Source organism: Cloacibacterium sp. DMC96, from assembly GCF_056313765.1.
Map to the genome: position 1 here is coordinate 1,688,231 of NZ_JBQUZQ010000001.1, position 115,343 is coordinate 1,803,573.

117 protein-coding genes, 1 tRNA gene and 1 pseudogene (2 of these 119 running past the window's edge) are annotated in these 115,343 nt (G+C 33.3%); 76 read left to right on the top strand and 43 right to left on the bottom strand.

The annotated features are described in order from the left end of the window. The 3 genes from ACT53I_RS07540 to ACT53I_RS07550 all read left to right on the top strand — a co-directional run. A protein-coding gene (locus ACT53I_RS07540) for a YceI family protein (protein WP_476079157.1) crosses the window boundary here: on the top strand, nt 1-95 show its final stretch. It extends 442 nt beyond the left edge of the window; the window shows 95 of its 537 coding nt (coding positions 443-537); its start codon lies off the left edge, out of view; the stop codon is at nt 93-95. Between the two features lie 34 nt (nt 96-129). Beyond that, nucleotides 130-1,431, top strand: coding sequence for a hypothetical protein (locus ACT53I_RS07545; RefSeq protein ID WP_476079160.1), 1,302 nt, complete (start codon nt 130-132; stop codon nt 1,429-1,431). A 130-nt stretch (nt 1,432-1,561) separates the two neighbouring features. Further along, nucleotides 1,562-2,095, top strand: coding sequence for a hypothetical protein (locus tag ACT53I_RS07550; RefSeq protein WP_476079162.1), 534 nt, complete (start codon nt 1,562-1,564; stop codon nt 2,093-2,095). 231 nt (nt 2,096-2,326) lie between these two features. Here ACT53I_RS07550 and ACT53I_RS07555 read toward each other — a convergent pair whose 3' ends face one another. Beyond that, entirely contained in the window at nt 2,327-3,007 is a 681-nt protein-coding gene (locus tag ACT53I_RS07555; protein WP_476079164.1) for a TIGR02117 family protein, read from the bottom strand. Nucleotides 3,008-3,102: 95 nt separating this feature from the next. Further along, complete coding sequence (queG, locus tag ACT53I_RS07560) at nt 3,103-4,026, bottom strand: tRNA epoxyqueuosine(34) reductase QueG (protein WP_476079167.1); 924 nt, start codon at nt 4,024-4,026, stop codon at nt 3,103-3,105. A gap of 277 nt (nt 4,027-4,303) precedes the next feature. Here queG and ACT53I_RS07565 point away from each other — a divergent pair, with 277 nt between their 5' ends. Next, nucleotides 4,304-4,597 carry a rhodanese-like domain-containing protein gene (locus tag ACT53I_RS07565; RefSeq protein WP_104793309.1) on the top strand — a complete coding sequence of 98 codons (294 nt, stop codon included), beginning with the start codon at nt 4,304-4,306 and terminating at the stop codon, nt 4,595-4,597. A gap of 127 nt (nt 4,598-4,724) precedes the next feature. Here ACT53I_RS07565 and ACT53I_RS07570 read toward each other — a convergent pair whose 3' ends face one another. From ACT53I_RS07570 to mutY, 6 genes are all read right to left on the bottom strand, one after another. Next, nucleotides 4,725-5,657, bottom strand: coding sequence for an NAD(P)H-dependent flavin oxidoreductase (locus ACT53I_RS07570; protein WP_476079170.1), 933 nt, complete (start codon nt 5,655-5,657; stop codon nt 4,725-4,727). A gap of 131 nt (nt 5,658-5,788) precedes the next feature. Then, nucleotides 5,789-7,141 (bottom strand): peptidylprolyl isomerase, encoded by a 1,353-nt coding sequence (locus ACT53I_RS07575; protein ID WP_476079173.1) that lies wholly within the window; start codon nt 7,139-7,141, stop codon nt 5,789-5,791. 79 nt (nt 7,142-7,220) lie between these two features. Then, nucleotides 7,221-9,047, bottom strand: a complete 1,827-nt coding sequence (locus ACT53I_RS07580) for a peptidylprolyl isomerase (RefSeq protein ID WP_476079176.1) — start codon at nt 9,045-9,047, stop codon at nt 7,221-7,223. 342 nt (nt 9,048-9,389) lie between these two features. Further along, on the bottom strand, nt 9,390-10,310 hold the full coding sequence (locus tag ACT53I_RS07585; RefSeq protein WP_476079180.1) for a PfkB family carbohydrate kinase: 921 nt from the start codon (nt 10,308-10,310) through the stop codon (nt 9,390-9,392). 61 nt (nt 10,311-10,371) lie between these two features. Continuing rightward, complete coding sequence (gene gldD, locus ACT53I_RS07590) at nt 10,372-10,926, bottom strand: gliding motility lipoprotein GldD (RefSeq protein WP_476079184.1); 555 nt, start codon at nt 10,924-10,926, stop codon at nt 10,372-10,374. Nucleotides 10,927-10,983: 57 nt separating this feature from the next. Next, nucleotides 10,984-12,021 carry an A/G-specific adenine glycosylase gene (gene mutY / locus ACT53I_RS07595; protein WP_476079187.1) on the bottom strand — a complete coding sequence of 346 codons (1,038 nt, stop codon included), beginning with the start codon at nt 12,019-12,021 and terminating at the stop codon, nt 10,984-10,986. A 47-nt stretch (nt 12,022-12,068) separates the two neighbouring features. Here mutY and ACT53I_RS07600 point away from each other — a divergent pair, with 47 nt between their 5' ends. The 17 genes from ACT53I_RS07600 (at nt 12,069) to ACT53I_RS07680 (ending at nt 28,301) form a co-directional block, all read left to right on the top strand. Continuing rightward, on the top strand, nt 12,069-12,359 hold the full coding sequence (locus ACT53I_RS07600; RefSeq protein ID WP_069797137.1) for an HU family DNA-binding protein: 291 nt from the start codon (nt 12,069-12,071) through the stop codon (nt 12,357-12,359). Between the two features lie 252 nt (nt 12,360-12,611). Continuing rightward, on the top strand, nt 12,612-14,168 hold the full coding sequence (locus ACT53I_RS07605) for an Rne/Rng family ribonuclease (protein ID WP_476079192.1): 1,557 nt from the start codon (nt 12,612-12,614) through the stop codon (nt 14,166-14,168). Between the two features lie 250 nt (nt 14,169-14,418). After that, a complete protein-coding gene (locus ACT53I_RS07610) occupies nt 14,419-15,498 on the top strand; it encodes a hypothetical protein (protein ID WP_374451265.1) in 1,080 nt (359 codons plus the stop codon). Nucleotides 15,499-15,608: 110 nt separating this feature from the next. Next, on the top strand, nt 15,609-16,154 hold the full coding sequence (locus tag ACT53I_RS07615) for a hypothetical protein (RefSeq protein ID WP_476079195.1): 546 nt from the start codon (nt 15,609-15,611) through the stop codon (nt 16,152-16,154). 225 nt (nt 16,155-16,379) lie between these two features. Beyond that, on the top strand, nt 16,380-16,802 hold the full coding sequence (locus ACT53I_RS07620; protein ID WP_374451264.1) for a hypothetical protein: 423 nt from the start codon (nt 16,380-16,382) through the stop codon (nt 16,800-16,802). Nucleotides 16,803-17,125: 323 nt separating this feature from the next. Then, nucleotides 17,126-17,755: an NUDIX hydrolase gene (locus ACT53I_RS07625; RefSeq protein WP_476079196.1), complete on the top strand. Its 630-nt coding sequence runs from the start codon at nt 17,126-17,128 to the stop codon at nt 17,753-17,755. Nucleotides 17,756-17,847: 92 nt separating this feature from the next. Continuing rightward, nucleotides 17,848-18,660, top strand: coding sequence for a lysophospholipid acyltransferase family protein (locus ACT53I_RS07630; RefSeq protein WP_476079197.1), 813 nt, complete (start codon nt 17,848-17,850; stop codon nt 18,658-18,660). A gap of 74 nt (nt 18,661-18,734) precedes the next feature. Next, complete coding sequence (locus tag ACT53I_RS07635; RefSeq protein WP_476079198.1) at nt 18,735-20,075, top strand: UDP-N-acetylmuramate--L-alanine ligase; 1,341 nt, start codon at nt 18,735-18,737, stop codon at nt 20,073-20,075. A gap of 93 nt (nt 20,076-20,168) precedes the next feature. After that, nucleotides 20,169-20,597, top strand: a complete 429-nt coding sequence (locus ACT53I_RS07640) for a CBS domain-containing protein (protein ID WP_476079199.1) — start codon at nt 20,169-20,171, stop codon at nt 20,595-20,597. A gap of 111 nt (nt 20,598-20,708) precedes the next feature. Then, nucleotides 20,709-21,896: a homogentisate 1,2-dioxygenase gene (locus ACT53I_RS07645; protein WP_476079200.1), complete on the top strand. Its 1,188-nt coding sequence runs from the start codon at nt 20,709-20,711 to the stop codon at nt 21,894-21,896. Between the two features lie 195 nt (nt 21,897-22,091). Further along, nucleotides 22,092-23,375, top strand: a complete 1,284-nt coding sequence (locus ACT53I_RS07650; RefSeq protein WP_104793296.1) for an acetyl-CoA hydrolase/transferase family protein — start codon at nt 22,092-22,094, stop codon at nt 23,373-23,375. Between the two features lie 104 nt (nt 23,376-23,479). Then, a complete protein-coding gene (hppD, locus tag ACT53I_RS07655) occupies nt 23,480-24,610 on the top strand; it encodes a 4-hydroxyphenylpyruvate dioxygenase (protein ID WP_476079201.1) in 1,131 nt (376 codons plus the stop codon). A gap of 3 nt (nt 24,611-24,613) precedes the next feature. Then, nucleotides 24,614-25,084, top strand: a complete 471-nt coding sequence (locus ACT53I_RS07660) for a hypothetical protein (protein ID WP_476079202.1) — start codon at nt 24,614-24,616, stop codon at nt 25,082-25,084. Between the two features lie 73 nt (nt 25,085-25,157). Beyond that, a complete protein-coding gene (gene fahA / locus ACT53I_RS07665; RefSeq protein WP_476079203.1) occupies nt 25,158-26,405 on the top strand; it encodes a fumarylacetoacetase in 1,248 nt (415 codons plus the stop codon). 55 nt (nt 26,406-26,460) lie between these two features. After that, nucleotides 26,461-26,823 (top strand): four helix bundle protein, encoded by a 363-nt coding sequence (locus tag ACT53I_RS07670; RefSeq protein WP_476079204.1) that lies wholly within the window; start codon nt 26,461-26,463, stop codon nt 26,821-26,823. A gap of 51 nt (nt 26,824-26,874) precedes the next feature. After that, nucleotides 26,875-27,696 (top strand): flavin reductase family protein, encoded by an 822-nt coding sequence (locus ACT53I_RS07675; RefSeq protein WP_476079205.1) that lies wholly within the window; start codon nt 26,875-26,877, stop codon nt 27,694-27,696. A 5-nt stretch (nt 27,697-27,701) separates the two neighbouring features. Then, nucleotides 27,702-28,301 (top strand): hypothetical protein, encoded by a 600-nt coding sequence (locus ACT53I_RS07680; RefSeq protein ID WP_476079206.1) that lies wholly within the window; start codon nt 27,702-27,704, stop codon nt 28,299-28,301. Between the two features lie 43 nt (nt 28,302-28,344). Here the strand turns inward: ACT53I_RS07680 and ACT53I_RS07685 are convergent, their stop codons facing one another. The 9 genes from ACT53I_RS07685 to ACT53I_RS07725 form a co-directional block, all read right to left on the bottom strand. Beyond that, the gene (locus ACT53I_RS07685) at nt 28,345-29,175 is read right to left on the bottom strand and encodes an alpha/beta hydrolase family protein (protein ID WP_476079207.1); all 831 of its coding nucleotides are present in this window, start codon (nt 29,173-29,175) and stop codon (nt 28,345-28,347) included. 111 nt (nt 29,176-29,286) lie between these two features. After that, a complete protein-coding gene (locus tag ACT53I_RS07690) occupies nt 29,287-29,880 on the bottom strand; it encodes a hypothetical protein (protein WP_104793289.1) in 594 nt (197 codons plus the stop codon). A gap of 191 nt (nt 29,881-30,071) precedes the next feature. Continuing rightward, entirely contained in the window at nt 30,072-32,072 is a 2,001-nt protein-coding gene (locus tag ACT53I_RS07695) for a M13 family metallopeptidase (RefSeq protein WP_476079386.1), read from the bottom strand. A 270-nt stretch (nt 32,073-32,342) separates the two neighbouring features. After that, the gene (locus tag ACT53I_RS07700; protein ID WP_476079208.1) at nt 32,343-34,430 is read right to left on the bottom strand and encodes a M13 family metallopeptidase; all 2,088 of its coding nucleotides are present in this window, start codon (nt 34,428-34,430) and stop codon (nt 32,343-32,345) included. Nucleotides 34,431-34,531: 101 nt separating this feature from the next. After that, nucleotides 34,532-35,194, bottom strand: coding sequence for a head GIN domain-containing protein (locus tag ACT53I_RS07705; protein WP_476079209.1), 663 nt, complete (start codon nt 35,192-35,194; stop codon nt 34,532-34,534). Between the two features lie 150 nt (nt 35,195-35,344). Further along, nucleotides 35,345-36,601 (bottom strand): CinA family nicotinamide mononucleotide deamidase-related protein, encoded by a 1,257-nt coding sequence (locus ACT53I_RS07710; protein WP_476079210.1) that lies wholly within the window; start codon nt 36,599-36,601, stop codon nt 35,345-35,347. Nucleotides 36,602-36,667: 66 nt separating this feature from the next. Further along, nucleotides 36,668-37,453 (bottom strand): dienelactone hydrolase family protein, encoded by a 786-nt coding sequence (locus ACT53I_RS07715; protein WP_476079211.1) that lies wholly within the window; start codon nt 37,451-37,453, stop codon nt 36,668-36,670. Nucleotides 37,454-37,555: 102 nt separating this feature from the next. Beyond that, entirely contained in the window at nt 37,556-38,407 is an 852-nt protein-coding gene (lipA, locus tag ACT53I_RS07720; protein ID WP_476079212.1) for a lipoyl synthase, read from the bottom strand. A 47-nt stretch (nt 38,408-38,454) separates the two neighbouring features. Further along, nucleotides 38,455-39,003 (bottom strand): RNA polymerase sigma factor, encoded by a 549-nt coding sequence (locus ACT53I_RS07725; protein WP_069797158.1) that lies wholly within the window; start codon nt 39,001-39,003, stop codon nt 38,455-38,457. 226 nt (nt 39,004-39,229) lie between these two features. Here ACT53I_RS07725 and ACT53I_RS07730 point away from each other — a divergent pair, with 226 nt between their 5' ends. The 4 genes from ACT53I_RS07730 to ACT53I_RS07745 all read left to right on the top strand — a co-directional run bounded on the left by ACT53I_RS07730 (nt 39,230) and on the right by ACT53I_RS07745 (nt 42,589). Next, on the top strand, nt 39,230-39,703 hold the full coding sequence (locus tag ACT53I_RS07730) for a hypothetical protein (RefSeq protein ID WP_476079213.1): 474 nt from the start codon (nt 39,230-39,232) through the stop codon (nt 39,701-39,703). Between the two features lie 217 nt (nt 39,704-39,920). Beyond that, nucleotides 39,921-41,216 (top strand): tyrosine--tRNA ligase, encoded by a 1,296-nt coding sequence (gene tyrS, locus ACT53I_RS07735; protein ID WP_476079214.1) that lies wholly within the window; start codon nt 39,921-39,923, stop codon nt 41,214-41,216. Between the two features lie 119 nt (nt 41,217-41,335). Next, nucleotides 41,336-42,091: an acyl-CoA desaturase gene (locus ACT53I_RS07740; protein WP_476079215.1), complete on the top strand. Its 756-nt coding sequence runs from the start codon at nt 41,336-41,338 to the stop codon at nt 42,089-42,091. 66 nt (nt 42,092-42,157) lie between these two features. Beyond that, nucleotides 42,158-42,589, top strand: coding sequence for a hypothetical protein (locus tag ACT53I_RS07745; RefSeq protein WP_476079216.1), 432 nt, complete (start codon nt 42,158-42,160; stop codon nt 42,587-42,589). Here the strand turns inward: ACT53I_RS07745 and ACT53I_RS07750 are convergent. Then, nucleotides 42,573-43,031 (bottom strand): Lrp/AsnC family transcriptional regulator, encoded by a 459-nt coding sequence (locus ACT53I_RS07750; RefSeq protein WP_104793278.1) that lies wholly within the window; start codon nt 43,029-43,031, stop codon nt 42,573-42,575. The two genes, ACT53I_RS07745 and ACT53I_RS07750, sit on opposite strands and share 17 nt — an antisense overlap. A gap of 247 nt (nt 43,032-43,278) precedes the next feature. Here ACT53I_RS07750 and ACT53I_RS07755 point away from each other — a divergent pair, with 247 nt between their 5' ends. From ACT53I_RS07755 to ACT53I_RS07775, 5 genes are all read left to right on the top strand, one after another. Beyond that, nucleotides 43,279-44,481 (top strand): aminotransferase class I/II-fold pyridoxal phosphate-dependent enzyme, encoded by a 1,203-nt coding sequence (locus tag ACT53I_RS07755; RefSeq protein ID WP_476079217.1) that lies wholly within the window; start codon nt 43,279-43,281, stop codon nt 44,479-44,481. Between the two features lie 242 nt (nt 44,482-44,723). Continuing rightward, nucleotides 44,724-45,359, top strand: a complete 636-nt coding sequence (locus tag ACT53I_RS07760) for an alpha/beta hydrolase (RefSeq protein ID WP_476079218.1) — start codon at nt 44,724-44,726, stop codon at nt 45,357-45,359. A 97-nt stretch (nt 45,360-45,456) separates the two neighbouring features. Next, nucleotides 45,457-46,209, top strand: coding sequence for a hypothetical protein (locus ACT53I_RS07765; protein WP_476079219.1), 753 nt, complete (start codon nt 45,457-45,459; stop codon nt 46,207-46,209). 5 nt (nt 46,210-46,214) lie between these two features. Beyond that, nucleotides 46,215-46,964 carry a hypothetical protein gene (locus ACT53I_RS07770; protein WP_476079220.1) on the top strand — a complete coding sequence of 250 codons (750 nt, stop codon included), beginning with the start codon at nt 46,215-46,217 and terminating at the stop codon, nt 46,962-46,964. Nucleotides 46,965-46,966: 2 nt separating this feature from the next. Beyond that, the gene (locus ACT53I_RS07775) at nt 46,967-47,710 is read left to right on the top strand and encodes a hypothetical protein (protein ID WP_476079221.1); all 744 of its coding nucleotides are present in this window, start codon (nt 46,967-46,969) and stop codon (nt 47,708-47,710) included. Nucleotides 47,711-47,905: 195 nt separating this feature from the next. On the opposite strand, the gene ACT53I_RS07780 is transcribed toward ACT53I_RS07775, so the two are convergent. Then, nucleotides 47,906-49,204 carry an aminopeptidase P N-terminal domain-containing protein gene (locus tag ACT53I_RS07780; RefSeq protein ID WP_476079222.1) on the bottom strand — a complete coding sequence of 433 codons (1,299 nt, stop codon included), beginning with the start codon at nt 49,202-49,204 and terminating at the stop codon, nt 47,906-47,908. A gap of 73 nt (nt 49,205-49,277) precedes the next feature. Next, a complete protein-coding gene (locus ACT53I_RS07785; protein ID WP_476079223.1) occupies nt 49,278-50,288 on the bottom strand; it encodes an NAD(P)H-dependent glycerol-3-phosphate dehydrogenase in 1,011 nt (336 codons plus the stop codon). A 288-nt stretch (nt 50,289-50,576) separates the two neighbouring features. On the opposite strand from ACT53I_RS07785, the gene ACT53I_RS07790 reads away from it, so the two are divergent. Both ACT53I_RS07790 and ACT53I_RS07795 read left to right on the top strand, forming a co-directional pair. After that, nucleotides 50,577-51,467 carry a M23 family metallopeptidase gene (locus tag ACT53I_RS07790; protein ID WP_104793273.1) on the top strand — a complete coding sequence of 297 codons (891 nt, stop codon included), beginning with the start codon at nt 50,577-50,579 and terminating at the stop codon, nt 51,465-51,467. 80 nt (nt 51,468-51,547) lie between these two features. Then, a complete protein-coding gene (locus tag ACT53I_RS07795; RefSeq protein WP_158005944.1) occupies nt 51,548-51,691 on the top strand; it encodes a hypothetical protein in 144 nt (47 codons plus the stop codon). 39 nt (nt 51,692-51,730) lie between these two features. Here the strand turns inward: ACT53I_RS07795 and ACT53I_RS07800 are convergent, their stop codons facing one another. From ACT53I_RS07800 to ACT53I_RS07815, 4 genes are all read right to left on the bottom strand, one after another. Further along, entirely contained in the window at nt 51,731-52,384 is a 654-nt protein-coding gene (locus tag ACT53I_RS07800) for an NAD(P)-dependent oxidoreductase (RefSeq protein WP_476079224.1), read from the bottom strand. A 53-nt stretch (nt 52,385-52,437) separates the two neighbouring features. Next, a complete protein-coding gene (locus tag ACT53I_RS07805) occupies nt 52,438-52,848 on the bottom strand; it encodes an Rrf2 family transcriptional regulator (RefSeq protein ID WP_476079225.1) in 411 nt (136 codons plus the stop codon). Between the two features lie 119 nt (nt 52,849-52,967). Beyond that, nucleotides 52,968-55,388: a beta-glucosidase gene (locus ACT53I_RS07810; protein WP_476079226.1), complete on the bottom strand. Its 2,421-nt coding sequence runs from the start codon at nt 55,386-55,388 to the stop codon at nt 52,968-52,970. Between the two features lie 18 nt (nt 55,389-55,406). Next, on the bottom strand, nt 55,407-56,579 hold the full coding sequence (locus ACT53I_RS07815; protein WP_476079227.1) for an esterase: 1,173 nt from the start codon (nt 56,577-56,579) through the stop codon (nt 55,407-55,409). A gap of 145 nt (nt 56,580-56,724) precedes the next feature. Here ACT53I_RS07815 and ACT53I_RS07820 point away from each other — a divergent pair, with 145 nt between their 5' ends. Next, nucleotides 56,725-57,474 carry an NUDIX hydrolase gene (locus ACT53I_RS07820; RefSeq protein WP_476079228.1) on the top strand — a complete coding sequence of 250 codons (750 nt, stop codon included), beginning with the start codon at nt 56,725-56,727 and terminating at the stop codon, nt 57,472-57,474. 54 nt (nt 57,475-57,528) lie between these two features. Here the strand turns inward: ACT53I_RS07820 and ACT53I_RS07825 are convergent. Continuing rightward, a tRNA-Ile gene (locus ACT53I_RS07825) sits at nt 57,529-57,602 on the bottom strand. A gap of 76 nt (nt 57,603-57,678) precedes the next feature. Then, nucleotides 57,679-58,077 carry a methylmalonyl-CoA epimerase gene (mce, locus tag ACT53I_RS07830; protein ID WP_213189717.1) on the bottom strand — a complete coding sequence of 133 codons (399 nt, stop codon included), beginning with the start codon at nt 58,075-58,077 and terminating at the stop codon, nt 57,679-57,681. 229 nt (nt 58,078-58,306) lie between these two features. On the opposite strand from mce, the gene rbfA reads away from it, so the two are divergent. From rbfA to ACT53I_RS07890, 12 genes are all read left to right on the top strand, one after another. After that, nucleotides 58,307-58,669 (top strand): 30S ribosome-binding factor RbfA, encoded by a 363-nt coding sequence (gene rbfA / locus ACT53I_RS07835; RefSeq protein ID WP_069797170.1) that lies wholly within the window; start codon nt 58,307-58,309, stop codon nt 58,667-58,669. Between the two features lie 3 nt (nt 58,670-58,672). Further along, entirely contained in the window at nt 58,673-59,887 is a 1,215-nt protein-coding gene (locus tag ACT53I_RS07840) for an ABC transporter permease (protein ID WP_374451190.1), read from the top strand. Nucleotides 59,888-59,941: 54 nt separating this feature from the next. Continuing rightward, nucleotides 59,942-61,747: an endonuclease gene (locus tag ACT53I_RS07845; protein WP_476079229.1), complete on the top strand. Its 1,806-nt coding sequence runs from the start codon at nt 59,942-59,944 to the stop codon at nt 61,745-61,747. A 127-nt stretch (nt 61,748-61,874) separates the two neighbouring features. Further along, entirely contained in the window at nt 61,875-63,734 is a 1,860-nt protein-coding gene (locus tag ACT53I_RS07850) for an endonuclease (RefSeq protein WP_476079230.1), read from the top strand. A 197-nt stretch (nt 63,735-63,931) separates the two neighbouring features. Continuing rightward, nucleotides 63,932-66,037 (top strand): endonuclease, encoded by a 2,106-nt coding sequence (locus ACT53I_RS07855; RefSeq protein ID WP_476079231.1) that lies wholly within the window; start codon nt 63,932-63,934, stop codon nt 66,035-66,037. Between the two features lie 61 nt (nt 66,038-66,098). Continuing rightward, nucleotides 66,099-66,833: a shikimate dehydrogenase family protein gene (locus tag ACT53I_RS07860; RefSeq protein WP_476079232.1), complete on the top strand. Its 735-nt coding sequence runs from the start codon at nt 66,099-66,101 to the stop codon at nt 66,831-66,833. A gap of 173 nt (nt 66,834-67,006) precedes the next feature. Continuing rightward, nucleotides 67,007-68,791 (top strand): DUF349 domain-containing protein, encoded by a 1,785-nt coding sequence (locus ACT53I_RS07865; protein WP_213196649.1) that lies wholly within the window; start codon nt 67,007-67,009, stop codon nt 68,789-68,791. Nucleotide 68,792: 1 nt separating this feature from the next. Further along, nucleotides 68,793-69,395 carry a hypothetical protein gene (locus tag ACT53I_RS07870; protein WP_476079233.1) on the top strand — a complete coding sequence of 201 codons (603 nt, stop codon included), beginning with the start codon at nt 68,793-68,795 and terminating at the stop codon, nt 69,393-69,395. 37 nt (nt 69,396-69,432) lie between these two features. Continuing rightward, nucleotides 69,433-70,455: a bifunctional diaminohydroxyphosphoribosylaminopyrimidine deaminase/5-amino-6-(5-phosphoribosylamino)uracil reductase RibD gene (gene ribD, locus ACT53I_RS07875; protein WP_476079234.1), complete on the top strand. Its 1,023-nt coding sequence runs from the start codon at nt 69,433-69,435 to the stop codon at nt 70,453-70,455. A 188-nt stretch (nt 70,456-70,643) separates the two neighbouring features. Next, nucleotides 70,644-71,228, top strand: a complete 585-nt coding sequence (locus tag ACT53I_RS07880; RefSeq protein ID WP_476079235.1) for a phage tail protein — start codon at nt 70,644-70,646, stop codon at nt 71,226-71,228. An 11-nt stretch (nt 71,229-71,239) separates the two neighbouring features. After that, nucleotides 71,240-71,908, top strand: coding sequence for a T9SS type A sorting domain-containing protein (locus ACT53I_RS07885; protein ID WP_476079236.1), 669 nt, complete (start codon nt 71,240-71,242; stop codon nt 71,906-71,908). 51 nt (nt 71,909-71,959) lie between these two features. Beyond that, nucleotides 71,960-72,565 carry an IMPACT family protein gene (locus ACT53I_RS07890; RefSeq protein ID WP_476079237.1) on the top strand — a complete coding sequence of 202 codons (606 nt, stop codon included), beginning with the start codon at nt 71,960-71,962 and terminating at the stop codon, nt 72,563-72,565. A 2-nt stretch (nt 72,566-72,567) separates the two neighbouring features. Here ACT53I_RS07890 and ACT53I_RS07895 read toward each other — a convergent pair whose 3' ends face one another. Further along, a complete protein-coding gene (locus tag ACT53I_RS07895) occupies nt 72,568-73,278 on the bottom strand; it encodes a zinc metallopeptidase (protein WP_476079238.1) in 711 nt (236 codons plus the stop codon). Between the two features lie 110 nt (nt 73,279-73,388). On the opposite strand from ACT53I_RS07895, the gene ACT53I_RS07900 reads away from it, so the two are divergent. From ACT53I_RS07900 to ACT53I_RS08025, 26 genes are all read left to right on the top strand, one after another. Beyond that, nucleotides 73,389-74,513: a GNAT family N-acetyltransferase gene (locus tag ACT53I_RS07900; RefSeq protein ID WP_476079239.1), complete on the top strand. Its 1,125-nt coding sequence runs from the start codon at nt 73,389-73,391 to the stop codon at nt 74,511-74,513. A 10-nt stretch (nt 74,514-74,523) separates the two neighbouring features. After that, a complete protein-coding gene (locus ACT53I_RS07905; protein WP_069797182.1) occupies nt 74,524-74,703 on the top strand; it encodes a hypothetical protein in 180 nt (59 codons plus the stop codon). A 117-nt stretch (nt 74,704-74,820) separates the two neighbouring features. Then, nucleotides 74,821-75,192, top strand: coding sequence for an NADH-quinone oxidoreductase subunit A (locus ACT53I_RS07910; RefSeq protein WP_069797183.1), 372 nt, complete (start codon nt 74,821-74,823; stop codon nt 75,190-75,192). Between the two features lie 68 nt (nt 75,193-75,260). After that, nucleotides 75,261-75,818 (top strand): NADH-quinone oxidoreductase subunit B, encoded by a 558-nt coding sequence (locus tag ACT53I_RS07915; RefSeq protein WP_069797184.1) that lies wholly within the window; start codon nt 75,261-75,263, stop codon nt 75,816-75,818. 125 nt (nt 75,819-75,943) lie between these two features. After that, nucleotides 75,944-76,438 carry an NADH-quinone oxidoreductase subunit C gene (locus tag ACT53I_RS07920; RefSeq protein ID WP_069797185.1) on the top strand — a complete coding sequence of 165 codons (495 nt, stop codon included), beginning with the start codon at nt 75,944-75,946 and terminating at the stop codon, nt 76,436-76,438. A 22-nt stretch (nt 76,439-76,460) separates the two neighbouring features. Beyond that, complete coding sequence (locus tag ACT53I_RS07925) at nt 76,461-77,684, top strand: NADH-quinone oxidoreductase subunit D (RefSeq protein WP_476079240.1); 1,224 nt, start codon at nt 76,461-76,463, stop codon at nt 77,682-77,684. A gap of 123 nt (nt 77,685-77,807) precedes the next feature. Next, nucleotides 77,808-78,317 (top strand): NADH-quinone oxidoreductase subunit NuoE family protein, encoded by a 510-nt coding sequence (locus tag ACT53I_RS07930; RefSeq protein WP_476079241.1) that lies wholly within the window; start codon nt 77,808-77,810, stop codon nt 78,315-78,317. A 12-nt stretch (nt 78,318-78,329) separates the two neighbouring features. Then, on the top strand, nt 78,330-79,682 hold the full coding sequence (nuoF, locus tag ACT53I_RS07935) for an NADH-quinone oxidoreductase subunit NuoF (RefSeq protein WP_476079242.1): 1,353 nt from the start codon (nt 78,330-78,332) through the stop codon (nt 79,680-79,682). 45 nt (nt 79,683-79,727) lie between these two features. Beyond that, complete coding sequence (locus ACT53I_RS07940) at nt 79,728-80,732, top strand: NADH-quinone oxidoreductase subunit G (RefSeq protein ID WP_213189730.1); 1,005 nt, start codon at nt 79,728-79,730, stop codon at nt 80,730-80,732. Between the two features lie 75 nt (nt 80,733-80,807). Then, complete coding sequence (gene nuoH / locus ACT53I_RS07945; RefSeq protein WP_213196658.1) at nt 80,808-81,857, top strand: NADH-quinone oxidoreductase subunit NuoH; 1,050 nt, start codon at nt 80,808-80,810, stop codon at nt 81,855-81,857. Nucleotides 81,858-81,970: 113 nt separating this feature from the next. Then, nucleotides 81,971-82,525 carry a NuoI/complex I 23 kDa subunit family protein gene (locus ACT53I_RS07950; RefSeq protein ID WP_069797219.1) on the top strand — a complete coding sequence of 185 codons (555 nt, stop codon included), beginning with the start codon at nt 81,971-81,973 and terminating at the stop codon, nt 82,523-82,525. Next, nucleotides 82,526-83,020, top strand: coding sequence for an NADH-quinone oxidoreductase subunit J family protein (locus tag ACT53I_RS07955; protein ID WP_476079243.1), 495 nt, complete (start codon nt 82,526-82,528; stop codon nt 83,018-83,020). A gap of 4 nt (nt 83,021-83,024) precedes the next feature. Continuing rightward, nucleotides 83,025-83,351, top strand: coding sequence for an NADH-quinone oxidoreductase subunit NuoK (nuoK, locus tag ACT53I_RS07960; protein WP_069797220.1), 327 nt, complete (start codon nt 83,025-83,027; stop codon nt 83,349-83,351). Between the two features lie 5 nt (nt 83,352-83,356). Then, nucleotides 83,357-85,249, top strand: coding sequence for an NADH-quinone oxidoreductase subunit L (nuoL, locus tag ACT53I_RS07965; protein WP_476079244.1), 1,893 nt, complete (start codon nt 83,357-83,359; stop codon nt 85,247-85,249). Nucleotides 85,250-85,252: 3 nt separating this feature from the next. Next, nucleotides 85,253-86,737 carry a complex I subunit 4 family protein gene (locus tag ACT53I_RS07970; RefSeq protein ID WP_476079245.1) on the top strand — a complete coding sequence of 495 codons (1,485 nt, stop codon included), beginning with the start codon at nt 85,253-85,255 and terminating at the stop codon, nt 86,735-86,737. Nucleotides 86,738-86,810: 73 nt separating this feature from the next. Next, nucleotides 86,811-88,190: an NADH-quinone oxidoreductase subunit N gene (locus tag ACT53I_RS07975; RefSeq protein ID WP_476079246.1), complete on the top strand. Its 1,380-nt coding sequence runs from the start codon at nt 86,811-86,813 to the stop codon at nt 88,188-88,190. A 127-nt stretch (nt 88,191-88,317) separates the two neighbouring features. Continuing rightward, complete coding sequence (locus tag ACT53I_RS07980; protein WP_476079247.1) at nt 88,318-89,415, top strand: MBL fold metallo-hydrolase; 1,098 nt, start codon at nt 88,318-88,320, stop codon at nt 89,413-89,415. A 142-nt stretch (nt 89,416-89,557) separates the two neighbouring features. Then, on the top strand, nt 89,558-90,187 hold the full coding sequence (locus ACT53I_RS07985) for a TetR/AcrR family transcriptional regulator (RefSeq protein ID WP_476079248.1): 630 nt from the start codon (nt 89,558-89,560) through the stop codon (nt 90,185-90,187). Nucleotides 90,188-90,191: 4 nt separating this feature from the next. Next, complete coding sequence (locus tag ACT53I_RS07990; RefSeq protein ID WP_476079249.1) at nt 90,192-91,442, top strand: TolC family protein; 1,251 nt, start codon at nt 90,192-90,194, stop codon at nt 91,440-91,442. 66 nt (nt 91,443-91,508) lie between these two features. Then, complete coding sequence (locus ACT53I_RS07995; RefSeq protein ID WP_476079250.1) at nt 91,509-92,480, top strand: HlyD family secretion protein; 972 nt, start codon at nt 91,509-91,511, stop codon at nt 92,478-92,480. 123 nt (nt 92,481-92,603) lie between these two features. Further along, nucleotides 92,604-93,527, top strand: a complete 924-nt coding sequence (locus ACT53I_RS08000; RefSeq protein ID WP_476079251.1) for an ABC transporter ATP-binding protein — start codon at nt 92,604-92,606, stop codon at nt 93,525-93,527. Next, on the top strand, nt 93,520-94,266 hold the full coding sequence (locus ACT53I_RS08005; RefSeq protein ID WP_476079252.1) for an ABC transporter ATP-binding protein: 747 nt from the start codon (nt 93,520-93,522) through the stop codon (nt 94,264-94,266). Before ACT53I_RS08000 ends, ACT53I_RS08005 begins: the two co-directional genes overlap by 8 nt. 1 nt (nt 94,267) lies before the next feature. Next, entirely contained in the window at nt 94,268-95,374 is a 1,107-nt protein-coding gene (locus tag ACT53I_RS08010) for an ABC transporter permease (RefSeq protein WP_476079253.1), read from the top strand. Nucleotides 95,375-95,405: 31 nt separating this feature from the next. Then, on the top strand, nt 95,406-96,527 hold the full coding sequence (locus ACT53I_RS08015; RefSeq protein WP_476079254.1) for an ABC transporter permease: 1,122 nt from the start codon (nt 95,406-95,408) through the stop codon (nt 96,525-96,527). A 134-nt stretch (nt 96,528-96,661) separates the two neighbouring features. After that, entirely contained in the window at nt 96,662-98,521 is a 1,860-nt protein-coding gene (locus ACT53I_RS08020; RefSeq protein WP_476079255.1) for a CocE/NonD family hydrolase, read from the top strand. 83 nt (nt 98,522-98,604) lie between these two features. Then, nucleotides 98,605-98,997, top strand: coding sequence for a YidH family protein (locus ACT53I_RS08025; protein WP_476079256.1), 393 nt, complete (start codon nt 98,605-98,607; stop codon nt 98,995-98,997). On the opposite strand, the gene mazG is transcribed toward ACT53I_RS08025, so the two are convergent. The 4 genes from mazG to ruvX form a co-directional block, all read right to left on the bottom strand. Continuing rightward, nucleotides 98,998-99,765: a nucleoside triphosphate pyrophosphohydrolase gene (mazG, locus tag ACT53I_RS08030; protein WP_476079257.1), complete on the bottom strand. Its 768-nt coding sequence runs from the start codon at nt 99,763-99,765 to the stop codon at nt 98,998-99,000. Between the two features lie 118 nt (nt 99,766-99,883). Next, nucleotides 99,884-100,450 carry a DUF5606 family protein gene (locus ACT53I_RS08035; RefSeq protein WP_476079258.1) on the bottom strand — a complete coding sequence of 189 codons (567 nt, stop codon included), beginning with the start codon at nt 100,448-100,450 and terminating at the stop codon, nt 99,884-99,886. A gap of 82 nt (nt 100,451-100,532) precedes the next feature. Then, entirely contained in the window at nt 100,533-101,105 is a 573-nt protein-coding gene (gene def / locus ACT53I_RS08040) for a peptide deformylase (protein WP_213189746.1), read from the bottom strand. Further along, nucleotides 101,102-101,518, bottom strand: a complete 417-nt coding sequence (gene ruvX, locus ACT53I_RS08045) for a Holliday junction resolvase RuvX (protein WP_213196672.1) — start codon at nt 101,516-101,518, stop codon at nt 101,102-101,104. Before ruvX ends, def begins: the two co-directional genes overlap by 4 nt. Nucleotides 101,519-101,599: 81 nt before the next feature. Between ruvX and ACT53I_RS08050 the strand changes: the two genes are divergently transcribed. The 4 genes from ACT53I_RS08050 (at nt 101,600) to ACT53I_RS08065 (ending at nt 105,470) form a co-directional block, all read left to right on the top strand. After that, nucleotides 101,600-102,082, top strand: coding sequence for a SixA phosphatase family protein (locus ACT53I_RS08050; RefSeq protein ID WP_476079259.1), 483 nt, complete (start codon nt 101,600-101,602; stop codon nt 102,080-102,082). A 3-nt stretch (nt 102,083-102,085) separates the two neighbouring features. Then, entirely contained in the window at nt 102,086-102,967 is an 882-nt protein-coding gene (locus tag ACT53I_RS08055; RefSeq protein WP_476079260.1) for a Ppx/GppA phosphatase family protein, read from the top strand. A 23-nt stretch (nt 102,968-102,990) separates the two neighbouring features. Next, nucleotides 102,991-103,731, top strand: a complete 741-nt coding sequence (locus ACT53I_RS08060; RefSeq protein WP_476079261.1) for a hypothetical protein — start codon at nt 102,991-102,993, stop codon at nt 103,729-103,731. A 113-nt stretch (nt 103,732-103,844) separates the two neighbouring features. Continuing rightward, complete coding sequence (locus ACT53I_RS08065) at nt 103,845-105,470, top strand: AMP-binding protein (protein WP_476079262.1); 1,626 nt, start codon at nt 103,845-103,847, stop codon at nt 105,468-105,470. A gap of 65 nt (nt 105,471-105,535) precedes the next feature. On the opposite strand, the gene ACT53I_RS08070 is transcribed toward ACT53I_RS08065, so the two are convergent. The 11 genes and pseudogenes from ACT53I_RS08070 to hemB form a co-directional block, all read right to left on the bottom strand. Then, nucleotides 105,536-105,787, bottom strand: coding sequence for a NifU family protein (locus ACT53I_RS08070; protein WP_069797210.1), 252 nt, complete (start codon nt 105,785-105,787; stop codon nt 105,536-105,538). A gap of 41 nt (nt 105,788-105,828) precedes the next feature. Further along, nucleotides 105,829-106,932, bottom strand: a complete 1,104-nt coding sequence (locus ACT53I_RS08075; protein ID WP_476079263.1) for an Mrp/NBP35 family ATP-binding protein — start codon at nt 106,930-106,932, stop codon at nt 105,829-105,831. 152 nt (nt 106,933-107,084) lie between these two features. Beyond that, nucleotides 107,085-108,335 carry a dicarboxylate/amino acid:cation symporter gene (locus tag ACT53I_RS08080; RefSeq protein WP_476079264.1) on the bottom strand — a complete coding sequence of 417 codons (1,251 nt, stop codon included), beginning with the start codon at nt 108,333-108,335 and terminating at the stop codon, nt 107,085-107,087. Nucleotides 108,336-108,601: 266 nt separating this feature from the next. After that, entirely contained in the window at nt 108,602-109,018 is a 417-nt protein-coding gene (locus ACT53I_RS08085) for an SH3 domain-containing protein (protein WP_476079265.1), read from the bottom strand. A gap of 5 nt (nt 109,019-109,023) precedes the next feature. Further along, nucleotides 109,024-109,509 (bottom strand): BON domain-containing protein, encoded by a 486-nt coding sequence (locus tag ACT53I_RS08090; protein ID WP_476079266.1) that lies wholly within the window; start codon nt 109,507-109,509, stop codon nt 109,024-109,026. Between the two features lie 171 nt (nt 109,510-109,680). Continuing rightward, nucleotides 109,681-109,788 (bottom strand): annotated as a pseudogene (locus tag ACT53I_RS08095) (agmatinase); the annotation flags it as partial. Between the two features lie 14 nt (nt 109,789-109,802). Then, nucleotides 109,803-111,197, bottom strand: a complete 1,395-nt coding sequence (locus tag ACT53I_RS08100; RefSeq protein ID WP_371461917.1) for a type III PLP-dependent enzyme domain-containing protein — start codon at nt 111,195-111,197, stop codon at nt 109,803-109,805. A 70-nt stretch (nt 111,198-111,267) separates the two neighbouring features. Further along, a complete protein-coding gene (locus ACT53I_RS08105; RefSeq protein ID WP_476079267.1) occupies nt 111,268-111,882 on the bottom strand; it encodes a thiamine diphosphokinase in 615 nt (204 codons plus the stop codon). Between the two features lie 70 nt (nt 111,883-111,952). Then, a complete protein-coding gene (locus ACT53I_RS08110) occupies nt 111,953-112,522 on the bottom strand; it encodes a cob(I)yrinic acid a,c-diamide adenosyltransferase (protein WP_476079268.1) in 570 nt (189 codons plus the stop codon). A gap of 36 nt (nt 112,523-112,558) precedes the next feature. Further along, the gene (gene lptB, locus ACT53I_RS08115; RefSeq protein ID WP_213196680.1) at nt 112,559-113,287 is read right to left on the bottom strand and encodes an LPS export ABC transporter ATP-binding protein; all 729 of its coding nucleotides are present in this window, start codon (nt 113,285-113,287) and stop codon (nt 112,559-112,561) included. A gap of 302 nt (nt 113,288-113,589) precedes the next feature. After that, a complete protein-coding gene (hemB, locus tag ACT53I_RS08120) occupies nt 113,590-114,582 on the bottom strand; it encodes a porphobilinogen synthase (RefSeq protein WP_476079269.1) in 993 nt (330 codons plus the stop codon). Between the two features lie 115 nt (nt 114,583-114,697). On the opposite strand from hemB, the gene ACT53I_RS08125 reads away from it, so the two are divergent. Next, on the top strand, nt 114,698-115,057 hold the full coding sequence (locus ACT53I_RS08125; protein ID WP_104794345.1) for a T9SS type A sorting domain-containing protein: 360 nt from the start codon (nt 114,698-114,700) through the stop codon (nt 115,055-115,057). A 69-nt stretch (nt 115,058-115,126) separates the two neighbouring features. On the opposite strand, the gene deoC is transcribed toward ACT53I_RS08125, so the two are convergent. Further along, nucleotides 115,127-115,343, bottom strand: the final stretch of a protein-coding gene (gene deoC / locus ACT53I_RS08130) for a deoxyribose-phosphate aldolase (RefSeq protein WP_476079270.1). 527 nt of this gene lie beyond the right edge of the window; 217 of the gene's 744 nt are visible here — the last part of the coding sequence; the start codon falls outside the window, past its right edge; the stop codon is at nt 115,127-115,129.

A 115,343-nucleotide genomic window follows, 5' to 3' on the forward strand; every position in this document is an offset into this window, starting at 1 on the left:
TAAAAATGTCTGAATACGGTATGGAAACTCCAGGTTTCTTAGGTGTAACTACAGGTGACGCTGTTACAGTAAATGTAAATATCGTAGCGAACTAATAATAAATATGAATAACAATTAAATAAAAAAAGTATGAAAACTTTATGGATTAAAGCCGCTGTTCTTTCAACTGTATTAACAAGCACAGCTTTCTATGCGCAAGAATCTGATATGAGAGATTATCTTGCACCTGAAAAAACTACAAGAAACGTATTCGAAGACCCTAAAGTAGAAGCTCCTGAATACAATGGAGTAAAAGTAAGCATTGGTGGTGATTTCGCATTACAATTCCAATCTCTAGACCACAGCACAAAAGGAACTACTGCTGCTCCTCTTGTAACTATGGGATCTGACTTCAACTTACCAACTGCTAACTTAGACATTAATGCTTATTTAGCTAAGGGGGTTAAAATGCACTTAAGAACTTATCTTTCTGCAAGACACCATAACGAAGCATGGGTAAAAGGTGGTTACATTCAAATTGATAACTTAGATTTCATTTCTCAAGGATTCTTAAGTGGTCTTATGAAAAATACAAGAATCAAAGTAGGTATGGATGAATTAAACTACGGTGATTCTCACTTCAGAAGAACTGATAACGCTGAAGCTATCAACAACCCATTCGTAGAAAATAACATTATGGACTCTTTCACCACTCAAGCTTTCGGTGAAGTTTACTACTACTCTAATGGATTCATGGGTATGGTAGGTTTATCTAACGGTAAATTAAACCAATCTGCAGTAAAAGGAACAAGTGATAACGCTCCTTCTATCTATGCAAAACTTGCTTATGACAAACAACTTAGCGAAGATTTAAGATTCAGACTTTCTGGTTCAGTAATCAAAACTAACGGTTTAAATACTAACGGTAAATTATTTGGTGATGACAGAGCTGGTTCTAGATACTATTATGTATTATTAACTACAACTGATGCAATGGGAACTTCTAACCCTTCAACTGGTAGATTTAACCCTGGTTTCCAAGAATTAACTGCTTTCCAAATTAACCCATTCGTTAAATATCAAGGTTTAGAATTCTTCGGTACTTACGAACATGTTTCTGGTAACAAAATTTTAAACGCTACTACTAAGAGAGATTCTGATGGTTCTTACAACCAAATTGCAGCTGAATTACTTTACAGATTCGGTGGAAAAGAACAATTCTATGTAGGTACTAAATATAACACTGTAAGTGGTAAAGATTATGACGGTGCTGCTGAAAGAAAAATCGATCGTTTCAACTTAGCTGGTGGTTGGTTCATGACTAAAAACATTATGGCTAAATTAGAATACGTAAACCAAACTTACGATAAGAGTGCAGCTTGGGGTACAACTTCAGCACTTTACGGAGGTAAATTCAACGGTGTAGTTTTCGAAGCTACAATTGGATTCTAATAATCTAAAATCGAAATATTGAAGAAAGAAAGGGGCATCTATTGCCCCTTTTTTAATGATAAAAATCAAAAATTTTCAACTGTATTTTTTCGTAATTTTATAGTATAAAAACAACTTAAAAATTATAAAAATGAAAACGCTATCTACAGTGCTTAAAACAGCGGTTTTGTTATTATCTCTCAACGTATCAGCACAAGAAAAAACTTCTTACGTAAGCATTAATGGCACTACCAATATCAATACTTTTAAATGTGTAAATAACAGTTTCCATCAGCTTGTTCCACTATCACTTAACCATTCTAGTGATAACAAATTTGCAGAAACTTCTATCAATCTAATCGTAAAAGATTTCGATTGTAGAAACAGAATCATGACGAATGATTTTAGAGATATTATTCACGCAGAAAAATATCCTTTTCTAAACATCACTTTTTTATCTTTAGACAAAAAAGATCACAACACTTACAAAGCTTTTGTACAAGTAAAAATGATGAATAAAATCAAAAAATATTCTTTAGACCTCATTTTAAAGGATTCTGCTTTAGTAGGAAATAAAACCCTTCGTTTTAGCGAGTTTGACATTGTTCCTCCTAAGAAATTTGGCGGAATGGTAAGTGTAAAAGACGACTTAAACTTAGCGGTAAGTCTGAAAGTGAAACCCTAAATATTAATTTTTCTTAACATAAATGCATGAAAATGATTTATTTGCTAATTTTAGAATATACAAATCATTTTCATTATGCACAAAAAACAAACACCACAGAAAAAATTTAAAGTAAGAATTAAATTTCCACCGAAAAGAATTCAGAAAAATTATAAAAATTGATTTTTTGATTGAGATACGCTCTCTTCATAAAATCAATTTTCTTTTATAGACGATTCTAAAATATTGGATTTAATGCTGATAATGCTGAAATATTCCTTTATCAGAAGCCGTCCAAAATGCAGCTTTTTGCCCCGAAATTTTCAGAGCTTCATTTGTCCAAGTATTGCAGGTAAATAAGAAACTATAACTGCCTTTTGCTTCATAAAAGGAATCATTTTTACCGTAAACCGCTTTCGTTTTGATATTGATGTAATTTCCTTCGGCATTTTTATCCATAGCATCATCAATGAACTTAATCAACCTTTGATATTGTGCCGAAGTCATCTCTAATTTCTTACAATCCTCTCCTAGTTTCATTTCTTTATAAAAAGTAGTATGAATTGCACTATTCCCCAACCAAAAAGCTGCTTTGAAAGCCGTAGAAAATTTTAAATCTGCCCAAGTTGGCGTATCCAGATAAAATCCTTTATCTCCCCAACCAATCGCGATGTATCTCAAAGTAGAATCTTTGGCAACCGTATCTTCGTAAGGAAATTTCTGACTCCAGTCTATTTCTTTTGATTTCACTGGGAAAACCAAATCCGTATGAACTCCATTGGTCAAAATATATACTTCTACATTTTTGGGTTCATTGGTTTTTTCCGCTGGAACTTCTATAAAAGGTAATAAATAAGCACACAGTAAATACAAAGCCACCAATCCAACAATAGAAACAACGGTTTTCAATAAAATTTTAAAGAATTTCTTCATGATATTTTTTTCTCGAAGATAAAGGTAAGCGAAAAATTAAAATTGTAAATGCTCCGAAAAAGCTTTGTAAAATATCAATTCTAATTTTACAAAACTTACAAAGAATGATCATTCAATAAGTTAATATTACGCATCAATCCAGAAAACTTAGTTCTTTTGACCGCAGATTTTTTAAAAATTTCAGAAAAGAGTTCTTGAGTAAGTTCCTTCCATTCGTTTTTTCTAAAATTCAATTTCTGGAAATTAGGTGCAAATTTCTCTTGTAAAGTAGGCGCTGAAAATCGGTTCCACGGACAAACATCTTGGCAAACATCGCAACCAAAAATCCAATCATCCATTTTTCCGTTAAAATAATCTGGAATTTCGTTTTTCAATTCAATCGTAGCATAAGAAATACACTTGCTGCCATCTACAATTCTATCTGAAACAATGGCTTGAGTAGGACAAGCATCTATACATGCTCTACAACTTCCGCAATGATCTGTAACCGCCAAATCATACACTAGCTCTAAATCACAAATAATTTCGGCTAAAAAATAGAAAGAACCATGCTTTTTGGTAATCAGATTCGCATTTTTTCCTACCCAACCTAAACCAGATTTTCTAGCCCATGCTTTTTCTAGAACAGGAGCTGAATCTACAAAAACCCTGAAACCAAACTCACCAATTTCTTCCTGAAGTTCCGCCACCATATTTTTTAAAATATCTTTAATGACTTCATGATAATCTTCTCCATAAGCATATTTTGAAATTTTGAAATTATTGATTTCATCTATTTTTACTTTAGGAAAATAATTATAAGAAAGCGAAATGACAGATTTTGCGCCATCTACCAAAAGTGTAGGATTCAACCTTTTGTCGAAATGATTTTCCATATATTTCATTTCGCCGTGATAGCCTTTATTAAGCCATGCTTCAAGACGCGGCGCTTCTTCTTCTAGAAATTCTGCTTTAGAAATTCCACAAGATTGAAACCCGAATTTTTCGGCTTTTTGCTTAATCAGTTGAGAATAATTCATTAATTTTTAACGCAAAGGCGCAAATATATTTTTTTTTATTTTTACGTTTTTAAGACGCAAAGTTTTAACAAACTTCGTTTGTTTTATTTGGGAAAATCAATGATTTTCTAGTGACTTAAAAAGATTTTATTTTTATAAATTCTTCTATCGACTTTGCGATTTTATTCAATGATTTTGGTATAATTTTTAGTCTGTAACATAAATTACAGTGCGAAGTTAAGTTTTTTTCTATTTTTGCCCTGTAAAAATGAATGAATAATAATTAAAAAAATAAAAAATGACTTTTGAAGAAATTTTAAATTCAGGTGAATATCACTTAATCGACGTAAGACAACCAGAAGAATTACAGATGGACGGCGCAATAGAAGGCGCTGTAAATATACCTTTAGCAACTGTTCCTTTAAGACTAGACGAAATCAAGGAAATGAAAGGCCCTAAAATCATTTTCTGTAGAAGTGGAGGTAGAAGCGGACAAGCTTGCCAATTTCTAGCTCAAAATGGCTTAGAGAATATCTATAACGGCGGTGGTTTTATGCAATTACATGCTGCATTAGAGCATTATAAAAAATAATAAATCAGAGTTTTCATATTTTTTTGTACAAACAGCGCTCCCAAATTGGGAGCGCTGTTTTTGTTTTGACGAACGCTTTTAGGGTTTAAAACCCTGAAAGCGTTTTTTTTTATTTCTATCAAAATTTTTAAAATTTAGAAAAATCCGCCTCCTCAAACTCTTTCAATAATTTTTGAAAAACTTGTTCTACCTTTAGAATTTCATCGATTAAAGCAGAAGATTGCCCAATTTCTAACTCGCCTTCTTCTAAATCTCCTTCGAACATTCCACGTTTTGCTCTTCGCTTCCCGAGTTTTTCCTGTAAAGCTTCAATATCTTTTCCTTCTTTGTAAATTTCTTCCAGTTCATAGAAAAATTTATTCTTTACGAGACGAACTGGCGCCAATTCTTTTAAAGTCAATTGCGTATCTCCTTCCTGAGTTTCTACAATTTTTTGCTTCCAATTTTCATTAGCGCTTGCTTCTACGGTTGCGGCAAATCTAGAACCAATTTGAACTCCATCAGCTCCCAAAATCATCGCTGCTTTCATTTGGCTTCCTACCGCAATTCCACCAGCTGCAATCAGTGGAATTTCTATATTTCTTCGAACATTAGGAATCAGAGAAAGTGTAGTAGTTTCTTCTCTTCCGTTATGTCCACCCGCTTCAAAACCTTCAGCTACAACTACATCTACTCCTGCTTCTTGGCATTTTTTTGCAAATTTCACAGAAGATACTACATGCGCAACTTTTCTGCCTTCTTTTTTTAGAATTTCAGTATACGTTTTCGGATTTCCAGCCGATGTAAAAACAATAGGAACTTTTTCTTCTAAAATTATCTGAATAATCTCTTCAATATTAGGATACAACATCGGAACATTTACCCCAAAAGGTTTATCCGTAGCGAGTTTACATTTCTGAATATGCTCTCTCAAAACATCTGGATACATGCTTCCTGCGCCAATTAAACCCAATCCACCAGCATTAGAAACCGCAGCAGCCAATTTATAGCCAGAATGCCAAATCATTCCTCCTTGAATGATGGGATATTTAATATTAAAAAGTTGAGTAACTCTGTTCATGAATTTTTTTGTTTAAAGATAATCATTTTAAAACACCCCGTCAAAATCAAAGATTTTGACACCCCTCTAAAAGAGGGGAATAAAAAAATCCCGAAAAGTTTCGGGATTTGTTTAGTGGTAAATTTTTAAAATTATTTTACGATTGCTGCTTTGTTCCAGTCGGTTTTAAACTGGCAATCTTTGTAACGGTTGTCTAATGAGATAAAAGTATCTGCTAGATTTTCTTTTACCCATTTTTCTAAATTTTCTCTTTTCTTTTTATCAAGAGCAAAACTTTTAATTCTTTCAAAATCTGTAGCAATGTCTAGAGAATGTTCTGGAATAATGTCATTTACTTTCATTAATACTACCGCTTTTTTCTGATTGAGTTCATCCATGAAAACTTCTGTTAAATCTCCTTTATTCACCCCTGCAATTTGATAAGCAACAGTTGCTGGAAGATTAATTTTTTCTTGTCTGTCTGAACCATCTTCCGCTGGAATTACCCCTGCATTAAACTTGGTGTTTTTATCATCAGAATGTTTGTAAGCAGCATCTTTAAAAGTAGTTTTTCCTTCAAGGATATCTTTTCTAATTTGTTCCATTTCTGCTTTTGCAGTGGCAATTTCTTCAGCATTTGGTTCTGCTTTTAAAAGAATATGTCTTGCATCGTACAATTTACCAGACTTTTTCACCAATTGAATGATATGGAAACCAAATTCAGATTCTACAGGATCAGAAATTTCTCCTTCTTGAAGATTAAGCGCAGTAGCTTCGAAAATCTTCACCATTTTTCCTCTTCCAATGTTGGTATACAAACCACCATTTGCAGCTGAACCTGGATCATCAGAATAGATTCTTGCTTTATTTTCGAAAGTTTCTCCGTTTAAGATATCTTGTTTGATTTTTTTAAGTTTATCAATGATTTCTTGTTTGTGCGCATCTGTAAGTTTAGGAAACATTACAATTTTAGAAAGCACTACCTCATCTTTTACTTGCGGCAATTGGTATTTGAAAGCATTGTAAAAATCGGTTACTTCGTTTGGAGTGATGTTTACTTTATCGGTAATTAGCGCATATTTAGATTGAGCATAGTAGTTATCAATATCCATTTTCTCAATAATGTTTTTCATTTCGTAAGAAGAACGGAATTTATAAGAATCTAGCATCGCTCTTTCTGACGGAAACTGAGATAAAATCTGATTGTATTTATCCCCAGCTTGTGCTCTAATTGCAGCTGTTCTGTCTTGAATAAGAGTATCTTTTTTCGCTTTGTAAATTAAAAGTTTATTGCTCAAAATCTGCTCCATAAATTCGCACTTATTGGTTTGTGCAGCACCTTGTTGAATAGCGTAGTTTTGTTGTTCTAAAATATCAGATTCTAATACGATTTCGTCTCCTACCACTGCAGAAATTCCATCTACTAAATCTCCTTTTTTCACTTGTGCATTTGCATTAAAAGAAATGAGGGTTACCAAAAAACTCAATGCAAATAAATATTTCATGTTTTTAATCATTGTTAAATTTTTAACTGATTTGCAAAATTATGATTCTCTGCGAGATTTCCTATAATTTTTATTATAATTATTTCTTAAAATTCTTCTCAAGTTCAGCATTAAAACTTGGTTCTATTACAATTTTTGTTTTCTGGCGTTGTTCTGCAATCGTTTTTGCTAAAATATCTTCTCTTACATCTGCTCTTAATTCTTCCATGGCTTCTTCTTTGGTCATCGGTGAACTCGGTAAAATTCCATCAATAGCGATGATGAGTAATCTCTCTCCCAATTTCACTTTTTGAATTCCTTTTTCGAAAGGAACTTTATTCACTTGGAAAACTTCTGCATTTTCAGACATTTCACCTTTTTCGAAATGCACCATCAATTGCTGCTTATCATTCAGTTTTCCGTAATATTTTTTATTGAGAGCGTCCCAATTTTTAGCGTCTTTAATTTCTTTGGTAATATCTTTTTCTATGCTTGAATCGGTTAAAATAGCCACTCTTGCATCAGCTCTTTTTTCCCAAATATATTTTTGTTGATTTTTTTGAAAATAATCATCCAATAATTCTGGCTTGTTGGTGAGTTCCTTTTCAATCCACTCGCTAAAAAGAAAATCTGCCAATAAGTTTTGTTGAGTTTTTAACAATTGTTCTTTAATTTCTGGCTTTTTGACAAAATCTCTAGAATAAACGGCAAAAACATCATTTCCCCTTTTAGAATCTAGGAAAGCAGACCATTGTTCTTTCGTTAATTTATCTGCATTTTTAAAATTTTCTGACAACAGCGTTTTCAAATCACCAAAAGTGAAAACATCTTTATTGAATTGATACAGAACTGCTTTATCATTTTTAAAAGCCAAATAATCCTGATATGATTTCTTAATTTTTTTGAAATCTGGGAATTCTTTGTAATCTGTAGATTTAACCAAAGATTCTATCAATTTATTATACGCTACATCTGCAAAAGGCGAGTCCATCATGTCTCTAATGAACATAGGATTGTATTTTTCTGAACTTTGATAAGGAACCACCGAATACAAATTGAACACAAAATATTTTTCGCCAATTAAAATAGGTTCGGTGTATTCTCCTTGTTTTTTATTTTTGAAGGCTTCATAAACTACGTCTGGCAAAACCGGAGAACCCATAACTACACCTGCATTTTTCTTCTCAGCTTCTGTAGAACCGTATAATTGTGCTACTTCCTCGAATTTTTTTCCAGATTTCAGCGCTTCAAAAATTTGAGATTTTATTTTTTCTGATTCCTCATTTTTAGGATAAGAAATCATTCCAAAAATAATATAACCTAATGATGGTCTTCTGTCTACCAACTTCGCAAAAGCCGCAACTGTAGCGCTATTCACCAATTGTGTAAACTGACCAGGCTGCAAAAGTTCTAGTTGCCTATTCAGTTCTACATCTACATTGCCAGATTTTACAAAAAATGGCTCTGGTTTCTGTTTGGTGTAATCTATAATCGCTTTTTCTAAGGTAATTTTACCAGATTTTACGTCATTGTAAATTTGGTTGTAATCATTTTTATCGTCAGCTGTTTTTTCTACATAGAAAACCTGAATTTTCTTCTCAATCAAGTTGGATGAAAAATACTGCTGAAGCGAAGACTGCATGATTTCTTTAGGATAAAAGCTCTCTTCTCTAAGTTGTTGCTCTTTTTCAGCCATTGTTTTTTTGAAATAGCCTAAAGTGTCTGCTCTTTTTTCTAGAGCAAAATTCTGGAGCAACTTAAAATCTACATACGTTTTCACGGTATTTTCTATGCCAGAATTTTCTAAACCATATTTATTTTCGGTTTTGAATTTATCTACAGAAATACTGTCTTTTCCTATAATAAGATACTGTGATTGATAGCTTACAAAAGCTAAAAAGAGGACTAAACTTAACGTTTTTTTCATGTTTTCTTCAATTTTCATTTGCTTTTGGAAATCCTAACGTTCATCTTTCCAAAAATTTACAGCCTCAAAGCTAAAAAAAATCCCTTTCAAATAAAATTTAAAAGGGAGTTAATTATTTCTTAAAATTATTTTGCAATCTAAATTTTATGCAACGCAAAGATTTTATTAATCCTATGAACAATTTTAGTGAGCAAAGAATACGAATAAATTCGTTTTAAGCGTTCGCTTTATCAATTCGCTAGCGAATCTAACTTTGCTCTCTTGATATTTTATTTCAATTTTATAAACTTTGCGTTTAATAAAAGTTGAAAATTCATGGTAATCTGCGTTTTCAAAACGTTTTTAAAGTTTCACTTCGAAAGTGGTAAGTTCTTTAAATTGTTTTATTCTGCCAATCATTTCGGCTTCGGTAACTTCTTCTAAACGTTGCGTTCCGAATTTTTCTACCGTGAAACTTGCCATTGCAGAACCTACAATTAATGCAGATTTCATTTCTTCGAAAGCAAATTCTTGTTTTTTAGTCAAATACGCTGCAAAACCACCTGCGAATGTATCTCCAGCTCCAGTTGGATCAAAAACTTCTTCTAATGGCAATGCTGGAATTGCGAAGATTTTACCATCATTAAATAACAATGCTCCGTGTTCTCCTTTTTTGATAATCACGAATTCTGGTCCCATATCGTGGATTTTTTGCGCTGCTTTTACCAGAGAATATTCTCCTGAAAGCTGACGTGCTTCTTCATCATTAATGGTAATAACGTCTGTTTTAGCAATTACTTCCAATAATAAATCCCAAGTAAGATCCATCCAGAAATTCATGGTATCTAAAATTACCAATTGTGGACGTTTTTCCATTCTATCTAACACGGCTAATTGCACAGCAGGATGCAGATTTCCTAAAAGTAAAACTTCGGCATCTTTTGCAGATTCTGGAATTTTCGGGTCGAAATTTTCTAGAACATTCAGTTCTGTAGCTAAAGTATCTCTAGAATTAAGGTCGTTATGATATTTCCCACTCCAGAAAAATGTTTTCCCGTCCTTAATCATTTCTACTCCATCGATATTGATTCCTTTAGAAGTCATCATATCCAAGTAATGCTGTGGAAAATCTCCACCAATTACAGAAACCAAACTCACGTCTGTTTTCATTACAGAAGCGGCTAAACCTATGTAAGTCGCTGCTCCTCCTAAAATTTTATCAGTTTTACCAAAAGGCGTTTCTATGGCATCAAATGCTACAGTTCCTACTGCTAATAATTTCATATGTAGATATTATTTATTGTTTTTTATATATTATTTTTTCTCTCCAACTCTCCCACTCAAACTACTTCCACTGGAAAGTATCAATCATGTGTAGCAAATCTTTTTTAATATAATCTACTGCTGGTGCGAGTGAATCTGGTTTTGGTCTTGTATTAAAATATAAATTAGCGGTGACAAAATGTCTGGTGCTATCTGTGATAAAAATCTGAATATTAGAAGCACTTTCTCCTTTTAATTCATACACATTTCCATACACTTTTTTCTCTGGATAAGAAAAGGACTTGGTTTCGATAGCTGAAGCTTTAATGGTATGTCCGTACACCATTTTTTCTACTTCTTTTACGTGCGCATCAAAATCATTTTTCACCGGAAAATACGTAATGAAAACATTGGCTTTCATTTTGGGATAACGCAAATTATACCAACATGCTTGTTTAGCATCTGCTATTGCTGCAAAATCTGAATATTCAAAAGTATAAGCACATGGATTAGTAAATGCTTGATAATGAGGCCGTGGATATTCTAGACGCAATTCACCTTTGGGTTTAGGTTTTGCTTCTTCACTACAAGCCAATGCAGAAAACGCTAACAAAATGACTGCTAATTTTTTAAACATTCTGCAAAAGTAAGAATTTTTTGTGGAAGAATTTTCTCGAAAATCAAGTTTAAAGATTTAATTTTCAAACGTTTTCTTCAAATAATTTTCTAAAGGTTTCGGAAAAGACTTCTGATGAGAATTTTCGTAATCTGTAATCTGCAATTGTTGCTTCTGAGCGTAGTTTTCAAAAACTTTTTTATCCTGCAAAATCACTTTAGAAATACTGATTTCAAGATTCTTGTGTGTAAGTTTATGATACACCGTTTTTTCCTCCACTACAAAATCTTCCAATTCCTGAGAAATACTTTCCGGGAAATCATATAATTTTTTCCAAATAAAGGAATCATCTCGCTGTTTGATGAGGAATTTATCTTCATACATTATATAATAATAGTGTAGTTTTAAATCTACCGCTTTTACTTTTTTAGATTTCACAGGAAAATCCAGCACTTTTCCCGTTTCGTAGGCCAGACAATTTTCCTGAATGGGACAAATTTCACATTGTGGATTTTTAGGTTTACAAATTTCTGAACCCAAATCCATAATCGCTTGGTTAAAGTTTCCCGGATTTTCTTCAGGCATAATGAGTAAAGCCAATTCATAGAAATATGCATATGCTTTCGGCGAGGAAACATCAAAATCATCGGCAAAAACTCTACTTAGCACTCGGTAGAAATTCCCATCAATGGCAGGAACTTTTTCATCAAAACAAATGCTAGAAACCGCAGCTGCAGTATATTTTCCCACGCCTTTTAGTTTTAAAATTTCAGAAAAGGAGTCTGGAAACGCTCCTCCGAAATCTTCCATCACTTGTTGTGCTGCTTTGTGAAGATTAATCGCTCGTGAATAATAACCTAAACCTTTCCAATAGAGTAAAACTTCGTCTATTTCTGCACTGGATAATGATTCTAACTTAGGAAATCTTTCTACAAAATTCAGGTAATGATTCTTGCCTTGCTCTACTCTAGTCTGCTGTAAAACGATTTCGCAGACCCAAATGTGATAAGGATTCTTCGTTTTTCGCCAAGGTAAATCTCTCGCATTCAAATCATACCATTTCAAGAGTTTTAAACCAATGTTTAGAAAATCAGTATATTTGTTCTTCTTTTTCAAAAAATATTTTTTATATTTGCACACCAAAAATAAAAACAAAAAAGGAAATGACAAAGGCAGAATTGGTAAACACCATCTCAAGCAAATTAGGAATAGAAAAAAATGATACACAAAAAGTTATCGAAGCTTTTATGCAGGAGATCAGAACTTCTATGTATAATGGAGATAACGTATATTTAAGAGGTTTCGGTTCTTTTGTAATCAAAACCAGAGCGGCAAAAACAGGTAGAAATATTTCTAAAAATACAGCTATCAACATTCCTGCTCACAACATCCCAGCTTTTAAACCTTCTAAAACTTTCGTAGAAAAAGTTAAAACTAAGGTTGCTGTAAAATAATTTATAATTTAGGTTCAAAAAAAATTCAAATATTAACTTTTAAAAATTTCTAACTATGCCAAGCGGAAAGAAAAGAAAAAGACACAAGGTGGCTACCCACAAAAGAAAGAAAAGAAGAAGAGCAAACAGACATAAGAAAAAATAATCTTTTCTGTTTAGATACAATATAATATAGTTGGTGTTTTTATCTTTATAATGAGCACTAACTATATTTTTGTTTTAATTAAAAACTTTAAAAAGAAATTTTAGAAAATGAAGAAAGAATTAATAATCTCTTATGAAGATGATGCTTCTAAAATTGCCCTTATTGAAGACGGTAGATTATTCGAGCTCCACGAGATACAGCAGAATACAGATTTTGTAGTAGGCGATATTTTTGTGGGAAAAATTAAAAAATTAGCTCCCAATCTCAATGCTGCTTTCGTAAATATAGGTTACGAGAAAGATGCTTTTTTGCATTATCAGGATCTCGGTCCGCAGTATCTTACCTATCGCAAGTTTTTACAGGATACGGTATCCAAAAGACAACAAACTTCTTCGCTTAAAAACTTCCAAATTCAGCCAGAAATAGACAAGCACGGCACTGTAGACAAAGTAATGGCTGCTCAAGACGAAGTTTTATTGCAAATTACCAAGGAACCTATTTCTACAAAAGGTCCCAGAATTTCTACCCAGATTTCATTAACTGGTAGATTTCTAGTACTCATCCCTTTTGATAATAAGGTTTCTATCTCTAAAAAAGTTAAAAGCACCGAAGAAAAAGCAAGGCTCAAAACGCTTATCGAAAGCATAAAGCCTGAAGGTTTCGGTGTAATCATCAGAACAGTAGCAGAAGGAAAAAAAGTAGCAGAACTCCATAATGACATGAACCAATTGGTTGATAAATGGAATGTTTGCTTCAAAAATATCCAAAAAAATAAAACCCCTGCCAAAGTTCTTAGTGAAGAAGACAAAGCTTCGGCTATTTTGAGAGACAATTTCAATCAGGATTTCGTTTCTATCATTTGTGACGATGAACAAATGGTAAACGATATGAAAAATTATCTTGAAGTTATTGCTCCAGAACGAAAAAACATTGTACAATTTTATGATTCTCACATTCCACTTCTGGAATATTACAATGTAGAAAAACAGCTGAAACAATCTTTTGGAAAACACGTAAACATCCCAAGTTCTAAAGGTGCTTACCTCGTGATAGAACACACAGAAGCACTGCACGTAGTAGACGTGAACTCGGGGAACAACATTTCTTCTGGCACTGCCAATAAAGAACACGCCCTAAACGTGAACAAAATGGCTGCTACAGAAATTGCAAGACAACTCAGACTGCGAGATATGGGCGGAATTATTGTGGTAGATTTTATAGACATGCCAAATCCTGACCACAGAAAAGACCTCTACGAACACTTGCGCGAAGAAATGAAACGCGACAAAGCAAAGCACAAAATCCTACCGCCTAGTAAATTTGGTTTGATACAAATCACCAGACAACGTGTAAGACCAGAAAAACAAATAGACACCAAAGAAGAAAACCCGAACAAAGACGGCGAAATCTTGGCTCCTATTTTTGTGGTAGAACGCATGGAAGAAACCATCAAAGATTTCTTTACCAAAAACAAGGGCAAATTATACCTACACACGCATCCGTTTGTAGAAGCATATCTTACAAAAGGATTGATGAGCCAACAAATGAAATGGTTTATCAAGTACAAAAAATGGGTAACCATTATCCCAAGAGATTCTTTTAAATATCTGGAGTACAGACTCTACGATGCAGACAAAAAAGAACTCATAAGCTACTCGAATTAATGAGTAATATGAAATTTTCGGTTCTCTCCTTGAGGAGAGTTAGAGAGGAAGAAAATTTCTAAAAATTATAAAATCGTTGCAGAAATGCAGCGATTTTTTTGTTTATATTTGTTAGAAACTAATAAGCAAGAAACTTAAATAACAAATTCAACTAAATCTTTACAATCAATTATAAGGTTTTTACAATTAAATTTTGTCAATTTGAGTGATTTGGAATTACAAAACCAACATTTCTTAAACTTAAAACAATATGAATAAAATTTATAATTTTAAAGATTTGGAAAGACCTACATTCTTCCAAAAACTATTGAAGAAAAAATTACCACAGAATTTTGTATTAGAAGTGAATAATGTTTTAGCTAAAAAACAATTAATGAAAGTAACTCAAAGTGACATTTCAGAAATTGTGACAAGATATGGTGCAAATGTATTAAAGAAATGTAATAGCGCACTTACTGAACTATACACAGACTATTTAAAATATTGTTTGACTGACAAAGTTCTTTCTGAAACTGAACTACAAGAATTAAAGCACTTAAAAGATATTTTATCCTTGACCGAGAAAGATATAAACGAAATACATAATAAAATTGCTGGTGCTATTTATAATAAAAGTATGAAAGATATTGTTTCAGATGGAATAATTGACAAATCTGAAGAAGACTTTTTAATTAAACTACAAAATGATTTAAAACTTTCTGACGACATTGCCAACAAAATATCTGAACAAGTAAGAGGACAATTTGTACAAGATTTTTTTAACAAAGCTGTTTCGGATGAAAGACTTTCACCGCAAGAAGAAGAGCAACTTGAGTTAATTAGTAAAAACCTAAACATTAAACTTCAAATTGATGATAAGATTAAATCCAAGTTAGATAGATATAAACTTTATTGGGTAATCGAAAACGGTGAAATCCCAGAAATTAATGTTCCACTTTCACTAGAGAAAAACGAAAAATGTTATTTTCAAACTAAATGCGAATGGTATGAAATGAGAACTGTTACTCAACGAATAAATTATAGTGGAACGACAGCAAGTATTAAAATAATGAAGGGCGTAAGGTATAGAGTTGGTACAATTAAACCTCAAAGAATTACAAGTGAACAATGGAAACAAATTGATTATGGGTCTATGTATTTGACTAACAAAAGAATTATTTTAATCGGACAATCTAAAAACTCAAATATTAAGTTGCAAAAAATTCTTTCATTTACACCTTATTCAGACGGCGTAGAAATATCTAAAGATGCGGGGCGTAATCCATTAATTAGATTTTCAACCAACACAGATATTTTTTCATTAATACTTTCAAGGCTTTTAAACGAATAAACAAATGAACGAAAACCCGAACACCCGATCTCGCGGATTTTTAATCGGTGATTTTTTATCATTTATTTTAATTAAATTTGTTATAAACTAATAAACATTAACTAATAGAAATGAAATATTTAATCCTAATTTTTTCTTTTATATCTCAATTCAGTTTTGCACAAGACAATTATAATTTATCTACTCAAAACAATCAAATTGAATGGCAAAAAGTTTTTGAAACTAAAATGACTAGACAAGAAGTTGAAAGCATTTTAAAATCAAATGGTATTTTCAAAAATTTACATTTTTTAGAGAATTCAGTTACTGGTGAAATAGAAAATATAACCGCTGATTACAAAGGGGCAGGAAACTCTGGTTTGACTACTTCTTTTTATGTTCAGAATACAACTATTTCGGGACAATTTATTATTGATTTCAAAGAAGGAAAATATAGAGCTTCATTAAATGGAATAAATCTAAAAACAACTAATAATTTGTCTGGTGGGGATATTACTATTATGTCTGCAAACGCTGTCCAACCTCTATCTTATTATGCCTTAAAAAAGTCTCAATTTCGAAAAGGCTTTTTAAATTCTGATGCAAAAATATACGATTATACATTTTCCAATCTTTTTGACTTTAGTAAATATAAAATAAAATCAGAAGATTGGTAACAACCGGATCACCCGATCTCGCGGATTTATAATCCGTGAGTCTCACTTACCCGCTGCGCAAAGTTTGCAACTTTGAGCAATGATAAAAAGTAGCAAATAAATTTTGGAAACAGAGAAGTATTAGTGAATTGACTGACGCAAAGTCAGGAGACTTTGCATAGCGGATTATAAATTTTTTACACTTCGTCTATTTGAGTGTTAGCGCTAATAACTCAGAAAACCATAATGAAATATAAACAACTAAATATTGACTGGAATGCTGAACCTAATGCGCCAGAAATTAAAATTACTGTTGAACATACTACAGTAACACTTGAATTTTTTCTTAATTATTTTGTTTATGACAGTTTTCAAGAAGATGAAAAAGGAATTTTAACTTTCAATAGAGTTCACAAGTTTTCCCTAAATGGTATGAATGAAGAAGGTTATTTTAGAGAACAATATCGCTATAAAGAATCTGATTTACCATGGGGAGAATTTTATGAGCTTGAGTCTGATTGGCAAAATGATTTTCCAAAAAACAACTTGATTCTTTTGCCTAACAGAGACAATAAACCTTTGAAGCATTTTATATTTTTCTTTAAGGATAATACATTTGAATGTGTTGCAGAAAGTTATGAATTTAAAAGTGGTTACTTTGCCAAATAATGGTTTCGCTACTACCCAATCTCCCAGATTTATAATCCGTGACTTTCAATAAAAAACCCAAAAACCTCTGCTTTCGCAGAGGTTTTTCTATAAAAGAACTTCTACTCTACTTCGGGTAAAAGAGCAGTCAAGTTTGGGGTTTGTTCGTGGTTTCTTCGTGTTTCCTTCGAATCAGCCTCGGAAAAGTACCCAAAATCACGAACAAACCACGAACAAATGTAAAAGGAAACTCAACTCAGACCCTAACTTGATTCGAGAAAATCTTATCAACATTTAACAATCCTTTAAAACAAGCTCTGCTAAAAATTCCCTATTTTTGAGCAATGCAAAATTCTTTAGAAATACTATTACAGCAGTTGCAAGATGCAGAGTTGGGCGGTTTTGATGCGCAAAAAATCTATGCGCCACCTTATCGTTCTCTGCTCACGCAAGAAGAAATTTTGGCCAAAAATCCTAAATACGCCGCCGTCAATATTTTACTCTATCCCAAAAACGGAGAATGGCACTTTCCGCTCATCCACAGAACGCACAATGAGAATGACAGACATTCTGGGCAGATTTCGCTTCCTGGTGGTAAAAAAGATGACACCGATGCAGACTTTGCAGAAACCGCCATCCGTGAAACCTGGGAAGAAATAGGCGTTACCACTTCACAAATCAAAATTGTGAGAGAACTCTCTCCTATTTATATCCCACCAAGTAATTTTTTTGTGTATGCTTTTCTGTCTTACACCGAATCTTGGCCAGATTTTAATCACCAACAAACCGAAGTGCAAGAAATTTTAGAAGTTCCACTTTCTGTGATACGAGATTTGCCAAAACCACCTTTAACCATGGAATTGCCACGAACCAATGGATATAAAGTTCCTTATTTTGATTTCCAAAACCATAAAATTTGGGGCGCCACTTCTATGATTTTGAGTGAATTGAACGAGTTGCTAAAAAATGTTTAAATTTGCAAAGTCCGCTGTCTATTTTATCAATACTAGACAATAGCGTTTTTATCATTTGTGTTTAATAAAATTTGGCTTCAAGCTGCTTGAAAATGGCGAAGAAAAGCATTTTTACAGATTCTTTCGGGAATATTTACTTTTTAAAGAGATTTATCATCTTCATCTTGGGAATGATTTCCTACAGAAGATTTAATGGGTTCAACAAACTGAAAATTACAGGAACCGAGCATTTGGTAAACCTCCCGAAAACCAATGTATTGTTCGTATCTAATCACCAAACGTATTTTGCTGATGTAGCAGCAATGTACCACGTTTTCTGTGCCGTAAATAATGGATATATGAACACCATCAAAAATCCTGTTTACCTGCTAAATCCAAAAGTAGATTTCTACTACGTAGCCGCAGAAGAAACCATGAATAAAGGGATTTTGGCAAGAATTTTTAAATTGGCAGGAGCTGTTACCGTAAAAAGAACTTGGCGCGCCGAAGGAAAAAATGTAAACAGAATGGTAGATTTAAGAGAAGTAGAAAATATTCTGAAAGCGCTAGATAATGGTTGGGTGATTTCTTTTCCGCAAGGAACTACTTCTGCTTTTGCACAAGGTAGAAAAGGAACAGCTAAACTCGTTCAGCAACAACGTTCTATCGTTATTCCTATTAAAATTAATGGTTTCCGTAGAGCTTTTGACAAAAAAGGATTGAGAGTAAAAGTGACAGGTGTAGAACCTACCATGCAATTTAAAGCGCCACTAGATATAGACTACGACAACGAAAAGGCGGAAGATATTCTTAACAAAATTATGCACGCCATCGAGCAAACTCCTGAACATAACGTACTTCACGATTATGACAAAGAATATCAGGAGCGCAAAAAACAAGAGAAAAAAGACGAAAATCCTCAATAATAAGGCAAAATGAGAAGTTAGAAAATTTATTTTTTTCATTTTTCATTCTCCATTTTCAATTTTCCATTAAAAAAATGAACATTCATTTCATTGCAATTGGCGGTGCTGCGATGCACAATCTTGCCATAGCGCTCAAAAATAAAGGTTACCAAATCACAGGTTCAGATGATGCTATTTTTGAACCTTCTCTTTCTCAATTGCAAAAAAACGGACTCCTTCCTGAAAATTTAGGTTGGTTTCCTGAGAAAATTTCTGAAAATTTAGATGCAGTCATTTTAGGAATGCACGCCAAAAAAGAGAATCCAGAACTCTTGAAAGCTCAAGAATTGGGCATCAAAATCTATTCTTATCCAGAATTTCTATACGAGCAGAGCAAAGAAAAAACCAGAGTGGTGATTGCAGGTTCTCACGGGAAAACTACCATTACTTCTATGGTTCTTCATGCGTTGCAATATCATCATTTCGACACAGATTTTATGGTAGGAGCGCCATTAGAAGGTTTTGATTGCATGGTAAAACTTTCTTCAGAAAATGATTTCATCATCTTGGAAGGAGATGAATATCTTTCTTCCCCGATAGATTCTCGTCCGAAATTCTTGCATTATCATCCTAATATCGCTTTGGTTTCTGGGATTTCTTGGGATCATATCAATGTTTTTAAAACGGAAGAAGAATATGTAGAAGCTTTCAGAAATTTCATTAAAAATATTACTTCTGGTGGAATTCTAGTGTACAATGAAGAAGATGAAAACTTAGTAAAACTGGTAGACGAAGCGGAGAATTATTTCAGAAAAATGCCTTACAAAACGCCCAACTACGAAACCCAAAACGGAAAAACTTCCGTAGAGACAGAAATGGGGCAAATTCCGCTTAAAATTTTCGGAAAGCACAATTTACTGAATACAGAAGGAGCAAGGCTTATTTGCAATCAATTGGGCATTTTAGACGAAGATTTCTATGAAGCCATGATGAGTTTCTCTGGAGCATCAAAACGTTTAGAAAAGGTAAAAAGAAATGATGATGTGATTTTGTACAGAGATTTTGCTCACGCTCCGAGCAAAGTGAAAGCATCTGTAGAAGCCTTTGCAGAACAATTTCCTGCCATGAAGAAAGTTGGCGTTCTAGAACTCCACACCTACTCTTCTCTCAATCCAGCGTTTTTGCCTCAATACAAAAATACTTTAGCCAAACTCGATGAAGCGGTGGTTTTCTATGATTTGGAAGCTTTGAAAATTAAAAACATGACTCCCATTTCTCCTGAATTGATTAAAGAATCTTTCGGGAAGGAAAATTTACAGGTTTTTACCAATGCGAATGATTTGAAAAATTTTTGGCAAAATCTAGAAAAATCAAATGCTGCTTTCCTAATGATGAGTAGCGGAAATCTTGGCGGAATTTCTTGGACCGAAAACTGATATTTTTCTCAAAAATTTTAGATTTTTTTTCGCTAACTATTTCATATTCAAAATATTTTATTAATTTTAGAAACACACTAAAACCACATGAATATGAGAACTATAAAACACATTCTTGATAGAAAATCAAGAGAACTCGCCATCATCGAACCTGAAAAAACCGTTTTCGAAGCTTTAAAATTAATGGCAGACAAAAACATAGGCTCTGTTATTGTAATGGAAGGAACACGATATCTCGGCATTCTTTCGGAGAGAAATTACGCACGCCAAGTTGTTCTCCTCAACAAAAGTTCTAAGCAACTTCCAGTAAGAGAAATTATGAGAACAGACCTCCCAAAACTTTCTAAAAATGACCCCATCGAAAAATGTATGGAAATCATGACTCAACTCAATGTGAGATATTTGCCTGTGGTAGAAAATGAAACGCTCATCGGTCTCATTTCTGTAAAAGACCTTCTAGACGAAGTTTTATTGCACCAAAAAGACGTCATCGAAAATCTTACCCACTATATCAACACTTAAATTTTTCGCCTGAACTAATACCATTTATCCTCCCGAAATCCATCGGGAGTTTTTTATGGAGTGAGATTTCTAAATTTTATTATATTTGGAAAAATCAGAACACCAGTAGAAATGAGATACACCACATTAGGAAAAATTCCGCAAAAAAGGCATACCATTTTTAAATCCGAGGAAGGGAATTTCTATTACGAACAGCTTTTTGGGACTGAAGGTTTTCACGGAATCTCTTCGTTATTGTATCATATTCACAGACCTACGCAGATTAAATCTATTGGAACGCCAAAAGATATAACTCCAAAAATTGCAATAGACCGAAACATCACTCCAAGAATGTTTAAAGGTGTACAAGTCACTCCCGAAAATGATTATTTAGAAAGTAGAAAAGTTTTGTTGTTAAACAACGATTTAAAAATGGGCTTGGCAAAGCCAAAAAAATCTACTGATTATTTTTATAAAAATGCAGAATGTGATGAACTGCTTTTCGTACATGAAGGAAAAGGCACGCTGAAAACCTTTGTAGGGAATTTAGACTTCGAAAAAGGAGATTATCTTGTCATTCCAAGAGGAACGATTTATCAAGTAGAGTTAGAAACTACAGAAAATGTATTCTTCTTTTTAGAAGCACACTCCCCGATTTATACGCCAAAAAGATACAGAAATGAGTTCGGGCAATTGCTGGAACATTCGCCTTTTTGCGAAAGAGATATTATCGCTCCCACTTTTGTAGAACCCAAAGACGAAAAAGGAGAATTTCTCATCAAAGTAAAAAAAGAAAACCTGATTTGGGATTTTATTTACGCTACACATCCTTTTGATGTGGTAGGTTGGGACGGTTATTTCTACCCTTATAAATTCAATATCAAAAATTTTGAACCGATTACTGGAAGAGTACATTTACCACCACCCATTCATCAGAATTTTGAAGCGCATAATTTTGTGATTTGTTCTTTTGTGGCGAGAATGTACGATTATCATCCTCAAGCCATTCCTGCACCTTATAACCACTCGAATATAGATTCAGACGAGGTTCTTTTCTACACTGAAGGAGATTTTATGAGCCGAAATTACATTGACTTAATGGATTTTACGCTTCATCCTGGCGGAATTGTTCACGGACCTCATCCTGGTGCAATGGAAAGAAGCATTGGCAAAAAATTCACCGAAGAATATGCGGTAATGATAGATCCTTTCAGACCACTTAAAATTACAGAAGAAGCGATGAAAGTGGAAGATAAATCTTACGCTACCAGCTGGTTAGACACCGAAGAAAATTATTTACACGACAGAAGTCAAGAGTAAAAACCCGAATAAACATTTAAAAATTTTATGGGTTAAAAATTCCTATTTTTATGCACTTTAGCACAAAAACAGGTCAATATTATCAAAAAATCAGAACTTTATTTGATAAATCTCATCTTTTATATTCTTCATAAAAATGTAACTTTGGGAAACAGAGAAAATTGAAAAGTTTAGAAACATAAAAACGATTATATTATGTATAATTACGTCACGGCAGAAGAAGCCTTATCACTTGTCCAGAGCAACCAAAGAATATTTTTTCACGGGAGTGCTTGTACTCCTAATTATTTGATTTCGGAATTAGCAAAACAAGCCCATAGATTAAGAGATGTAGAAGTGGTTTCCATCACCGTTCAAGGTGAAGTAGAAATCGCAAAACCAGAATATAGAGACAGTTTTTACATCAACTCTCTTTTTGTTTCGGCACCAGTAAGAGAAGCGGTAAACAGTGACAGAGGAGATTTTGTTCCCGTTTTTTTGAGTGAAATTCCTATTTTATTTAAAAATAATATTCTTCCGTTAGATGTAGCCATTATTCAGGTTTCACCACCAGATCAGCATGGTTATTGTTCCCTGGGAACTTCTGTAGACGTAGCGAGAAGTGCCGTAGATTCTGCAAAATATGTGATTGCCCAAGTAAATCCTAAAATGCCAAGAACGCTAGGAGATTCTATGCTTCATGTAAAAAGAATTGATAAAATGGTTTGGCATGAAACCGATTTATTAACGGTAGATTACGCTGCGAAAGTTTCTGATGATGAAAGAACCATCGGAAAATATATTGCCGAAATGGTAGAAGATAAATCTACGCTACAAATGGGAATTGGTACCATTCCAGATGCGGTTCTAAGTTCACTACATAATCACAAGGATTTAGGTGTACACACCGAAATGATTAGTGATGGAATCATCGATTTAGTTGCGAATGACGTAGTAAATAATAAATATAAAGGAACACACCTCAACAAAACCATTACTGCATTTTGTTTTGGAACAAAGAAATTATACGATTTTATCGACAATAATCCTTCCTTCCAGTTTATGGATGTAACTCATGTAAACAATCCATCCATTATTAGAAGAAACAAAAAATTAGTAGCCATCAATTCTGCTATAGAAGTAGATTTAACAGGTCAAGTGTGTGCAGATTCTATTGGCACTTATCAATATTCAGGAATTGGCGGACAAATGGATTTTATTCGTGGAGCTGCACTTTCTGAAGGTGGAAAACCTATTATTGCCCTTACTTCTAGAACCAAAAAAGGAGTTCCTAGAATTGTTCCTTACTTAAAAGAAGGAGCTGGTGTAGTAACAACCAGAGGTCATATTCACTATGTAGTAACAGAATATGGAGTTGCTTATCTGTATGGAAAAAACATGAGACAACGCGCAAAACTTCTTATAGACATTGCCCATCCTGATGACAGAGAAATGCTAGACAAATTCTGCTTCGAACGATTTAAATCACACGCATTGTAAAATCATAAAACCTATCAAAAAGATAGGTTTTGTTGATTTTTTTTGTGCGCATCACACAATATTTGTAATTTGGCACATAACAAACTCCAAATAAAAAGAGAAAAATGAGCACACTTACTTTTGCCGAAAAAATAGCGCAGGCAGAGAATTTTCTTCCAATAAATGGAACAGATTATATAGAATTTTATGTAGGAAACGCTAAACAAGCAGCCCATTATTATAAAACAGCTTTCGGTTTTCAGAGCGTAGCTTATGCAGGGCCAGAAACTGGCGTAAGAGATAGAGCTTCTTATGTAGTGCAACAAGGAAAAATAAGATTGGTACTTACCTCAGGTTTATCTTCAGATTCACCAATTTGTGAACACCAAAAAAAACATGGTGATGGAGTAAAAATTCTTGCACTTTGGGTGGATGATGCCTACAAAGCATTCGAAGAAACCACAAATCGTGGGGCAAAACCTTACATGGAGCCAAAAACGCTAAAAGATGAATTCGGGGAAGTAAAAATGGCAGGAATTTATACCTATGGCGAAACCGTTCACATGTTCATCGAAAGAAAAAATTACGACGGGCCATTTATGCCAGGATACGAAAAATGGGAATCTGATTATAATCCTACAGATTGTGGATTGCTTTATGTAGACCATTGCGTAGGGAATGTAGGTTGGGACAGAATGATTCCTGTAGTAAAATGGTATGAAGAAGTAATGGGATTTGTAAATATTTTAAGTTTTGACGATAAGCAAATTAACACCGAATATTCTGCACTCATGTCAAAAGTAATGAGCAACGGAAACGGATTTGCTAAATTCCCTATTAATGAACCAGCAGAAGGGAAGAAAAAATCTCAGGTAGAAGAATATCTAGATTTCTACGAAGGAGAAGGAGTTCAGCACATTGCAGTAGCGACTAAAGACATCATAAAAACAGTAACAGAATTGAAAGCGAGAGGAGTAGAATTCCTTTCAGCACCACCAGAAGCCTACTACGAAATGGTTCCAGAAAGAGTGGGAACAATTGATGAAGACATTAAAAAACTTCAAGACTTAGGAATTCTAATCGACTGTGACGAAGAAGGTTATCTTTTACAAATTTTTACAAAACCTGTAGAAGACCGCCCTACTCTTTTCTACGAAATTATAGAAAGACATGGTGCGCAAAGCTTCGGAGCTGGTAATTTCAAAGCATTATTTGAAGCCTTAGAAAGAGAACAAGCCAGAAGAGGCAACCTATAAATCATGAAAAAAATATTTTTATTTTTCAACATCTTTTTATTCGCTTTTTCATTCGCTCAAAAAACGAATACTAGAGACTACGAAGACATTAATGCAAAATTAGACCGCCTTTTACGTGAAAGAGAGGTAGAAAAAAGAGTACTGAATGTAAACTTAGAAGGCAAAACCTTTGTCCTCATTCAGAATAAAGGAACTTTGGTATACAAATACGTTGTAAGTTTTTTAGCAGATAAAAACATCAACATTATAGAGCTCATCAACGATACTTCTGCTCAGAGCAAAACAACCAAATTGTATTCTGGAGATTTCATTAGAAATAACAATTACATTTCTGTAAGAGCAGACGTTTTAGAAGGTCAAAAAATTGGCATTCCGCTTACGTACAACTTCATGATTCAAGAAAGAGACGGTATCCTTTTCTTAATCAATATGAACAACAATGAAAAGTGGATTGACACTGCTTTGGTAAAATAAAAAAACAATGAAATATTGCCCGAAATTCTTTTGTTTTCGGGCTTTTTTATATCTTTAAAACAAATTTTAAGACATGAAATCTTTTATAAATTATCCACAAAATTCAGATTTTTCTATTCATAATATTCCTTTTGGTGTAGCGGTTTTTAACAGAGAATACATCGCTTGTTGTACCAGAATTGGCGATTTGGTGATAGACCTCGCTACTTTATACGATTACGGATTTTTTGACGAAATAGAAGGGTTAAATGAAAACGTTTTCGAAGCTTACACGCTCAATGAATTTATAGAACTCGGAAAACCGGTAACCAATGCTGTTCGTTTAAAAATTCAGGAACTTTTATTAGAAGGTTCATCGCTGTCTCATGACGAAAAAACCATAGAAGAATGTTTCTATGATTTAGATAAAGTACAAATGATGATGCCACTTCACGTACAGAATTACACTGATTTTTACAGCAGTATAGAACACGCTACCAATGTGGGAAAAATGTTTCGTGACCCTGCAAATGCTTTGCTCCCGAACTGGAAACATTTACCAGTAGGTTATCACGGTCGTGCTTCTTCTATCGTGGTTTCGGGAATTAATTTTCACAGACCAAAAGGTCAAATGAAACCTGCTGATGCAGAAAAACCGATTTTCGGTGCTTCAAAACAATTAGATTTTGAGTTAGAAATGGCTTTTGTATTGAATAAAAATACAGAAATTGGCGAAAGCATTTCTACCCAAGAAGCTGAAGATGCGATTTTCGGAATGGTGATTTTCAACGATTGGAGCGCTAGAGACATTCAGAGTTGGGAATATGTTCCTCTTGGTCCATTTTTAGGAAAAAATTTCTGTTCGTCTATTTCACCTTGGGTAGTGACTTTAGAAGCATTAGAACCCTTTAGAACTGCATCACCAAAACAAGAACCAGAAGTTTTAGATTATCTGAAATTTGAAGGAGATAAAAATTTCGACATTAACTTAGAAGTGTATTTGCAACCAGAAAACGGCGAAGAAAACCTAATATGCACAAGCAACTACAAATACATGTACTGGAATATGGCTCAACAGTTGGCGCACCATACCATCAATGGTTGCAATGTAGAAGTTGGCGATTTATATGCTTCAGGAACGATTTCTGGAAGTGAACCGAATAGTTTTGGTTCAATGCTAGAATTGACTTGGCGCGGACAAAACCCGCTAAAACTTTCAGATGGAACTGAAAGAAAATTTATAAATGACCACGATACCATCATTATGAGAGGTTTCTCTGAAAAAAACGGAATAAGAGTAGGTTTCGGAGAAGTGAGAGGAAAAGTTTTGCCAGCTAAGTAAGTTATGAAAGTGATATCGTTATAAAAGTTAAAAAGTATAGATTTTAGAATAATATATGTCAAAAATAAATTCACATAAAGACTTAAAAGTTTGGCAAGAATCCATGGATTTTGTTGTAGAAATCTATAAACTTTTAAAACAATTTCCAGATGAAGAAAAATTTATACTTACTAATCAAATAAAAAGAGCAGCCATTTCTATTCCTTCTAATATTGCAGAAGGAGCTGGTAGAGAATCAAATCAAGAATTCTTTAGATTTCTTAGTATTTCTCAAGGCTCACTTTCAGAGCTTGAAACTCAATTAGAAATTGCTGAAAAATTAAAATATATCACTTTAAATGATGAAATAAAAAAACAAATAATTTTCATTAGAATAATGCTGACTAATCTCAAAAAATCATTAATCAATAAAAAGTAAAAACTTTCATAACTTGTATAACATTTATAACTTTCATCGCTTTAATATAAAATGAAAACAATCAGTCCATCAGAATTATCACCAATGCAAGTGCAAATGATTTTGCAAACGGCTGTTGCTCCGAGACCTATTGCACTGGCTTCTACCATAGACAAAAACGGAAATGTGAATCTTTCGCCGTTTAGTTTTTTTAATTTATTCAGTTCTAATCCACCGATTCTGATTTTTTCTCCTGCGAGAAGAGTTCGAGATAATTCTACAAAAGACACGCTTCATAATGTGATAGAAGTTCCAGAAGTGGTGATTGGAAATGTGAATTTTGAAATGGTGCAACAAGTTTCTCTTTCATCTACAGAATATGAAACGGGTGTAGATGAATTTATTAAATCTGGATTAACTAAAAAACCAGCAGAATTGGTAAAACCACCACTCATTGCAGAATCACCTGTGAATTTTGAATGCAAAATCATCGAGGTAAAACCTCTTGGAAACGAAGGTGGTGCTGGAAATTTAGTCATTTGTGAAGTTTTAAAAATTCATATTAGAGAAGAGTTTTTAAATGACGAAGGAAACCTAGATCAGAAAAAACTAGATTTGGTTTCTAGATTGGGCGGAAATTGGTACGGAAGAACAACTGCAGAAACACTGTTCGAAGTTCCAAAACCATTGGTTACCAAAGGAATTGGCTTTGATCAATTGCCTTCAGAAATTAAAAATTCTAAAATTTTCACAGGAAATGATTTAGGAATGTTGGCGAATGTAGAACAACTACCTGAAGGAAATTTCTCCGCAGATGAAAATTTACATCTAGAAGCGCAAAAACTGCTTTTAGAAGGCAAAATAGAGAAAGCTTGGAAAGTTTTAACTCAATAAAAATTATGAAAAAAATAATAGCACTACTTACGATTTTATTATTACAAAGTTGTATTGTAAATATTAAACAAGATTATAATGGATATAGCAGAAATTTAGTTTTTGAACAAAATAAAAAATGGCTCATCAATAATATCTATACAGATTTAAATTCTTATGATAGAGATGAACTGAATAAGAAAATTTTTGAAAAATTCAATGAATTATCAAAAGGAAACGCATACACTTTAGAAAAGGCAAGAAGCGAAAATTTAATAGCTGGTAAAATATCTTTTTCTCCTGAAATAGAAGAAATTGAACAACTCAAAAACACTACAGATTTTGATTATTTAGTAAACATTTATACTAAAAAAGTGAGGAATAATCTTTCATTAATAGAGCCTACTGAACAAACAAGATATGCAAGTAATGAAGCTTTTGCAATCATAGAAGTTTATGACATCAAAAAAATGAAAAAGATTTATTTGCAAAAAGCAAGTTCTTTACAAACTCGCGAAGAAAAAACAAAAGGGCCAAGTTTTCATTATACTTCAGAGACTTTATCTAAAAAGAATTTGAAGAAAATAATTAAAGACATTGAAAAAAATGCCATTTTAAAAAATTAATTGACTCTAACTTCGCCAAAGTTTAAAACTTTGGCGAAGTTTTTTATTTCAAAAACTTGATACAATCATTCACCACTGTATTCAGCAAAGTGGGCAATTTAAAATCTAACCAAGGTTCTTTGGCACCAAAAGTATGATTGCCTTTCTCAACCAGGATTAATTCTGAATTTACTGCCCAAGAATGTAAATTTTTGGCAGCAGAATACGGAACTGCTTCATCTTCTGAACCGTGAATAATTAAGAAATTTCCTTTAAAATTTTTAACAGCTTTTTCCACAGAAAATCTATCTTCGTTTGCTAAATAATCTTCTAAAAACTGAATATCATGAGGCATTTGTTGCTTTGTTCGGCTGTTGTAATTGTAATAAACACCTTGATTTTTCCATTCTTCTAATTTTTCTCCAATAGGAAATCTTTTCAGCGAGTCTACACTTGCTAATGTGATGAGGTTTTTGATTTTAGAATTTTCAGAGGCAGAAATAATGGAAATTCCGCCACCTCTAGAATGCCCGATTAAGGTAATATGTTCCGCATCTACTCGATTATTTTTGCTAAAATGCTCTATTACGAAATTTAAATCGCTCAATTCCTTAGAATAATTATTTTGTGCGAAACTTTCTAAATCTGCAAAATCACTTGGATGCTCCAATGAAGTTCCATTGTGCGAGAAATTAAATTTTACGAAATAAAATCCGTTTTTAGCAAACTTTTCCGCCATCAAATTCCAAGCGCCCCAATCTTTATAACCTTTGTAACCATGAGCAAAAATCACGAGTGGTAATTTCCCTTCTTTTTCTGGAATAAAAGCATCAGCCAAAAAAGATTTGGTTGCAGGATTTTCTAAAACGATATTTTTTTCTACTGTAAATTTCATAGTTGTAAATTTATAAAAATATGAAGCAACACCCCGTCAAAATTTTGTCAAATTTTGCCACCCCTCTAAAAGAGGGGAACAAAAAACCACCGAAAATTCGGTGGTTTCTGATTATTCTAATCTTTTATTTTTTATGATTTCTAGATTTTTGACCGTTCCAACTGGTGCAATTTTTATGTTTTTATTCCCTTTTGAAAAATAAAAATAATAGACACTATTGTTATCGACTAAGTGAACTACTTCTGATTCTCCAGAGTTATAATTGAGTTTATAATTATATTTTAAATCACCTTCCATGGCATTATTTGCTTCGAATCTACCTTCTGCAAAACCTATTCCCACAAAAAAGGAAGCCATTGTAAAAATCATAATACTCGCTACTTTTTGGTAAAAATCATGGATGGTAAAATCTTCTTTGCGCTTATTTTTACCCATGAAATTTTGGAATAATTTTTCATTTTTTGAATTGTAAACATACTTTAGAAAACCGTAATAGCTTCCAATAAACACGATGAATAATACAAAAATCAATGGATGAGACATCAAATCTGCAATGGGACTCAAAAGAACATCCATCAAGGTGGAATATTTCAAAATATTAATCCCCAATTGAAAAAAATGAATACTCTCTTTAATAATTCCAAGAATGACTAAATATAAATATCCTAAAGGCAAATACGTTTGAAGATTTTCAAGATTTTTCATGAGAGAATTGCATTTTTAATATTTCAAATATAATTTTTTTCGTCAGAATAAAAAAACCACCGAAAATTCGGTGGTTTTATAGCCCTGATTGAGCGGTATGTTTGAGCTCTTTTTCTGCGGCGGCTTCGCCGCCGCAGAAAAAAGCGAGTAGCGAAAGCAGGATGAAGCTTCTCAATCCCTACTTTATACTTTTACCAGATTTTAATTCTGTCTTCTGGTTTTTTGTAATGTTTGTCGCCTTCTTTTACGCCAAATGCTTTATACCAAGCTTCTGTGTTTACTAGCGGACCAAATGCTCTGTACATTCCTGGAGAATGCGAATCTGTTTTCACTTGGTTGATGTAGAATTTCTCCGTTCCTTTGGTTCTCCAAACAGTTGCCCAACTTAAGAAAAATCTTTGATTTTGGTCAAATCCACTGATTTTGCCTGGATTTCCTTTGTCTTTAAGATACATTTGAAGTGCATCAAAAGCGATATTTACACCACCTAAATCTGCAATATTTTCTCCCATGGTAAATTTACCGTTTACGAAACTTCCTTTTACTGGTTCGTATGCAGAATATTGAGCATCTAACTTAGCGGTAGCTGCTTCAAATTTCTTTCTGTCTTCGTCTGTCCACCAATTGTTTAGGTTTCCATCTCCGTCAAATCTAGAACCACCATCGTCAAATCCGTGAGAAATTTCGTGACCGATTACCGCTCCAATTCCTCCGAAATTTACTGCAGGATCTGCTTTGAAATCAAAGAAAGGCGCTTGTAAAATTCCAGCAGGGAAAACGATTTCGTTATTAGAAGCACTGTAATATGCGTTTACGGTTTGAGGAGTCATTCCCCATTTTGTTTTATCTACTTTTTTACCAATTTTTTCTAAATTTTTCTCATAATTCCAAGTCGTGATGTTTTGTCTGTTTTGGAAATATGAATCTGGACTTACCGTTAATTTAGAATAATCTTCCCACTGATCCGGATAAGCGATTTTCACTTTGAATTTTGATAATTTATCCAATGCTTTCACTTTAGTATCATCACTCATCCAATCAAGGTTTGAGATATGGTCATGGTATGCTTTTTTAAGATAATCTACCATGGTTACCATTTCTTCTTTTGCTTCTGCTGGGAAATATTTTTCTACATATAATTTACCGAAAGCTTCACCCAAAATACCATTTACTACTTCCAGTCCACGCTTGTTCATGGCACGTTGTTCTTTTTGACCTTGAAGGAATTTTCCATAAAAATCAAAACGCATATCGTCTAGTTTTTTGTCTAAAACACCTGCGTTTCCAGAAAGCATGTGGTATTTCATGTAATCTTTTAACAGAGGAAGATTCGCTTCGTTTACGAAAGCATCAAAGTTTTTAAAATATCCTAGTTCACCAAGAATTACTCTATCGGTTTTTACGCCAACTTGATTTAAATATCCTGCTAAATCTACATTTTTAACCAAACTAGAAAGTTCTGAAACAGTTTTAGGATTGTAACGCTTATTGGCATCTCTTCCTTCTTCGTTGGTTAATAAAGTTTTGGCCAATCTCTTTTCTAAGTCTACAATTTTAGCTGCAGTTTCATTTGCATTTTGATACCCCAAAACTGTCAACATGCTCGAAACATACTTGGTATATTCTGCAAGAGTTTTGGTATTGGCTTCGTTTTCTTTTTGATAGTAATCTTTTCCTAAACCTAAAGCTGGACCGCCAAGATAAATTGCATTGTCATTAGACGCTTTAAGGTCTGCTCCTACTCTCCACATATAGAAAATATTATCACCATTTGGAGTAGCTTCTACCAAATATTTTTGTAAATCTGCTACCGTTTTAATAGCATCAATTTTCGCTAAATCTGCTTTAATAGGGTTAATTCCGTCTGCATTTCTCTTGTCCCAATTCATGAAAGAAGAGTACAAATCTTGAATTTTTTTGCCTTCAGTTCCTTCTGCATATTTCTCCGTCAAAATATTATTCAAAATGGCTAAAGAGTTTTCGTCTGTTTTCTCACGAAGTTCATTAAAACTTCCCCAACTTGCTTTGTCCGAAGGAATTTCTACTGTTTTTACCCAATTTCCGTTTACATAAGTGAAGAAATCATCTTGTGGACGAACTGAAGTATCCATAAATTGAAGAGCAATTCCGTTTTCTGGTAATTGTTTTTGTGATGCACATGAACTTACTGTAAGCACAGCAGCTGCAGCCATCACTAGAAAAGGTACCTTTTTCATATGAAGTTATTTATTATTTTTTTAAAGGTCATATGCAATCGCTGAACATTCTTTGATGTTTGTATTTTTCAGCACGGCGATTACATATATAGTTCATTATTAATTGTTCAAATTTAATAAAATCATCAGTTTTATTATGATTAGTTGATAAAAATTTGAATTTGTTTCAATAGACTTCATAAATAATAAAAAACCACAGAATTTTCTGTGGTTTTGAGGTTTTTATGTTGAGAAAAATTTGGTTTCTTACCAGATTTTGATTCTTTCTTCTGGTTTTTTATAATGTTGGTCGCCTTCTTTCACTTCGAAAGCGTTGTAGAATGCTTCTACATTTACCAACGGACCAAAAGCTCTGTATAAACCTGGTGAATGCGGATCTGTTTTCACCTGATTAATCATGTATTTTTCTGTAGATTTAGTTCTCCAGATGGTTCCCCAACTTAAGAAAAATCTTTGATCTTGGTTGTAACCACTGATTAATCCTGGATTTCCTTTGTCTTTAAGGTACATTTGTAGTGCGTCATAAGCAATAGCAACTCCACCTAAATCTGCAATATTTTCGCCATTGGTAAATAAACCATTTACGAAAGTTCCTTTTACTGGCTCATATTTGCTGTATTGTTCTGCTAATTTTTTAGTCGCTTCTTCGAAGTTCTTTTTATCAGCATCAGTCCACCAATTTTTAAGGTTTCCGTCTCCATCGAACATTGCTCCAGAATCATCAAATCCGTGAGAAATTTCGTGACCAATTACTGCTCCGATTCCTCCAAAATTCACGGCAGGATCAGCTTTGAAATCAAAGAAAGGCGCTTGTAAAATAGCAGCTGGAAAAACGATTTCGTTATTTACTGGGTTGTAGTAAGCATTTACCGTTTGAGGAGTCATTCCCCACTCTTTTTTGTCGACTTTCTTGCCTACTTTATCTAATTCTTTTTGATAAGCCCAATCTGCTACGTTTTTAAGATTTCCGTATAATGTTCCACCTTCATTTTTAGAAAGTACTTGTAATTTAGAATAGTCTTTCCACTCATCTGGATAACCTACTTTTACCGTGAATTTTGATAATTTATCTAAAGCTTTCGTTTTGGTTTCATCACTCATCCAAGAAAGATTAGAAATATGCTGAACGTAAGATTTTTTAAGATAATCAATTAAAGTTACCATTTCTGCTTTTGCTTCGGCAGTAAAATATTTATCTACATATAATTTCCCGAAAGCTTCACCAAGAACACCATTAATGGTAGAAAGTGCACGTTTGTTCATCGCGCGTTGTTCTTTTTGTCCACTCAAAGTTCTTCCGTAGAAATCAAACTGTAAATCGTCTAATTTTTGGTCTAAAACAGAAGCGCTTCCGTTCAATAATTTCACTTTTAAGAAATCTTTGATGAATGGTAAATTTTTAGCATTCAAAAATTTATCTAAATTTTTATAATACTCCAATTCACCGATGATTACTCTGTCTGTATTTACGCCAGCGTTTTTAAGATAAGATGGTAAATCTACATTTTTCACTAAAGATTTTAACTCTGATAATGTCTTAGGATTGTATTGAAGATTAGAATCTCTAATTTTTTCATTAGGGATTAAAGTTTGAGCGGCAGTTTTCTCAAAGTCAACTACTTTTTGAGCAGCAACTTCAGGATTTTTATAACCTAAAACCGTATATAATTTGGTTAAATAATCTTTGTATTGACCGATGGTTTTGGTGTTTTCTTCATTATCTTTTTGATAATAATCTCTTCCTAAACCAAGGTTTACATCTCCCATGTAAACTGCATTATCCGTAGAATTTTTAAGGTCTGCATAAACTCCCCATCCATAAAATGGATTATCTCCAGTTTTGGTAGCTTCTACTAAATATTTTTGTAAATCTGCCATCGTTTTAATGGCGTCAATTTTCGCTAAATCACCTTTAATAGGAGCAATTCCGTCTGCATTACGCTTATCCATATCCATATAAGTAGCGTAAATATCCTGAATTTTTTGACCTTCAGTTCCTTTAGCATAAGTTTCTTTCAATAAATTGTCTAAAATTTTAAGAGAATTTAAGTCTGTTTTCTCTCTTAATTCATTGAAACTTCCCCAGCTTGCTTTATCCGCAGGAATCTGAGCAGTCTTCATCCAAGTTCCGTTTACATAGTTGTAAAAATCGTCTTGCGGACGAACAGATTTGTCCATCAGTTCAATGGCAATTCCGTTTTCTGGAAGTTCTGCTGGTTTTAATTCTTCGATTGGAGCAGGTGTAGGTTCTGTAGTTGCTTGTTTCTGAGTGCCACAAGAATCTAAAATGAGCATTCCTGAAAAAGCCAACACAGCGATTGATATTTTTTTCATTTCTGTATGATTAATTAATGATGAATAAGTACAAATTTATAAGAAATTGTTACGTTTTAAAATCAAAAAAGCCAAAGTTTAAAACTCTGGCTTCGATTTTTTTATTTGAAAGTGATCTTTCCGCCTAAAACATTTTTGGTATTTCTGTCTTTGGGAGAACCATAGACGTCTATATTTCCGCCTGCTCTAGTTGTGGCATTAAGAATTTTAGAAGCATTTACTTCTGCAAATCCACCTGCATTTGCAGTGATGGTAACGGTTTCTGAGTCTAAATCTCTTCCGTAAAATTGTGCGCCAGAATTCACCAAAATATCTTGAATTTCTGCAGTTCCAGACACATTAATGATTCCACCAGAATTGGCTTTAGAATTTAATAAATTCACATCTACTTGTAAATTTAGCGTAGAACCTTCGTTGGAAGTAATGCTGAGCATTTTGCTATCAATAGTTCCATCAGAAGTGATTTTAGAACCTTGACTGGCTTGAATTTCATTTATATCTTCATAGAAAACAGTCACTTCAGATTTGTCGCCTTGCATAAGCTTAGTAGGAATCATTCTGATTTTGAGTTCCCCATTTTTATTGACTATTTCTACATCTGTATCATCTCCTTTTACCTGAATTTTATTTTCGCTGGATTTTACAAGGGTTACATTAATTCTATCATAAACCTTTACTGCGCTGAAATCTCCAAAATTTTTGGAAGTTTGCGAATAAGCTACCTGAGATAAAACTACAAGGAAGCCAAAAATTATTTTTTTCATAAATAGATATTTATTGTTTTTTAAAGGTCTTATGCAATCGCTGAACATTCATTGATGTTTGATTTTTTTTCATCATGGCGATTTCATTCTACATTATTTTAAAGATATAACAACTGTTTGCGCCATTTTATTACATGAGAAAGGCGAATTTTAAAGATTTTCTTGAATTAAAATCTGAATTAAATCTTGCAAAACTTTCTGCGAAACAAAATTCATAAAATCTTTGCGCTCTAAATGAGGAAGATACAATCTGCACGTTTTTTCAAAATCTTTTACTCTAATCGAATAAAAAACCGTTCCGATTTCTGAATTGAACTCATCTGAATTAGGTCCTGCAACTCCAGTGGTAGAAAGTGCAATATCTGTTTTAAATAATTGCTGACAACCCAAACTCATCGCTTGCGCAACTTCTGCTGAAACTACCGTTTTCTCTTTGATTAAATCTTCAGAAACACCTAAAATCTCCGTTTTTTTCTGCGTTTGATAAGTGCAAATTCCCCCTAAAAAGTAATTAGAACTTCCAGAAACACTTGTAATTAAGTGTGATAATTCTCCACCAGTACAACTTTCGGCGGTAGAAATCGTCAAGTTTCTAGAAATTAAAAAATCGTGTAAAATTTCTTCTATTTTGTCGCCATTTTCAGAAATAATATGCGATTTTAGCAATGGTCTAACTTTAGAAATTTCTTCTTCTAATTGATTTTCTAAAACTTCTAAATCCTTTCCTGAAGCCGTTAATTTCAACTTCACTCGATTGGCGATTGGCAAATACGAAAGTGAAAAATTTTCAGGCAAATTCAGTTCCCATTCTTCCAAAGCATCAGACAATAAACTTTCTGGATAATTCACCACAGAAACGGTTCTAATTTTCAAAAAATTAGACTCAAATTCTTTTTGCAGATAAGGAATAATTTGGTCTTTCACTAGAGGTTTAACTTCATAAGGAACACCAGGAAGACAAATCGCTATTTTGCCGTTATCTTCTACCATCAAACTCGGTGCAGTTCCGTTGTGATTTTGGAAAACTTTAGCTTTTGAAAGAATCATGGCTTGTTCTCTGTTTCTTTCGATGATTTCTAACCTTCCAATGCGTTCTAATCTGGTTTTCAGATGCTGAAAAGTTTCTTCGTCATAAACGATTTCATCATTGAAAAATTCACAAAAAGCTTTCTTGGTTTTATCATCTTTAGTCGGGCCAAGTCCGCCTGTTGTAATCACCAAATCAGTCAATTGAAAGGCGTTTTGTAATGTATTTTTAATAATTTCTATTTCATCTGAAATGGTAAAAATCTGCGAAACAGAAATCCCAATTTTTGATAATTCTTTTGCAATAAAATTAGAATTGGTATCTACTGTAGTTCCAGACAGAACCTCGTTTCCTATCGTAATAAGGACCGCGTTTTTCATTAATCGATTTTTGAAGGATAAATTTAGTTTATTTTCATAAAAAAAGCGGAATAAAATCCGCCAATTTTATTTGAAAATTTTTGCTAAAAAGGTTTTCATTTCCTGCCAAGATTTTACATCTGCAGACTTGTTATAAGCAATATTCATGTTAAACTTTTTGCCAACCGAAGTAGAATTAGGATTGGTAAAAGCGTGAACTGCATTAGGATAATTAATGAATTGATAATCAAACTTATTTTCCGTCATCTCTTTTTTGAATTCCTCAATTTCTTTTTCAGGAACAAAATTATCTGCAGCACCGTTGCAAACTAAAATTTTTACATTGTTATTGTTTGGTTTTACTCCAGTCATTAAATTCCCGTGAAAACTTACTACGCCTTCCAATTCTGGGTTTTGTCTCGCCATATTCAGTACCATTGCTCCACCAAAACAGTATCCAATTGCTGCCACTTTACCAGAATTGGCATTTTTGAACGTTTTAACATGAGTTGTTGCCGCATCAAAATTTTGTTTTGCTAAAACTGCATTCTGATATAAAGGAGTTGCCAATTCTTGAGCTTCTTGAGGCATTTCTACAGATTTTCCATCGCCGTACATATCTACAACCATTGCAAAATAACCTAATTCTGCAATTTTTTGGGCTCTGTATTTTGCATAATCATTTACGCCCCACCATTCTGGAACAATCATTACCACAGGTAATTTTCCTTTTTTAGAGGCGTCATAAGCTACATAAGATTTAAAATTTTTTCCTTCTGATGAATAAGTAGTTTCTTTAACCACAATTTTTGATTGAGAAAAAACAAAACCAAATACGAAAAATAAAAATAAACTATAACTAAATCTTTTCATAATATTTTTTTTACGAAGCTATAAAATGAAAATCTTTTTCAAAAAAAATCGCTATCAAAAAAATTGATAACGATTATTTAAAAATATTATACTTTTCTATTCTTAGTGAATATGTTTTTCTGCATGATAAGAACTTCTCACCAAAGGCGAACTTTCTACATGACGGAAACCTAAGTTTTCAGCAAAAATTCTGTATTCTTCGAATTCTTCTAGCTCTACAAAACGTTTTACAGGTAAGTGTTTTTTGGTTGGCTGAAGATATTGCCCAATCGTAATTACATCTACATTCGCATTTCTCACATCCTGAATGGTTTCAAAAACTTCTTCTTTGGTTTCGCCCAACCCCAACATTATTCCAGTTTTGGTTCGGTTTTGTCCGGCTTCTTTTAAATATCTTAACACTTCTAAAGAACGTTCGTATTTCGCTTGAATTCTTACTTCTCTGGTTAATCTTTTTACGGTTTCCATATTATGAGAAATCACTTCTGGCGCTACTTCTACCAATCTATCGATATGTTTATGAATTCCTTGAAAATCTGGAATCAATGTTTCCATAGTAGTTCCAGGAGAAATTCTACGAACTGCATTCACCGTTTCTGCCCAAATAATAGAACCCATATCTTTCAAATCGTCTCTATCAACAGAAGTAAGAACGGCGTGTTTTATTTTCATTAATTTAATAGAGCGTGCTACTTTTTCGGGCTCGTCCCAGTTTACATCAAGAGGTTTACCTGTTTTTACGCCACAAAATCCGCAACTTCTGGTGCAAATATTTCCTAAAATCATAAAAGTGGCGGTTCCTTCTCCCCAACATTCTCCCATGTTCGGACAAGAACCACTTTGACAAATGGTGTTCAGTTTATATTTATCAACCAATGTTCTTAATTCTCTGTAATTTTTTCCTGTAGGAAGTTTTACACGAATCCATTTTGGTTTATTGGTAGTTGTATCCATATTTATATTAAAAATTCCGAGTTCAAAGTTAAAAAACTTAAGACTTTTTACTCGTTTTCGTTTAACAATTCTGCCAAAACTTTTTTGGCTCTCATAATTCTTACTTTGGTATTGGCAACAGAAAGATTGAGTTCTTCTGCAATTTCTTTGATGCTTTTTTCTTCAAAAAATCTCAAATGGATAATTTTTTGATAATTGTGATCCATTTTGGCAACTGCATCAATGATTTTTTTCTCTTCCTGAACAGAAATCATAATTTCTTCAGGAGATTTTTCGAATTGGTTTTTAAAATCCTGAAAACCATCCATAGTTTCTTCGGTTTCACGATTTTTTTTGCGCCAATAATCTATTACTGTATTTTGAGCGATGGTAAGAACCCAAGTTTTAAACTGGAAATTCTCATCATACAAATCTAATTTTGCCAATACTTTAGAAAAAACAGAAACCGTCAATTCATCTGCTGCGTTTTCATCATGAACTTTTTTCATCACGAAAGAAAAAACGTCTGTCCAAAATTGATTAATCAGTTTCGTTTGCGCTTTCTGATTCTTCTCTTTGGCCAAAAAGATCAGTTGTAGAAGTTCTGGTTTTTCCATTGCTGTGCAAAGATAAGGAAAATTCAAGATTCATAATTTCAAATTCTTAAATTGAAAGCTTAGGTTTTGTCTATGGAAATTGAATTTAAGTAACAAAGTTTTGTAAATTTGAATAACCAATAACTATGAAATGAAAAACCTTTATGCATTTTTTCTATTATTTATCACCAATTTACTTTTTTCACAAAACGAACAATTAAGTTTAAATTTTTTTGCTAAAGAATTATTGCCAAAAATTGAAAACTGTAAAGTTTATTTTGATGGAAAAGTGAATCAAAATGAAAGTTATGACGAATCAGTTATAAAAAATATTGTAAGCGATTACTATTATTGCAAATATGATGGAAGGTTAGCCAACAATAATAATTTTAAAATTAACACTTTTGATTTGAAGAAAATCGAAAATTCTGCAAACATTGAAAAATCTATAGATACAAAACTTACAACACCAAAAAATATAAAATTCAAAAAAGAACTTAATTACAAAAAAAGACCCTCAGGAAAATTATTAGTGAAAATAAATACAATTTTTACTCCTAAATATTTTCTAGAAATCTCTCCTTCTATTGAAATTGATAATGATTATTACCTTACACTAATTCATTTAAATAAAATTGATCTTTCAGCTGGAATAGTTTATTACATAGTCACAAAAAACGACGAAGTAATAGATTGGTGTGAAGGTGGTTGGGAATTATAAAATATAAATTTTAGAGCGAGCATTTCGATAAGCTCAATATAAACTTCACGAGCGGCGATTGTTTTCAAAGTAATTAAACCTTCAAGGATTTAAAATCCTTGAAGGTTTGAATAAACAAACTATAAGAAAAGTGAATAGAATTGCTTTTTCTATTGACTCTTTTTACTTTTTACTTGGCTCTTTTTTCTTATCTTTGCCATTCAAAATTTTTAAGAAAATGAACGCTTTTATTGAAGAACTAAAATGGCGCGGTTTGTACGCTGATATGATGCCAGGAACGGATGAACAACTGAATAAGGAAATGACTACTGCTTATATTGGTTTTGATCCTACCGCAGATTCACTTCATATTGGGAGTTTAATTCCGATAAAAGTTTTGGCACATTTTCAACAGCACGGTCACAAACCGATTGCTCTGGTTGGTGGTGCAACAGGCATGATTGGCGACCCTTCTGGTAAATCTTCGGAGAGAAATTTACTAGACGAAGCTACGCTTAATCATTATGTAGAGTGCATAAAAGGACAACTTTCGAGATTTCTAAATTTTGAAGGAAACGAACCCAATAAAGCAGAATTGGTGAACAATTATGATTGGATGAAAACCTTTACATTTCTGGATTTCGTGCGTGATATTGGGAAACACCTTACCGTAAATTATATGATGGCGAAAGATTCTGTGAAAAAACGTTTCTCTGGTGAAGCTGGAGTTGACGGAATGAGTTTTACAGAGTTTACCTACCAATTATTACAAGGTTACGACTTCTTACATTTATACAAAAATAACGGAGTAAAACTACAAATGGGAGGTTCTGACCAATGGGGAAATATTACCACAGGTACAGAATTAATCCGTAGAAAAGCGCAAGGTGAAGCCTTTGCATTAACCGTTCCATTAATCACTAAAGCTGACGGTTCTAAATTTGGGAAATCTGAAGCGGGAGAAAATTATTGGTTAGATGCCAAAAGAACTTCTCCGTATAAATTTTACCAATTCTGGTTGAATTCTTCTGATGTGGATGCTGAAAGATTCATTAAATACTATACTTTTTTACCAAAAGAAGAAATAAAATCTTTGGTTGAAGAGCACCAAACTGCTCCACACGAAAGAAAATTGCAGAAAAAATTAGCTGAAGAAGTTACGATTTGGGTTCATGGAAAAGCAGAATACGAAAAAGCTTTGAAAGCCTCTGAAATTCTTTTCGGGAGAAGTACTGCAGAAGATTTGGTGAGTTTAGATGAAGAATTATTCTTACAAATTTTTGATGGAGTTCCGCAAGCTGAAGTAGCAAAATCAGACGTTTTAGGAAGTAACATTATTGATTTATTATCAGAAAAATCTGGTTTCCTAAAATCTAAAGGCGAAGCGAGAAGAGAATTGCAAGGAAATGCTATTTCTGTAAACAAAGAAAAAGTAAAAGACGATTTCGTAGCTGCTGAAAAAGATTTAATAGATGGTAAATTCTTATTGCTTCAAAAAGGTAAAAAACAATATTTTATTGTAAAAGCCATCTAGAATAAAATTTACAACGCTATACATAGTTAAATAAATTATAAAAACACGCTCTAGAGCGTGTTTTTTGTTATCATTCATTTTTCAAATGTCTACATTTGCCTCTTTATAAATTCTTATTAATGGTTATTATTATTTTCATCATCGTCCTTTGGTATTCAGGACTATTTTTTCAAACTTTTTTCTTACATCGTTACGCAGCGCATCAAACTTACACCATGTCTAAATTTGGTGAAAAACTGTGTTTTATTCTTACTTGGATTACCCAAGGTTCTAATTATCTTTCAGCGTATGGATATGGTGTAATGCACAGAATGCATCATGCTTTTGCCGATACAGAAAAAGACCCGCACTCTCCAAAATACGACCCAAATCCACTGGCAATGATGTGGAGAACGAAAAATGTTTATCAACAAATCAACAAACAAAAAATTGCCATTGAAGAAAAATTCACGAAAAACGTTCCGCAATGGAAATCGTTCGATAAGTTTGCCAGTTCATGGTATTCTAGAATTGGTTGGGGAGCTTTTTACACTGTCTTCTTTATTATTTTTGCAGAATATTGGTGGCATTGGCTATTATTACCTGTGGCTATTTTAATGGCTCCAATTCACGGAATGATCATCAATTGGTTTGGTCACATTTACGGTTATGTAAATTTCAAAGTGAATGACACTTCTAAAAATTTATTCCGTTTTGATTGGCTAATGCTTGGTGAAGGTTATCACAACAATCATCATAAATTCGGGGGAAGAGCTAATTTCGGAGGAGTGAGATGGCACGAAATAGATGTTACGTACATGATTATGTTGCTTTTAGAAAAATTAGGTTGGATTAAAATGAACCGAGTGATGGCCACTCCAAAAAGAGAAATCTAAAATTTACAAAATAAAAACACGCAGATTTGCGTGTTTTTTTTATTAAATTTGAGAAAAATTATAACTGTGAAAAAAATTTATTTTATTCTACTTTCTCTGCTTTTATTATTTATAGGGGCATACTTTTATTCAGATTTATTAGGCTTAATAATTTCAAAATATAACAAAGTTCAACTTAGTTCTACAAAACTATCTTCTCAAATTTTTGAACCAATTTATTTTGGACTTTCATTGGCAATGGTTCCAATATTAATTATGCTTTCTTGGAAGTTTGTAACCAATAAAATAATGTCGTTAATTTTCATTATCGGATCTTCTTTGTTTGGTTTTTTAATTGAATTAAGAAATTTAAATCTATCACTTTTGTTTCAATCAAATGATTTTATTCTAGGAATTAATTTAGAAGAAATTAATTTCTCAATTTACATTTTTTTAGGAAGTTTAATCGGATTTATTCTTTCAATTCTAATTTTCAAAAAAACTAAACCTCAATCGTAGTTGTATTTTTCACTTCGGCAATCATAAAAGAACTGTGTGTAGAGCCGATATGTTGTAAAGTTGTGAGTTTTTTAACCATAAAATCTCGGTATTCTTCCATGTTTTTTACACAGATTTTTAAGATATAATCGTAATCGCCACTCACGTGGAAACATTCCGTTACTTCTGGCAAAGTCATAATTTCTTTTTCAAACTGTAACACGTATTCTTTTTTGTGTTGTGTTAATTTCACATGACAGAGCACAATGAAGTTTTTCTCCACTTTATGTTTATCAATCAGCGCCACATATTTAGAAATGACACCTTGCTTTTCTAATTTTTTGATGCGCTCATAAACTGCTGTCACAGACAAATCTAACTTGTGAGACAATTCTTTAGTCGTTTGTTTGCTATCTTCCTGAAGAAAATAGAGCAATTTTTTATCAATTGAGTCGAGTTCCATAGATTATTTTTTGGCAAAAGTTTACAAAAATCAAATATAATCAGAAATTTTTCTATTAATTTAAAACTTAGCAGATTTATTTTCTATAATTAAAAATAATCATTGTAAAAAAGTTGGAAAATGTTCAAATTTATGTCATTCTGAATGAAGCGAAGCAAAATAAAGAATCCACTAAAAAAGATTCTTCACTACATTTTATTTCGTTCAGAATGACATAATTAAAATCATCATTCTAAATAAATAAAAAATGGAAAATTTCGATGCAGCAAATGCAATTCAAGACTTACAATATTTCGGGGAATTTGGCGGTGTAAATCCTTCAATTTCTGACAGTTCAACTTATACTTTTTTATCTGCAAAAACCATGTTCGATACTTTCGAAGGCAATGCAGAAGGTTGCTATTTGTATTCCAGACATTCATCTCCGATGAATTTATATTTAGCTCAAGCGTTAGCAAAAATGGAAGGAACAGAAGCGGCGAATGTTACTGCATCTGGAATGGGTGCAATTACTTCTACCCTACTTCAAATTTGCAAAAGTGGCGACCACATTGTTTCAGCTAGAACTATTTATGGTGGAACTTACGCATTCTTAAAAAACTTCCTGCCTCCTTTTAACATTGAGACAAGCTTTGTAGACATTAATAATTTTGAAGCGATAGAAAAAGCCATCAAAACTAATACGAAGGTGATTTATTGCGAAAGCGTGAGCAATCCTTTATTGGAAGTAGCAGACCTAAGAAAACTATCTGAAATTTGTAAAAAACATAATTTAAAATTAATTGTAGACAACACGTTTTCTCCGTTGCAGATTTCGCCTATTCAATTAGGTGCAGATATTGTGATTCACAGTTTAACGAAATTCATCAACGGAAGCAGCGATACAGTTGGCGGCGTTTATTGCGCTTCTCAACAATTTATAGACGATACTAAAAATGTAAATAACGGAAGTTGCATGCTTCTCGGTCCAACTATGGACAGTTTTCGTTCGGCAAGTATTTTGAAAAACTTAAGAACTTTGCACATCAGAATGAAAAAACACAGCGAAAACGCAAAGTATCTCGCTGAAAAATTTGAAAAAGATGGTCTGAAAATAAATTATCCTGGTTTAAAATCTCACAGAAATCATGAACTTATGAAATCTATGATGCACCAAGAATATGGTTTTGGTGGTTTATTAACCTTGGATGCTGGAACCGTAGACAAAGCCAATGAATTAATGGAAATGATGCAACAGGAAAACTTGGGTTACCTTGCTGTAAGTTTAGGTTTTTACAAAACATTATTCTCTTGTAGCGGAAGTTCTACCTCATCTGAAATTCCTGAAGAAGAAAGAATTTCCATGGGACTTTCTGATGGTTTAATTAGATTTTCAATTGGTTTAGACCACGATATTGAAAGAACTTATCAAAAGATGAAAGCTTGTATGGTGAAAGTGGGGATTCTCTAGACATGAGATTAGAGAGCCAAGAATCGAGAGCCAAGAACCAAAAACTGACCTTGTGTCAGTTTTTTTTATTTGGCAAAATATTGGTAAAGTGAAAAGAAACGGAAGCCAATTTATAGCCCAGATTAAAGCGAAAATCCTTTTTTTAAAGAAAAAAAAGATTGCAGCGGAAAGCTGGACTGCGTTTGAAAGAATTTACAAAACGCCTTGCTCCTTATCAAAATTTAAAAAATTATCTTTGCAATATGGATTTACAATTTATCGTAAGAGAACCCGAAAATATTACGCCAAATTCTCAACTTTTGGTGATGATTCATGGTTATGGAAGTAATGAAGAAGATTTATTTTCTTTTCGTCATGATTTACCAGAAGATTGGATTATCGTGAGTTATAGAGCTCCAAAAATGACCGATTATAATGGTTTTTCTTGGTATGACATTGATTTTAACGATGCTGAAAAATTTATAGATGTAGAACAGGCGGTAGATTCTATGAAAGCGATTATGAAATCTATTGACAACCTAAAACATCATTATCAGTTAGAAGGAAAAACCAATATGATGGGATTTTCGCAAGGCGGAATTCTTACGTATGCTATGACGCTTACTTATCCTGAATTTTTCAACAAAGTGGCTTGTTTGAGCGCTTATCCAGAACCAAAAATCCTTAAAAATATTAAAGGCAAAAAAGAGATTCAGCATCTTAGATTTTTTATTTCTCACGGAACCGAAGACGCCGTAATTCCATTAGAATGGGGAAGAAAAGCAGCAGATTTCTTGTATGAATTGGGCGCATTTTTCACTTTCAGAGAATACATGAACGGACATGGCGTGAATCAAAAAAATTACATGGATTTAATTAACTTCTTTAAAAACAATTAGTTACAAAAACACTTAACATAATAAAATAAACTTAAAGTAAACTTAAGTTTTTTTTCTTCTCATTGGTTTGTTTTTTGTTATTCCAAAACAAACACAAATGATGAAAAGAAAAAACAGTGCTTTTTTATTTTCATTTATATCTTTTTTGGCATTATCTCAAGGTTACACCGGAAACGTAGGTGTGAACACAAGTACGCCCACGCAAAATTTGGATATAAATGGAGATGTTGCTGGTAGCAAACTTACCAGCAATCTTTCGGACCTCTCTTCTACAGGACTAGTGGTCTTATCTACATCTGATGGAACATTAAAAGCAGTTCCGAAAAATAAAATTTCTCCACTAGTTACAGAAAACGCTGGAACGATTATTTCTACGGGTTCAGAATTTATTGTAGCTCAGGAATTTTATTCGGATTTATCGGCAGATCAAACCATCAACTCTACAACTCCACAGATTATCACCAACTTAAATGCTGAAGTTTTTGATAACATGAGCTTATACAATAATGGAAGTTTTCAAGTCAAAGAAAATGGCACTTATGTAATTCTCATTAGTTTACAAATTAGCGCCAATACTGCTCTTACCAATCCATTTATTGGCGTTAGAAATCTCACCAATAACACTTGGATTTGCGGAGTAAATGACAGTTTTACAGCTTCTGGAGGAAGTACTGGAAACAAAACTCAGAATTATTTCATGTATAGTGGTGTAGATTTAGTCAAAGGAATCAATTATGCTTTTGCAGCATTTTCTGCTTCTTCTACCGAATCTTTTACCATAAAAAAAGATGCGATTGATTCTTCAGGCAGCGGAATGGTATCATCTGTAATGTTAAGACGTTTAAAATAACTCTCATGAAAAAGATTGTAATATTATTATTTCTATCCATTTTTAATTTTGGAAAATCCCAATACGTAGGAGTTAACAACCAAAACCCTAACGTTGCTTTAGACGTTAAAGGAGATCTAAGAGTGAGAAGTTTAGAGACCGCGAGTTCTTTTAGTCTTTCAGACAATTTTGTTCTATCTGACACCAATAATAAACTGAAAACGGTAAAATTTAATGATTTAAACTTACCTCAGGTTTCGAAAATTGGAACAGTAATGTCCGTTATCAATAATAAGCTAGACATTGCACCAGAAGTAGTAGTTCAAGCCACAGCAAACCAAACCACAAATGGTGTAGGAAATCCAGTAATTTTAAATGTTTTGAACAAAGAATTGGTAGATAATTACAATGCATATTCTAATGGTGTTTTTACTTGTCCAGTTTCAGGGGTTTATATGGTCATCTTATGTTATCAAACAACTTCTGTTAACACTTCTAATTATTCTGCTAATAATGTAGTGGGAATTTGGGATGACATCGCCAATCGTTGGATTGCAAGAATTAATGATACTAACATGGCAATCAATACAACCAATGCTATTAAAACGGCTAAACTTATGACCGCCATTAACATGACAGAAGGAAATACTTATTCCATGCGATTTATTGCGGGAGTAACTGGCTCTACTACCAATACCGTAACTGTTCTGGGAAATACCAACCTTGTGAATACAGAAAATTCTCCATCTATGTTAAGAATTATAAGAATCAAATAACCATGAAAAATTTATTACATATTTTAATTTTAACTACACTTCAAGTTAATGCTCAAAGTAAATTGGGCATTAACACCAGTGAACCTACTCACGAATTAGATGTAAATGGAACGATGCGTGTTAGAAATTTAGCAAATACTCAACCTTATGTAAGTTTAGATTTATTAGTGTGGGCGGAAAATGGAGTTTTAAAAACAACAGACAAAGGAAAAGTATTCCCTACTATCCCTACACAAACAGGAACTCTTATTTCTGACGGAAACAAAGTTATGGTCGCTCAAGAATTTGAAATTCAGATGAATAACGATCAATCGTTCACCTCAATTACCCCTACTGTAATCAGTAATCTAAATGTAGAAATATTAGATAATTTACAGGAAATAGGACTTTTTGGATTTCAGAATGGAACATTTCAAACCAATGAAACAGGATATTATTCAGTATTTTTTAATTTACAAGTGAACAATACCACTAATAATAATCCAGTTTTTGGAATTTGGGATGACAGTGCCAATACTTGGGTAACTGCAACCAATGATTACTACTCTGCCGCAATTACAGACCCAAACTATAGTGCACTAAGACTTCAATCTTACACCCTATACACTTCTGTGAAATTAACCGCTAATAAAACCTATTCAGTAAGAGCAAAAACGAATGGTGGAACAATTACCATAAAAAAACTAAGTGCCGGGAGTACTGGAGAAGGTCCTGTAACTCAATTATCTATCAGAAGAATTTATTGATAGCGTCAAAAATATTTTAATTTTAGATTGAGTATAACTATTAATAACGGATTTTTGGCATAAATATTGTATCTATTAAAAAATATTTTTCCTCCTAAAAACACAAATGAAATCTAAACCTTTGAGGGAAATCGAACACAAATGATGAAACAAAAAATCCTTATTTTCATAAGGATTTTTTTTATTTTCAATATTTTAAGAATTCATTAATTCTTCTATTTCTTCTACTTCAATTGGAATGTTTTTCATCAGATTAAAAGCAGGTCCAGAATTCTGAATGACCATATCATCTTCTATTCTCACACCGAAACCTTCTGCAGGAAGATAAATTCCCGGTTCTACAGTAAACACCATATTTTCCACAAATTTATCTTTTAGAATTCCGTAATCATGGGTATCAAGACCTAAATGGTGAGACGTTCCGTGCATCATGTATTTTTTGTAAGCTGGCCAATTTTTATCTTGGTTCTGAACATCAGCTTTATCTAGAAGTCCTAATTCTAAGAATTTAGATGTGTAAAACTCCCCACATTCTTTATGATAATCATACCAATTATTTCCAGGAACTAAAAGAGAAGTCGCAAAGTTTTTCATGTCTAAAACTGCATTATAAATCTCTTTTTGTCTCGCTGTAAATTTACCATTCACAGGAATCATTCTGGTAAGGTCAGATGAATAATTAGCATATTCTGCACCTACATCTAGTAAAATTACATCTCCATCTTTACATTGCATATTATTAGCAATATAATGCAATACATTTGCGTTTTCGCCACTTGCAATAATTGGTGTATATGCAAAACCTTTACTTCTATTTCTCAAAAATTCGTGCATGAGTTCTGCTTCAATTTCGTATTCCCAAACTCCAGGTTTCACGAAAGAAAGCAATCTTCTCACTCCTTTTTCGGTGATATTACACGCTTTTTGTAATAATTCTATTTCTTCTGGCTCTTTGATGCTTCTCAAATGTTGAAGAATAGGATTACTTCTTAAAATTTCATGAAGCGGAAACTCTCTTTTTACTCTTTCAATAAATCTGTCTTCACGAGTTTGCACTTCTAAAACTGCTCTGTAATGTTCGTTTCTATTTAGATAAATATTCTCGGCTTCGTTCATCAAATTATAGAAAATTCTATCAAAATCTGATAACCAAAGTACTGTTTTCACTCCAGAAACTTCTATTGCTTTTTCTTTGGTTAATTTTTCGCCTTCCCAAATTGCAATATGTTCATTGGTTTCTCTTAAGAAAAGAATTTCGCGGTGTTCTTCATTGTAGGCATCAGGAAAAATCAACAAAATGCTTTCTTCTTGGTCTACTCCGCTCAGATAAAAAATATCTCTGTGTTGCGCAAAAGGCATTGTAGAGTCTGAACTTACTGGATAGATGTCATTAGAATTAAAAATAGCCAAAGAATTAGGCTGCATTTTTTCTACAAACTTTTTACGATTTTTGATAAAAAGTGAACTAGAAATTTGTTCGTATTTAGTTGTCATTGTATGAAAATTAGAAAGTGTGGTAAAGTTAATGAATTTTGAAAAAAGCGATAAGGCTTTAGCACCATTAATTTTACGTTAATTTTTCCGTTAATTTTTTAAATTGTTTTTCAGCATCTTTTCCTTCATATAAAATACTGAAAACAGTATTGATGATTGGCGTTTTCAATTTCTTTTCGTAAGCAATTTCGTAAATTCCGCGAGTGGCGTAATACCCTTCTGCAACCATGCTCATAGATTGTACCGCAGATTTCACAGTGTATCCTTTACCGATAAGATTTCCTAAGTTTCTATTTCTAGAAAAAAGCGAATAAGCCGTTACCAATAAATCTCCTAAATATGCACTATCATTAACTTCTCTATGTTCTGGATAAACCGCATCTAAAAACAGTTCCATTTCTCTAATCGCATTAGAAACTAAAACGGCATTAAAGTTATCACCATAACCTAATCCACTTGCAATTCCTGCCGCAATAGCATAAATATTTTTAAGAATAGCACTGTATTCATTGCCTAGAATATCTTTAGAACAACTTACCTTGATATAATCCGAAGTAAAAAGTTCTCTAAGCGCATCAATATGTTCTTTTTCTGCTGCTGCAATCGTAAGATAAGACAATCTTTCCATCGCCACTTCTTCTGCGTGACAAGGTCCTGCAATTACCGCTTGACTTCTGAAACCAATTTTAAAAACATCTCTTAAATAATGCGCTACCACATCATTATGTTTAGGAACAATCCCTTTGATTGCAGAAACGAATAATTTTCCTTCGTAATCGCAATTCATTTTTTCTATTGCATCTGCAAGATAGATAGAAGGAGTTGCCAAAACTACGATATCACACTCAGAAACCAATTCATTGACATCCGTTGTGAGTTTTAATTTTTTTACATCAAAAGTAACCGAAGTAAGGTAGTTAGGATTATGCCCACGTAATTCTAGAGCTCCTTTTACAAACTCATTCCTTACGCACCAATGCACCAATTTCGCATTTTCTAATAGCATTTTTACAATTGCCGTCGCGAAACTGCCGCTTCCCACAACCCCCACAGTTGGCAATTCTTTGCCTTTCTTTTTAGCCATTTTAAAAAATTTGGTAGAAAAACAAAGATACAAATTATAGTGAGAAGCTAAACCTTAAAAAAATCATATTAACAAAAATAGATTTCACCGATTGACTCTACCTACTGAGTTTCAAGTATAATAAAAGCAATAATAAACCATTATTTTTAACAATTTTATACTTTTATTAACAATACTTTGGCATAATTTTTATCATAATTCATCGTTTTTGGATGAGCAAAAACATTGATTTAAAATATTTTAATTAATTTTGGCGTCGCTAAAAATTGAAAAACTGAGAAAAAAGTAATGAAGAAATTTTTTATAAAAAAGAAGAATGTTCAGCTATTCATGGGCGCACTTCTTTTCGTTATCCTTCTGCAAAGTTTTGTTATTGCAAAATTATATTCAGAAAAAGATGACAAAAACTATCAAGTCAATTTAGTAAAAATCAACACCCAAAAAGACAGCTTAGATTTCTTTAAATTAAAAAATGATTTAGCCGCTGTAGACAATACAGTAAGAACAATCAACAATTATTTAAAGGCAAAAAACGCCTCTAATCTAAGTATAGAAGCACTATCTAGAGACAGCTTATCTAGTTCGGTTTATCTGTCCAATCAGAGTTCTAGATATTCTGAATATCTTGTAGAATTAGAAAAACGTTTACAGCAAGTTCCAGTTGGTCACCCAATAAATAACGGTTTTCTTTCTTCTAATTTTGGGATGAGAAAAAATCCTATTCCGTCTAAGAAAATCCTACTCGCTTCTGCAAGACCTCTTGCTATTTCATCTGAAAAAATAGAAAAAGACAGCGCTGGAAATGTAATCAACAAAAGCAACGTTAACGTAGCATCAAAAAACGCTGCTCCTGCTGAAAAAGACCAAATGCAATTCCACAAAGGAATAGATTATGGCGTAAGTTATGGTAGCGATGTAATGTGTACTGCTACTGGAAAAGTGATTTTTGCAGGTCAAAAAAGTGGTTACGGAAGCTGTGTAATCATCAGTCATGGCAATGGTTTAGCAACGCTTTACGCTCACCTTTCTAAAATTAATGTAAAAGCCAACCAAAGTGTAAAAGCAGGAGAAGTAATCGCACAATCTGGCAATTCAGGAAGAAGCACCGGTCCACATTTGCATTACGAAGTTCATAAAAACAACACACCAGTAAACCCTAAATTATTTCTGAATTTATAAAAATCGAAATATAAAATTTGAAGAAAGCATCCACTTGATTGGATGCTTTTTTTATTTAACTTTAGTGAAAATTTTGGGTCATGAAAAAAGACAAAGTTCCTAAAAAAGACAAACAGAAGTCTACAAAAAAGAATTCCAAGGAAAAGAAGGAAATCATTATCAATGAAAATTCTTCGCCAGTTTGCTTTGCAAAAAGTAAAGAAATAAGAGACGAATACCAATAAAAAACTGACTCATTAGAGTCAGTTTCAAATATTAATGGATTAATAAGCCGCTGTAAATCTTTGTTTCACAAACTGATTATTTTCTAATTCGTCTACCAAAGCTACGGCTACATCTTCTACAGAAAGAACACTTCTTCCATTTTCATCAAAAACAGGATTTTCTAACGCAGTTCTATAGGTTCCTTTTCTTACACCTGCCGTTCCTTGATGCATTTCTATGGCTGGAGAAAAGAAAGTCCAATCTAGCTTCTCATTCTTTTTAATCATTTCTAAATATTGTCTGGCTGCTTCTGCACCAGGTTTAATCTCCGCTGGAAATTCTGGTGTATCTATTAATTGAAGGTTTTCGGAGATGTATAAACTTCCTGCTCCACCAACGGTAATAAATCTTTTTACACCAGATTCTTCTACCGCTTTTTCTATGCTAGTCGCTCCTTTTAAGAAATCTTCGAAAATATTAGGATTCGTCCAACCCGGATTGAATGCGCTAATCACCGCGTCATTTCCTTTTAGGATTTCTGACAATTCAGTTGTATTATAAATATCTGCAGTTACTGCTTTTACATTTTCTGACTCTTCGATTTTAGAAGTATTTCTAGCCAATGCATTTACAAAATATCCTCTATTTGCTAATTCTTTTACTACTTGAGTGCCTACAAAACCTGTTGCACCAATGATTGCGACTTTTTTCATTTTTATATAATTTAAATTGTAATAATAATTGTTACATTTATGCTTAAAAAATTTTATTTGAATTGTTCTATAAAATTTTTCAAAGATTTTTCTTTTAAGAAATTCATCACTACCTCATCTGTTTCAGAAAAAAGAAGATCCAAATGCTGATTAATCACCTTCCCCACTTCACATTTCGGATTAGGATGTTGATTTTTTTTACCTAAAACCTCTGAGTTTTTTACGGCATTGTAAATTTCGGCAATTGTAATTTGGTTGAGGTTTTTCCCTAATCTAGTGCCACCTTCTTTCCCTTTTTTGCTTTCAACCAAACCTACTTCTCTCAGTACAGAAATTTCTTTTCTTACGATTACAGGATTTACATTGATGCTCCCAGCTAACCAATCAGAAGTATGCCATTCTTCTGGTTTACTACCAAGAATAGTCATAATATGAAGCGCTGTGGAAAATCGAGTATTGTTCATTTCTGATGCAAAGATATAAAAATTTTTAATTGTAACAAATTTTATTACATTATATTAAAAATTCTAAAAAAAAGACCTCAATAAATGAGGTCAAAACTATATTATATGAAAAGTTAAAATCAGTTTTTAGATTTTAAATCTGAAAACTCTTTTTCTGCCTTAAAAACAGGTTGTACTTTTTTAACAATTATATCTTTGTTCAAATGAAATTCTGCACTTTGTTTTACATCCAAAGAAGATGCGCCAATAGAAATTTTATATGTTCCAGCTTCGGCAATCCAAGAAGATTGCGCTGTAACGAATGAAGCCAAATCTTCTGGCTTTAATTCTATTGTAACAATTTGACTTTCGCCAGGTTTTAACTCTTTTGTTTTGGCAAAAGCTTTCAATTCTGCATTCGGTTTATCTACCAATTTTTGAGGAGCAGAAAGGTACAATTCTACAATTTCTTTACCTGAAACTTTTCCAGTATTGGTGATTTTAACGGTTAATTTCAAATTATTTTTAAAAGTTGAATTGCTTAATTTCAAATCAGAATATGAAAAATCTGTGTAAGATTTCCCAAAGCCAAATTCATAAGAAGGTTTTACCTTAAATGTATTGAAATAACGATAACCCAAATAAATTCCTTCTTCATAAGTCACTGTTTTTGGATTTTCAGCAGGAGTTCCGAGCCAATTTTTAGCAGAAGGTGTATCTTCATATTTCATTGGGAAAGTCATCGTTAATTTACCAGAAGGATTTACTTTTCCTGCCAAAACATCTGCTACGGAATTTCCACCTTCTTGTCCGGGTTGCCACGCCAAAAGAATAGCATCTACTTTATCTTTCCAAGAAGCAGTTTCTATTACTCCTCCAATATTCAGAATCATCACCACTTTTTTGCCTTTTTCGTGAAAAGCTTTAGAAACTTTATCAATTAAAGAAATTTCGTCTTTTCCAAGATTAAAATCATTATCCACAACCCTATCTCCACCTTCACCAGAATTTCTACCTAAAGTTAAAAACGCAATCGCAGAATTTTCTGCTTGTTTATTGATAAAATCATCCGTCATTTCCATTTCTGGCAAACGTTGTGGTAAAGCCAAAATTCCTTGAGATTTGCGTCTTTCTTTTTCGGCTAAAGCTTCTTTTTCGGCAAAAGGAACATATAAATTGGCCAATTCTTGGTCTATTTTAAAACCTGCATTATTCAAACCTTCTAGAAGCGAAACTGTATGTTTATTGTTTACACTTCCACTACCAGTTCCTCCCGTAATAAAATCGTAAGAAGTAACTCCAAAAACTGAAACCAACTCATTTTTTGAAGAAAAAGGCAACGCATTATTGTCATTTTTCAGCAAAACCATTCCTTCAGAAGCGGCATTTCTTGCTACTTGAGAATTTTGAGTTAAATTCGGCTGATTTGAATATTTATAATCTGTAAAAACTGGAGATTTAAACGCCAATTCCAGAATTCTTTTCACATTTTTATTGGCTATTTCTTGAGATAATTTCCCTGAATTTAAAGCATCTACTAATTCTTTTTTCTGAATGGAAAGTCCGGGCATTAGCAAATCATTTCCTGCATTCATCTGTGCTACTACATCGCTGCTTTGTTTTTTCATAATCGCTTCGAATCCTTCAAAACCACCGAACCAATCTGTCATTACCAAACCTTTGTATCCCCATTCATCACGTAAAATTGTCGTCAATAAATCTTTACTCGCCGAAGTATAAACGCCATTAATTTTATTGTAAGAAGACATCACCGTCCAAGGTTGTGATTCTTTGACCGCAATTTCGAAATTTTTGAGATAAATTTCTCTCATTGCACGTTCAGAAACTTGCTCATCAATGGTTAATCTATTGGTTTCTTGATTATTAGCAGCGAAATGTTTGATAGAAGTTCCTACGCCATTTTCTTGAATTCCGTTTACATAAGCTGCTGCAATTTTTCCAGAAATTAAAGGATCTTCTGAATAATATTCGAAATTTCTTCCACACAAAGGATTTCTGTGAATGTTAAGAGCAGGAGCCAAAAGTACATCTACACCATATTCTTTCACTTCATTTCCCATAGCTTTTCCCACTTGTTTTATCAAATCAGTATTCCAAGAAGAAGCCAGAGAAGTTCCCACAGGAAATGCGGTTGCGTAATAGGTTTTATTATCATTTTCTCTGGTTGCATTAATTCTAAGTCCAGCTGGTCCATCTGCAACAATTACAGAAGGAATCCCAAATCTCTCTAAAGCAAACGTTCCACCAGCTGCACCAGGAACTTTATTTTTTACAGAATTTCCTACCGTTTGAAAATTTTCTGTAAAACCAGGCATTCCGATTCCGATAAGAAGTGATGCTTTTTCTTCATTAGTCATTTGTTTGATAATGGCATCAATTCTTTTGTCAACAGACAATCTGATGTCTTCCCAAAGGTCTAATTTTCCGTTTTTATTTAAATCAATAAAAGTTTTTCCATTATTGGCGATGGTATTTTGAGCGTTGATAGATGAACTTAGCATTGAAGCCAAAAGCAGCGCAAAAATTTTAGAATTTTTCATAAGAATTTGATTAAATTTTTATTTGAATAATAATGGCAGAAAATCATTAAGGTAAGTTCTCCAATTGCTCCAAGTATGTCCACCTGCAGATTCTACATATTGATATTTGAAGTTCATTCCGTCTAATTTTTGTCTGAAATCCGCCATATTTTTATACAAGAAATCATCTTTACCAATTCCTATCCAATAAAGTTTGAATTGATTACTGAATTGTGCTTTTAACTTTTCGTCTAAATTTTTATAAATCTCAGAAGTAGCATTTTGAGGAGGCATTACAGCGGGAGAAAATAAACCTACATAACCAAAAGTTTTAGGATAATTAGCAGAAATATAAAGCGAATGAAAACCGCCCATCGATAAACCTGCAATAGCTCTACTGTTGACATCAGTTTTTACTCTGTAATTACTTTCTGTAAAATCTATAATTTCTTTAAAATAAGTTTCCATATCTGCATTGAAAACATCTGGAGTCATCATTACCGGTTTATAAAAACCTTTGGCACTTTCTCCGGGAGCTGCTGCATTGCTGGTATGTCCGTTAGTCATTACCAGAATCATAGGTTTCGCTTTTCCTTGCGCAATGAGATTATCTAAAATTTGAGAAGCTCTACCAAGTGTCATCCAAGCTTCTTCGTCACCGCCAACTCCGTGTAAAAGATATAAAACGGGCAATTTTTCTTTAGAATTTTCGTAACCAGCTGGTGTATAAATGGTGATTCTTCTATCAGTTTTCAATCCTTTTGAAGGATACCATCTTTTAGAAACTGTTCCGTGTGGTACATTTTGAACTTTATAATTTTCAGATTTTGGTCCGTCTATATAAACCATATTCATCACATTAGCAATGTCTCTCACCAAATACACATTATTAGGATCATCTACTTTTGCGCCATCTACAATAAATGAATAGGTGTATAAATCTGGTTGAAGATTATCTTGAGTAATTTCCCAAACTCCGCCTTCCTTTTTTTGTAAATCAACTGTTCCATGTTCCCAACCTTTTGGCGGAAGCCAATTTCCCATCAATTTTACAGATTTTGCTTCGGGAGCTTTTAACCGAAAAGTGATACTACTGCCTTTAACTTCTGGCGAAACGAGTTCTTTTTTACCAGAAAAATCTAAACTCTCTTGTGCATTAACTACAGCGAAACTCAGAATTAGAGCTACTGTAATGGTTTTTAATATTTTCATTGGAATAAAGTTTTATATTTTCATTGCTTCAATTAGAAGCATTACAATATTACATTGATTTTCTGAACCTTCAAAGAAAAAATTGAAAAATTTTAATTTGATTTATTTTATGATTTAATATTACATTTGTAGAGAGAAACGAACTATGGATTTTAAAGAAATCATCATCAATAATTCTAAGAAAGCTTATGAAATGTATGTTCCGCATATTTCTGTGGATACAGTAATATTTGGCTTTAACGGAGATCAACTGAAAGTTTTACTTCTGAAAATGAAGTTTAACCAACAATGGTTTTTACCTGGCGGTTATTTGAAAAAAGAAGAAAATTTAGAATCTGCCGCCATTAGAATTTTGCGAGAAAGAACTCAATTGGATAAAATTTTTCTTCAAGAATTTGCGGTTTTCAGTGAATTGAATAGAAGCGAAGAAACCTTCAAAGATTTCCCTGATGATTTGTGGCACAAAAAAAGATTTATTTCTGTGGGTTATTATGCATTGGTAAATCATAAAGATGTTTCACCAATTGGTGATGAATTAAGTGAATCTTGCGACTGGATTATTCTAGATGAATTAGAAAGTCAGAATATCACGATGGATCACAAAAAAATCATAGAAAAAGCACTCAACATACTCAGAGAACAAATTTCTTATAAACCCATAGGATTGAATTTGTTACCCGAAAAATTCACACTTTCAGAGCTTCAAAAATTGTATGAAGCCATTCTTGGAAGAACCTTGAATCGTGGAAATTTTTACAGAAAAATTAAAAATATAGGAATTCTTAAAAAATTAGATGAAAAAAGAAAAGGAGGCGCCCATAAAGCACCAGATTTATATACATTCGACCAAGAAAATTATTTCAAAATACTAGAAAACGGTATTAATAATTGGTAAAAAGACAACTCAATTGATAAAAAAACAAAATCCTCAGAAATTCTGAGGATTTTGTGGCCCAGCTTGGGCTCGAACCAAGGACTTGCTGATTATGAGTCAGCTACTCTAACCAACTGAGTTACAAGGCCAAATATTTATGATAAAATATCTTTATTTCAATTGGGTGTGCAAATGTAAGATTTTTTCGGAAAATTCAAAAAAAAATTAAGGTTTTTCTTGGCACAATTCTACCAAAACCCCATTTGTAGACTTAGGATGTAAGAAAACCACCAACTTATTGTCTGCGCCATCTTTTGGCTCTTCGGAAATAAAAACAAAACCTTCTGCTTTTAATCTTTCTATTTCAGCTCTAATATCTTCTACTCCGAAAGCAATATGGTGAATTCCTTCTCCTTTTTTGTCGATAAACTTCGCAATAGGACTTTCTGGATTGGTTGCTTCCAAAAGTTCTATTTTGCTTTCTCCTAATTGATAAAAAGAGGTAGTTACACCTTCTCTTTCTACGGATTCTTGTTTATAGTTGCTTTTCCCAAGAAGTTTTGCAAAAAGATTGTCTGATGTTTCTAAACTTTTAATGGCGATTCCTAAGTGTTCTATTTTCATGATGATGTGGTAATTTTTTACTTAATTTCTATTAAAATCTTAGTTTGCGTGAGGGAGTAGGCGGAACTCTTTTTCTAAATTTTTATTACAAAGGCATAGGTTTTGATAAAAAATTTAGAAAAAAGTGGGAGACGAATACCGACCTTTTCTTTTTATGGTCAAGACCTTGCGATTGGCAAAAAGAAAAGGACACGCCCAAAATCTCAAACAAAAATACTAAATTTGCAACATGAATGAAAGTAACAGACAAAGAAAAGTAGCACAGATTATTCAAGAAGATTTTGCTGAACTTTTTAGAAAACTCGCTTCAGAGAGCAAACAAAATTTTCTAATCACCGTTTCTGATGTAAAGGTAACGGCAGATTTAAGCATTGCTAAAATTTATTTGAGCATCTTTCCGCAAGAATTTAGAACGCCAATTATGAAGGAGATAGACGAAAATAAGTCTTTCTACAGAAATTTTATTGGTCAGAAAATGGCAAAACAAGTGCGAATTATTCCTGAACTTAATTTCTATTTAGACACTACATTAGATGATGTAGAACGTATAGAAAAAGAACTAAAAGGTCTAGGAGACAATCCTATTTTATAAAAAATGGCCAAAGGAAATACCGCTTTTTATATCGCGAGAAGATATCTCATTGCTAAAAAAGGAAGCCAAGCTGTAAGTTTTATTACAGGATTGGCTGCTTTTGCTATGATGGTTGCGGTAGCCGCTATGTTTATTATTATTTCGGTTTTTTCTGGATTGGAAGACCTCAACAAAGATTTTATTTCTAACCTTCATGCTGATCTTACCCTGAAAAGCACTCAAGGAAAAGTTATTCCCAATATTCAAAAAGTAACTTCTACCCTGAAATCTGAAAATGAAATCAGTCATTTCTCTAAAATGATTGAAGAAAAAGTCTATATCGATTACAAAAACACAGGAGAAATTGCTTACATAAGAGGCGTAGACTCTGCTTATGTAAAAGTAAACCCTATTGACAAAAATATTTTCTACGGAAGTTATCCTTCATTTAAATTTATGAATGAAGTGATTATGGAAGCTCAACTGAACAACAGATTGGCAATTCCCGTAGCTAATGATGTAAATGTAGCGACTCTTTTTATGCCAAAACCTGGCAAAGGAATCATCAATAAAGAAGAAGATATTTTCAACAAAAGAGATATTTATGTTACTGGAATTTTCCCTGGAAATGACCAGTTGAACAATTATATTATCGCTCCGCTGGAACTGACCTCGGAGTTACTGAACTTGCCTAAAAATTCAGCTTACGAGATTGCCATAAAACTAAAAAATCCTGAAAAAGCAGACGCTGTAAAAGAAGATTTACAAAATAAACTCGGCAATCAAGTCACCATAAAAACAAAAGCAGAAGAAAACGCTGCCTTCTGGAAAATGATTAACACCGAAAAACTGATGATTTACCTCATCTTTGCTTTGGTGATTTTTATTACTACGTTTAACCTTGCTGGTGCTATTATTATTCTTCAATTGGATAAAAAAGACCAAGCTAAATCATTGATTTCTTTAGGTTTTACAATTAGTGATTTAAGAAAGACTTATTTCAACACTGGTTTACTTATTGTACTGTTTGGGGTAATCTCTGGTTTGATTTTGGGGACGATTATTTGTGTTGTCCAAATACAAACTGGCATTTTCAAAGCTACTGAAACATTACCTTTTCCTGTAAAAATTTTCTGGCCTAATTATTTCTATGTGGCTTTAATAGGACTTTTCTTTGGAATTTCTGTTTCTTGGATCTTCTCAAAAATTAATAAAGAGAACATTATTGAAAATAATTAATTATCCTATTGATAATTATGTTAACTTTGTGTCCCTTTTTATTACTTTAACATTATGAAGATTAAAACTTTACTTATTGTAGGACTACTATTTTCTGTAGCAAATATCTTTGCTCAAATCCCTACTGGTTACTATGACGGAACGGCTGGTTTAACTGGCGCTGCTCTTAAAACAAAATTAAGCCAAATTATAACAAGTGGTCACCAAGCAAAATCTTATGACAATTTATACAATGGCTACCCAAACACTGATAAAGATAAATACTACGAAAACGATGGTTCTGTATTAGATATGTATTCAGAAAATCCTTCTGGAGCAGACCCTTATGTTTACCAACATGGTGTAAAAAAATGTGGTAGCTATAGCACAGAAGGTGATTGTTATAATAGAGAACACTTAGTTCCTCAGAGTTTCTTTGGTTCTGCTTCTCCTATGGTTTCAGACATTCACCACATCCCTCCTACTGATGGAAAAGTAAACGGAATGAGAAGTAATAATCCTTTTGGCGTAGTTACATCTCCTACTTTTACTTCTCAAAACGGCTCTAAATTGGGTAAAAATACTACTGTTGGTTATAGCGGTGTAGTTTTCGAACCAATAGATGCTTTTAAAGGAGATATTGCGAGAATGGTATTTTATTTCGTAACAAGATATGAATCTAAACTTTCTTCATTCTCTACAGGAAATATGTTAGGCGGTTCTGCTTATCCAGGTTTACAAAACTGGGAATTACAAGTATTATTAGCTTGGAATGCGGCTGACCCAGTTTCTCAAAGAGAAATTGATAGAAATAATGCAGCTTACACCTATCAAGGAAATAGAAATCCATATATTGACAATCCTAGTTTCGTAAATTTAGTTTGGGGCGGTTCTACTCCTTCAGTTGATACTGAAGCTCCATCTCAACCTACTAATTTATCTGTTACTGGTTCTACTTCTAGTACCGTTTCTCTTTCTTGGACAGCATCTAGCGATAATGTAGGTATTTCTGCGTATGAAATTTATGTAAACGGAAATTATGTAACAACAGTAACTTCTACATCTGCTGTAATAAGTGGATTAGCTCCTACTACTACTTATGCTTTTTATGTAATTGCTAGAGATGCAGCAGGAAATTTATCTACACAAAGTAATAGTGTAAATGGAACTACTACCGCATCAAGTGGTGGCGAGACTCCTCCAACTTCTTGCGGCACTGAAAATTTTGAAAGCATTCCCGCCGCTTCGTCTTCCTACACCACTAATACTTGGACAAATAATGGAATCACATGGACTGCAGTAGATTCTAGAACAGATCAGACAATCAATGGTAAAGCCATTACTATTGAAGACGGAAGCCTTAGTTCATCTACCATTTCTGGAGGGATTTCTAGTTTAACCGTTACTACACAAATGAAATTTGCTGGAAACCCTGGAACATTCAATCTTTATATTAATGGAGATATGATTGGAACCATTCCTTATTCATCTACAGTTACCACCACTACAATTCCTAATATTAATATTGCCGGAAATACTACCATCAGCATTACAGATAACAGTGCAACGGGTTCTGGTTCTAGAGGTAGAGTTGCCTTTGATGATCTTTCTTGGACTTGCTACACTAACTTAGCAACTGCTGAAAATAACATTCAAGCATTTAACATCTACCCTAATCCTGTTAAAAATAATACCCTTTATGTAACAGGAAAAAATATTGAAAAAATTAAAAGAGTAGAAATTTATAACGTAAATGGAATTTTAGTTCAAGTAATTGAAAAGCCTTTTAGCAATAAAAATTTCATTTCACTTAAAAATACTACTAAAGGAATGTATCTATTAAAATTTGATAATAATTCTTTCAAATTCTTGGTTGAGTAATTTCAATAATTAAAAAATAATGAGAGCCTAAATTTAAATTTAGGCTCTTTTTTATATAACTAACAAAATTCATATAAAAATATATCTAATAAATAGTAATTTTACACCCCCCTAAAAATTTCTTAAAATGAAGAAGCTAAATTTACTATTCCTTGTCTTATTCTCTATGATTAAGGCACAGGTTCCTAATGGCTACTATGACACTGCAGCAGGATTAACTGGAGCCGCACTGAAAACTAAACTTTCACAAATTATTACGAGTGGACATATTGACAAAGGATATTCTGGACTTTGGACAGCCTACAAAACTACAGATATTGATCAAACTTTTGAAAATGATGGCAGTATTTTAGATATTTATTCTGAAAATCCCACCGGAACAGACCCTTATAAATTCCTCGTTACTACAGACCAATGTGGCACTTATTCAGTAGAAGGAGATTGCTATAACAGAGAACATATCGTTCCTCAAAGTTTATTTGATGTAGATAATAATGGTAACGGTGATACACCGATGGTATCGGACATCCATTTCATTAGAGCTACAGATGGAAAGGTAAATGGAATGAGAAGCAACTACCCTTTTGGTAAAGTAGGAACCGCAAGTTACACCTCTGAAAATGGCTCTAAACTTGGTAATTCTGTTTCTCCTAACTATTCAGGAACTGTATTTGAACCTATTGACGCATTCAAAGGAGATGTAGCAAGAATGATTTTTTATTTTGTAACTAGATATGAGTCTAAACTATCTACATTTACTTCTGGAGATATCCTTGGAACCAATACTTTCCCTGGACTTACAGATTGGGAATTAGCCGTTTTACTCTCTTGGCATAATGCAGACCCTGTTTCTCAAGAAGAAATCAATAGAAATAATGCTTCATATACATTTCAAGGAAACAGAAACCCTTACATAGACCATCCAGAATATGTAAATTCAGTTTGGGGAACACCCGTTGCAGATTCTCAAGCGCCTAGTTCACCTAGTAATTTAACATTAGGCACAGTAACTTCTAGTTCTATTGCATTAAGTTGGACTGCTTCAACAGATAACATTGGCGTTTCTGGGTATGATGTCTATATGAACAGCGTACTTAAGACTTCTGTAGTTGGAACATCTGCTACAATTTCAGGCTTAACCTCGTCTACTACTTATAATTTTTATATTATTGCCAAAGATGCTGCTGGAAACACTTCCACTGCAAGTAATACTGTTTCTGGAACCACTACTGCAACATCTGGAGGTGGCGGAACTACACCTGGAAATGAATTATATATTTCTGAATATTATGAAGGTTTAAGCAATAATAAAGTTTTAGAAATCACCAATCCTACCTCTTCAGTGGTTGCTCTTTCTAATTACTCCATAAAAAAACAAGCAAATGGTGCAGGTAGCTGGACAAATGAGCTAGTCCTTTCAGGGAATTTAAATCCAAACTCTACACTAGTCCTCAAAAACGCTTCTACAGCTTTATCTTGCACCTTTACAGCACAATCCGCAAATGCTCCTCTAGATTTTAATGGCAATGACCCCATTGGACTATTTAAATCTGGTACACTGATAGATATATTAGGAACATTAAATAATACTGCTAACTTCGCTATAGATGTAGATTTAAGAAAAAAAATAAATACCCCATCTACTACTTTTAATATTGCGGAGTGGGATTCTTATACAATTACTTCTACCACACCTAATTGTGATAATCTGGGAATAGTAAACCCTTCATCTACACTGAGCACTTATCAAAACATAGACAAAGAATTTACAATCTATCCAAACCCTGTAAAAAATGGAGAAATTTTCTTTAGTGGGACAAATCTAAAAAACATAAAATTTTTAGAAATATATTCAACTGATGGAAAACTTATCAAAAAAGTAAATCAACCTTTTATTAAGAATAACTCCATAAAAGTAAGTGAACTACCAAAAGGAATTTACCTTATTAAAACAGATACAAACTCTCATAAAGTCATCTTACAATAAAGAAAACTTCTTCTACAAGCCAAAGCAATTGCTTTGGCTTTTTTATGCAATCCATAAACACTTTCTATTATATATTATTTCTTAAAGAAAATCAAAGTGTTACGTAATTTTTAAAAATAAATGAGAAAAATTAAGCAAATGCTAATTTATGTTAATAGAAAATTGATTAACTTAGAAAGACTAAAAATCAAAGTCATATGAAGACAAAAAATTACCTATTCATGGTGCTTTGCTTAATAAGCACCTCTCTATTTTCTCAAATTCCAACTGGATATTATGACAGTGCAGCAGGTTTATCGGGAGCCGCACTCAAGACTAAACTATCAACAATCATTACCAATGGGCATGTAGACAAGGGATATGCAGGATTATGGACTGCTTACAAAACTACGGACATTGACAAAAACTACGAAAATGATGGAAGCATTTTAGACATGTATTCAGAAAATCCATCTGGAACAGACCCTTACAAGTTCATTGTCACTACAGACCAATGTGGAACTTATTCAGTAGAAGGAGATTGTTATAACAGAGAACACGTAATTCCTCAGAGTTTATTTAATCAGGCTTCTCCTATGGTTTCAGACATTAATTTTATTAGAGCTACAGATGGAAAAGTAAACGGAATGAGAAGCAATTATCCTTTCGGTAAAGTTGGAACTGCAACTTTCACTTCTAGAAATGGAGGAAAACTAGGAAATTCTGTTTCTGCAGGTTACACAGGAACTGTTTTCGAACCAATTGACGAATTTAAAGGAGATATCGCGAGAATGATTTTCTACTTTGTAACAAGATATGAATCTAAACTTTCTGGGTTCAGTACTGGTAATATGCTAGGAACATCTACCTATCCAGGTTTACAAACTTGGGAAAGAGACGTACTTTTAGCTTGGCATAATTTAGACCCAGTTTCTCAAGCAGAAATTAATAGAAATAATGCATCTTACACTTTTCAAGGAAACAGAAATCCTTTTATTGATAAACCTGAATATGTAGGTTTAATCTGGGGTGGAACTTCTACAGACACTACTGCTCCTACAATTCCTACTAATTTAACATCTAGTTCTATCACCACCACTTCGGCTACAATTTCTTGGACGGCTTCTACTGATAATGTTGGTGTAACAGGTTACAAAATTTTTAGAAACGGAACTCAAGTTGGAACTTCTACTTCTACATCTTATAGCTTAACTGGTTTAACAGCTGGAACTACTTATTCAATAACCGTTCAAGCTTATGACGCGGCAGGAAATTCTTCTGCAAGTTCTACCGCTTTATCTTTAACTACTACAAACAATACAGCTGATACTACAGCACCATCTATACCTTCTGGATTAACTTCAAGTAGCATTACCCAAACTTCGGCTACAGTTTCTTGGACGGCTTCTACTGATAATGTTGGCGTTACAGGTTACAAAATTTTTAGAAACGGAACTCAAGTTGGAACTTCTACTTCTACATCTTATGGCTTAACTGGTTTAACAGCTGGAACTACTTATTCTATTACTGTTCAAGCTTATGATGCTGCTGGGAATTCTTCTGCAAGTTCTACCGCTTTATCTTTAACTACTACAGCCGCTGCAACTTTTACAGAGTTATATTTTTCAGAATATTTAGAAGGAAGCAGTAATAACAAAGCCATTGAAATAAGCAATAGAACGGGTTCTTCAATCGCATTATCTGCTTATTCTATCAAAAAACAAGTAAACGGTTCTACATCTTGGACTGCAGTTACTACATTATCTGGAACTTTGGCCAACAATACCACTTATGTAGTGGCTCATAGTTCTTACGCACTTACTTGTGGCGGAACCATCAATTTAAAAACTACAAATTTAGATTTTAATGGAAATGATACAGTAGGTTTATTCAAAAATAATGTTTTGATTGACATTATCGGAACTTCTGGTTCATCAGCGAATTTTGCATTAGATGTAACATTGAGAAGAAACGTTTCTAAACCTAGAACTACTTATTTGGCTTCTGAGTGGACTTCTTACACTGTAGATACTTGCTCTAATATTGGCACTGTAAACCCAACAGGAACTGCGAGAATGATGCCTAATGAAAATATAAATTCAGAAATCAGCATTTATCCAAATCCTGTTCAAAACAAAGAGGTTTTCTTTAAAGGAAACATTCAAGGAGTGGAAAATGTAAAAGTGTATGACATGAACGGGAAATTAGTTTACGAAGCCGTAAAACCTTTTGCTAAAACCAATAAACTTACTCTTAAAAACTTACCAAAAGGCAACTACATTATCACCTACGATAATCAAAGCCAAAAGTTAATCATAGAATAAACTTGATACAAATCATTGCAAGGCTGGAAAAATTTCCAGCCTTTTTTATTACCTTTGAACTATGGAAAAATCAGTAAAATTAGGTTTGGTAGGAAGAAATATTTCCTACTCGTTTTCAAAAAAATATTTCGAACAGAAATTTCAAAAACTTTTCTTGAAAAACCATTCCTATGAAGTATTTGACATAGAAAATCTTCAGAATATTCCTGAAATTTTTCAGACCGAAAATCTTGTAGGACTTAATGTGACCATTCCATACAAAGAACAAATTATTCCTTATCTAGACGAACTGAGCGAAGAAGCCCAAGAAATTGGCGCCATCAACTGTATTTCCATCAAAAACGGAAAAACAAAAGGTTTCAATACTGATGCATTTGGATTTGAAAAAACACTTCTTCTGCACAAGAAGCCACACCAAAAATCTGCCATCGTTTTAGGAAATGGTGGTGCTGCAAAAGCCGTTCAATTTGTATTAAAAAAAAATAATATTCCGTTTATTACCGTTTCTAGAACTACAGAAATTAATTATCAGAATCTTACTGAAAATCAAGTTCTAGAAAACCTCATTATCATACAATGTACACCAGTTGGAACTTTTCCTAATGTTGAAGAAACGCTTCACTTCCCATTTGAAAACATAACTGAAAATCATCTCGTTATCGATTTAATTTACAACCCTACTCTTTCTAAATTTCTAAAAAATGCTGCCGAAAAAGGCGCAAAAACCATTAACGGTTATTTCATGCTAGAACAACAAGCCGAAAAAGCTTGGGAAATTTGGAATGAAGAACTGTAAACACTTCTGAGCCATCACAGATTTAGACTGATGTATTTTTTGAAAGTGAGCACAATTATCGCTTTCAAAAAAATTGCATATTTCATAAAAAACCCTTAATTTAGTGCCGAAATGCGTTCAAACATTCAAAAAAAGTGTTTGAAAAAGCATATTACTTTTAAAATTAATTTGCTATGATTACAGATAACCCTAATTCTGAAGCTCAAGAGAACATTGTAAATCCAAACGAAGAAACTGCTAATCAATCTGTTGCTCCTCAAGAAAGCCATGATTCAGAAGTTCATGAAGAAGAAACTCATGATATGGTAGAACACCACGAACATGAAAAAATGACTTCGGGAGAATTAATGACCAAGTTAGAAGCACTGATTAATGCAGAAGATGCAGGAGCTAATCATAAAAAATTTAATGCAGTAAAAGAAATGCTTCTTCACAAAATAAACCTAGAAAGTGAAGACCAAAAAGAAGCAGATGCACATTATGAACATCCTCTTCAATCAAAAGTTTCTGCACTGAGCAATATTTTCAAAGAAAAATATGATGTTTTCCACAGAAAACAAGAATCTGAGCAAAAAGACAATCTCGAAAAGAGAATCTCAATCATAGAAAAATTAAAAAATCTTTACACGCATTCTGAACCAAACACCAATCTTTTCCGAGCCATCAGAGAAATTAAAGAAGAATGGAGCAACGCTGGACAAGTAGCAAAATCAGAATTCAAAAATCTTAACAATAATTATTTCTACCATTTGAATAATTTCTATCAAATGTTAGACTTAAATAAAGAATACAGAGAGCAAGAATATGCACATAATCTAGAAAAAAGACAGCATATTATTGCCAGAGCCAAAGAATTACAAAACGAACCTGTAGTACAAAAAGCATTAAACGAATTACAGTTTTTACACAAACTTTGGAAAGAAGAAGCAGAACCAGTTGCTGAAGAATTCCGTGATAAAACTTGGGAAGAATTCAAAGAAATTTCGAACAAAATTCACGAAAGAAAATCAGAATTATTAGCTGTAATCGAAGGTGAACAACAAGCAAATCTTGAGAAGAAAAATCAAATCATCGAAACGATTAAAAAACTGACTTCTCCTGATAAAGCTCCGAATCATAACTATTGGCAAAACGCCATCAACACCGTAGAAAGTCTAAGAGCAGATTTCTTAAAATTAGGAAGCGTTCCTAGAAAAATTTCTAACCAAAACTGGAACGAATTCAAATTAGCGCTTAGAGCTTTCAACGCAAAGAAAAATGAATTCTACAAAGGGCTTAAAAACTCTCAGCACACCAATTTAGAAGAAAAACTGAAGCTCATACAAACCGCTCAGGATAATATGAATTCTGAAGATTGGGAAATTGCAGTTCCATTGTTCAAAAAATTACAAGAAGACTGGAAAAAAATAGGTCACGTTCCTAGAAGTATGACCAATAAAGTTTGGGATGATTTCCGTGAAGCTTGCAACACGTTTTTCAATAATTACAGAACTAAAAACAATGCTGTAACAGACGACTGGAAAGAAAATTACAGACAAAAACGTGCACTTTTAGATGAATTAAAAGAAATTGGCGACGAAGAAGGAAGCGTAGAAAAAATTGAAAACATTAAAACTGCTTGGAACAACATCGGAAAAGTACCAAGAGATAAAATGGCTATCAATACAGAGTTTAATAAAACGATGAGAGAGAAATTAAGACTGAACAAAATCAATGAATTTGATTTGAAAGAAGAAGGTCTTACTGAATCTCAATTAACTGATAAAGCTAGAAAAATCAAAAATCAAGTAGCTGATTTAGAAGCAGAAATTGTAAAATTAGAAAACAACTTAGGCTTCTTTGGCAAAGTATCTCGTGATAATCCTTTATTGAAAGATACTTTTGATAAGATTGATGACAAAAAAGCTCAGTTAGAAATGTTAAAACAAAGCCTTCACCACATTATTTCGGGAGAATAACATGATGCGTAAACTGTTTTCGATAGTTGTACTTTTACTATTTTCGGGGATTTTTTATTCACAAAACGCCGAAGACTTAATTGGTGTGCCAGAACTTACTTTTAACGAAAGTAAATATGTATTGGCTTCTGCTCAGCAAAAATCTAAAGTTCAATTTGTACAAGAATACATTTTAGAAGACGAAAGAATAGAAGATGCTTCTGCGGTAATTACCATTTATTTTTTCAATAAAAATATTGACGCTAAAGAAGCTACTTATCAAAAAACAGAAGAACTCGACCGAAGAGCAGAAACTGATAAGTATTGCACTTACAATGTTACCGAAAATCCTAATGGAACCGAATTCGTAGTAGATTTTATTACCACCAATGTTCCAAAAGATAAAAAAGCGGAAGCTCCAGAACAAGAATTGGCAGATTATAACATTTATAGATTTAGAAACATTCTGTTAGGCGAAGAAAATACTTTTATGATTATTGCCTACAAAGAAAAATCTACTGGCGATGCTAAAGGTTTTGAAAAAACAATCGGCAAAAAAAGAAATAAACTTTTAGAAGGAATCATCACCATGACCATTCCTTCTGTAACTCTAAAAACAAACTAATTCCGGATTTTTTTTTCGGATTTTTTTTTCAAATAAAATGAATCACGAAACTTACATAAAACGCTGTATAGAACTTGCCAAAAAAGCGACTGGAAAAACCTATCCAAATCCTTTAGTTGGTGCAGTAATTGTTCATAACGATGTCATCATCGGCGAAGGTTTTCACCAAAAAGCGGGTGAACCTCATGCAGAAATAAACGCCATCAATTCTGTACAAAATCCAGAACTTTTACCAGAATCTACCATTTATGTTTCCCTAGAACCTTGTGCGCATTTCGGGAAAACACCGCCTTGTTCATTGAAATTAAAAGAAATTGGTTTTAAGAAAGTAGTGATTGGTGCCATGGACAGCCATGATAAAGTAAACGGAAAAGGCAAAAAAATTCTTATGGATGCAAGAATAGAAACCATTTCTGGAATTTTGGAAGAAGACTGCAGAGATTTAAACAAAAGATTTTTCACTTTCCATGAGAAAAAACGTCCTTATCTGATTCTAAAATGGGCTGAAAGCAAAGACGGTTTTATTGACCAAAACTTTAAACCTACAAAAATATCCAACGAATTAGCTTCTCAATTTGTACATCAAATCAGAAGCGAGGAGCATGCTATTTTGGTGGGAACTCAAACAGCTTTGAATGACAATCCTAGCTTAACTACTCGACTAGTAGAAGGTAAAAATCCTGTGAGAATTTTGATTGATTTTGATTTAAAAGTTCCCAGAAATTTTAAAATTTATAATGATGAAGCGCAAACTCTAGTTTTCAATCAAGAAAAAGAGGTAGAAAAAGGAAATGTAAAATTCATCAAAATTTCTAAAGAAAATTTCACGGAAGAATTAATGCAGAAACTTTACGAAAACCAAATTCAATCGGTTTTAGTAGAAGGAGGAAGCAGAACTTTACAAACTTTTATTGACCAAAATCTTTGGGACGAAACCATCATAATAAAAAATGAAAATTTCCTATTAGAAAATGGTACAAAAGCTCCGAAATTTAATGGAAAATCGACTGAAGAAAAGCTTTTTAGAGATAATAAATTGGTAATTTTTCGAAATACATAACTTTTATTTCAAATTTATTTAACCGCTAATCATTTATTAAAATAATAATTTATTCTCAAAATAATTATACTTATTATTACAAATAGAATAAAACAAAAAAATATAATTATAAAATATTAACATTTTTTTTCATAAACATAACTATATTTAAGTTAAATTTGTGTAGTAACCAAAAAACTTTTTTACACATGAAAAAAATTCTATTATTTTTTGTAATTGTATTTTTCAGCAGTACAACTACTGTGAAAGCACAAGCGGAGCCTTATATCGGGCAAATTTCTATTTATGCATTCAACTTTGCACCAAGAGGCTGGATGCCATGTGACGGCAGACTATTGCCCATTGCACAATACACAGCATTATTCGCACTGATAGGAACTACTTATGGAGGGAATGGCGTTACCACTTTTGCTCTACCAGATTTAAGAGGCAGAATTGTAGTAGGACCAGGAAATGGGCCCGGCTTAACCCCAAAAACCTTAGGAGAAATGGGTGGTACAGAAACCAACACCTTATCTATATCTAATCTACCTCCTCATAATCATAGTGTAAATGCGGTAAGTACAGAAGGAAATCAAAATTCTCCAACCGGAAATTTACTAGCAGATACTAAAACATTAGACAAAGAATATTCTAATGCCGCAGCAAACACCATCATGAATCCTTCAATGGTTGGAAATACAGGAAACGGAACTCCAGTAAATAATATGCAACCATATTTATCAATTGGATATTACATTGCAACAGAAGGTATTTTCCCACCAAGAGATTAAAAAGCAGAGACATGAAAAAACTATTAATCTTTCTTTTATTTACATCTTTTGCTTATTCACAAACGATTACATTTTCGGGATGTGTTAATTTATTTGACAATCAAACTTTTGTTTTCACTAAAACGAGCACAGATGTTAACGGACGAAATGTTTACCAAACCACTCCAATTGATGGCGCACAAGATTGTAGCGGTGTAGGAACTTGCGAATTCCAAATTTCTTGGAACAACAATGATAACAGATGGGAATTTTTAGCGGATACTGGAAATGGAGATTTTATTAATCCATATCTCATTTATCATAATACTTCTGCTTCTATACCTAATCCACCAAATTTAACATTAGGCGTTTGGACAGAAAACACCGCTGTTACAGAAGGAAATTGTGGAGGGAATCTCACTTCAGGAAACGGAACACTTACCGGAGCAGTACAAAGCACCAATCTGAGCACAGAAGAATTATCAAAAAATAAACTTTTACTGACTTCTAATCCGGTAAAAAATTCTCTTGATATACTTTCTCCTCTCAGTCAAGATGCTGAACTTTATGATTCTCAAGGAAAATTAGTTAAGAAGTTTAACCTTAAAAAAGGACAAAACAACTTTGATGTTTCTAGCCTTAATACTGGAATTTATTTACTAAAAACCAGCACAGAAACATTAAAATTGATTAAAAACTAAAATTAAATTTTATAAAACAAAAAACATCTCATACTTTTGAGGTGTTTTTTTATGCAATACAATTACACCACCATAAAATCTGAAGTACGAGATATTTTGCTCAAAGAAAAAGGGAGCAAATTTATCGGTTTTGCATTTCCTGTCAATAACGAAAAGGAACTCAAAATTGCTTTAGAAAGCTTAAAAGAAGAACATCCTAAAGCTACACATCATTGTTATGCATTCAGAATAGGAATTAATGGTGAAAATTACCGCGCAAATGATGACGGCGAACCTTCTGGAAGTGCTGGTCTACCTATTTACAATCAACTTCTCGCTCACAATCTTACCAATATTTTAGTAGTCATCGTTCGTTATTATGGTGGAACCAAATTAGGCGTTTCTGGTTTGGTAAAAACCTATAAAGAAAGCACCAAATATACTTTGGAACATGCCGAAATCATCACCAAAGAACTAGAAACCGAACTAGAAATTCATTTTAAATTCCCTCAACAAAACATCATTTTTTCTCTTCTCAATAAATTTGATGCGAAAGTCTTGAATTTTGATGCGCAAGAAGACTGTACAATTACCGCAAAGCTCAATTTGTCAGAAAAAGAAAAAATCTCGGAACTTTTGTCCGAGATTCAATATGTAAATTTTAAGTTTTTAGAATAAGATTACTCTCTTCTTCCTCCGAAAAGCATAGATGCCCAATAAAGCAATTGTGCTAATGAGCCTAGCGCTGCCACTACATAAGTTCTAGCTGCCCATTTTAGAGAATCTTCAGCTGCAGAATGTTCTTCTCTGCCTAATGTTCCTGAATTTTCTAACCAAGCTAGCGCTCTTTTACTCGCATCATACTCTACTGGTAAAGTAATGAACGCAAAAAGTGTAGTTACCGCAAAAAGGAAAACACCAATCGCCAAAACCGTAGTGTTTCCTTGAGGATTCTGAATGCTTCTGGAAGCAATCATTACCGAAATCCCTGCAAAAATTACAAACTGAGAAAGCGTAGAACTAATATTTACTAGCGGAACCAGTTTAGAACGAAGTTGCAACATAGAGTAACCAACTGCATGTTGCACAGCGTGACCACATTCGTGAGCGGCAACCGCTGCTGCAGCTGCATTTCTTTGCATGTAAACTCCTTCTGATAAATTTACTGTTTTATTTGCTGGATTATAATGATCCGTTAATTGACCAGGAACCGAAATCACTTGCACATCATGAATTCCATTATCACGAAGCATTTTTTCGGCAATTTCTTTCCCAGACATTCCATTTCTGAGATGAAGTTTAGAATAATGTTCGAATTTCGACTTCAATCTGGCCGAAACTAACCAACTCACGAGCATTAACGCTCCTAAAATTAAATAATAACCTGTCATATTTTTATTTTCTTTTTTATTTTTATTTACCCTTTTTGAAGTAAAAACTGTGCCAAACTTGGGCATTGTCATCTTTTACGCTATCTTTGTTTTTCTAATTTTTTATCAACATGTCTGAAGTAAAAATCATTCAAGTTACTACCGAAAAACAATTATCAGATTTTATCAAATTTCCGATGAATCTGTACAAAAATAATCAAAATTATGTGCCATCTTTAATCAAAGATGAGAAAAGCATTTGGAACAAAGAAGAAAACCCCGCTCTTGCCTATTCTGAAGCCAAGCAATTTTTGGCTTACAGAGATCATGAAATCGTAGGAAGAATTGCCGTGATGATTAATCACAAAGAAGCACAAGAACTCGGCATAGAAAAAGTAAGATTTGGGTGGTTAGATTTTATAGATGATGAAGCCGTTTCTAAAGCTCTCATTGATACTGCTATAGCTTATGCTAAAGAAAAAAACATCAAAAAAATAGAAGGACCGATGGGTTTTACCAATCTAGACAAGGCAGGAATGCTCACTTTCGGGTTTGACAGATTGGCAACGATGATTGGAATTTACAATTTCAGCTATTATCCAAAACATTTAGAAAAATTAGGATTGGTGAAAGAAAAAGAATGGGTAGAATTCGAAATTATGTTCCCGGATGTTTTACCAGATAAAGTTGAAAAATTTAGCCAACTCATCGCAGAAAAATATCAACTAAAAACTATAAAATTCAATTCTAAAGAAGAAATTCTTCCTTTAGTAGAACCGATGTTTAAGTTACTAGACGAAACATACAAAAATCTTTCGACTTACACCCCTATTACCGACGAGCAAATTCAGCATTACAAAGAAAAATACTTCGGTTTTATTGACAAAGATTACATTATCTGCATAACTGACAAGGATGACAAGTTGATTTCCTTTGCGATTACCATGCCTTCATATTCTAGAGCTTTACAAAAAGCCAATGGAAGTTTATTACCTTTTGGATGGTATCATTTACTAAACGCTGGAAGAAAAAACGAAAGAGCTAACTTTTATTTGATTGGGATTCATCCAGAATACCAAAGAAGAGGAGTTACGGCGATTATTTTCAAAGAAATCTGGAAAACTTTTAAGAAAAAAGGGGTGAAATTTTTAGAGACCAATCCAGAATTAGAAGAGAACAAAAACATCCAGTTACTTTGGCAAGATTATAATCCTGTAAACCACAAGAGGCGAAGAACTTACACTTTAGAATTTTAAAAATTTAAAAATGAAAACTCAACTTTATTATTACATTGGCATTATCATCATGTACGTGATGTACAATCAGTTTTTCCAAGTAAAAGATGAAAAAACTAACGCTATCATTAATATTTTGTTTGCGAGTTTTCTTTTTGGGTACATTGCATTCATTGCTTTTAAGGTTTTAAAAAATCTTAAAAATAAATAGTTATTTTTATTAATTCTAAATTGCGAAAAACCCTTTTTTATCAACAAAAGTCATAAAAAATACTTCTCTTTTCTATTTATATTTCGTAAATTTGCCAGTTAGAAATACTTAATAGAGATGAATTTACCTGATAATTATATCCCTGTTCTTATTCAGGCGGCAGTAGGTTTAGGTTTTGTGTTATTTACTTTATACGCATCACACAATTGGGGTCCTAAAAGACACACTTCTGGAGCTACTAAAGATGACACTTTCGAGTGTGGAATTGAAGTAGAAGGAAATGCAAGAACTCCGTTTTCTGTAAAATATTTTCTTACCGCTATTTTATTCGTTTTATTCGACATAGAAATTGTTTTTTTCTATCCTTACGCTGTAAATTTTAAAGAATTAGGATTTGAAGGATTCCTTGCTGTAACTACGTTTATAGCAATCTTCTTCATAGGATTTTTCTATGTACTAAAACGTGGAGCTTTAGATTGGAATAAGTAAATTTATACCGCTAAAGTGTTTTTCACATTAGAGTAAGATTTTTCAAAAAAACTTTAAAAAAATTAAAAATGTCAGATAATAAACCTGTAATCAATACTAATGCACCTGCGCCTCCAGGAATTGAAGGTGAAGGTTTTTTCGCAGGAAAATTAAGCGATATTATTGGTATGGCGCGTAAGTTTTCGCTTTGGCCATTACCATTTGCTACTTCTTGTTGTGGTATCGAATTTATGGCAACTATGGCTCCTAACTATGATTTATCTAGATTCGGGGCAGAGAGAATGAGTTTCTCGCCAAGACAAGCAGATATCCTACTGGTTTGTGGTACTATTTCTAAAAAATTAGCTCCAGTTCTTAAACAAGTTTATACACAGATGGCAGAACCAAGATGGGTAGTTGCTGTAGGTGCTTGTGCAAGTAGTGGTGGTATTTTTGACACTTATTCTGTTTTACAAGGAATTGATAAAATTATTCCTGTAGATGTATATGTTCCAGGATGCCCACCAAGACCAGAACAAATTCTAGAAGGCTACATGCAAGTACAAGCTTTGGCAGAAAACGAAAGCTTAAGAAGAAGAGACTTACCAGAATACAAAGCTTTATTAGAAAGCTACGGAATTAAGTAATTTGAAAATGTAAAGATTTGAATTTCAAGTCTTGCGTTTATCAAAAATAAATTTGAAACAATAATAGAAACAAATTTTTGAAGGCGATGTAATTTACCTCGATTTCAAATTTTCAAATTAATAATATGACAAGCGAATTTGTTTTAGAAGCCATCAATAGAGAATTTCCAGAAGCAGTCATTTCTTCGTCTGAACCTTATGGATTTCTTACTGTAGAAGTAAAAAAAGAAGAGCTTAAAAAAGTGATTCATCACCTTAAAGAGTCTTCTCTTAATTTTATGTTCCTTACAGATATTTGTGGTATTCATTATCCAGACCATAAGGAGAAGGAACTTGGAGTAATCTATCACCTTCATAATTTACAAGAAAATTTTAGAATAAGAATCAAAAGCTTTTTCCCAAAAGATAACGCCGAGGTAGATTCTATTACAGACTTGTATTCAGGAGCCAATTGGATGGAAAGAGAAACATATGATTTCTACGGAATTACGTTTAAAGGTCACCCAGATTTAAGAGTTATTCTAAACATGGAAGAACTAGGGTATCACCCTCTTCTAAAAGAATATGCACTAGAAGATGGAACAAGAACTGACAAAGACGACTCTATGTTCGGTAGATAAAAATTCTGAAATCTAAATTATTATGAAAGACAATCAATTATCCAATATACTTAACCAATACGATGCTCAAGAGCAAGTAGATGGTCAATTATATACACTGAACCTCGGTCCTACTCACCCTGCTACACACGGAATTTTCCAAAATGTGTTAACTATGGATGGCGAAAGAATTCTTCATTCTGAACAAACCGTAGGTTATATTCACAGAGCTTTTGAAAAAATCGCAGAACGCAGAAATTACAGTCAAATTACCACTCTTACAGACCGTTTAAACTATTGTTCATCTCCTATCAATAACATTGGTTGGCACATGACAGTAGAAAAACTTCTAGGGATTGAAATCCCAAAAAGAGTAGATTACATGCGTGTTATCATGATGGAATTGGCTCGTATTGCAGACCACTTGGTTTGTAACTCCGTTATTGCTGTAGACACAGGAGCTTTAACTGGTTTCACCTACGTTTTCCAAGACAGAGAAAAAATTTATGATATTTACGAACAAGTTTGTGGCGCTAGAATGACTACAAACATGGGTAGAATTGGTGGTTTCGACAGAGATTTCACTCCTAAATTCCACGAATTATTAAAAGATTTCTTAAAAACTTTCCCTGCAAGATTCCAAGAATTCTCAAATTTAATAGAAAGAAACAGAATCTTCATGGACAGAACCATCGGTGCTGGTCCTATTAGTGCAGAACGTGCATTAAATTACAGTTTTGTAGGTCCTAACTTAAGAGCTGCTGGTGTAGATTATGACGTGAGAGTAGCAAGTCCTTATTCATCATACCAAGATTTTGATTTCAATATCCCAATTGGTACTGCTGGAGATACTTATGATAGATTCATGGTTCGTCAACAGGAAATTTGGGAAAGTTTGAAAATCATTAACCAAGCTTATAACAATCTTCCAGAAGGAGATTTCCATGCAGATGTACCAGAATTTTTCTTACCAGAAAAAGCAGAAGTGTACAATAATATGGAAGCATTAATCTATCACTTCAAAATCGTGATGGGAGAAACTGATATTCCTGCTGGTGAAGTTTATCATTCTGTAGAAGGTGGAAACGGTGAACTTGGTTTCTATTTAGTAAGTGATGGCGGTAGAACTCCATACAGACTGCACTTTAGAAGACCTTGTTTTATCTATTATCAAGCGTATCCAGAAATGATTAAAGGTGCCGTAATCTCTGATGCAATCGTTACGATGAGTAGCATGAACGTGATTGCTGGAGAATTAGACGGATAAAAAGATGATCAATTTTAGATTATAAATTTAAAATTATTAATCTAAAAAATCCATAGTTAATTATTTGAATTAAAGATATTTAAAATCTAAAATTCAGAATTTAAAATTTAAAATTTTAAAGAAGTGAGCGAAACAATTGCTTTTAAACCAGAAACTTTAGAAAAAGTAAAACAAATCATTGCAAGATATCCAGAAGGAAAACAAAAATCTGCACTAATTCCTGTGCTTCACTTAGCGCAGAAAGAATTTGGCGGTTGGTTAGACGTTCCTGTGATGGATTATGTAGCAAGTGTTTTAGAAATTACTCCAATAGAAGTGTATGAAGTAGCTACTTTCTACACCATGTTTAATATGCAACCTGTAGGAAAATACGTTTTAGAAGTTTGCGTTACAGGACCTTGTATGTTAAGAGGAAGTGATGAAATCGTAAATTATATCAAAGAAAAATTAGGCATCAAAGCTGGCGAAACTACTGCAGATGGTTTATTTACTCTAAAACCTGCTGAATGTCTTGGAGCTTGCGGTTACGCACCAATGATGCAACTTGGAAAATTCTATCACGAAAATTTAACTAAAGAAAAAGTAGACGAAATCCTTGAGCTTTGCAGACAAGGACAAATCGCTCTTGATTAATAAATAACAGTTATGAGTAAAAAACTTTTACTTAAAAACGCACACATAGAAGGTATCAGATATTTTGATACTTACAGAGAACATGGAGGTTACCAGTCTGTAGAAAAAGCATTGAAAATGACCCCAGACCAAATTGTAGAAGAAGTAAAAACTTCTGGTCTTAGAGGTCGTGGTGGTGCTGGTTTCCCTACAGGAATGAAATGGAGCTTCCTAGCAAAACCAGAAGGTGTGCCTAGATATTTGGTCGTAAATGCAGACGAATCAGAACCTGGAACTTTCAAAGACAGATATTTGATGGAATTTCTTCCTCATCTTTTAATCGAAGGAATGATTATCGCATCTTATGCATTAGGTTCTAACACTTCTTACATCTACATCAGAGGAGAATATGCCTGGATTCCAGATATTTTAGAACAAGCGATTGACGAGGCTAAAAAAGCAGGTTTCCTTGGTAAAAATATTTTAGGCAGTGGTTTCGATTTAGAAATTTATGTTCAAAGAGGAGCTGGTGCTTATATCTGTGGAGAAGAAACTGCACTTCTAGAATCACTAGAAGGAAAACGTGGAAATCCTAGATTAAAACCTCCTTTCCCTGCGGTAAAAGGTCTTTGGCAATCTCCAACTGTGGTAAATAACGTAGAAACCATCACTGCAGTAGTTCCAATTATAGATATTACAGGAGCAGAATACGCTAAAATTGGCGTAGGTCGTTCTACAGGTACTAAATTAATTTCTGCTTGCGGAAATATCAATAAACCAGGAGTTTACGAAATAGATATGACCATCACCGTAGAAGAATTTATCTACTCTGATGAATATTGTGGCGGAATTCCGAATGGTAAAAAATTAAAAGCTTGTATTCCTGGAGGTTCTTCAGTTCCAATTGTTCCAGCAAATTTATTGCTTAAAACAGCTGCAGGTGAACCAAGATACATGAACTACGAATCTCTTTCTGATGGTGGTTTCGCTACAGGAACTATGATGGGTTCTGGTGGTTTCATTGTTTTAGATGAAGATCAATGTGTTGTAAAACACACCATGACCTTAGCACATTTCTACAACCACGAAAGTTGCGGACAATGTACACCTTGCCGTGAAGGAACAGGATGGATGTATAAAATTCTGAAAAAAATAGAATCAGGACAAGGCGAAATGAAAGACATCGACTTGTTATGGGATATTCAGAGAAAAATTGAAGGAAACACCATTTGTCCATTAGGAGATGCAGCAGCTTGGCCTGTAGCAGCAGCAATTCGTCATTTTAGAGATGAATTCGAATGGCATATCAATAATCCAGAATGCTTAACCAGAAATTATGGAATTGCACATTATGCAGATCCACTTCCGGTAGTTGAAAAACAATAATATTAGACATTAATAAAGCTAAAGCTTAATTCATAATACATAGAAATGAGCGAAGAAATTAAAAAATTTAAAGTAACCATTGACGGACAAACTACGGAAGTAGAACCAGGAACTACCATTCTAAACGCTGCGCGCCAGATTGGTGGAAAATCTGTTCCTCCAGCAATGTGTTATTACAGCAAATTAGAAAACAGTGGCGGTAGATGCAGAACTTGCTTAGTAGAAGTTTCTAAAGGCTCTGAAGCAGATCCTCGTCCAATGCCAAAATTAGTGGCAAGCTGTAGAACTACAGTAATGGACGGAATGGAAGTGAAAAACCTTACTTCTGAAAAAACGCAAGAAGCAAGAAAAGCCGTTACAGAATTCCTTTTACTCAATCATCCACTAGATTGCCCTATTTGTGACCAAGCTGGTGAATGTCACCTTCAAGATTTAGGTTACGAACATGGCCTTCAGCAAACCAGAAATGATTTTGAAAAAAATACGTACGATGCTGATGATTTAGGACCAAACATTAAGCTAAACATGAACAGATGTATCTTGTGTGCAAGATGCGTTTTGGTAGCTAATCAATTAACGAATACTCGTGAACACGGAATTCTTTTCAGAGGTGAGCATGCAGAAATCTCTACTTATCTTAATAAAGCTTTAGATAATGATTTTATTGGAAACGTGATAGACGTTTGTCCAGTAGGAGCATTAACAGATAGAACGGCAAGATTTGCAAGCAGAGTTTGGTTTACAAAACCAGTAGACGCAACTTGTACTTGTTCTAAATGTTCTGGTAAAGCAGTTCTTTGGATGAAAGGAGACGAAATCGTAAGAGTAACTGCTAGAAAAGACCAATACGGAGAAGTAGAAGAATTTATCTGCAACGAATGTAGATTCGAGAAAAAAGATGTAAAACATTGGAACATAGAAGGACCAAGACACATCAGCAGACATTCTGTAATTTCTCTTAACCACTATCAGAAACCAGAAGATGCTGAAGTGGAAAAATTAGAATATGAAAACGCTAAAGAAATTAGCAAAAAAGATAATTTAGAATAATTTGGAGAAAGATGAATGGTTAAAGATTCTCAAAATCTAAAATCTAAAATCTAAAATCTAAAATCTCATAAAGAAATGGATTTAATACTTTTCAAAACAATACTTGTAGTATCACTTTTCGCCCTTTCTATGGCTGTAGCAGCCTACTCTACTTGGGCAGAGAGAAAAGTGGCTGCCATTATGCAAGACAGAATTGGTCCCAACAGAAGCTGGAAATTCGGTTTACTTCAACCATTAGCTGACGGTGGAAAATTCTTCTTCAAAGAAGACTTTATCCCAGAAAAAGCAGAAAAATTCTTATTTTTCTTCGGGCCTGGTTTAGTAATGTTTATTTCACTCATTACGGGAGCTGTAATCCCTTGGGGAAAATCTCTGAATATTGGCGGACAATCTTTTGATTTACAAGTAGCCAATCTAGATGTAGGTGTTCTCTACTTAATGGGAATGGTTTCTATCGGTGTTTACGGAATTATGATTGGAGGCTGGGCTTCTAACAATAAATATTCATTAATCGGAGCAATTAGAGCTTCATCTCAAATGATTTCTTACGAATTGGCAATGGGATTATCTCTATTGGCAATTATCATGATGAATAGTTCTCTAGACCTTAAGGTAATTGCAGAATCTCAAAGTGGATGGTATGGTATGAAATGGAATATCTTCTTCCAACCATTAGCATTTATCATCTTCTTTGTAGCAGCATTAGCAGAAACCAATAGAGCTCCTTTTGATTTACCAGAATGTGAAACAGAATTAGTAGGAGGTTTCCATACAGAATATTCTGCGATGAAACTAGGACTTTTCTTATTCGGTGAATATGTAAACTTATTTATTTCTTCAGCATTAATCACTACCCTTTTCTTAGGAAGTTACAATTTCCCAGGATTAGCATGGATTGGTGAAAACTGGGGAGAAAACGCTGCTGGAATTGCAAGTATTTTAGCATTCTTGGCAAAAACCATTGCCGTAATCCTTACCTTTATGTGGATTAGATGGACTTTACCAAGATTTAGATATGACCAATTAATGCACCTTGGCTGGAAATCATTAATTCCGCTTGCATTAGTAAACTTGTTGGTAACTGGAGCTTTAGTTCTTCTGAACCAACATTATCAATGGATTTAATCATTTGAAATTGATTATTTGAAATTTGAAATTATAAAAAAATTAAAAATTGAAGATAAAGTTTGAGTAAAGAAAAATCTCATCTCAAATCACACATCTCAAATATAATTTATATGAAACTAACCAATAGATCAAAGGTAGCTTCTAACAAAAAGATGACTTTTGCAGAGAAAATTTATCTCCCTGCAATCATCAAAGGAATGGGAATTACCGGAAAACATGCGATAATGACTCTTACTGGGAAACTACCAACGGTAAGCTATCCTGAAGAGCAAAGAGAATTTTCTAAAATTTATCGTGGCTTACACGTTCTGAAGCGTGATGATGAAGGCAGAGAAAGATGTACTGCTTGTGGATTATGTGCGGTAGCTTGTCCAGCTGAAGCCATTACCATGACTGCCGGAGAACGTACCAAAGAGCAAAAACATCTTTACAGAGAAGAAAAATATGCCGAAGTATATGAAATCAATATGCTAAGATGTATCTTCTGTGGATTATGCGAAGAAGCTTGTCCTAAATCTGCAATTTATCTTACCGATAGAATTGTAAAACCAGAACAAAACAGAGGCTCATTTATCTACGGAAAAGATCTTTTGGTAGAAAGCATGGAAAACAGAATAGATATTTCTGAAAGACAAACAGAATCACAAAAAAAAGCTCTTAAATAAATGGAACAGTTCTTATTCTTTTTTATCGCTTTAGTAGCGGTTGCAAGTGCTGTTTACTTTGTATTTGCAAGAAATCCTTTGTATGCAATTTTATCACTAGTTGTTACTTTCTTTAGCATTGCTGCGTTATATGTTTTACTGAATGCGCAGTTCTTAGGAATTGTACAAATTATCGTGTACACAGGAGCCATCATGGTGTTATTCCTTTATGTATTAATGATGCTTAATCTTAATGCTAAAGACGAAAGCAAAAAACAAAACCTTACGAAATTTATCGGTATTTTTTCTGCCGGAATCCTTTTCGTGGGAATGTTAGGAGCTTATAAAGGTCTTTCTCAATCGAATGTTGTTGATAATATTGATAGCAGCATCGGTTTGACTAAAAACCTTGGAAAATTATTGTTTAACGAATATGTATTACCATTCGAACTCGCTTCTATCCTGATTTTAGCAGGTATTGTAAGCGCAGTATTAATTGGTAAAAAAGATTTATAGAATTATGGAAGTCAATTCATTTTTACAAAACATACCGCTCAATTGGTACATTATTTTAAGTACTACATTGTTTTGTTTAGGAGTTTTAGGAGTTCTCGTTCGTAAAAATGCCATCATCATTTTAGGATGTGTAGAATTAATGCTTAATTCTGTAAATCTACTTTTGGCTGCATTTTCTGCTTATAAAGGAGATGGACACGGACAAATTTTGGTATTCTTTATCATGGTAGTGGCTGCTGCAGAAGTTGCGGTAGGTCTAGCGATTATCACTATGATGTATAGAAATACCAGAAATGTAGATGTAAGTATTTTTAACAAATTAAAAGGATAATGCAGATGGAAAATTTAGTATACGCAATCGTTTTACTTCCTTTAATTGGATTTGTAATCAACGGATTATTCGGAAAGCGCTTACCAAAAGCTTTGGTTGGCGGATTAGCTACCTTAGTAGTATTCGTGGCTTTTCTAATTTCTATAAGTATTTTTATAGGTTTTCCTGCAGACGGAACACCATTTATTGTAAAAGCATTTGAATGGTTCACCATTGGTGGAATTCAAGTGAATTTCGGGTTCCAAATAGACCAATTATCATTAATGATGATGATGATTGTAACAGGAATTGGTTCTTTGATTCACTTGTACTCTATTGGTTACATGAGCCATGACAAAGGTTTCTACAAGTTTTTTACTTATCTGAATTTATTTATTTTCTCCATGCTTCTTTTGGTAATGGGAAGCAATTACCTTATTCTTTTCATCGGTTGGGAAGGTGTAGGTCTTTGTTCTTACTTACTGATTGGTTTCTGGTACGAAAATACAGAATATGGGAAAGCAGCAAGAAAAGCTTTCATTATGAACAGAATTGGTGACCTTGGTTTATTGATTGGTATTTTCCTAATCGCTTCACAAACCAATGCACTAGATTATCTTTCTGTAGCACAAAACGCTTCAAAATTTGAATTTGACGGAGTAGTGATTATGTTTATCACGCTTAGTTTATTCATTGGAGCTATGGGTAAATCTGCACAGATTCCTTTATTTACATGGCTACCAGATGCGATGGCTGGTCCTACTCCGGTTTCAGCGTTAATTCACGCGGCAACCATGGTTACTGCTGGTATTTATTTAGTAGTACGTTCTAATTTCTTATATCATCTTTCACCGAGTACTTTAGACTTTATTCTTGTAATAGGTCTTGCTACTTCATTATTTGCAGCATTCATCGGTTTAAGACAAAATGATATCAAAAAAGTGTTAGCATACTCTACTGTTTCTCAGTTAGGACTTATGTTTATAGCACTAGGTGTAGAAGCTTATACTTCTGCTATGTTCCACTTAATGACACACGCTTTTTTCAAAGCATTGTTATTCTTAGGAGCTGGTTCTGTAATTCACGCAATGAGTGGAGAACAAGATATGAGATTTATGGGAGGCTTAAAATCTAAAATTCCTGTAACCTATTGGACTTTCTTAATCGGAACATTAGCCATTGCTGGAATTCCGCCATTGTCTGGTATGATTTCTAAAGACGAAATTTTAGTTGCACTCTGGGCAAAATCTCCAGTAATTTGGGGCTTAACATTGTTCAGTGCTGCATTAACTGGAATTTATATGTTTAGATTGTTATTCTTAACCTTCTTTGGAAATTTCAGAGGAACAGAAGAACAAAAACATCATTTACACGAAAGTCCCATCTCTATGACTTTACCATTAGTAGTATTAGCTGTACTATCAGTGGTTGGAGGTTTCATTAATTTACCACATTTCATAGGTCATGGTGAATATCAAAATTTAGCACATTGGTTAGAACCACTTTACGTATATGGAGCGAAACATGCAGAAGTTCCATTTAATATTGAAATGATTCTTTTGGCGATTACATTAGTAATGGTAGCAGCGGTATTCTTCATCGTAAGAAATATCTATGTTACTAAAAACAAAATGGCTCAACCAGAAGAAAATTATAAAGGCTGGGAAAGACTTTCAGCTAAAAAATTATTAATAGACGAACTTTATAATGCTACGGTAGTGAAACCTGTAGAAGGTCTTGGAAAAGGCACCAGAATGTTTGATAAACTGATGGATAGATTCTTCAATTTTGTAGGTTTCGGAGCAGTAGAATCTGGAAGATCGTTTAAAAAATTCCAAAATGGTAATGTAGAAAATTATGTTCTCATTATGTCTTTGGCAATCGGTTTAATTTTAATTGTTAACTTTTTATTACAATAGCAAATGTTAGAAGCACTGTTACTTTTACCTTTAATTGGTTCAGGATTAGTTTTTGCGTTTAGAAACTCTAATAGCAAATATTTAGCAGTAGGAATTGCTTTCGTGCAGATGTTTTTAACATTCTACATGCTATCACAATTTAATAATGTACCTACGGTAGACTCTCCATTGCAATTTGAGATTATCAAACCGTGGTCATCATATATTAAAAGCACATTACACTTCGGTGTAGACGGAATGAGCATGCTTTTGTTATTATTAACAAACATTTTAGTTCCATTAATTATTCTTTCTTCTTTCAATGAAAACAAAAAATACAATAATAATTTCTACGCGTTAATCCTATTAATGCAGTTTGGTTTAGTAGGTGTTTTCACTGCTCTAGACGGATTATTATTCTACGTTTTTTGGGAAGTAACGCTTATCCCAATTTGGTTCATCGCTGGACTTTGGGGAGACGAAGAAAAAAGAATTAAAGTTACTACTAAGTTTTTCGTATATACTTTTGTAGGTTCATTATTTATGTTCATTGGTTTGATTTATGTTTACAACCATGCTGCATCTTTTGAACTGACAGATTTATACAATGCTAACTTAAACGAAGTACAACAAGTAGTGGTTTTCTGGTTAATTTTCTTAGCTTTTGCTGTAAAATTACCAATTTTCCCACTTCACAATTGGCAACCAGATACTTATACATTCTCTCCTACTCAAGGAACGATGTTGCTTTCTGGGATCATGCTTAAAATGGCAATTTATGGTGTTTTAAGATATTTATTACCAATTGCGCCAACTGCTTTACTAGGAACTTCTGGACAAGTCGTGATGATTCTTTCTATTCTTGGAGTGGTTTACGGAGCGCTTATTGCGATTGTACACCATGATATTAAGAAAATTATCGCTTACTCATCTCTTTCACACGTAGGATTAATGGTGGCAGGTATTTTTGCTTCTGCTATTCTTACCGCTCAAGGAAATTTTACTTTCGAAGGAGCACAAGGAGCTTTGGTTCAAACTTTTGCACACGGTATTAATGTGGTAGGTTTATTCTACTGTGCTGATATTTTAATCAAACAATTTAAAACAAGAGACATCAGACAAATGGGAGGTTACGCTAAAGCGGCTCCTAAATTTGCTACGCTTTTCATGATTTTATTACTTGGTTCTATGGGAGTTCCATTAACCAATGGATTCATCGGCGAATTTATTTTATTAAAATCTATTTTTGATTATGATAAAGTGGTAGTCGTTTTTGCAGGTCTTACTATTATTCTAGCCGCAGTTTATCTGCTAAGAATGTATGGAAAAGCCATGTTTGGAACTGGTGATGAAAGAGTAGTAAATACCTTAAAAGACATTTCTAATGTAGAATTTGTAGTATTGGCAAGTTTAGCTGTAGTGGTAATCGTATTAGGAGTTTTCCCAAGCAGTGTTTTAGAAATGGTGAATAGTTCGTTGAAGTTTATCTACTCTTCTATTAAGGGTTAAAAAAATAATAAATTTTAGAATTTGTCTTTTGAGAATCTCAAATCTCAAATCTTAAATCTCAAATCTATAAATAATGAGTGTTTTAGTAGTTTTATTCCTTACGGCAGTATTAGCATTATTTTCTGGTGTTTATAATCAAGGAAAATTTGCAAGATATATCGGAATTTTGGGACTTTTGGTTGCACTTTGTGTAAGCTTCTCTCCTGAGTTAGCATTTTTTAATCAATACAAATCTATGTTTGATTTTAATGAGAATGCGGCTTTATTTACCAAAATTTCGTTAGTGGTTACATTGTTAATTTTCTTCTTAGGAAGTTTTGCATTTAACAATCACCGTAGTCACCAATCAGAATTATATTCGTTAATGTTGTTTTCATTAATCGGAGCAGTAATTCTTTTCAGTTTTACAAATTTAGTAACACTATTCTTAGGAATCGAAATCTTATCTATTCCGCTATATGTAATGGCTGGAAGTAACAAGACTGATTTACGCTCAAACGAAGCTTCAATTAAGTATTTCTTAATGGGAGCATTTGCTACAGGATTCCTTCTTTTCGGGATTGCATTAATTTATGGAAGCACAGGTAGTTTTGACGTTCATGTAATCAATACTTTCAGCGTAGCAAATCCTAAAGATTTAATGTTTGTAATGGGAATCATGTTAATGTTGGTAGCAATGGCATTTAAGGTTTCTCTAGCTCCTTTCCACATGTGGAGTCCAGATGTTTACCAAGGTGCTCCATCATTGATTACTACATTCATGGCTTCTGTAGTAAAAATTGCTGCATTCTTTGCATTCTTCAAAGTTATGAATCTTGCTTTTGCAGGAAGCATTAAAGAATGGATTAACATTCTAGGCGTTTTAGTCATCATGACACTTTTATTAGCCAATGCAATGGGATTAGCACAAACCAATGCTAAGAGAATGTTGGCTTATTCATCTGTTTCTCATGCAGGTTATTTAGGTTTAATTTTCTTTGGAGCAAACAGCTTATCTGTATATAATTTAGCATTTTATCTATTCGCATATTCACTATCTACAGTTGGAGTATTTATGACTTTAATTTGGGTAGAAAAACTGAAAAGAGAAACTTCTTTTGAAGCATTCAAAGGATTAGCAAAATCTGAACCTTTATTAGCGGTTGTTACTGCGGTTTCATTATTATCAATGGCAGGAATTCCATTAACAGCAGGATTCGTAGCGAAATTTAACATTTTTGCTCAAGCGATGAATGGAGCTGCTTTCCTAGTTTTGATTGCTGTATTAGGTTCTGCACTAAGTATCGCTTATTATTTAAAACTGATTATTTCAATGTTTTTCCATACAGAAACTACATTTAAAAGTTCAGAAAAAGTAAGCATTACGTATAATATTATTGCAGTTTTCATCATTGTAGCAATTCTTGCAATAGGTATTTATCCAGACCTTTTCAAAGTACAATTCGGACTTTAATTAGCAAGACTTAATCATAAAATAAACACAATTCAGAAATGGGTTGTGTTTTTGTTTTTATTTTATTAATATTAAAGTAAATAAAAAACTCTAGCGTATCAATATTTATATGAAATTCTTAAAAAAAATGATAATTACATTTACCATACTCATTGCAGCTATTGCAATAGGAACATATCTTTTTATGCAAGGCAAACAATTTGGAGAGTTACCTTCTGGAAAAAGATTAGAAAGAATTCTAAAATCACCTCATTACAAAAACGGAAAATTCCAAAACCTCAATCCTACTCCACAATTGGCAGAAGATACCTCAATGCCAAAAGTTCTCTATAATTTCTTTTTCTCAAAAGTAGAAAACGCCACTCCCAAAAAGAAATTCCATTTCACTAAAACCGATTTAAAAAACCTTAACCCAACCGAAAACTTCTACATTTGGATGGGGCATTCCTCCTATTTTCTACAAATTGATGGTAAAAAAATATTAGTTGATCCTGTTTTCAGCGGTAGCGTTTCTCCGCTAAAATTCACCAACAAAGCCTTTGACGGAACAGACATTTACACCACAGAAGACATTCCAGAATTAGATTATTTGGTGATTACCCACGATCATTGGGATCATTTAGATTACGAAACCGTTACAAAACTTCGTCCGAAAGTAAAACAAATCATCACAGGTTTAGGAACTGGTGCGCATTTGGAATCTTGGGATTTTGAACCTTCAAAAATTGTAGAATTAGATTGGTTCGAAAGTTCTAACTTAGGAAATGGATATAAAATTAATGCAGAACCAGCTAGACATTTTTCTGGTAGAGGATTCAAAAGAGACCAAGCAATTTGGGCAAGTTTTGTTTTGGAAACACCAAATTCTAAAATTTATATCGGCGGAGATTCTGGTTATGACAATCACTTCAAAAAAATTGGAGAAAAATACGGAAAACTTGACTTGGCAATCCTAGAAACTGGACAATATAACGCTGCTTGGAAATACATTCACATGCTTCCAGGTGAGCAATTACAAGCAATGAAAGATTTAAATGCCGACAGAATGATTGCAGTTCATAATTCTAAATTCAAACTAGCACTTCACTCTTGGTATGAACCTATGGAGAAACTTCATGAACTCAATACCGAAAAATTGAGAGTCATCACTCCAAAAATTGGTGAAAAAGTTTTTTGGCAAGATGATGAAAAAATTTATCCTAAGTGGTGGAAAGAATATAAATAAATGCAACGCAATTCAGCAATGAGTTGCGTTTTTCTTTGAAAACAATTGACGCTCGCTTCGCTCGCGCCAAAACTCAAAATAAATTTTAATCATATGATTAAATAATTTGTTTAAATCAAATATTTAATTGTACATTTGTTTTATGAAAAGTGAAAAACAGATGAATGAAAAAGAACAATCTACCGAAGAAAAAATTCTAGAAGCAGCTTCAGAAGTCTTTACCGAAAAGGGATTTGCAGGAACCAGAACCAGAGATATTGCCGAAAAAGCAGGAATAAATCTGGCACTACTCAATTACTATTTCAGAAGTAAAGAAAAACTTTTTGAACAAGTGATGAAGATAAAAGTAGTGCTACTCTTCGGGAAGATTTTCCCTATTCTAAGCAACGAGAAAACATCTTTAGAAGAAAAAATAGACTTGGCTTCAGAAAAATATTTCGAAATTTTGTCTAGAAATCCTAATCTTCCTCTTTTTGTAATCAGTGAAATTCAGAAAAAAAATTCTAACATCACAAAGATTATTCCTGTAAATAAAATTTTTGAAAATTCTGTCATCATCAAACAAATCAAAGAAAAAAGACCAGAAATCAATCCATTGCATTATTTAGTCAATTTCTTAGCGATGACTATTTTTCCTTTTGTAGCTAAACCCGTTTTTAACGCTTTTGAACTGACTAATGAAACAGAATACCACCAATTCATTAGCGAAAGAAGAAAACTCGTTCCAATCTGGATGAAACAACTTTTAGAAATAAAAACTGAAAATCTTTAACACGATGGAAAAACTTAAATACATTTTCCTCTTATTCATAGGGCTCATCAATGCCCAAGAAACCATTACCCTTGAACAATGTTACCAATGGTCACGAGAAAATTATCCTTTAATCAAAAAAAAAGAATTGATTAAAAAAGCAGAGCAATACACGACAGAAAATGCCCTAAAAGTCTGGCTTCCTCAAGTCAATATTACTGCGCAAGCAACTTACCAAAATGATGTGACTCAATTTCCCGTGAAATTGCCAAACGTGAATGTAGAACCACTCAGCAAAGACCAATACAAAGTTTATGCAGACGTTTCTCAAACCATTTACGATGGCGGAAATATTAGAAATCAGAAAAATTTAGCAAAAATCCAATCCGAAGTTCAAACCATACAAACTGAAGTGGAATTAGACAAACTGAAAGAGAGAATTAATCAACTCTATTTTGGGATTCTTCAAACCAATAAACAATGGACTCAACTACAATTCACAAAACTCGACATCAAAGAAGGCATCAAAAAAGCAGAAGCTCAATTGAAAAATGGGGTTATTTTCAGAAGTAATTTAGATGTTTTAAAAGCAGAATTGGTAAAAATTGAACAAAAAGAAATTGAACTTCAAGCCATAAAGCAAAATTTCGTGCAAATGCTTTCTTACTTCATCAAGAAAAATATCGACGAAAATACTCAATTAGAAACTCCTGAAAAAATTCTATTAACGAAGAATAATAACCGTTCAGAACTAAAACTTTTTGATACACAGAAACAACTCCTCGAAACACAAAGGAAAATCATCAATACTAAAAACACTCCAAAACTAGGAGCTTTTTTCACAGGAGGATACGGAAAACCGGGTTTTAATATGCTGAAAAATGAGTTTGACCTTTTCTATATTGGTGGAATTAGACTTAATATCCCGATTTCTGGATTTTACACTCAGAAAAACGATTTGGCTTTGTTAGAAAATCAGTCACAAGATATCGAAATCCAAAGAGAAAACTTCTTGTTTAACCAAAATTTTATTGAAATCCAACAAAGAAATGACCTTGAAAAGATTCAAAATTTAATTGACAAAGACAATGAACTGATTGAACTAAGAAAAAACATCAAAACAGCAAGTCTTGCCCAATTAGAAAATGGCGTTATCAATACCAATGATTATCTGCGAGAAGTAACCGCCGAAGAACAAGCAATTCTCACAAAAATTACCCACGAAATTCAATATTTATTGACACAATATAATTTGAAAGCTCAACTAAATAATTGAAAATGGAAAGGGAAAATTAAACTTCTTAACAACTTCACGATTCTACAACTTTACAAAAAATAAAAAATGAAAAAATATATTCTTCCTCTACTAGTTTTGACCATTTTCTCTTGCAAAAGAGCAGACCAAGATTATGATGCTTCTGGAACTTTCGAAGCAGATGAAATCATCGTTACAGCGGAAGCTACAGGTAAAATCCTCGAACTCAATATCAATGAAGGAGATGCATTAAAAGCCAATCAAAACATAGGTCTTATTGACGGAAAAGGCGTAGAATTACAAAAAGAACAGGTTTTGGCTTCTATCAATGCCATCGAACAAAAAACCAATGATGCAGCACCTCAAATTGCAGTTCTGCAATCTCAGTTAGCTACACAAAATTCTCAAATTACTGTGCTTCAAGAGCAATTAAACAATGCAGTGAGAGAAAGAAACAGAACCGCCAATCTCGTAAAATCAGATGCTGCAACGCGCAAGCAATTAGATGATTTAAACGGAAATGTTGTGGTAATTCAAAAACAAATAGCAACTGCAAAATCACAATCAGAAATTTTAAAACAACAGATTTCTTCTACTCTAGAACAAGTGAAAATCCAGAATAGAGCTATTTTAAGTGAAAAAAATCCTACCGAGAAGAAAGTTTTGCAAATAGATGAACAGCTAAAACATAATGTTATTTCTTCACCCATCAAAGGAATTGTACTTACCAAATACATGAATAAAGGTGAGTTTGCCACCATCGGAAAACCAATTTATAAAATGGCGAATTTAGATGAAATGATACTGAGAGCTTACATTACAGGAGACCAATTGGCAAAAGTAAAAGTCAGACAAAATGTAAAAATTTTAGTTGACGCAGGAAATGGCGAAACCAAAGAAATGAACGGAAAAATCTACTGGATTTCACAAAAATCTGAATTCACTCCCAAAACCATTCAAACCAAAGATGAGAGAGCCAATCTAGTATACGCTACCAAAATACATGTTAAAAATGATGGCTTTCTAAAAATTGGAATGTACGGAGAAGTGAAACTTTAATTATGAATAGTGAATTTAAAAAATTTGTGGACTTTGCTAATCATCTTTGATGATTCTTTGCGAACTTAAAAAATATTTTCAGAGTTGTAAAAAAAAATCTTTGCGCACTTTGCGTTAAAAACAATGATTAAAGTAGAATACATATCAAAATCTTACGGCGAAAAAAAACAAAAAATTCTGGCGGTAGATAATATTTCCTTTTCGGTAGAAAATGGAGAAATTTTCGGGTTAATTGGTCCCGATGGAAGTGGCAAAACCTCTATTTTCCGAATGCTGACTACTCTTCTACATCCAGATTCTGGTTCTGCAGAAATTGAAGGACTTGATGTGGTTGAAGACTACAAAAAAATTCGTCAAATTCTTGGTTATATGCCAGGAAAATTTTCTCTGTATCAAGATTTAACTGTAGAAGAAAATCTAGAATTTTTCGCTAGTGTTTTCAATACAAGCATACAAGAAAATTACGATTTAATCAAAGATATTTATCAGCAGATTGAACCATTTAAAGACCGAAAAGCAGGAAAACTTTCTGGCGGAATGAAGCAGAAATTAGCCCTTTCTTGCGCTCTGATTCATAAGCCAAAAGTTTTATTTCTAGATGAACCTACAACAGGAGTTGACCCAGTTTCGAGAAAAGAATTTTGGGAGATGCTGAAACGCTTAAAACAACAAGGCATCACCATCGTGGTAGCTACTCCTTACATGGATGAAGCCACACTCTGTGACAAAGTTGCTCTCATGCAAAACGGAAAAATTTTAAAAATTGACACTCCACAAAACATTTGTAATAGCTATCCTGAAGATTTATACGAAGTAAAAACCGAAAATATTCCTGCACTCATCAAAATCCTTAAAGAATACGAAACCACTAAAAACACTTATGCCTTTGGCGAATTTGTACACGTGGTGATTAAAAAAGAAAAAGATTTTAAAAAGGAAACTCTTGAGAAATTTTTACAAGAAAAAAGATTTAACAAAATTGAAATCAACAGAATAGAAGCTACCATAGAAGATAGTTTTATTCTTTTACTCTCAAATCATGAATAAAGAAATCGCCATACAAGCCGAACAAATCACTAAAACATTTGGAGATTTCACTGCGGTAGACCATATTTCCTTTGAAGTAAAAAAGGGAGAGATCTTCGGATTTCTAGGCGCAAATGGAGCTGGAAAAACCACCGCAATGCGCATGTTTTGCGGACTTTCTACACCCACTTCTGGTAAAGCGATAGTTGCTGGATTTGATGTCTACAAAAACGCTGAACAAATCAAAAAAAACATAGGCTACATGAGTCAAAAGTTTTCTTTGTATGAAAACTTATCCATTTTAGAAAATTTGGAATTCTTTGGCGGAATCTATGGTTTAAGTATGAAGGAAATCAAACAAAAAAGCAAAGAACTCATTGAGAAATTAGGTTTAGAACAAGAAAAAAACAAGATGGTTTCCGAACTTCCGCTGGGTTGGAAACAGAAACTGGCATTTTCAGTCGCCATTTTTCATCAGCCAGAAATTGTTTTTCTAGACGAACCAACTGGTGGTGTAGACCCTATTACCAGAAGACAATTTTGGGACTTAATTTATGATGCTTCAGAACAAGGAATTACCATTTTTGTCACTACACATTATATGGACGAAGCCGAATATTGCAACCGAGTTTCCATCATGGTTGACGGAAAAATTGCAGCAATTGACTCTCCTGAAAATTTGAAAAAAAGTTTTCAAGCCAGAACCATGGACGAAGTATTTTATCAATTAGCCAGAGGCGCAAAAAGAAGTGCTGATTAAAATGAAACAGTTATTCCCATTTATCCGAAAAGAATTTTATCACCTTCTGCGTGATAGAAGAACTTTATTCATTCTTCTTGCAATGCCAATTATACAAGTATTGCTGTTCGGTTTTGCGCTTTCTACGGAGATTAAAAACACCAAAGTAGCTGTTTTTGATCAAGATAAAAGCATCATTTCAGCACAATTGGTTTCTAAAATTCATAAAAATCAATATTTTGACTTTGAAAAAAATCTGACTTCTAACAAAGACTTTGAAAACGCTTTTAAAGACGGAAAAACAAAGCTACTTCTCGTTATTCCTTCTGATTTCTCAGAAAATTTAACTCAAGAAAAAAAAGCAAAATTGCAGATTTTAGTTGACGGAACAGATGTAAACCTCGGAAATCAAATCGCGAATTATTTCCAAAATATAGTCCTGGATTTCTATCAAAGTCAACAAAAAGAAACACTGCTAACGTTTTCTGTTTCTCCAGAAATTAGAATGCTCTATAATCCTCAACTTAAAGGAGCACCTAATTTCGTTCCGGGAGTTGTTGCACTCGTTTTATTGATTGTTTGCGTGATGATGACTGCAATTGCCATCGTAAAAGAAAAAGAAACAGGAACAATGGAAATTCTATTGGTTTCGCCTATGAAACCTCAATTTATCATTATTTCTAAAGCAATCCCTTACTTTATTTTAGCGATGGGAATTCTTGGAGTAATTCTACTTTTAAGTTATTTTTTACTGGATTTACCCATAAAAGGAAGCATCATTTTGCTGTTTTTTGTGAGCACTATTTTCATCATCACCAATTTACTTATCGGGATTTTAATTTCTATTTTTTCAAAAACTCAACAACAAGCTATGCTTTTTTCGATGATGGGAACCATGCTTCCTACACTCATGCTGAGCGGATTTATGTTTCCTATCGAAAATATGCCCATTCCATTACAAGTGATGTCTAATATTATCCCTGCAAAATGGTATTATATCATGATTAAAAATATTATGATCAAAGGAACCGGACTCGCCGTAATCTGGAAATCCCTTTTAATTTTAACAGGAATGATGATGGTTTTTTTCACGATTGCTGTGAAAAAATTTAAAATAAGATTGGAATGATGATTCACATGCATCTCAAAATTGAAAAATTATGAAACAGCTACTCTTCTTACTTCGTAAAGAATTCCGACAAATTTTTCGGAACAAATCTATATTGGCAATTATTTTTGTTGCACCGATGATGCAGCTCATCATCTTGCCTTTAGCTGCAAGTTATGAGATAAAAAACATCAATCTATCTGTTGTAGACCATGACCACTCTAGTTTTTCAAGGGAATTAATTCAAAAAATAACCGCAAGTAACTATTTCAAATTGCAATATTACGGTGAAGACTACCAAAAAGCTTTTGAAACCATAGAAAGCGAAAAATCAGATATTATTCTAGAAATTCCACCAAAATTTGAACAAAATTTAGTGAGGGAAAATCAACAAAAAGTATTGGTTGCTATTAATGCAATAAACGGCACTAAAGCAGGATTGGGAGGAAGTTATCTAGCACAAATTTTACAAGATTATAACCAAAATATCCAAACGAAACTCTCACCAAAATTGGTTGAATTTCAAAAAAATGCAGGTCTAGAAGTAAATGCTACCCTTTGGTTCAATAGATTTTACAACTACAGATTGGCTCTGGTTCCAGGTATTTTGGCATTTCTTGTGACGCTAGTTGGCGGAATGCTTTCGGCGCTAAACATTGTCTCTGAGAAAGAAATTGGCACAATTGAACAAATTAATGTTTCACCCATCAAAAAATCTACTTTCATCCTCGGGAAACTTATTCCCTTTTGGATTTTGGCAAATGTAGCTTTTACCATGGGACTTTTGGTTTCCAGATTTGTCTATGGGATAGAAATTTACGGAAGTTTACCACTACTTTATTTCTTTGTGGGAGTTTATCTTTTAGCCATTTTAGGATTTGGTTTATTGATTTCAACCTATAGTGAAACGCAGCAACAAGCGATGTTTACCATATTTTTCTTCATGATGATTTTTATAATGATGAGCGGTTTATACACGCCCATTGAAAGCATGCCAGAATGGTCTCAAAAATTGACGCTTCTTAATCCGCTTACGTATTTAATAGAAGTGATACGATTAATTATGCTCAAAAATTCTGGATTCAAAGATTTAATTCCTCAGTTTATCTCCATTTTAGGAATGGCAGTTTTCTTTAACTCTTGGGCTGTTTGGAATTACAGAAAGACTTCTTAATTTGGGAAAAAATCTAGTTTTTCTTACTATTTTTCATTTTTTGAGGTTAAAGAATTCATCTTTCTAAAATAAAATTCAGTTTTAACAATCATAATAACGATTAATTATTATTTTTGTTAAAATTTATTTGACTTATGAAGAAAATACTTGCGCTTTTAGCAATTTTTAGTATTGTTTGGCTTTCTGCTCAAAATACTTTTGTAAAAGACAATTACACCAAAAAAGAAGTGTACATCACCATGAGAGATGGTGTAAAATTATTCACCTCCATCTACATTCCGAAAGATATTACCGCTAAAAACAAATATCCTTTTTTAATGCAGAGAACCTGCTATTCTGTAGCGCCTTATGGTGAAGATCAGTATAAAAGAAGCCTTGGTCCGAATAAATTTTTACAAAACGATAAATATATTTTCGTCTATCAAGACGTTCGCGGAAGATACATGAGCGAAGGTACATTTACCAACATGACGCCTCAAGTAGACCATAAAACAAAGAAAGACGTAGACGAAAGTACCGATACTTATGACACGATTGATTGGCTCATCAAAAATATTGAAAACAATAACGGAAATGTAGGTCAATACGGAACTTCTTATCCTGGTTTTTATGCTGCAGTAGGTACTTTAGCAAATCACCCTGCTTTGAAAGCTTCTTCTCCTCAAGCTCCTATTTCAGATTTCTGGTTTGACGATTTTCATCACAATGGTGCTTTTATGATGGGATATTTTAGAACTTTCCCTGTATTTGGAGTACAAAAAACTAAGCCAGAAAATTCTGCTTGGTACACAGAACAAAGCAAAAAATTAGGTGCAAAATCTGAAGATGGTTCACTTTTCTTCAATGAAATGGGAACGCTAAAAGATGGCATTGACAAATATTACGGAAGAGATAATTTTTTCATCAATGAAATTGTAGACCATCCTAATTATGATGATTTCTGGAAAAAAAGAGACCTTTTACCTCATCTCAAAAACATAAAACACGCGGTAATGACAGTTGGCGGTTGGTTTGATGCAGAAGATTTGAGAGGTCCGCTTCACATTTATAAAACCATCGAAAAAAATAATCCTAAAGCTAAAAACTCTATTGTAATGGGACCATTTTCTCATGGTGGTTGGTCTTATGAAATGGGAAAACATTTTCATAATGAAGTATATTTCGGGGATAGCATTGCTACTTTTTATCAAAAAAATATAGAAACTCCGTTCTTTAATCATCATTTAAAGAATACTAAATCTGCAACTGAACTTCCTGAAGCCTATATGTTTGATACTGGGAAAAAAGAATGGAAACAATTTGCAGAATGGCCACCGAAAAATGCTCAAAAAACTGCTTTTTATTTAAGAGAAAACGGACAATTTAGCACAGAATCTCCAAGTTCTGCTTCTTTCACAGAATATTTCTCTGACCCAAACAAACCAGTTCCGAGCAGTACCAATTTGAAAGACTTCAATGGTTTTACGCCTAGAAATTACATGAGTGAAGACCAAAGATTTGCAGAAAATAGACCAGATGTAGCTTCTTTCACCACAGAAATCCTTGTAGAAGACCTTACTTTGGCTGGAGAAATTAAAGTAAAATTAAAAATAGCGACTACAGGAACAGATGCAGATTTCTTCGTGAAACTGATTGATATTTATCCTGCAGACGAAAAAGGAATGAAAGAAAAACCAGGCGTTATCTACGGAAATTATCACCAAATGGGAAGAAGCGAAATTATGCCTGCGAGATTTAGAAATTCTTTTGAAAAACCAGAAGCATTGGTTCCTAATCAAGAAACAGAAGTGGTTTTTAACCTTCAAGATGTATTGCACACTTTCAAAAAAGGTCACAAAATCCAAATTCAAGTGCAGAGTACAGCTTATCCATTATTTGCTGTAAATCCTCAGAAATTTTTAGAAAATCCTTACAAAGCAGAAAAATCTGATTATACTAAAGCTTTCCAAAAAATCTTTAACAACTCAGTAATTGAAGTAGAGATTTTGAAATAAAAATGTAGAATTGGCAGAAGAAATATTCTGCCAATTTATTTTCAATCAAAAAATAATAGCTAACTTGTCAAGAAAAATTGGTTATGCAACCCGATAAACCTAAAAACCTTAATGACCATCTTGCTAATGAAAGAACTTTTTTAGCATGGTCAAGAACGGGAATTGGAGTAATGGCGTTCGGTTTTGTAGTGGTAAAATTCTCTCTTTTTTTGAAACAATTTTCACTGATATTTGGAAACCAAAACATCATTCATAGCAAAGGTTATTCAGCAGAAATTGGGATTTTACTGGTCGTTTTTGGACTTATAATTTCAATTTTTGGATACTTCCGTTATAAAAAAACTGAAAAACAGATTAATGAAGATACATTTAAAAATAATTCTTTTTTAATCGGGCTTTCAACCATTATATTGATTGTTTTCACCTTGATTCTCATTTGGTATTTGATTACCAGCGTAGAATCTTATGCGAAATAATTAAACCGTTTTCTTGGCTTCTTCCCAAAGGATATCCATTTCTTCTAAAGGCATTTCTGCAAGGTTAAGATTCTTTTCTAAAGCCAATTTTTCTAGCGTTTGGAAACGTTTGATGAATTTAATATTGGTGCGTTCCAAAGCAGAATCCGCATTAAGCCCAGAAATTCTAGCATAATTAATCAGCGAAAAGAAAACATCTCCCAATTCTTGTTCCTTTTTTTCGGGATTGGTTTCGGCGTGAAATTCGGCAAGTTCTTCATCTACTTTTTTCCAAGCATCTTCGGCAGAAGCAAATTCAAAACCTATTCCTTTTACTTTTTCCTGAATTCGATATGCTTTAATAATCGGTGGCAAACTTTTCGGAACTCCTGCTAAAATAGACTTGTTTCCTTCTTTTAGCTTCAGTTTTTCCCAATTTTGTTTCACTTCTTCTTCGTCTTTCACTTCTACATTTCCATAAATGTGAGGATGACGGAAAATGAGTTTCTCATTAAGTGAATTAATCACATCTGCAATATCAAAACTCTTCTTTTCGGAACCAATTTTAGCATAAAAAACCAAATGCAACAAAACATCGCCCAATTCTTTCTTAATTTCGGCGAGATTTTCTTCGAGCAAAGCATCAGAAAGTTCGTAGACTTCTTCTAGCGTCAAATGTCTCAAAGATTGCAAATCTTGCTTTTTATCCCAAGGACATTTTTCTCGCAAATCGTCCATGATATCGAGTAATTTAGAGAAAGCTTCTAGTTTTTGTTCTTTGGAGTTCATACCATAAGTTTAAGGTTAAGGCAAAGGTAAAGATTGAACATAAAAAATCCCGCAGATTTCTTAGAAAAACACCAATAAAATGTCTTAATCTTTGAAATCTGCGGGAAAATATAAATTGTTATCCCTGTTTTCTTTGAGTAGATTTTACGGTAGTTTTAGCAGATGAAGATGCTTTCGCTTTTGGGGCAGCTGGTTTCTCCGCTTTTGGAGTAGCTTTTTTAGCTGCTGCTTTCTTTTCTACTGGCTTTTCTTCTACTATTTCAGCGTCTTCTACTGTTGGTTCTTCTTCTTTTACAAAAGCTTCTGGCTTAATATATCCTGCTTTTTGTAATAAGTTATACCATTGTACCAATTTTTTGATATCTGAACCGTAAACTCTATCTACGTCATAGTTTGGTAAAACTGAAGACATGAAAGATTTTAATTCATTTTCAGAAGATTTGTGATTAATGGCTTCTTTATAGTCAAATTTTTCAGCAATGTTTTTCATTACTTCAAAAAGTGGAACTTCTTGGTCAAAAGTATAAATCGCAATATTGTCTAATAAACTTACTTGAGAAGTATTAGAAATGCTTGCTTTTTTTCCTGTAGAAATATCTTCTACGATAAAACCTGATCTTAATTGCGTTACTAGGGTAAACAAACCTGGTTTCCCAGAAATCGAAATTATTTTTTCTAACTGCATTTTATTTTTATTTTTTTAAGTTCAATAGAGTTGTGTTCAAGATTTTTTGGTGATTCAATAAGTCTCGAACTTGAAGTTTTTGTTACTTAGGAAATCTCATTTTATATCCTACATGAATATCTCCTGAAGTAATTTTAGTCAATTTTCCTTTGATGATTTTTTTCTTTAGAGGACTGAGTTTATCCGTAAAAAGTACGCCTTCTATATGGTCATACTCATGCTGAATTACTCTGGCTCTAATGTCTGAAAACGTTTCGGTATGTTTAACGAAATTTTCGTCAAAATATTCTATCAAAATCGTTTCTTTTCTGCTTACATCTTCTCTCACATCTGGAATCGAAAGACAACCTTCATTAAATTTCCATTCATTACCGCTTTCTTCTAAAATTCTAGCGTTGATGAATACTTTTTTGAAATCTTGCAATTCATCTGCAATATCTTCATAATCTTCATCATCAGCTAATGGAGTTACATCTACGATGAAAAGACGAATGTCTAAGCCAATTTGAGGCGCAGCAAGACCTATTCCATGTGCTGCGTTCATGGTTTCGAACATATTGTCTATAAGTTCTTTAAGCTCAGGATAATCTGGCGAAATATCATGGGCTTTTTTTCTTAAAACTGTGTCTCCGTATGCTCTGATTGGTAAAATCATCTTTGTTTTTGTTCTAAAAAATTCTGTAAAATTATGGTAGCACTCACTTTATCAATAAGCGCTTTTTCTTGTCTCTGTTTTTTATTTTTCCCACTTTGAGAGATAAAAAACGAAGCCATTTTTGAGGTAAAACGTTCATCAAATCGATGAATTTCTACTTCGGGAAAAAGTTCTTTCACTTTTTCTATAAATTTTAAAATATCCGTCTCAATTTCTGATAAATTCCCCTTCAAATCAGTAGGTAATCCTATTACCAAAGTTTCAACTTTATTTTCTGAAAAATATTTTTCTAAAAAAGAAAATATATTTTTAGTTTCTACAGTAGTTAACGCACTAGCAATCAACTGCATATCATCTGTAGCTGCAATTCCGCAACGCACTTTTCCGTAATCAATAGCAACTACTTGACTCATAGTTTGCAAATTTACTAAAATTTTTCAGCTTGTAGAAATTCAAATTTTTGCTAATTTTAAACTCAGAAACTTTTCTACCCTATGAAAACACTTCTTTTAGTAAGACATGCCAAAAGTGATTGGCCAACGAACATAGATGATTTTGACCGACCACTGAATGAGCGCGGACACAAAGATGCACCTAAAATGGCGAAATTCCTCAAAGAAATTTCTGTAACCATAGATGGATTTGTGACCAGTCCTGCAAAAAGAGCATTGACTACTTGCAGATATTTCGCCGAAGTGTTCGAAAATAAAAACATTCAAAAAATAGAAGAATTATACAATGCTTCGCCTACAGAATTTCTAGAAGTGATAGAACATCTGAACGATTCTTTAGATCATGTTGCCATTTTTTCTCATAATAACGGGATTACCTATTTTGCTAATTCTCTAACCAATGAAAATATAGAACACATGCCAACTTGTTCTGTGGTAGCTTTTAAAATTTCTGCCGAAAGTTGGAAAGAGTTTAAAAACGCAGAGAAAAATTTCTTATTCTTCCACAATCCAAAAGAAATATAAAACATGAAAATTGCAGCAATAGACATCGGGAGTAATGCAGCAAGATTGCTCATCAATGAAGTAAAAGAACCTAAAAAAGGAAAGCCAGAATTCGTAAAACTGAATCTTCTGAGAATTCCTTTCAGATTGGGAATAGACGTTTTTACCACTGGCGAAATTGGCAAAGAAAGAAAGGAAATGGTCATTAAATCTATGAAAGTTTTCTCTCAATTGATGGAAATTTATGGCGTAGAACATTACCGAGCTTGTGCTACCAGTGCGATGAGAGATGCTAAAAATGGCAAAGAAATTATAGATTTGGTCAAAAAGGAATCAGGAATACAGATTGAAATTATTTCTGGCGATGAAGAAGCTACGCTTATCTACGAAAATCACGTAGCAGAAGGACTTGACAAAAATTTTGGATATTTATACATAGACGTAGGTGGTGGTTCTACAGAATTGACATACTACGAAAATGGCAAAATGAAATACGAACATTCTTTCAATATTGGTACGATTAGATTGCTCAATAATCTAGTGACCAAAGAAAATTGGGAAGAAATGAAAAGCGAAATCAAAACCAAAATTGTGAGCAAAAAACCTATGGTTGCGATTGGTTCTGGCGGAAATATCAATAAAATTTTCAGTATGAGCAAAACCAAAGACGGAAAACCAATGTCTGCGAATATGCTCAAAACATTTTACAAAGATTTAAAAGAACTTACCGTAGAAGAAAGAATGCTAAAACATAATTTGAGAGAAGACAGAGCAGATGTAATTGTTCCAGCATTAGAAATTTTCAATAAAGTATTAAGTTGGGCAGAAATTTCACAGATTTTCGTTCCTAAAATTTCTGTTGCAGATGGATTAATTCACAGTATTTATGATAAAGTTCGTAAATGATAATTTATAAAAACATTTTAACCATGAAAAAAATAATTATATTAGGTTTATTAGTACATTTAATTTCTTGTTCAGAAAATCAAGAAACATTTGAGCGAAAAGAAAATAAAGAAGAGGAAAAAGTTTCCAATTTAAAAATTCAAACTCATGAATCTTTTGAAATTGATAGCAGTGGAATTGTAATATTCCCTTTACAAATTGGAGAAACTGATGATTCTAGATTAAAAGGCTCTTTTGAGTCTGGAAAAAGAGATGCTTATTGGAATATGATTTTCTACAATACAAGTACTGGAAAGAAACATTGGTTAAGTGACAAAAAAATGTTAATCCTTAATTATGAAACCAATTACGATAATAGTAGCTATTATTCTTCTGAGGATTCCGATACTCCAAAAATTGATAATTATTCTTCTAAAAATTATATTATCTATAATATGATTACAGAGGATTTTAACCAAGATAAAAAATTAAATTATAGCGATCCAACTTATCTTTTTATTACTGACAAAGAAGGCAAAAATTTAAAACAAATTTCCCCAAGCAATCTTAATGTAGTTGATTGGAAATTAATTCCAAAAACCAATAAGATTATCATCAATGCTAGAAAAGATATCAATGGAAATAAAAATTTTGAAGACAGTGAAGATGAATTAATCAATTTAGAATTTGATTTAAATAGTCAAAAAACCGCTAAATTAATTTTTGATAAAAAAGAGAAAGATTCTTTGATTAAAAATTTTAAAAAGAATTGGAATACAAAATAAAGATTGTTTTTTTTGCTAAATTAATATACATTTTAAAAATCATTTAATAATTCTTTATACCTTTATTCTACCTTTCTGAAAAGAAAGGTTTTTTTCTTACAAAAAAATAAAGAATGAATACTCAATTATCCTATGTTCACGGCGATTCTTCTATTCCACTTTTAGGAGAAACTATTGGCGAAAATCTAAAAAAAACAGTAGAAAAATTTCCTAAAAATGATGCTCTGATTTGCTCACATCAAAATTATCGAGCAACTTACGAAGAATTTTATGAGCAAACTTCGCAAGTTGCCAAAGCGATTCTACATCTAGGTGCAAAACCAGGGGATAGAGTTGGAATTTGGTCTCCCAATCGTTATGAATGGGTTTTATTGCAATATGCAACTGCCAGAATTGGGGTGATTTTGGTTAATATTAATCCTGCTTACAGAACCAGTGAACTTATTTTTGTATTGAATCAATCTCAAATCAAATATATGTTTGCGTCTTTGAGTTTCAAAACAAGCAATTATAAAAAAATGGTAGACGATGCTCGAGAATTTACCTCCACGTTAGTAGATGAAGTCTTTTTCGATAAAAATTGGGATGATTTTCTAAAAGGAGCGACTCATATTTCTGATGAAGAACTTCAAAATTATGAAAACCAAATTCAATTTGACGACCCTATAAATATTCAATATACTTCTGGAACTACAGGCTTTCCGAAAGGAGTTACGTTATCTCATCATAATATTTTAAACAATGGATATTTCATTGGCATCAGACTTCATTATACCGAAAAAGACCGAGTTTGCATTCCTGTTCCTTTTTATCATTGCTTCGGAATGGTCATCGGAAATTTATGTTGTACCGCTCACGGTTCTACCATGGTTGTTCCTAATGATAGTTTTGACCCAAAACTTACGTTAGAAGTAGTAGAAAAAGAAAAATGCACTTCACTTTATGGCGTTCCTACAATGTTTATCGCTACTTTGCATGAACTGGATTTAAAAAATTATGATCTTTCGAGTCTTAGAACAGGTGTGATGGCAGGAGCGGTTTGTCCGCCAGAAGTAATGAAAAGAGTAGAAAACCAAATGAACATGAAAGAAGTGACCATTTGCTATGGAATGACGGAAACTTCGCCTGTTTCTACTCAGACTAAAATTGGAACTCCATTTGAAAAACAAATTCATTCGGTAGGAACCATTCATGATCATTTAGAAATTAAAATCATCAATCCAGAAACGGGTAAAATCGTGAACAGAGGCGAAAATGGAGAACTCTGTACCAGAGGTTACTCTGTAATGTTGAAATATTGGGATAATCCAGAAGCAACCAATCAAGTTTTAGACAGCGCAAGATGGATGCATACTGGCGATCTTGCCATGATGGACGAAGAAGGTTACATTCATATTTCTGGAAGAATTAAAGACTTGATTATCCGAGGCGGAGAAAACATTTCTCCTAAAGAAATTGAAGATTTTTTATATCAATATCCTAATGTTTTAGACGCTCAAGTTATTGGCGTTCCGAGTGAAAAATTCGGGGAGGAAGTAATGGCTTGGATTAAAGTAAGAGAAGGATTTTCCTTAACCGAAGAAGAGCTTGTCAACTTCTGCAAAGGACAAATTGCCCATTATAAAGTTCCCAAATACTGGAAATTTGTGCAAGAATTTCCAATGACGATTTCTGGAAAAGTAAGAAAAGTAGAAATGCGCGAAATGGCAATTAAAGAACTCGGTTTAGGCAAAAAATAAATCGAAATATTCAAAAACAAAAGGCTGCAAAATTGCAGCCTTCGTTTATTTTTATTGAAAAAAGATTAGTCTACACTTACCACTTCTTTGATGCTTGGAACAAATTGTTTGATGGTATTTTCTACACCTAGTTTCATGGTAGAAAAACTCATAGGGCAACCAGAACAGTTTCCTTGCAATTTTACCATTACTCTATTATCAATAACATCTACCAATTCTATATCACCACCATCATTATTTAGAAACGGACGAATACTTTCCAAAGCTTCCATTACTTTGGTTACTATTTCTTCGTGAGTGAGTTTATCTTTATTCATAATTTATTCAAAATTTGTATTCAAAAATTGTAATTGCCCAATTATTTCTTAGGTGAACAACCTGCCATTGTTGTAATTTTCACCGCTTCAGTTGGTGGTAGATTTTTATTTCTTTCCACTAAGCTTTCTATCATTTTTTGTGCAGTTTCTTTATAAATTTCTGCAATTTTAGAACCTTCTTGCAATGCTACTGGTCTACCAACATCTCCTGCTTCTCTAATGCTTTGAATTAAAGGAATTTCACCTAAAACTGGAATTCCTAAATCTTCCGCCATAAACTGAGCGCCTTGTTTTCCGAAGATGTAATATTTATTTTCTGGCAATTCTTCAGGTGTAAAATACGCCATATTTTCAATTAAACCTAAAACTGGAATATTAATACTTTCCATCGTAAACATAGCGATTCCTTTTTTCACGTCTGCTAAAGCTATGTGTTGCGGTGTAGAAACAATTACAGCACCCGTTACAGGAACTTCTTGAATAATCGAAAGGTGAATATCTCCTGTTCCTGGAGGAAGGTCAATCAATAAGAAATCTAGATTTCCCCAAGCTGCATCACGAAGCATTTGGTTCAATGCTTTACTTGCCATAGGTCCTCTCCACACTACTGCTTGATTCGCTCCAGAGAAATAACCAATGGAAAGCATTTTCACGCCGTAATTTTCGATAGGTTTCATCATATTTTTACCTTCAACTTCTACAGAAATTGGCTTTTCTGCTTCGGTATCAAACATGGTAGGAACAGATGGTCCGTAAATATCTGCATCTAGAACACCTACAGAGAATCCCATTTTTTGTAAAGTCACGGCTAAGTTTGCAGTTACCGTAGATTTTCCTACGCCACCTTTACCAGAAGCAATGGCGATAATATTTTGAATTCCTGGAATTTCTTTTCCTTTGATTTGGTTTTGTTGAACTTGCGAAGGTTCAGGTGAAGTGATTTTAAGTTTCAGCACTACTTGGTCACCAAATTCAGTAGCAAAAGCCTGCTTCATGGCTGCTTCTAGCTTCTTCTTTTCGTGCATTGCTGGAGAATGTGCAATCATATCAATGTACACATCATCACCCATTACTTGGAAGTTTTGTACTAAATCATCAACTTCTATTTCTTTCAGAAACTCCTGAACTCTGGTTTTCGTCAACATAATTTTTTGAATTTTTTTGAGATACAAATTTACATAAAAATAATTAATTTGGAATGAATAAAAATAAGTATCTCAATGATTGATAGAATTGATTTACAATAAAAAAAACTTCAGATAGTTCCGAAGTTTTTAATTTTATATTTTTTAAATTTTTATAACTCACCACCGTGATTATCGAGCTGTCCTTCCCATTTAGAAACGGCTGAAGTAGCGAGTGCATTTCCTAAAACATTGGTCATACTTCTTCCCATATCGCAGAAATGGTCAATCGGTAAAATTAAGGCAATTCCTTCTGGCGGAATTCCAAACATAGAACAAGTCGCTACAATAATCACCAAACTCGCTCTTGGAACTCCTGCAATTCCTTTTGAAGTCAGCATTAACACCAAAAGCATGGTGATTTGTTGACCAACTGTCATGTCGATTCCATAAATCTGAGCAATGAAAATAGAGGCAAAAGTCATATACATCATGCTTCCATCTAAATTGAAAGAATATCCTAATGGTAAAATGAATGATACAATTCTATTATTACAACCAAAACGCTCTAATTCTGTTACCAGTTTCGGGAAAACTGCTTCTGAACTGGTTGTAGAAAAGGCAATAAGCAAAGGTTCTTTGATTCTTCTTAATAATTCGAATAATCTATTTCCTAAAATGAGATAACCTACAATACATAAAATCAACCATAAAACCCCAAGTGCAAAGAAGAAATCTCTGAGATAAATCGCGTAAACTTTGAAAATTTCGAAACCATTGGTTGCCACAACTGCTGCAATAGCTCCTAAAACACCAAGTGGAGCAAACCACATGATATAACCTACCATTTTTAGAATAGCATGCGCACAAACATCTAAAAATTTGATTACAGGTTTAGAATATTCATCTCCCAAATGAGAAAGGGCAATACCAAACATAATAGAAAACAATACAATTTGCAAAACTTCATTGGTAGCAAAAGCTTCGAAAACGCTTTTTGGAACTACGTGTTTCACAAAATCTTCCAGAGAAAATCCTTTGGAATTATCCAAAATTTCTTTAGCAGAATTGGCATCTTGAATTGGCAATTTGGTAACGTGACCAGGTTCTAACCAATTTACCAAAACCAAACCTAACATGAGCGAAACCAAAGATGCGGTAATAAACCACAGCATTGCTTTACCTCCTACTCTACCAATCATTGCAGTATCTCCCATTTTCGCGATTCCCACAACCAATGTTGTAAAAACCAATGGTGCGATAATCATCTGTACTAATCTGATGAAAATGGTTCCGAGAAGTTTTATATTTTTAGAAAAAGATTCTGTATTTTCTGGAAACTGAGTGTGTACTACTCCACCAATAATTACCCCTAAAACTAAAGCAATGATAATTGCAAAGAAAAGTTTGTTTTGTCCTTTCATATATTGATTTTCTATAGAATACAAATATAGTTTTTTTAATGAAATATTGGTAATTGTTTTGAAGCGGTATTTCTGGACAAGCGATAGCAGTGGAAATCCTTTTTAGTGGCGGCAGCTTTGCTGCCACCACCGAAAAAGATTGTAACGAATAGCGCGGTCCCGAAAATTTCTTGATTGGCAAAAGCTTTGGGAAAATTTTCGGGAGGGCCCAAAATAAAAAATCCCGAAAAAATTCGGGACTGTAAATATATTTTTGAGACTTGGAATTATGCTTTTAAATATCTAGAATAAGCGTAACCTTCTTCTCCGTCTTGGGTTTTAATTTTCCACCAATCACTAGAAGATTGTTCTACTAGAGTTACTACTTCACCTTTTGCAGCTTTTCCTAAAATTACTCCTTCTATAGAAGGTTCTTGCCTGATGTTCAAATTAGAATTTTCTGTATCTACAGTTAATGGAGTTCCTTTAGCTAAACCTGTAATTTCTATATCTATATTGATATCAGAAGCTGAATAAGAGGCATCTATCTCTCCATAAGCATCCCAAACTTTATTTTTTGCAGCGCTTGTAGAAGTATTTCCAGAAATGTAAAGAATGCCATCTTGCTCCACTACCTTTAAACCATTAATTTCAGCCGACTGCGCAGCCGAAACTACCTTTGAGTATTTATCTTGTAATGACATGGTAATTATTTTTTAACGTTATAATCATAATTTACTTTTCCTACTTTCAGGGCATCTACAGACATTTTAATTTTTCTTGCCTGTTCTGCTGTAACTTCTCCAGTTAAAGTAATTTCGCCATTCACCACGTCCATTTTTACTGATGGAAAATCTTTAATAGCATCTGCTACTTTTTGTTGGGTTTCTTGGTCAATCGCAGTAATCGTCTCCATTACAGGATCAGCAGCTTCTACACTTGCCATATCCATTACATCTCTTACTCCTTTAATATTTTTAATCTCAGCAATGGCAGCATCTTTATCTCCTTGAGAAGCAAAAGTTCCGCTTAAATGTGCCACTCCATCTTTTACCTCAACGGAAGTTTCAGGATACGCAGAGATAGCTGTAGTAGATTGTGTAGTCAGTTCTGCATCTGAAACAGATTTTTGACATGAGATGGCTGCAAAAGAAACCACAAAAGCTAAAGCAGTGATTTTAATCGTTTTTTTCATAATGAGAGGATTTTAATGATTATTGTTTCCAAATGTAAAGATAAAAACTAGGTCTGCTTTATATAATTTTTATAAAGTTTTATTAAATTTTTAAAAATTCAAATGAGATTCCAACAAAAAAGCACCAGAATTCTGATGCTTTTTAAATTTATTTTGAATAAATCAATTTTTTTATTTTTGGTTTAAATGATAGTAAGCTAACATTTTATAGTACAACTTAGCTGCTAAAAACGCAGTAGGTTTCCCGTAAGGAGAATCCATTAACTCTACAATATCAAAATTCTATTAACCAATTATTTATACCCTAAAAGATGCAATACATCTTCTGGTTTTTGCTCTTCGCTGAAAACTTCGTATTGTAATTTTCCGTTTTTAGCTTTTTGGATGAGAATATGTTTCGGCTGAGGCAATAAACAGTGATGAACTCCACCAAAACCAGCAATACTCTCTTGATAAGCTCCTGTGTTAAAGAAACCGATGTATAATGGTTTCGTATCGCTGAACACTGGCAAATAAATCGCATTGGCATGTTGTTCAGAATTGTAATAATCATCTGAATCACAAGTTAATCCGCCCAAGAAAACTCTTTCGTAAGAATCTTCCCAACGATTCAGCGGAAACATGATAAAACGCTTAGAAATCGCCCAAGAATCTGGAAGTGTAGTCATGAAAGAAGAGTCTATCATATTCCATTTTTCTCTGTCGTTTTGGCGTTTTTGAGAAATGATTTTGTATAAATTCCCAGCACTTTCACCTACGGTAAAACTACCAAATTCAGTGTAAATGTTTGGTTCTTCTACCCCTTCTTCTTCACAGAATTTTTTGATTTGATACACGATTTCATTTGCCATGTATTCATAATCATAATCAAACTGAAGAGAATTTTTAATTGGGAAACCACCACCAATATTTAGTGAATCTACTTCTGGAGCAATTTTTTTCAATCTTGCATATACTCTCAAACATTTGAAAAGTTCATTCCAATAGTACGCAGTATCTTTAATTCCGGTATTGATGAAAAAGTGAAGCATTTTCAGCCTTGCATTCGGGTGTTCTGCAATTTTTTGGCTGTAATAAGGGATAATATCTTTGTACCCAATTCCTAATCTGCTGGTATAAAATTCGAATTTCGGTTCTTCTTCCGAAGCAATTCTAATCCCAATATCAAAGGTAGTATCTATACTTTCGGTCAGTTTATCTAATTCTCTGTAATTATCTAAAACAGGAATCACATTTTCAAAACCATTATTGATTAAATCTGAAATTTTAGCCAAATAATCATCGGTTTTGAAACCATTACAAACCACTTCTATCGTCTTGTCAATTTTCCCTGTTTCGAATAGATTTTTAACAATATTCATGTCAAAAGCAGAAGACGTTTCGATAGAAATATCATTCTTTAGCGCTTCTTCTAATACGAAAGAAAAGTGCGAAGATTTGGTACAGTAACAGTATCTGTAAGAATTTTTATATCCATTCTTTTTGATGGCATCTTTAAACCACGTTTTTGCACGCTGAATGTTTTGCGAAATCTTGGGTAAATAACTGAACTTCAAAGGAGTTCCGAATTTTTCTACCAAGTCCATCAAAGGAATATCATGAAAGTACAACTGTTGATCCTCATACTTAAATTCCTCTTGCGGAAAGTAAAGTGTTTGGTCAATAAGTTCAGCATATTTTATCTTCATTTATTGCAAAAATTTAAGACTACAAAAATGCGAAAAAAGATTGGATTTTTTTAGTTAAAAATTCACAAATTTAGTTTCCGATAAAAATCAATACATCGCCGTTTTCATACGTGATTTCTACGGTGTTTTCTCGGGCAAAATTTCGGGTTCCTACTCTTTTGGTTAAACTCAATTCTTCGTTAAAGAGCTCCCAATTAAGACCTTTAGTCGAAATTTTTTCTACAAAAGGAAATGGCAAAAGCGAAATCATCTTTCCTTTTACCTCGTGAATTTTAAAATTTTCGGGGATGAAAAAGTATCTGGAAAACTCGTCAAAAAAAGTGATTTCCATTTCATTTTTAAAGAGAAAAGCTACGTGAAGATTTCCTAAAAAGTGGTCTTGTTCACCACCGCTTCCTCCGTAAACGTCTACTTTTTTTACTCCATTTTTTTTGAGAATATCTAAAGCTTTTTGAAAATCTGTAAAATCTTGATCTGGAGTATGAATGAATTTTTCGTGGTAAATATTTTCGTCGCTGCCTTCATGAGAATCAAAATCTCCTGAAATAAAATCTAGTTTATCCAGAGGGAAATTTTTATCTTTTAAATAATGAAAAGCCCCATCGCTACAAGCAATCACATCATAAGCTTCTGTTTCGGGAAGGTTTTCTGGTGGATTTCCGTTGATGAAAAGGAGTGCGTTCATATTTTCTCGCTGATTTGGCAAATTAAGCAGATCATAAAAAGCAAAATAAAAATCTGCTTAATCTGCGGGATTATCTTTCTGAAGGATTCCAGTATTCTTCTTTTTCTCCAGAAATTTTAGAGATATATCTTGCCAAAATAAAAAGATAATCAGACAATCTATTGAGATATTTGATGAGTTCTGGTCTTACTTCTTCGGTTTCATTGAGATGAACCATAGCGCGTTCTGCTCTTCTGCAAACCGTTCTACAAACATGAACAGATGCAGCAGCTTTGCCACCGCTTGGTAAAATAAAGAATTGTAAAGGCTGTAAAGATGCATCTAAATCATCCATCCAATATTCTAATTCTAATATTTCCTTTTCGGAAATCATTAAATCTAAACGATTTTTACCATTGGCTAAAATCAGTTTATCTGTTGGCGTAGCTGCTTCTGAACCTACGGTAAATAAATCAAACTGAATTTTCTGCAGTTGATTCAAAACTTTTTCATCAGAAATTTCGGCTTTTGCCAAACCAATGAACGCATTAAGTTCGTCTAAAGTTCCGTAAGACTCTACTCTTGCAGCAGCTTTAGAAACTCTGGTTCCTCCGTACAAAGAGGTTTCGCCTTTATCGCCAGTTTTGGTGTAGATTTTCATAAAATAGCAGGATGTTGGATGTTAGATGATGGATGTTTAGAATTTTTCAAATCTAAAATTCTCACCCAAATAAGCTTGTCTTACTTGTGGATCATTGGCTAAATCTTCTGGTAAACCTTCTTTCAAGATGTTTCCTTCGAACATGATGTAGGTTTTATTGGTAATCGCCAAAGTTTGTTGAACATTGTGGTCGGTAATTAAAACACCGATGTCTTTTTTCACCAAACTTCTGATGATTTTCTGAATATCTTCTACCGCAATTGGGTCTACTCCTGCAAAAGGTTCATCTAAAAGAATAAAATCTGGGTCTGTAGCAAGACAACGCGCGATTTCGGTTCTACGTCTTTCACCTCCTGAAAGCAAGTCTCCACGGTTTTTACGAACATGCTCTAGAGAAAATTCTTCAATCAGTTCATTGGTTCTGCGGATTTGTTCTTCTTTAGATTTATTGGTGAGTTGTAAAACTCCCAAAATATTATCTTCTACTGACAGCTTTCTAAAAACAGAAGCTTCCTGAGCCAAATAACCAATTCCTTTTTGCGCACGTTTATACATGGCATCATTGGTAATATCTTTCCCATCTAGCGTAATTTTGCCAGAAGTAGGTTTTACCAATCCCACAATCATATAGAAAGTAGTGGTTTTTCCCGCACCATTTGGTCCAAGTAAACCTACAATTTCTCCTTTTTTTACTTCTACGGAAACGCCTTTTACTACTTTTTTGGGTCCGTATTCTTTAATTAAATTTTCGCCACGTAAAATCATAGAGACAAAGATATGAAAAAAGTCAGAAGTATGAAGTTGGAAGTCGGAAGTCTTAAAATTGCAAATCTTAAGTTAAAAAAATGGAAGTTTTCAAATTACGAAACCCTTTCTGCGTTTTATGCACATACAAAAAACGCAGAAAGGGTTGGTTATATTTTTTCTGTAAGTTATTTTTAGAAAAATAGGTTCTAAAAATTCCTGAACTTGCGCCCCAGATTGAGCGGTATGTTTGAGCTCTTTTTTCTGCGGCGGCTTCGCCGCCGCAGAAAAAAAGCGAGTAGCGAAAGCTGGAATTTGGCGCCCTAATTATTTAATAAAATGGCAGCTTCTTTGGCAGCATAGGTGAAGATCATATCTGCACCAGCTCTTTTAATACAAGTAAGGCTTTCTATAATGGCTTTATCATTATCTAACCAACCGTTTTGAGCAGCCGCTTTCAGCATTGCGTATTCTCCGCTTACATTATAAACTGCGATTGGCAAATCTATTTCCTGACGAACTTTTGCTACAATATCTAAATACGGAAGACCCGGTTTTATCATAATAATGTCTGCACCTTCTTCGATGTCTTTGTACACTTCATTTAAGGCTTCTCTAGAATTATGAAAATCCATTTGGTAGGTCTTTTTATCTTTTGGAATTTCCTGAAAATCTTTAGGAGCAGAATCTAATGCACTTCTGAAAGGTCCGTAGAATGAACTTGCATATTTTGCAGCGTAGCTCAAAATTCCTACGCTGGTATGACCTGTTTCTTCTAAAGCTTGACGAATTGCAGCAACTCTACCATCCATCATATCACTTGGCGCTACAACATCTGCACCTGCTTCTGCGTGAGAAACAGACATTCTTGCCAAAGCATCATTAGTCGCATCATTGTCTACCTGTCCGTTGGTAATAATTCCGTCGTGACCATAAATTGAATAAGGGTCTAACGCAACATCTGGCATTACAATCATTTCTGGAATAGCATTTTTAATTTCTCTGATGGTTCTTTGCATCAAACCATGTGGATTCCAAGCTTCAGTTCCGAGATTGTCTTTTAAATTTTCTGGAACTTTCATGTAGATATTCACCGCTTTTACACCCAGTGAAAAAAGTTCTTTACATTCTTTCACCGTTAAATCTACTGTTCTGCGGAAAATTCCTGGCATTGATGGAATAGCTTCCTGTGCGTTTTCGCCTTCCATTACGAACATTGGCATTACAAAATCATTGGTAGTGAGTACTGTTTCTCTCACAAGACTTCTGATGCTTTCGTTAGTACGTAATCTTCTATTTCTTGAAAAAATTATCATTTTTGGAACAAAGTTTGTTTTATACTCTGCAAATTTAGTTATTTATAACTATTGTGTATATCAATTCGTTTAAATAAATTTGTATATTCTTTGAGATAAGAATGAATTAAGTAAAATGAAAAGAACTTTATATTTTATATTATTTTCGGTAGGTTTATTAATGTTTTCGGGCGAAGCAAAAGCTCAACAAACATTAAGAGAACCGCTTTCTGATTCTCAAAAATCTGATGATGGAGTTTTAGTCGCTTATCCTAATCCTACAAGAGATTTTATCATTGTAAAAGCTAAAAACCCAATGCTAAAGGTAAAATCTGTAACTTTTTACTCTATTATCGGGACTCAAGTTTCAGAAACCATGGTAAACATGAACACCGCCGAAATTAGATTAGACAAACTGAAACCTGGCAAATATTTAATGAAATACACTTTGTCAGACAATACCCAAAAGGTAACGCAAGTGGTAAAACAGCAATAATTTTTTAACCATAAAAAAACAAAAACCATCGAAATTCGATGGTTTTTTATTTTTGGAAATTTCTAAAGATTAGTAACCTGCAGAAACTTCTTCGTTTTTAATTAATGCTTTTGCAGAAGATGTTCCTATTCTCTTTACACCTAGGTTAATCATATATTCTGCTTCTTCTGGTGTTCTAACACCACCTGCAGCTTTTACAGGAAGTGAACCTGCGTTTTCTAGCATGATTTTAATTCCTTCTACAGTTGCTCCATTTGGTTTTCCGCCTTCAGTTTGATAGAAACCT

Excerpts from the sequence above, each read along its gene's own strand:
- ACT53I_RS07545 (WP_476079160.1), top strand. The coding sequence starts at position 130 with ATGAAAACTTTATGGATTAAAGCCGCTGTTCTTTCAACTGTATTAACA.
- ACT53I_RS07550 (WP_476079162.1), top strand. The coding sequence starts at position 1,562 with ATGAAAACGCTATCTACAGTGCTTAAAACAGCGGTTTTGTTATTATCT.
- ACT53I_RS07555 (WP_476079164.1), bottom strand. The coding sequence starts at position 3,007 with ATGAAGAAATTCTTTAAAATTTTATTGAAAACCGTTGTTTCTATTGTT.
- queG (WP_476079167.1), bottom strand. The coding sequence starts at position 4,026 with ATGAATTATTCTCAACTGATTAAGCAAAAAGCCGAAAAATTCGGGTTT.
- ACT53I_RS07565 (WP_104793309.1), top strand. The coding sequence starts at position 4,304 with ATGACTTTTGAAGAAATTTTAAATTCAGGTGAATATCACTTAATCGAC.
- ACT53I_RS07570 (WP_476079170.1), bottom strand. The coding sequence starts at position 5,657 with ATGAACAGAGTTACTCAACTTTTTAATATTAAATATCCCATCATTCAA.
- ACT53I_RS07575 (WP_476079173.1), bottom strand. The coding sequence starts at position 7,141 with ATGAAATATTTATTTGCATTGAGTTTTTTGGTAACCCTCATTTCTTTT.
- ACT53I_RS07580 (WP_476079176.1), bottom strand. The coding sequence starts at position 9,047 with ATGAAAAAAACGTTAAGTTTAGTCCTCTTTTTAGCTTTTGTAAGCTAT.
- ACT53I_RS07585 (WP_476079180.1), bottom strand. The coding sequence starts at position 10,310 with ATGAAATTATTAGCAGTAGGAACTGTAGCATTTGATGCCATAGAAACG.
- gldD (WP_476079184.1), bottom strand. The coding sequence starts at position 10,926 with ATGTTTAAAAAATTAGCAGTCATTTTGTTAGCGTTTTCTGCATTGGCT.
- ACT53I_RS07600 (WP_069797137.1), top strand. The coding sequence starts at position 12,069 with ATGACAAAGGCAGAATTGGTAAACACCATCTCAAGCAAATTAGGAATA.
- ACT53I_RS07605 (WP_476079192.1), top strand. The coding sequence starts at position 12,612 with ATGAAGAAAGAATTAATAATCTCTTATGAAGATGATGCTTCTAAAATT.
- ACT53I_RS07610 (WP_374451265.1), top strand. The coding sequence starts at position 14,419 with ATGAATAAAATTTATAATTTTAAAGATTTGGAAAGACCTACATTCTTC.
- ACT53I_RS07615 (WP_476079195.1), top strand. The coding sequence starts at position 15,609 with ATGAAATATTTAATCCTAATTTTTTCTTTTATATCTCAATTCAGTTTT.
- ACT53I_RS07620 (WP_374451264.1), top strand. The coding sequence starts at position 16,380 with ATGAAATATAAACAACTAAATATTGACTGGAATGCTGAACCTAATGCG.
- ACT53I_RS07625 (WP_476079196.1), top strand. The coding sequence starts at position 17,126 with ATGCAAAATTCTTTAGAAATACTATTACAGCAGTTGCAAGATGCAGAG.
- ACT53I_RS07630 (WP_476079197.1), top strand. The coding sequence starts at position 17,848 with ATGGCGAAGAAAAGCATTTTTACAGATTCTTTCGGGAATATTTACTTT.
- ACT53I_RS07635 (WP_476079198.1), top strand. The coding sequence starts at position 18,735 with ATGAACATTCATTTCATTGCAATTGGCGGTGCTGCGATGCACAATCTT.
- ACT53I_RS07640 (WP_476079199.1), top strand. The coding sequence starts at position 20,169 with ATGAGAACTATAAAACACATTCTTGATAGAAAATCAAGAGAACTCGCC.
- ACT53I_RS07645 (WP_476079200.1), top strand. The coding sequence starts at position 20,709 with ATGAGATACACCACATTAGGAAAAATTCCGCAAAAAAGGCATACCATT.
- ACT53I_RS07650 (WP_104793296.1), top strand. The coding sequence starts at position 22,092 with ATGTATAATTACGTCACGGCAGAAGAAGCCTTATCACTTGTCCAGAGC.
- hppD (WP_476079201.1), top strand. The coding sequence starts at position 23,480 with ATGAGCACACTTACTTTTGCCGAAAAAATAGCGCAGGCAGAGAATTTT.
- ACT53I_RS07660 (WP_476079202.1), top strand. The coding sequence starts at position 24,614 with ATGAAAAAAATATTTTTATTTTTCAACATCTTTTTATTCGCTTTTTCA.
- fahA (WP_476079203.1), top strand. The coding sequence starts at position 25,158 with ATGAAATCTTTTATAAATTATCCACAAAATTCAGATTTTTCTATTCAT.
- ACT53I_RS07670 (WP_476079204.1), top strand. The coding sequence starts at position 26,461 with ATGTCAAAAATAAATTCACATAAAGACTTAAAAGTTTGGCAAGAATCC.
- ACT53I_RS07675 (WP_476079205.1), top strand. The coding sequence starts at position 26,875 with ATGAAAACAATCAGTCCATCAGAATTATCACCAATGCAAGTGCAAATG.
- ACT53I_RS07680 (WP_476079206.1), top strand. The coding sequence starts at position 27,702 with ATGAAAAAAATAATAGCACTACTTACGATTTTATTATTACAAAGTTGT.
- ACT53I_RS07685 (WP_476079207.1), bottom strand. The coding sequence starts at position 29,175 with ATGAAATTTACAGTAGAAAAAAATATCGTTTTAGAAAATCCTGCAACC.
- ACT53I_RS07690 (WP_104793289.1), bottom strand. The coding sequence starts at position 29,880 with ATGAAAAATCTTGAAAATCTTCAAACGTATTTGCCTTTAGGATATTTA.
- ACT53I_RS07695 (WP_476079386.1), bottom strand. The coding sequence starts at position 32,072 with ATGGCTGCAGCTGCTGTGCTTACAGTAAGTTCATGTGCATCACAAAAA.
- ACT53I_RS07700 (WP_476079208.1), bottom strand. The coding sequence starts at position 34,430 with ATGAAAAAAATATCAATCGCTGTGTTGGCTTTTTCAGGAATGCTCATT.
- ACT53I_RS07705 (WP_476079209.1), bottom strand. The coding sequence starts at position 35,194 with ATGAAAAAAATAATTTTTGGCTTCCTTGTAGTTTTATCTCAGGTAGCT.
- ACT53I_RS07710 (WP_476079210.1), bottom strand. The coding sequence starts at position 36,601 with ATGAAAAACGCGGTCCTTATTACGATAGGAAACGAGGTTCTGTCTGGA.
- ACT53I_RS07715 (WP_476079211.1), bottom strand. The coding sequence starts at position 37,453 with ATGAAAAGATTTAGTTATAGTTTATTTTTATTTTTCGTATTTGGTTTT.
- lipA (WP_476079212.1), bottom strand. The coding sequence starts at position 38,407 with ATGGATACAACTACCAATAAACCAAAATGGATTCGTGTAAAACTTCCT.
- ACT53I_RS07725 (WP_069797158.1), bottom strand. The coding sequence starts at position 39,003 with ATGGAAAAACCAGAACTTCTACAACTGATCTTTTTGGCCAAAGAGAAG.
- tyrS (WP_476079214.1), top strand. The coding sequence starts at position 39,921 with ATGAACGCTTTTATTGAAGAACTAAAATGGCGCGGTTTGTACGCTGAT.
- ACT53I_RS07740 (WP_476079215.1), top strand. The coding sequence starts at position 41,336 with ATGGTTATTATTATTTTCATCATCGTCCTTTGGTATTCAGGACTATTT.
- ACT53I_RS07750 (WP_104793278.1), bottom strand. The coding sequence starts at position 43,031 with ATGGAACTCGACTCAATTGATAAAAAATTGCTCTATTTTCTTCAGGAA.
- ACT53I_RS07755 (WP_476079217.1), top strand. The coding sequence starts at position 43,279 with ATGGAAAATTTCGATGCAGCAAATGCAATTCAAGACTTACAATATTTC.
- ACT53I_RS07760 (WP_476079218.1), top strand. The coding sequence starts at position 44,724 with ATGGATTTACAATTTATCGTAAGAGAACCCGAAAATATTACGCCAAAT.
- ACT53I_RS07765 (WP_476079219.1), top strand. The coding sequence starts at position 45,457 with ATGATGAAAAGAAAAAACAGTGCTTTTTTATTTTCATTTATATCTTTT.
- ACT53I_RS07770 (WP_476079220.1), top strand. The coding sequence starts at position 46,215 with ATGAAAAAGATTGTAATATTATTATTTCTATCCATTTTTAATTTTGGA.
- ACT53I_RS07775 (WP_476079221.1), top strand. The coding sequence starts at position 46,967 with ATGAAAAATTTATTACATATTTTAATTTTAACTACACTTCAAGTTAAT.
- ACT53I_RS07780 (WP_476079222.1), bottom strand. The coding sequence starts at position 49,204 with ATGACAACTAAATACGAACAAATTTCTAGTTCACTTTTTATCAAAAAT.
- ACT53I_RS07785 (WP_476079223.1), bottom strand. The coding sequence starts at position 50,288 with ATGGCTAAAAAGAAAGGCAAAGAATTGCCAACTGTGGGGGTTGTGGGA.
- ACT53I_RS07790 (WP_104793273.1), top strand. The coding sequence starts at position 50,577 with ATGAAGAAATTTTTTATAAAAAAGAAGAATGTTCAGCTATTCATGGGC.
- ACT53I_RS07795 (WP_158005944.1), top strand. The coding sequence starts at position 51,548 with ATGAAAAAAGACAAAGTTCCTAAAAAAGACAAACAGAAGTCTACAAAA.
- ACT53I_RS07800 (WP_476079224.1), bottom strand. The coding sequence starts at position 52,384 with ATGAAAAAAGTCGCAATCATTGGTGCAACAGGTTTTGTAGGCACTCAA.
- ACT53I_RS07805 (WP_476079225.1), bottom strand. The coding sequence starts at position 52,848 with ATGAACAATACTCGATTTTCCACAGCGCTTCATATTATGACTATTCTT.
- ACT53I_RS07810 (WP_476079226.1), bottom strand. The coding sequence starts at position 55,388 with ATGAAAAATTCTAAAATTTTTGCGCTGCTTTTGGCTTCAATGCTAAGT.
- ACT53I_RS07815 (WP_476079227.1), bottom strand. The coding sequence starts at position 56,579 with ATGAAAATATTAAAAACCATTACAGTAGCTCTAATTCTGAGTTTCGCT.
- ACT53I_RS07820 (WP_476079228.1), top strand. The coding sequence starts at position 56,725 with ATGGATTTTAAAGAAATCATCATCAATAATTCTAAGAAAGCTTATGAA.
- mce (WP_213189717.1), bottom strand. The coding sequence starts at position 58,077 with ATGAAAATAGAACACTTAGGAATCGCCATTAAAAGTTTAGAAACATCA.
- rbfA (WP_069797170.1), top strand. The coding sequence starts at position 58,307 with ATGAATGAAAGTAACAGACAAAGAAAAGTAGCACAGATTATTCAAGAA.
- ACT53I_RS07840 (WP_374451190.1), top strand. The coding sequence starts at position 58,673 with ATGGCCAAAGGAAATACCGCTTTTTATATCGCGAGAAGATATCTCATT.
- ACT53I_RS07845 (WP_476079229.1), top strand. The coding sequence starts at position 59,942 with ATGAAGATTAAAACTTTACTTATTGTAGGACTACTATTTTCTGTAGCA.
- ACT53I_RS07850 (WP_476079230.1), top strand. The coding sequence starts at position 61,875 with ATGAAGAAGCTAAATTTACTATTCCTTGTCTTATTCTCTATGATTAAG.
- ACT53I_RS07855 (WP_476079231.1), top strand. The coding sequence starts at position 63,932 with ATGAAGACAAAAAATTACCTATTCATGGTGCTTTGCTTAATAAGCACC.
- ACT53I_RS07860 (WP_476079232.1), top strand. The coding sequence starts at position 66,099 with ATGGAAAAATCAGTAAAATTAGGTTTGGTAGGAAGAAATATTTCCTAC.
- ACT53I_RS07865 (WP_213196649.1), top strand. The coding sequence starts at position 67,007 with ATGATTACAGATAACCCTAATTCTGAAGCTCAAGAGAACATTGTAAAT.
- ACT53I_RS07870 (WP_476079233.1), top strand. The coding sequence starts at position 68,793 with ATGATGCGTAAACTGTTTTCGATAGTTGTACTTTTACTATTTTCGGGG.
- ribD (WP_476079234.1), top strand. The coding sequence starts at position 69,433 with ATGAATCACGAAACTTACATAAAACGCTGTATAGAACTTGCCAAAAAA.
- ACT53I_RS07880 (WP_476079235.1), top strand. The coding sequence starts at position 70,644 with ATGAAAAAAATTCTATTATTTTTTGTAATTGTATTTTTCAGCAGTACA.
- ACT53I_RS07885 (WP_476079236.1), top strand. The coding sequence starts at position 71,240 with ATGAAAAAACTATTAATCTTTCTTTTATTTACATCTTTTGCTTATTCA.
- ACT53I_RS07890 (WP_476079237.1), top strand. The coding sequence starts at position 71,960 with ATGCAATACAATTACACCACCATAAAATCTGAAGTACGAGATATTTTG.
- ACT53I_RS07895 (WP_476079238.1), bottom strand. The coding sequence starts at position 73,278 with ATGACAGGTTATTATTTAATTTTAGGAGCGTTAATGCTCGTGAGTTGG.
- ACT53I_RS07900 (WP_476079239.1), top strand. The coding sequence starts at position 73,389 with ATGTCTGAAGTAAAAATCATTCAAGTTACTACCGAAAAACAATTATCA.
- ACT53I_RS07905 (WP_069797182.1), top strand. The coding sequence starts at position 74,524 with ATGAAAACTCAACTTTATTATTACATTGGCATTATCATCATGTACGTG.
- ACT53I_RS07910 (WP_069797183.1), top strand. The coding sequence starts at position 74,821 with ATGAATTTACCTGATAATTATATCCCTGTTCTTATTCAGGCGGCAGTA.
- ACT53I_RS07915 (WP_069797184.1), top strand. The coding sequence starts at position 75,261 with ATGTCAGATAATAAACCTGTAATCAATACTAATGCACCTGCGCCTCCA.
- ACT53I_RS07920 (WP_069797185.1), top strand. The coding sequence starts at position 75,944 with ATGACAAGCGAATTTGTTTTAGAAGCCATCAATAGAGAATTTCCAGAA.
- ACT53I_RS07925 (WP_476079240.1), top strand. The coding sequence starts at position 76,461 with ATGAAAGACAATCAATTATCCAATATACTTAACCAATACGATGCTCAA.
- nuoF (WP_476079242.1), top strand. The coding sequence starts at position 78,330 with ATGAGTAAAAAACTTTTACTTAAAAACGCACACATAGAAGGTATCAGA.
- ACT53I_RS07940 (WP_213189730.1), top strand. The coding sequence starts at position 79,728 with ATGAGCGAAGAAATTAAAAAATTTAAAGTAACCATTGACGGACAAACT.
- nuoH (WP_213196658.1), top strand. The coding sequence starts at position 80,808 with ATGGATTTAATACTTTTCAAAACAATACTTGTAGTATCACTTTTCGCC.
- ACT53I_RS07950 (WP_069797219.1), top strand. The coding sequence starts at position 81,971 with ATGAAACTAACCAATAGATCAAAGGTAGCTTCTAACAAAAAGATGACT.
- ACT53I_RS07955 (WP_476079243.1), top strand. The coding sequence starts at position 82,526 with ATGGAACAGTTCTTATTCTTTTTTATCGCTTTAGTAGCGGTTGCAAGT.
- nuoK (WP_069797220.1), top strand. The coding sequence starts at position 83,025 with ATGGAAGTCAATTCATTTTTACAAAACATACCGCTCAATTGGTACATT.
- nuoL (WP_476079244.1), top strand. The coding sequence starts at position 83,357 with ATGGAAAATTTAGTATACGCAATCGTTTTACTTCCTTTAATTGGATTT.
- ACT53I_RS07970 (WP_476079245.1), top strand. The coding sequence starts at position 85,253 with ATGTTAGAAGCACTGTTACTTTTACCTTTAATTGGTTCAGGATTAGTT.
- ACT53I_RS07975 (WP_476079246.1), top strand. The coding sequence starts at position 86,811 with ATGAGTGTTTTAGTAGTTTTATTCCTTACGGCAGTATTAGCATTATTT.
- ACT53I_RS07980 (WP_476079247.1), top strand. The coding sequence starts at position 88,318 with ATGATAATTACATTTACCATACTCATTGCAGCTATTGCAATAGGAACA.
- ACT53I_RS07985 (WP_476079248.1), top strand. The coding sequence starts at position 89,558 with ATGAAAAGTGAAAAACAGATGAATGAAAAAGAACAATCTACCGAAGAA.
- ACT53I_RS07990 (WP_476079249.1), top strand. The coding sequence starts at position 90,192 with ATGGAAAAACTTAAATACATTTTCCTCTTATTCATAGGGCTCATCAAT.
- ACT53I_RS07995 (WP_476079250.1), top strand. The coding sequence starts at position 91,509 with ATGAAAAAATATATTCTTCCTCTACTAGTTTTGACCATTTTCTCTTGC.
- ACT53I_RS08000 (WP_476079251.1), top strand. The coding sequence starts at position 92,604 with ATGATTAAAGTAGAATACATATCAAAATCTTACGGCGAAAAAAAACAA.
- ACT53I_RS08005 (WP_476079252.1), top strand. The coding sequence starts at position 93,520 with ATGAATAAAGAAATCGCCATACAAGCCGAACAAATCACTAAAACATTT.
- ACT53I_RS08010 (WP_476079253.1), top strand. The coding sequence starts at position 94,268 with ATGAAACAGTTATTCCCATTTATCCGAAAAGAATTTTATCACCTTCTG.
- ACT53I_RS08015 (WP_476079254.1), top strand. The coding sequence starts at position 95,406 with ATGAAACAGCTACTCTTCTTACTTCGTAAAGAATTCCGACAAATTTTT.
- ACT53I_RS08020 (WP_476079255.1), top strand. The coding sequence starts at position 96,662 with ATGAAGAAAATACTTGCGCTTTTAGCAATTTTTAGTATTGTTTGGCTT.
- ACT53I_RS08025 (WP_476079256.1), top strand. The coding sequence starts at position 98,605 with ATGCAACCCGATAAACCTAAAAACCTTAATGACCATCTTGCTAATGAA.
- mazG (WP_476079257.1), bottom strand. The coding sequence starts at position 99,765 with ATGAACTCCAAAGAACAAAAACTAGAAGCTTTCTCTAAATTACTCGAT.
- ACT53I_RS08035 (WP_476079258.1), bottom strand. The coding sequence starts at position 100,450 with ATGCAGTTAGAAAAAATAATTTCGATTTCTGGGAAACCAGGTTTGTTT.
- def (WP_213189746.1), bottom strand. The coding sequence starts at position 101,105 with ATGATTTTACCAATCAGAGCATACGGAGACACAGTTTTAAGAAAAAAA.
- ruvX (WP_213196672.1), bottom strand. The coding sequence starts at position 101,518 with ATGAGTCAAGTAGTTGCTATTGATTACGGAAAAGTGCGTTGCGGAATT.
- ACT53I_RS08050 (WP_476079259.1), top strand. The coding sequence starts at position 101,600 with ATGAAAACACTTCTTTTAGTAAGACATGCCAAAAGTGATTGGCCAACG.
- ACT53I_RS08055 (WP_476079260.1), top strand. The coding sequence starts at position 102,086 with ATGAAAATTGCAGCAATAGACATCGGGAGTAATGCAGCAAGATTGCTC.
- ACT53I_RS08060 (WP_476079261.1), top strand. The coding sequence starts at position 102,991 with ATGAAAAAAATAATTATATTAGGTTTATTAGTACATTTAATTTCTTGT.
- ACT53I_RS08065 (WP_476079262.1), top strand. The coding sequence starts at position 103,845 with ATGAATACTCAATTATCCTATGTTCACGGCGATTCTTCTATTCCACTT.
- ACT53I_RS08070 (WP_069797210.1), bottom strand. The coding sequence starts at position 105,787 with ATGAATAAAGATAAACTCACTCACGAAGAAATAGTAACCAAAGTAATG.
- ACT53I_RS08075 (WP_476079263.1), bottom strand. The coding sequence starts at position 106,932 with ATGTTGACGAAAACCAGAGTTCAGGAGTTTCTGAAAGAAATAGAAGTT.
- ACT53I_RS08080 (WP_476079264.1), bottom strand. The coding sequence starts at position 108,335 with ATGAAAGGACAAAACAAACTTTTCTTTGCAATTATCATTGCTTTAGTT.
- ACT53I_RS08085 (WP_476079265.1), bottom strand. The coding sequence starts at position 109,018 with ATGTCATTACAAGATAAATACTCAAAGGTAGTTTCGGCTGCGCAGTCG.
- ACT53I_RS08090 (WP_476079266.1), bottom strand. The coding sequence starts at position 109,509 with ATGAAAAAAACGATTAAAATCACTGCTTTAGCTTTTGTGGTTTCTTTT.
- ACT53I_RS08100 (WP_371461917.1), bottom strand. The coding sequence starts at position 111,197 with ATGAAGATAAAATATGCTGAACTTATTGACCAAACACTTTACTTTCCG.
- ACT53I_RS08105 (WP_476079267.1), bottom strand. The coding sequence starts at position 111,882 with ATGAACGCACTCCTTTTCATCAACGGAAATCCACCAGAAAACCTTCCC.
- ACT53I_RS08110 (WP_476079268.1), bottom strand. The coding sequence starts at position 112,522 with ATGAAAATCTACACCAAAACTGGCGATAAAGGCGAAACCTCTTTGTAC.
- lptB (WP_213196680.1), bottom strand. The coding sequence starts at position 113,287 with ATGATTTTACGTGGCGAAAATTTAATTAAAGAATACGGACCCAAAAAA.
- hemB (WP_476079269.1), bottom strand. The coding sequence starts at position 114,582 with ATGATAATTTTTTCAAGAAATAGAAGATTACGTACTAACGAAAGCATC.
- ACT53I_RS08125 (WP_104794345.1), top strand. The coding sequence starts at position 114,698 with ATGAAAAGAACTTTATATTTTATATTATTTTCGGTAGGTTTATTAATG.